93 protein-coding genes and 1 pseudogene (2 of these 94 cut by a window edge) are annotated in these 115,343 nt (G+C 43.6%); 70 read left to right on the top strand and 24 right to left on the bottom strand.

Translation table 11 applies throughout. The features are described 5' to 3' along the window. On the top strand, positions 1-1,445 hold the final stretch of the coding sequence (locus tag M3180_RS08655; RefSeq protein ID WP_251666988.1) for a GLUG motif-containing protein. Its footprint begins 6,814 nt before the window's first position; only the last 1,445 of its 8,259 coding nucleotides appear in the window; its start codon lies off the left edge, out of view; the stop codon is at positions 1,443-1,445. A gap of 132 nt (positions 1,446-1,577) precedes the next feature. On the opposite strand, the gene M3180_RS08650 is transcribed toward M3180_RS08655, so the two are convergent. The 5 genes from M3180_RS08650 to M3180_RS08630 form a co-directional block, all read right to left on the bottom strand. Continuing rightward, a complete protein-coding gene (locus M3180_RS08650) occupies positions 1,578-3,515 on the bottom strand; it encodes an ABC transporter permease (protein ID WP_251666987.1) in 1,938 nt (645 codons plus the stop codon). Continuing rightward, positions 3,505-4,266 (bottom strand): ABC transporter ATP-binding protein, encoded by a 762-nt coding sequence (locus tag M3180_RS08645; RefSeq protein ID WP_251666986.1) that lies wholly within the window; start codon positions 4,264-4,266, stop codon positions 3,505-3,507. Before M3180_RS08645 ends, M3180_RS08650 begins: the two co-directional genes overlap by 11 nt. A gap of 106 nt (positions 4,267-4,372) precedes the next feature. Further along, positions 4,373-5,377, bottom strand: a complete 1,005-nt coding sequence (locus M3180_RS08640) for a sensor histidine kinase (protein WP_251666985.1) — start codon at positions 5,375-5,377, stop codon at positions 4,373-4,375. Then, positions 5,374-6,066: a response regulator transcription factor gene (locus M3180_RS08635; protein WP_251667087.1), complete on the bottom strand. Its 693-nt coding sequence runs from the start codon at positions 6,064-6,066 to the stop codon at positions 5,374-5,376. Before M3180_RS08635 ends, M3180_RS08640 begins: the two co-directional genes overlap by 4 nt. Before the next feature lie 190 nt (positions 6,067-6,256). Further along, positions 6,257-6,718 carry a helix-turn-helix domain-containing protein gene (locus M3180_RS08630; protein WP_251666984.1) on the bottom strand — a complete coding sequence of 154 codons (462 nt, stop codon included), beginning with the start codon at positions 6,716-6,718 and terminating at the stop codon, positions 6,257-6,259. A 217-nt stretch (positions 6,719-6,935) separates the two neighbouring features. Here M3180_RS08630 and M3180_RS08625 point away from each other — a divergent pair, with 217 nt between their 5' ends. The 6 genes from M3180_RS08625 to M3180_RS08600 all read left to right on the top strand — a co-directional run bounded on the left by M3180_RS08625 (position 6,936) and on the right by M3180_RS08600 (position 13,705). After that, positions 6,936-7,811 (top strand): AraC family transcriptional regulator, encoded by an 876-nt coding sequence (locus tag M3180_RS08625; protein ID WP_432806920.1) that lies wholly within the window; start codon positions 6,936-6,938, stop codon positions 7,809-7,811. Between the two features lie 244 nt (positions 7,812-8,055). Continuing rightward, a complete protein-coding gene (locus tag M3180_RS08620) occupies positions 8,056-8,565 on the top strand; it encodes a MarR family winged helix-turn-helix transcriptional regulator (protein WP_251666982.1) in 510 nt (169 codons plus the stop codon). 25 nt (positions 8,566-8,590) lie between these two features. Beyond that, entirely contained in the window at positions 8,591-9,217 is a 627-nt protein-coding gene (locus M3180_RS08615; RefSeq protein WP_432806919.1) for a nitroreductase family protein, read from the top strand. A 292-nt stretch (positions 9,218-9,509) separates the two neighbouring features. After that, positions 9,510-10,073, top strand: a complete 564-nt coding sequence (ahpC, locus tag M3180_RS08610) for an alkyl hydroperoxide reductase subunit C (protein WP_251666980.1) — start codon at positions 9,510-9,512, stop codon at positions 10,071-10,073. Between the two features lie 199 nt (positions 10,074-10,272). Further along, a complete protein-coding gene (gene ahpF / locus M3180_RS08605) occupies positions 10,273-11,838 on the top strand; it encodes an alkyl hydroperoxide reductase subunit F (protein WP_251666979.1) in 1,566 nt (521 codons plus the stop codon). A 160-nt stretch (positions 11,839-11,998) separates the two neighbouring features. Further along, positions 11,999-13,705, top strand: a complete 1,707-nt coding sequence (locus M3180_RS08600) for a WG repeat-containing protein (protein WP_251666978.1) — start codon at positions 11,999-12,001, stop codon at positions 13,703-13,705. A 121-nt stretch (positions 13,706-13,826) separates the two neighbouring features. On the opposite strand, the gene M3180_RS08595 is transcribed toward M3180_RS08600, so the two are convergent. Next, complete coding sequence (locus tag M3180_RS08595; protein ID WP_251666977.1) at positions 13,827-16,154, bottom strand: helix-turn-helix domain-containing protein; 2,328 nt, start codon at positions 16,152-16,154, stop codon at positions 13,827-13,829. Between the two features lie 148 nt (positions 16,155-16,302). On the opposite strand from M3180_RS08595, the gene M3180_RS08590 reads away from it, so the two are divergent. The 5 genes from M3180_RS08590 (at position 16,303) to M3180_RS08570 (ending at position 23,178) form a co-directional block, all read left to right on the top strand. Continuing rightward, positions 16,303-17,808, top strand: coding sequence for an extracellular solute-binding protein (locus tag M3180_RS08590; protein ID WP_251666976.1), 1,506 nt, complete (start codon positions 16,303-16,305; stop codon positions 17,806-17,808). 299 nt (positions 17,809-18,107) lie between these two features. Further along, the gene (locus M3180_RS08585) at positions 18,108-19,658 is read left to right on the top strand and encodes an extracellular solute-binding protein (protein WP_251666975.1); all 1,551 of its coding nucleotides are present in this window, start codon (positions 18,108-18,110) and stop codon (positions 19,656-19,658) included. Between the two features lie 98 nt (positions 19,659-19,756). After that, complete coding sequence (locus M3180_RS08580) at positions 19,757-20,701, top strand: ABC transporter permease (RefSeq protein ID WP_251666974.1); 945 nt, start codon at positions 19,757-19,759, stop codon at positions 20,699-20,701. Positions 20,702-20,722: 21 nt separating this feature from the next. Continuing rightward, complete coding sequence (locus M3180_RS08575) at positions 20,723-21,598, top strand: carbohydrate ABC transporter permease (RefSeq protein WP_251666973.1); 876 nt, start codon at positions 20,723-20,725, stop codon at positions 21,596-21,598. Between the two features lie 470 nt (positions 21,599-22,068). Beyond that, positions 22,069-23,178, top strand: a complete 1,110-nt coding sequence (locus M3180_RS08570) for a glycoside hydrolase family 88/105 protein (RefSeq protein WP_251666972.1) — start codon at positions 22,069-22,071, stop codon at positions 23,176-23,178. A gap of 276 nt (positions 23,179-23,454) precedes the next feature. Here M3180_RS08570 and M3180_RS08565 read toward each other — a convergent pair whose 3' ends face one another. Continuing rightward, positions 23,455-24,309 carry an RNA polymerase sigma-70 factor gene (locus tag M3180_RS08565; RefSeq protein WP_251666971.1) on the bottom strand — a complete coding sequence of 285 codons (855 nt, stop codon included), beginning with the start codon at positions 24,307-24,309 and terminating at the stop codon, positions 23,455-23,457. A gap of 4 nt (positions 24,310-24,313) precedes the next feature. Continuing rightward, positions 24,314-25,576 carry a phytoene desaturase family protein gene (locus M3180_RS08560; RefSeq protein ID WP_251666970.1) on the bottom strand — a complete coding sequence of 421 codons (1,263 nt, stop codon included), beginning with the start codon at positions 25,574-25,576 and terminating at the stop codon, positions 24,314-24,316. A 758-nt stretch (positions 25,577-26,334) separates the two neighbouring features. Between M3180_RS08560 and M3180_RS08555 the strand changes: the two genes are divergently transcribed. From M3180_RS08555 to M3180_RS08500, 12 genes and pseudogenes are all read left to right on the top strand, one after another. After that, positions 26,335-27,837: a malate:quinone oxidoreductase gene (locus M3180_RS08555; protein WP_251666969.1), complete on the top strand. Its 1,503-nt coding sequence runs from the start codon at positions 26,335-26,337 to the stop codon at positions 27,835-27,837. 122 nt (positions 27,838-27,959) lie between these two features. After that, positions 27,960-28,409, top strand: a complete 450-nt coding sequence (locus M3180_RS08550) for a DUF1801 domain-containing protein (protein ID WP_251666968.1) — start codon at positions 27,960-27,962, stop codon at positions 28,407-28,409. Positions 28,410-28,546: 137 nt separating this feature from the next. Beyond that, positions 28,547-29,296, top strand: coding sequence for a helix-turn-helix domain-containing protein (locus tag M3180_RS08545; RefSeq protein ID WP_251666967.1), 750 nt, complete (start codon positions 28,547-28,549; stop codon positions 29,294-29,296). 49 nt (positions 29,297-29,345) lie between these two features. Further along, a pseudogene (locus M3180_RS08540) lies at positions 29,346-29,558 on the top strand (helix-turn-helix transcriptional regulator); the annotation flags it as partial. A gap of 340 nt (positions 29,559-29,898) precedes the next feature. After that, positions 29,899-31,269, top strand: a complete 1,371-nt coding sequence (locus tag M3180_RS08535) for an MFS transporter (RefSeq protein ID WP_251666966.1) — start codon at positions 29,899-29,901, stop codon at positions 31,267-31,269. Positions 31,270-31,314: 45 nt separating this feature from the next. After that, the gene (locus tag M3180_RS08530; protein ID WP_251666965.1) at positions 31,315-32,148 is read left to right on the top strand and encodes a creatininase family protein; all 834 of its coding nucleotides are present in this window, start codon (positions 31,315-31,317) and stop codon (positions 32,146-32,148) included. A gap of 216 nt (positions 32,149-32,364) precedes the next feature. Continuing rightward, positions 32,365-33,330 (top strand): M15 family metallopeptidase, encoded by a 966-nt coding sequence (locus M3180_RS08525; RefSeq protein ID WP_251666964.1) that lies wholly within the window; start codon positions 32,365-32,367, stop codon positions 33,328-33,330. Positions 33,331-33,475: 145 nt separating this feature from the next. After that, positions 33,476-34,225, top strand: coding sequence for a methionine ABC transporter ATP-binding protein (locus tag M3180_RS08520; protein WP_251666963.1), 750 nt, complete (start codon positions 33,476-33,478; stop codon positions 34,223-34,225). Further along, positions 34,218-34,880, top strand: coding sequence for a methionine ABC transporter permease (locus tag M3180_RS08515; RefSeq protein ID WP_251666962.1), 663 nt, complete (start codon positions 34,218-34,220; stop codon positions 34,878-34,880). The genes M3180_RS08520 and M3180_RS08515 overlap by 8 nt, the downstream gene beginning before the upstream one ends. Positions 34,881-34,901: 21 nt before the next feature. Further along, entirely contained in the window at positions 34,902-35,756 is an 855-nt protein-coding gene (locus M3180_RS08510) for a MetQ/NlpA family ABC transporter substrate-binding protein (protein ID WP_251666961.1), read from the top strand. Positions 35,757-35,978: 222 nt separating this feature from the next. After that, positions 35,979-36,848, top strand: a complete 870-nt coding sequence (locus M3180_RS08505) for an NAD-dependent epimerase/dehydratase family protein (RefSeq protein ID WP_251666960.1) — start codon at positions 35,979-35,981, stop codon at positions 36,846-36,848. Positions 36,849-37,593: 745 nt separating this feature from the next. Then, a complete protein-coding gene (locus M3180_RS08500; protein WP_251666959.1) occupies positions 37,594-38,475 on the top strand; it encodes a DMT family transporter in 882 nt (293 codons plus the stop codon). Positions 38,476-38,523: 48 nt separating this feature from the next. On the opposite strand, the gene M3180_RS08495 is transcribed toward M3180_RS08500, so the two are convergent. Beyond that, on the bottom strand, positions 38,524-40,095 hold the full coding sequence (locus M3180_RS08495; protein ID WP_251666958.1) for a BCCT family transporter: 1,572 nt from the start codon (positions 40,093-40,095) through the stop codon (positions 38,524-38,526). 149 nt (positions 40,096-40,244) lie between these two features. Between M3180_RS08495 and M3180_RS08490 the strand changes: the two genes are divergently transcribed. Next, on the top strand, positions 40,245-40,511 hold the full coding sequence (locus M3180_RS08490; protein WP_251666957.1) for a hypothetical protein: 267 nt from the start codon (positions 40,245-40,247) through the stop codon (positions 40,509-40,511). Between the two features lie 168 nt (positions 40,512-40,679). Further along, a complete protein-coding gene (locus M3180_RS08485; RefSeq protein WP_251666956.1) occupies positions 40,680-41,582 on the top strand; it encodes an SDR family oxidoreductase in 903 nt (300 codons plus the stop codon). A 70-nt stretch (positions 41,583-41,652) separates the two neighbouring features. Here the strand turns inward: M3180_RS08485 and M3180_RS08480 are convergent, their stop codons facing one another. The 5 genes from M3180_RS08480 to M3180_RS08460 form a co-directional block, all read right to left on the bottom strand. Continuing rightward, on the bottom strand, positions 41,653-42,501 hold the full coding sequence (locus tag M3180_RS08480) for an SDR family oxidoreductase (protein ID WP_251666955.1): 849 nt from the start codon (positions 42,499-42,501) through the stop codon (positions 41,653-41,655). A gap of 66 nt (positions 42,502-42,567) precedes the next feature. Then, complete coding sequence (locus tag M3180_RS08475) at positions 42,568-43,191, bottom strand: glycosyltransferase family 2 protein (RefSeq protein WP_251666954.1); 624 nt, start codon at positions 43,189-43,191, stop codon at positions 42,568-42,570. A gap of 46 nt (positions 43,192-43,237) precedes the next feature. Further along, the gene (locus M3180_RS08470) at positions 43,238-44,272 is read right to left on the bottom strand and encodes a polysaccharide biosynthesis protein (protein WP_251667086.1); all 1,035 of its coding nucleotides are present in this window, start codon (positions 44,270-44,272) and stop codon (positions 43,238-43,240) included. A 52-nt stretch (positions 44,273-44,324) separates the two neighbouring features. Continuing rightward, positions 44,325-44,927: a glycosyltransferase family 2 protein gene (locus M3180_RS08465; RefSeq protein WP_251666953.1), complete on the bottom strand. Its 603-nt coding sequence runs from the start codon at positions 44,925-44,927 to the stop codon at positions 44,325-44,327. Between the two features lie 230 nt (positions 44,928-45,157). Beyond that, positions 45,158-45,964, bottom strand: coding sequence for a helix-turn-helix transcriptional regulator (locus tag M3180_RS08460; RefSeq protein WP_251666952.1), 807 nt, complete (start codon positions 45,962-45,964; stop codon positions 45,158-45,160). 60 nt (positions 45,965-46,024) lie between these two features. Between M3180_RS08460 and M3180_RS08455 the strand changes: the two genes are divergently transcribed. Next, a complete protein-coding gene (locus tag M3180_RS08455; RefSeq protein WP_251666951.1) occupies positions 46,025-48,889 on the top strand; it encodes a glycosyl hydrolase 115 family protein in 2,865 nt (954 codons plus the stop codon). Between the two features lie 232 nt (positions 48,890-49,121). On the opposite strand, the gene M3180_RS08450 is transcribed toward M3180_RS08455, so the two are convergent. Then, positions 49,122-49,547 (bottom strand): Rrf2 family transcriptional regulator, encoded by a 426-nt coding sequence (locus tag M3180_RS08450; protein WP_251666950.1) that lies wholly within the window; start codon positions 49,545-49,547, stop codon positions 49,122-49,124. Positions 49,548-49,747: 200 nt separating this feature from the next. Here M3180_RS08450 and M3180_RS08445 point away from each other — a divergent pair, with 200 nt between their 5' ends. From M3180_RS08445 to M3180_RS08435, 3 genes are all read left to right on the top strand, one after another. Beyond that, entirely contained in the window at positions 49,748-50,386 is a 639-nt protein-coding gene (locus M3180_RS08445) for an NAD(P)-dependent oxidoreductase (RefSeq protein ID WP_251666949.1), read from the top strand. 231 nt (positions 50,387-50,617) lie between these two features. Further along, positions 50,618-51,142, top strand: coding sequence for a helix-turn-helix domain-containing protein (locus M3180_RS08440; protein WP_251666948.1), 525 nt, complete (start codon positions 50,618-50,620; stop codon positions 51,140-51,142). Positions 51,143-51,235: 93 nt separating this feature from the next. Then, positions 51,236-51,940 carry a YhfC family glutamic-type intramembrane protease gene (locus M3180_RS08435; protein ID WP_251666947.1) on the top strand — a complete coding sequence of 235 codons (705 nt, stop codon included), beginning with the start codon at positions 51,236-51,238 and terminating at the stop codon, positions 51,938-51,940. Positions 51,941-52,157: 217 nt separating this feature from the next. On the opposite strand, the gene M3180_RS08430 is transcribed toward M3180_RS08435, so the two are convergent. Continuing rightward, positions 52,158-53,123 (bottom strand): acetylxylan esterase, encoded by a 966-nt coding sequence (locus M3180_RS08430; RefSeq protein WP_251666946.1) that lies wholly within the window; start codon positions 53,121-53,123, stop codon positions 52,158-52,160. Between the two features lie 224 nt (positions 53,124-53,347). Between M3180_RS08430 and M3180_RS08425 the strand changes: the two genes are divergently transcribed. From M3180_RS08425 to M3180_RS08345, 17 genes are all read left to right on the top strand, one after another. After that, positions 53,348-54,040 (top strand): hypothetical protein, encoded by a 693-nt coding sequence (locus M3180_RS08425; protein ID WP_251666945.1) that lies wholly within the window; start codon positions 53,348-53,350, stop codon positions 54,038-54,040. Between the two features lie 279 nt (positions 54,041-54,319). After that, positions 54,320-56,389 carry a bifunctional aldolase/short-chain dehydrogenase gene (locus M3180_RS08420; RefSeq protein WP_251666944.1) on the top strand — a complete coding sequence of 690 codons (2,070 nt, stop codon included), beginning with the start codon at positions 54,320-54,322 and terminating at the stop codon, positions 56,387-56,389. 135 nt (positions 56,390-56,524) lie between these two features. Next, on the top strand, positions 56,525-57,283 hold the full coding sequence (locus tag M3180_RS08415; protein ID WP_251666943.1) for a DeoR/GlpR family DNA-binding transcription regulator: 759 nt from the start codon (positions 56,525-56,527) through the stop codon (positions 57,281-57,283). A gap of 215 nt (positions 57,284-57,498) precedes the next feature. Then, positions 57,499-58,251 carry a (Fe-S)-binding protein gene (locus M3180_RS08410; RefSeq protein WP_251666942.1) on the top strand — a complete coding sequence of 251 codons (753 nt, stop codon included), beginning with the start codon at positions 57,499-57,501 and terminating at the stop codon, positions 58,249-58,251. Next, a complete protein-coding gene (locus M3180_RS08405) occupies positions 58,226-59,740 on the top strand; it encodes a LutB/LldF family L-lactate oxidation iron-sulfur protein (RefSeq protein ID WP_251666941.1) in 1,515 nt (504 codons plus the stop codon). The genes M3180_RS08410 and M3180_RS08405 overlap by 26 nt, the downstream gene beginning before the upstream one ends. Further along, on the top strand, positions 59,733-60,458 hold the full coding sequence (locus M3180_RS08400; protein WP_251666940.1) for a LutC/YkgG family protein: 726 nt from the start codon (positions 59,733-59,735) through the stop codon (positions 60,456-60,458). The genes M3180_RS08405 and M3180_RS08400 overlap by 8 nt, the downstream gene beginning before the upstream one ends. A gap of 67 nt (positions 60,459-60,525) precedes the next feature. Further along, positions 60,526-61,974, top strand: a complete 1,449-nt coding sequence (gene rhaB / locus M3180_RS08395) for a rhamnulokinase (protein WP_251666939.1) — start codon at positions 60,526-60,528, stop codon at positions 61,972-61,974. Between the two features lie 383 nt (positions 61,975-62,357). Next, complete coding sequence (gene rhaA / locus M3180_RS08390; RefSeq protein ID WP_251666938.1) at positions 62,358-63,617, top strand: L-rhamnose isomerase; 1,260 nt, start codon at positions 62,358-62,360, stop codon at positions 63,615-63,617. Positions 63,618-64,020: 403 nt separating this feature from the next. Next, positions 64,021-64,575, top strand: coding sequence for a hypothetical protein (locus M3180_RS08385; RefSeq protein ID WP_251666937.1), 555 nt, complete (start codon positions 64,021-64,023; stop codon positions 64,573-64,575). 283 nt (positions 64,576-64,858) lie between these two features. After that, entirely contained in the window at positions 64,859-65,725 is an 867-nt protein-coding gene (locus tag M3180_RS08380; RefSeq protein WP_251666936.1) for a helix-turn-helix transcriptional regulator, read from the top strand. Between the two features lie 158 nt (positions 65,726-65,883). Next, on the top strand, positions 65,884-66,096 hold the full coding sequence (locus tag M3180_RS08375; protein ID WP_251666935.1) for a hypothetical protein: 213 nt from the start codon (positions 65,884-65,886) through the stop codon (positions 66,094-66,096). A 24-nt stretch (positions 66,097-66,120) separates the two neighbouring features. Continuing rightward, positions 66,121-66,321, top strand: coding sequence for a hypothetical protein (locus tag M3180_RS08370; RefSeq protein WP_251666934.1), 201 nt, complete (start codon positions 66,121-66,123; stop codon positions 66,319-66,321). Positions 66,322-66,401: 80 nt separating this feature from the next. Continuing rightward, positions 66,402-66,794 (top strand): hypothetical protein, encoded by a 393-nt coding sequence (locus tag M3180_RS08365; protein ID WP_251666933.1) that lies wholly within the window; start codon positions 66,402-66,404, stop codon positions 66,792-66,794. 17 nt (positions 66,795-66,811) lie between these two features. Continuing rightward, positions 66,812-69,034: a peptidase domain-containing ABC transporter gene (locus M3180_RS08360; protein WP_251666932.1), complete on the top strand. Its 2,223-nt coding sequence runs from the start codon at positions 66,812-66,814 to the stop codon at positions 69,032-69,034. Further along, on the top strand, positions 69,034-70,692 hold the full coding sequence (locus M3180_RS08355; RefSeq protein WP_251666931.1) for a beta-barrel domain-containing protein: 1,659 nt from the start codon (positions 69,034-69,036) through the stop codon (positions 70,690-70,692). Before M3180_RS08360 ends, M3180_RS08355 begins: the two co-directional genes overlap by 1 nt. 30 nt (positions 70,693-70,722) lie before the next feature. Beyond that, complete coding sequence (locus M3180_RS08350) at positions 70,723-71,997, top strand: HlyD family secretion protein (protein ID WP_251666930.1); 1,275 nt, start codon at positions 70,723-70,725, stop codon at positions 71,995-71,997. Between the two features lie 106 nt (positions 71,998-72,103). Then, positions 72,104-73,381 (top strand): TraB/GumN family protein, encoded by a 1,278-nt coding sequence (locus tag M3180_RS08345; RefSeq protein WP_251666928.1) that lies wholly within the window; start codon positions 72,104-72,106, stop codon positions 73,379-73,381. Between the two features lie 77 nt (positions 73,382-73,458). On the opposite strand, the gene M3180_RS08340 is transcribed toward M3180_RS08345, so the two are convergent. The 3 genes from M3180_RS08340 to M3180_RS08330 all read right to left on the bottom strand — a co-directional run bounded on the left by M3180_RS08340 (position 73,459) and on the right by M3180_RS08330 (position 77,681). Continuing rightward, positions 73,459-74,094: a CPBP family intramembrane glutamic endopeptidase gene (locus tag M3180_RS08340; RefSeq protein ID WP_251666926.1), complete on the bottom strand. Its 636-nt coding sequence runs from the start codon at positions 74,092-74,094 to the stop codon at positions 73,459-73,461. Positions 74,095-74,205: 111 nt separating this feature from the next. Beyond that, positions 74,206-75,816 (bottom strand): response regulator, encoded by a 1,611-nt coding sequence (locus M3180_RS08335; protein ID WP_251666924.1) that lies wholly within the window; start codon positions 75,814-75,816, stop codon positions 74,206-74,208. 131 nt (positions 75,817-75,947) lie between these two features. Next, entirely contained in the window at positions 75,948-77,681 is a 1,734-nt protein-coding gene (locus M3180_RS08330; RefSeq protein ID WP_251666921.1) for a sensor histidine kinase, read from the bottom strand. 246 nt (positions 77,682-77,927) lie between these two features. Here M3180_RS08330 and M3180_RS08325 point away from each other — a divergent pair, with 246 nt between their 5' ends. The 6 genes from M3180_RS08325 (at position 77,928) to M3180_RS08300 (ending at position 87,522) form a co-directional block, all read left to right on the top strand. Next, positions 77,928-78,782, top strand: a complete 855-nt coding sequence (locus M3180_RS08325; protein ID WP_251667085.1) for an ABC transporter permease — start codon at positions 77,928-77,930, stop codon at positions 78,780-78,782. 16 nt (positions 78,783-78,798) lie between these two features. Next, entirely contained in the window at positions 78,799-79,677 is an 879-nt protein-coding gene (locus M3180_RS08320; RefSeq protein ID WP_251666919.1) for a carbohydrate ABC transporter permease, read from the top strand. A 119-nt stretch (positions 79,678-79,796) separates the two neighbouring features. Continuing rightward, positions 79,797-81,542, top strand: a complete 1,746-nt coding sequence (locus M3180_RS08315; protein WP_251666917.1) for an extracellular solute-binding protein — start codon at positions 79,797-79,799, stop codon at positions 81,540-81,542. A 124-nt stretch (positions 81,543-81,666) separates the two neighbouring features. Continuing rightward, the gene (locus tag M3180_RS08310; protein ID WP_251666915.1) at positions 81,667-85,629 is read left to right on the top strand and encodes a carbohydrate binding domain-containing protein; all 3,963 of its coding nucleotides are present in this window, start codon (positions 81,667-81,669) and stop codon (positions 85,627-85,629) included. A gap of 217 nt (positions 85,630-85,846) precedes the next feature. After that, entirely contained in the window at positions 85,847-86,179 is a 333-nt protein-coding gene (locus M3180_RS08305; protein ID WP_251666913.1) for a PadR family transcriptional regulator, read from the top strand. Next, complete coding sequence (locus M3180_RS08300) at positions 86,176-87,522, top strand: FtsW/RodA/SpoVE family cell cycle protein (protein WP_251666911.1); 1,347 nt, start codon at positions 86,176-86,178, stop codon at positions 87,520-87,522. Before M3180_RS08305 ends, M3180_RS08300 begins: the two co-directional genes overlap by 4 nt. Positions 87,523-87,671: 149 nt before the next feature. On the opposite strand, the gene M3180_RS08295 is transcribed toward M3180_RS08300, so the two are convergent. Beyond that, positions 87,672-88,151: a DUF4188 domain-containing protein gene (locus tag M3180_RS08295; RefSeq protein WP_251667084.1), complete on the bottom strand. Its 480-nt coding sequence runs from the start codon at positions 88,149-88,151 to the stop codon at positions 87,672-87,674. A gap of 5 nt (positions 88,152-88,156) precedes the next feature. Next, positions 88,157-88,717, bottom strand: a complete 561-nt coding sequence (locus M3180_RS08290; RefSeq protein WP_251666909.1) for a PadR family transcriptional regulator — start codon at positions 88,715-88,717, stop codon at positions 88,157-88,159. Positions 88,718-88,906: 189 nt separating this feature from the next. Between M3180_RS08290 and M3180_RS08285 the strand changes: the two genes are divergently transcribed. The 3 genes from M3180_RS08285 to M3180_RS08275 all read left to right on the top strand — a co-directional run bounded on the left by M3180_RS08285 (position 88,907) and on the right by M3180_RS08275 (position 92,983). Further along, complete coding sequence (locus M3180_RS08285; RefSeq protein WP_251666907.1) at positions 88,907-89,191, top strand: alpha/beta-type small acid-soluble spore protein; 285 nt, start codon at positions 88,907-88,909, stop codon at positions 89,189-89,191. A gap of 196 nt (positions 89,192-89,387) precedes the next feature. Then, a complete protein-coding gene (locus M3180_RS08280; protein WP_251666905.1) occupies positions 89,388-91,682 on the top strand; it encodes a copper amine oxidase N-terminal domain-containing protein in 2,295 nt (764 codons plus the stop codon). Positions 91,683-91,867: 185 nt separating this feature from the next. Beyond that, positions 91,868-92,983 carry a two-component system sensor histidine kinase NtrB gene (locus M3180_RS08275; RefSeq protein ID WP_251666904.1) on the top strand — a complete coding sequence of 372 codons (1,116 nt, stop codon included), beginning with the start codon at positions 91,868-91,870 and terminating at the stop codon, positions 92,981-92,983. A gap of 3 nt (positions 92,984-92,986) precedes the next feature. Here M3180_RS08275 and M3180_RS08270 read toward each other — a convergent pair whose 3' ends face one another. Then, on the bottom strand, positions 92,987-93,886 hold the full coding sequence (locus M3180_RS08270) for a LysR family transcriptional regulator (protein ID WP_251666902.1): 900 nt from the start codon (positions 93,884-93,886) through the stop codon (positions 92,987-92,989). Between the two features lie 129 nt (positions 93,887-94,015). Between M3180_RS08270 and M3180_RS08265 the strand changes: the two genes are divergently transcribed. After that, positions 94,016-95,206 carry a coenzyme F420-0:L-glutamate ligase gene (locus M3180_RS08265; protein ID WP_251666900.1) on the top strand — a complete coding sequence of 397 codons (1,191 nt, stop codon included), beginning with the start codon at positions 94,016-94,018 and terminating at the stop codon, positions 95,204-95,206. 204 nt (positions 95,207-95,410) lie between these two features. Here the strand turns inward: M3180_RS08265 and M3180_RS08260 are convergent, their stop codons facing one another. Continuing rightward, on the bottom strand, positions 95,411-96,277 hold the full coding sequence (locus M3180_RS08260; protein ID WP_251666898.1) for an aldose epimerase family protein: 867 nt from the start codon (positions 96,275-96,277) through the stop codon (positions 95,411-95,413). Positions 96,278-96,445: 168 nt separating this feature from the next. Between M3180_RS08260 and M3180_RS08255 the strand changes: the two genes are divergently transcribed. From M3180_RS08255 to M3180_RS08220, 8 genes are all read left to right on the top strand, one after another. After that, positions 96,446-97,420, top strand: coding sequence for a LacI family DNA-binding transcriptional regulator (locus M3180_RS08255; RefSeq protein ID WP_251666896.1), 975 nt, complete (start codon positions 96,446-96,448; stop codon positions 97,418-97,420). Between the two features lie 130 nt (positions 97,421-97,550). After that, the gene (locus M3180_RS08250) at positions 97,551-98,876 is read left to right on the top strand and encodes an ABC transporter substrate-binding protein (protein ID WP_251666894.1); all 1,326 of its coding nucleotides are present in this window, start codon (positions 97,551-97,553) and stop codon (positions 98,874-98,876) included. Between the two features lie 86 nt (positions 98,877-98,962). Then, positions 98,963-99,847 (top strand): carbohydrate ABC transporter permease, encoded by an 885-nt coding sequence (locus M3180_RS08245; RefSeq protein ID WP_251666892.1) that lies wholly within the window; start codon positions 98,963-98,965, stop codon positions 99,845-99,847. Beyond that, positions 99,847-100,689 carry a carbohydrate ABC transporter permease gene (locus M3180_RS08240; RefSeq protein WP_251666891.1) on the top strand — a complete coding sequence of 281 codons (843 nt, stop codon included), beginning with the start codon at positions 99,847-99,849 and terminating at the stop codon, positions 100,687-100,689. The genes M3180_RS08245 and M3180_RS08240 overlap by 1 nt, the downstream gene beginning before the upstream one ends. A 27-nt stretch (positions 100,690-100,716) precedes the next feature. Continuing rightward, the gene (locus M3180_RS08235) at positions 100,717-102,195 is read left to right on the top strand and encodes a glycoside hydrolase family 32 protein (protein WP_251666889.1); all 1,479 of its coding nucleotides are present in this window, start codon (positions 100,717-100,719) and stop codon (positions 102,193-102,195) included. Positions 102,196-102,333: 138 nt separating this feature from the next. Further along, complete coding sequence (locus M3180_RS08230) at positions 102,334-103,233, top strand: TIGR01777 family oxidoreductase (RefSeq protein WP_251666887.1); 900 nt, start codon at positions 102,334-102,336, stop codon at positions 103,231-103,233. A gap of 54 nt (positions 103,234-103,287) precedes the next feature. Further along, positions 103,288-104,400 (top strand): GDSL-type esterase/lipase family protein, encoded by a 1,113-nt coding sequence (locus tag M3180_RS08225; protein WP_251666886.1) that lies wholly within the window; start codon positions 103,288-103,290, stop codon positions 104,398-104,400. Between the two features lie 160 nt (positions 104,401-104,560). Next, positions 104,561-105,061 carry a hypothetical protein gene (locus M3180_RS08220; protein WP_251666884.1) on the top strand — a complete coding sequence of 167 codons (501 nt, stop codon included), beginning with the start codon at positions 104,561-104,563 and terminating at the stop codon, positions 105,059-105,061. 227 nt (positions 105,062-105,288) lie between these two features. Here M3180_RS08220 and M3180_RS08215 read toward each other — a convergent pair whose 3' ends face one another. Beyond that, positions 105,289-106,257, bottom strand: a complete 969-nt coding sequence (locus tag M3180_RS08215; RefSeq protein ID WP_251666883.1) for a family 43 glycosylhydrolase — start codon at positions 106,255-106,257, stop codon at positions 105,289-105,291. Between the two features lie 463 nt (positions 106,258-106,720). Here M3180_RS08215 and M3180_RS08210 point away from each other — a divergent pair, with 463 nt between their 5' ends. The 5 genes from M3180_RS08210 to M3180_RS08190 all read left to right on the top strand — a co-directional run. After that, a complete protein-coding gene (locus M3180_RS08210) occupies positions 106,721-109,504 on the top strand; it encodes a glycoside hydrolase family 3 C-terminal domain-containing protein (protein WP_251666882.1) in 2,784 nt (927 codons plus the stop codon). A 176-nt stretch (positions 109,505-109,680) separates the two neighbouring features. Further along, complete coding sequence (locus tag M3180_RS08205; RefSeq protein ID WP_251666880.1) at positions 109,681-110,484, top strand: alpha/beta fold hydrolase; 804 nt, start codon at positions 109,681-109,683, stop codon at positions 110,482-110,484. Between the two features lie 289 nt (positions 110,485-110,773). After that, the gene (locus M3180_RS08200; RefSeq protein ID WP_251666879.1) at positions 110,774-113,023 is read left to right on the top strand and encodes a methyl-accepting chemotaxis protein; all 2,250 of its coding nucleotides are present in this window, start codon (positions 110,774-110,776) and stop codon (positions 113,021-113,023) included. 149 nt (positions 113,024-113,172) lie between these two features. Next, complete coding sequence (locus tag M3180_RS08195; protein WP_251666877.1) at positions 113,173-114,642, top strand: protein adenylyltransferase SelO; 1,470 nt, start codon at positions 113,173-113,175, stop codon at positions 114,640-114,642. A gap of 95 nt (positions 114,643-114,737) precedes the next feature. Beyond that, positions 114,738-115,343, top strand: the 5' portion of a protein-coding gene (locus M3180_RS08190) for a hypothetical protein (RefSeq protein WP_251666875.1). The gene runs 141 nt beyond the window's last position; only the first 606 of its 747 coding nucleotides appear in the window; it begins with the start codon at positions 114,738-114,740; its stop codon lies off the right edge, out of view.

Genomic DNA, 115,343 nt, shown 5'->3' with positions numbered 1-115,343 from the left:
AGCAATCCATCGTATCCCAGCAAACGGATATTACAACGGAAACAACGGTCCTTGAGCTATTGAGTGAGCTCAACAAGTTTGAAAAGGCACAATGGAAGGTTGTAGCTTCTAATACTACTATTATTACGACGGAGCAGTTCGACTTGGCAGCAGAAAAGCAATCTGCAGATCAGCTTGTAATCGGTGATCAGTTAGCGGTAATGGCTGAGGATGGAACGATCGTGATATATGAGATTGTCGTAAAACCGCTATATCATGTAATGTTCGAAACGAATGGAGGCACCCCAGTTAATAGTCAAATGGTTATTAGCGAGAAACTTGCGGCGGTTCCTACTGCGCCCATTCGAGAAGGATACCGTTTTGAAGGCTGGTTTACAGATAACGGAACATTCGCAGATCGATTTGATCTAGCTAGTGAGTGGATTACTGAAGATACTTTACTCTACGCAAAGTGGATAGTGGAGAACGAGCTTGTTGTATCGGTCACACCTGTAAACAGTATCGTTACTGGTGCTGAGACTAGCTATCAATACGGAGATTCCGTGCAGCTTACCGCTGTGCCATTAGAGGGGTACCAATTCGAAAGCTGGAAGGATGTCGCGACAGGCAAGGTACTTAGTACTCAGCTTGATTACAGCTTCAATATTACGAGAGATATGAGCTTGATTGCAACATCAACTAAGCTTGAAGAAGAAGTATATACGGTACGATTTGTAAGTGAAAGTGGGTATGTGCTTTCCATTCAGCAAATCCCTCGGGGAGGAGATGCTACACCACCACCGAATCCTTCAAAGCCAGATGCTGAATTTATTGGATGGTCATCAGACTACACGAATATCCAACAGCATGTAACCTTCAAGCCTGTATACTCGGAGAAGGTAAAGCAGTACACGGTGACAGTAAACGGAGGAAGCATTCCAAGTGGTGAAACAAGCTACCCATTTGATGCTAAGGTAACGGTAATCGCTGATCAACCGGCAGAGGGAACTCAGTTTTCACACTGGGAAAGCAATCTGAAGACTGTAAGCTATAATGAAGCGTATACCTTCTATATAACTGGAAACACGACGTTAACGGCGGTTTACGATTCCGCACCTATCGTAAAATCTCCAATTATTATGATATCGCCAGATGTTATCGCGAATTCATTGACGTTAAGAATGTCCTTTATCGGTCAGTATGACATGACGTCACCATTTTTATTTATTGAAACGGGTGTTGTTGTCAAGAAATCGGATACTCCGATAACTGAACTGCATTTTGGTACAGAAAACGCGATAAAAGCGAGGTCTAGTGCACAGACGGAGACCGGACAATTTATGATGAATAAGACAGGCGTTCAATCAGGAGAAACATGGTATGCGCGGACATACTTGATCTATATGGATGCTAGCGGGGAAGTGCATACGATCTACAGTGATATCGTTTCTGGAACGATGCCGTAGAGGGATGTAGAAAGTGTCATAGAATCAAGTAGAGCTACAAGTCTTAGAAGCTATAACAGCCCATTGCCCTAGTACAGGCAATGGGCTGCTTTGTATACATTGAAGGTGGCAGGAGGCTCACAAGTAGAGTAGCTATAGCGATGCCTTAATCACCTTTTTGTAGTACAGAACGGATAGGAAGGCGAATATGGAGTATAGCACCGTATACAACAACATGACGATAACCATCGGTGTCCATAGCTCCGTACCGAACATAAACCAGCCGGATTTAACTGCAAAGTAGCTATGAGCTAGGCCAATCACTAATGGAATACCGAAGTTGAACAGCTGCTTCGCCTGAATTCCCTTGAGCAAATCGCCTTGCGTGAATCCAAGCTTTCTTAAAATCGTGTAGTTAGGCTTTTCTTCTTCACTTTCATCCATTTGCTTGAAGTATAGAATACAACCGGACGTGACTAGAAAGCTCAGTCCTAGAAAGCCAACGATAAACATAATTAAGCCCATATTTCGTTTTTGGTTGCTGCTCATTTCTAGTCTTGACTCATGAGGAGTCATGAAATTCGCTTGCTTGTACGCCTCATTCGCCTTTTCTAGCTGTGATTCATCGTCTATCGTAATTCCGATATATAGCGAGGAACCCTTTTGCAGCTCAGGATCAAGGTCCTGCTTCAATTGCTCAAACACACTGTCATCTACTACTGCAAGAGGAACGCCCCCACTAGTATAGTAATAGGATACGTAGAATTCATCTCGCATGCCGAGGTACGTGAGAGGGATCGTGTTATTCATACCTAGCAATTCGATTGTGCCTGAATCTTTAAGCGGCAGCATCTTACGCAGTAGATCATTAGAACCTGTAAAGTACACTTCTCCTGGTGCTACATCTAGCTCAGTGTTGCTGTCACGGATGACTGGAGTGAGCATTATGTTAGGATCGAGCTCCAGCACCTGAGTTTTCGCCTCGGATATTTGCTCGACATTTACATTGGCTTGAATGACCTCGATCGTATGATCCGTATAAGCGATATTCCCTTCCTGCAGTGCTTGCTTGAACTGCTGGGCATCCTCTTCGGAGGCTAAAGCGAAGTCTGCAGCTACATTATCCTTAGCCATTTGCTCTGCGGAATAGAGAGAAATATAGCTCAGTGATAGCAGCCCAATGGCAAGTGCTGATACCGTCGTAATGATCGTAAGCAGTAAGGCGTTCGATTTCATCCGAAACATAATGGTCGAGAGGGATAGAACCTCCGATATGTTTAAGTAGCCATCCTTCTTTTTACGAATGATATAAAACAGGAAGCGAACCGAGCCTTTGTAGAACAGATACGTTCCTAGGATGACGGACGCTAATATGCAGAGCATCGCAATAAACAGCCCGTTAATTGACGTAAAGTCACCATTGAATAGTCTGGATGACAGATAATAGCCAAACAGAATGAGCAGAATTCCGGCTGTACCGTACAGCATCTCAAAAACGGTGACCTTTCGGTTATTTTCCTCTGTTGATGAGCGTACTCGGAATAAGGATAGAATTGACTGCTTCTTAATGAACAAGTAATTCATCAGCATAATCAGTAGATAGATACAAGCAAAGACAACGATCGTCTGCGTCAGCGCTTCCGTTGAAAAGCTTAACGTCGCGTCAGCTTCTACATCGGTAATTTTGAATAGAATTAACATAAACAATCTTGATACGGAAAAACCAACAAAAACCCCAATAGCTAATGAGCTGGAGTACAGTATTAAATTTTCTAGCGTAAGAATGCGGAAAATTTTCGATTTTCGCATGCCAATTAGCTGAAGCAGCCCAATCTCTTTACTGCGTCTTTTAATGAAGATATTGTTCGCATACAGCAAGAAAATGGTCACGATTGCGACAAGCAGCACCGATGCAGCGCGAATCGAAGCTTCGCCCTTCACCGAGCCTTTCGTTGCGTCCATAGCTGGATCATACTGTAGGGTGACAAAAGCGAAATAAAGGGCAACGGTAAAGATCAAAGCAAAAATATACAAAAAGTAATTTTTAATATTCTTTTTTAGATTCTGTACGATGAGGTGATTAATGCTCATGCTGCACACCACCTAGTACACTTTGTGTTTTTATAATGTCCTGGAAGAAATGCTGTCTTGATTCCTCGCCTTTCGTTAGCTGGGTGAAGATGCGTCCATCCTTAATAAAGATTACTCGACTGCAGTAGCTAGCTGCTACCGGATCGTGTGTAACCATAACAATCGTCGCCTTAAGCTTATCGTTGAGATCGCTTAGCTTATCTAATAGATCGGAGGCTGCCTTCGAATCCAGTGCACCAGTCGGCTCATCGGCAAATATGATGCTCGGTTCATTAATGAATGCTCGTGCGGCAGACGTTCTTTGCTTTTGTCCGCCTGAAATTTGGTTCGGGTATTTATCTTTAAGCTCATAGATGCCAAGCTCCTTAGCAAGCAGGCTGAACTTCAGATCAGCTTCCCTCTTAGAGATTTTAGTTACGGACAATGGAAGCAGTATATTTTCCTTAACGGTTAATGTGTCTAGAAGGTTGTAGTCCTGAAAGATAAAGCCCAAATGATGCTGTCTAAACTCAGCCAGCTGTCTTTCCTTCATGACTGTCATATCCTTGCCTTCAATCTGAATAGTGCCACTACTCACCTTATCAATAGAGGAGAGTACATTCAGCAGCGTTGTTTTACCGGAGCCTGATGGGCCCATAATACTAACGAACTCACCCTTCTTAACAGTAACGTCTAATCCTTTAAGAACTTCTTCTTTATTGAATTTATTGCCGTAGCTCTTATGGATTTTCGTTGCTTCTAATATATTCATATCTCCACACCTTTTCATTTAACATTTGATAGCTTCATTATAGGAGACCTCATCTTAGAATTCCTTCGATTCATCATACAAAACAGAAAAGCATGTGACAAATTCGTCACATGCCTGTTATTTGGTCAAATGGATTATGCTTAGGGAATACGAGAGAAAAGGTTGTTCCAGCTCCAGGCTCAGATTGAACCTCGATGTGAATGAGCAGCAGCTTAGCCGCCTTCTCCGCTAAATACAATCCCATGCCCGTTGCTGCATGATCCTGGTGCATAGCGGTTGACGTATAGCCCTTTTCGAAGATGCGAGGTAGATCTCGGGCATCAATGCCACGTCCTGTATCCTTAACTTCAACTACGGCTTGTTCGCCTCTCAGGTAGCTGCTAATGACAATGTCAGAGGAATGGCTGTATTTTACAGCATTAGTAAGCAGCTGCCTCATAATAAAAGCAAGCCATTTGGCATCGCTAAGCACCTCTTGCACTTCAAGATTAAGCTCAAAGCCTATCCCTTTCTGCATACACCATGATTGCAGCTCAATCATTTCCTTCGTGATGAGTGATTTAATTTGGATGAGCTCGATATAAAGATCATTTTCCATAAAAGGAATTCGCTTTTGGTGCAGCTGTTGATCGAGGAGGAGGTGAATTCTTAACCACTCATACATGATTTGTGATCGTATCGCCTCATCATCTACACGATCCACGATTAATCGCATCGCAGAGAGCGGTGTTTTAACCTCATGAATCCACGATAATAGCTCATCCTTTTCCTGCTCAACGAGCATTTGATTATACTCAGCTCGCTGCTTAAGTCTTTCCGTCTGATTGATGACACTAGCCTCAACTATTTTTTCGAACGGACTGCTAGAATGAGCTAAAGCAGCGAGATCTAGGTCGTTTTCCCATGCTTCCATGCTTTTGTAAAATTTTGTCTCTTTATTGTAGCGGATAGCTAGAAAAAGAATGAACACTAGTGCTGATAGAAAAACAATATAAAGTATCGGCATAAATGGGATCTGAGGATCGACATACGATATGAAGAGGATTAACCCATGGATAACAACAAACAGTAGAATCCAGCTGCGCCTCTCCACGATATAATGCTTAATCAACGGTAATCATCCTCTTCCTTCGCAACATAGCCTTGTCCCACCTTCGTTTCGATAAAGCGATCTAGCCCAAGCTCCTCTAGTTTTTTTCTCAATCGATTAACATTTACAGTTAATGTATTATCACTGACATAACGCTCGTCGTCCCACAGGCTTCTTATTAATTGCTCACGACTAACGATTTTGTTCTTTTGCTCGATAAGACATTTCAATATAAATATTTCATTTTTCGTAAGCTCTATCGCTCCGGCTTCATTGGAAACGGTGTTTTTCTCATAATCGACCGTTGCACCGCACCATGTTCGAATAAGTATCGGCTCATTGTTATAGTGATAGACTCTGCGAAGCACCGCTTGAATCTTCGCGATAAGCACATCGAAATGAAAGGGCTTCTGAATAAAGTCATCTGCACCAAGCTGCATCGACATTACCATATCGGTAGGGTGATCTCTAGAGGACAGGAATAGTATCGGTACATTGGAATGCGAGCGGATTAAGCGACACCAGTGGAAGCCATCGTATTTCGGTAATTGTATATCGATGATCACGATATCTGGCTTAATGCTAGTGAATTGCTGAAGGACGTCATTGAAGTCGGTAATCCCATGCACATCATACGACCAGCCCATCAGTCTATCTTTTATTTCATTAAATAACGATGTATCGTCTTCAATTAAAAGTATCTTAAACAGAATCGTCACCACGCTTATTATGTCATTTTTCTAAATTGTATAGTATCTTCCATCTCTCTGCTAGTTTGATTTCTTAAATGTCTTGTGTTGGCTGTTAGGGTGGATAAAGAAGAAAGGCTCCCAATGAAAGGAGCCTTGAATATCGTGAATAGCACGTTGTTCGTAGATGTGATTGTATACTGATATTGTTTTAATTACCTACAGCTGAGTCCACTGCCGCAAGAACTTTACCGACAAAAGCAGGCGTTCCCCATATAATATAACGCCCTTTATTCTCTTTTTCGTCGAAAAAGTATTGAAACTTCGCTTTTCCGCGATTGGGATCAGGTTGATTCATATGCCACATAATCGCTTCTGAAATTTTGAATGCTTCAGCTTGTTCTACATAACAGTCGAGTACTGAACAGACCTGAAGTTTCCCATCAACCTCACTGTCCTTACCATCCATAAATGCTTGAACGTCCTGGATCGCATTTGATTTTATGTGCTCGAGCTTACTACCAATGAACATTTCTGCATCCTCCCTTCGTATTCTCCATTCACCGCCAACCTTAGTTGCTGGAAGTTGATTGTCGCGAATGTACCTTCTAATCGTTCTGGGATGCATTTCGAGTATCTCAGCTAATATGTCTACCGTTAGTAAATCAGCCATATTATCACTCCTCGTGTCCGTTTGATTACATATTATCATCCATTGTTACATATGTAAATGATTTACATGTAATAAAGTGGGAATTATTTGTTGCGGGAAGGAACTGCAAAGTGGACATGGAAGTTAGTAGTGCCGGTTACCCTGCAATAATTGATTCTGAAATATCGGATGCTAATTGCTACATCCTGCTATTGTTTAATTGAGAGGAGGTTATATGATGAATATGCTAAATCATTTAAATAGTGCATTAGCTTACATTGAGCAAAACCTTGAGCATGATATTGACGAGCAAGAGATAGCTAGGCGTGCATGCTGCTCGATCTACCACTTTAAGCGGATGTTTTCGTTCCTAGCGGGTATTACTTTGCAGGAATATATACGCCGCAGACGACTATCGCTTGCGGCGATGAATCTTCAGGACAGCACAATTAAGGTAATAGATGTTGCGATCAAATACGGTTACAATTCCCCAGATGCATTTACACGAGCATTTCAAAGCCTACATGGAATGACGCCTACAGAAGCGAGAAGCAATACTAGTCCACTAAAAGCATATCCACCAATGACCTTCCGATTATCGATAGGAGGAAGTGATCCAATGAAGTTTAGAATCGTCAAAAAGGAATCGTTTCAGGTGGTCGGAATCAAAAACAAGGTGACAGCCATTAAGGATGGTGAGCATCCAGGTGTCGAGCAGGTGTGGCTATCTACTAGTGATGAAACGTACAATCAACTCAAGTCTCTCAGTAATCAGGATCCTTCTGGTATTCTTCATGTTGATGTAGGCGATGTGGGGAGAGGCAACCCAGAATACGACTATTACATGGGGGTAGCTACAAAGGAGCCCTGTCCGGTTGGATTTACAACATTACTTGTGCCTGAGCTAACATGGGTTGTATTCGAGGTGAAAGTACCTTGGTCACCTGATAAATGGAAGCAAATTTATGGGGAATGGTTTCCATCCTCAGGCTATGAACAAGTTGAGGGACCTAAAATACAAGTTGGACCGGAAATCCAAGTTGGTCAAAAGCAAGTATTTACTGAGGAAAAAGAAGTCGAGCTGTGGATTCCTATTGGAAAAATTCAACGTTAAGATTGTTTCTAACATAGTAAATCCCCTCTAGTTAACAACGATAAGTAGATAGTATACTCAATCGTTGTAATTATGAGGGGACAAATTCAACCAGTGGCACTATCATTGTTAGTGAAATGTGTATTCCCCCAGTATGCTTCGTCAATTGGCGAATGCCATCACTCAAGTCGGTTTGTGAAAATTTACATAATTTTGAAGGCGATGCACTTCGCTAGCTTGCAAATAATTAAATGAGGGTGTATGATTGACTAATCAATCGTTGACTAGTCAATCATTGACTAGTCAATCATTGACTGGTCATGCTTTAGATGGGAGTGATCACTGCATGGAGAAATCACATCAAGAGCTAAAAGAGTTGTTTTTGATGATAAAAACGATTGATCGAAGGATTGCACAGTGCTTCGAGCAAAGGGCAGGCATTAGCTTAACGCGTTACGAATTGCTAAACGTCATTTTAAGCAATGGGAAAACCCCACAATCTGTGCTGCAGCAGCAATTAAATATCGATCAAGCAGCAATCACAAGGCATCTAAAGCTGCTCGAAGAGCAACAGCTCGTTTATCGTCAACGTAATGAGCATAATAATCGTGAGATTATTGTCCAAATTACTGAGATTGGCAGAGAACGACTAACCTCCTGTGACGATAACAGGAAACAATTTATGAATGAGTTATATGCGGAGTTTACGAACGAGGAAATCGATCAGCTGCAATTGCTCATTAAAAAGCTGAATGACAATACAAGTCGTTGGTAAATACATCGAAGAGGAGTTGTTTATGGTGATACAAACACATACAAAGCTAGAAGAAATTATGCATGCTCGTAAATCAGTGCGCAAATATAAAGAAGGGGTAGTCATTCCTCGTGAGAAGCTGGAATATCTACTTGAGCAGGCAACGTCGGCTCCATCCTCAAGCAATTTGCAGCCTTGGCGTTTTCTTGTCATTGATAATCCCGAAGCAAAAAAGGATTTACGTGCAATTGCGAACAATCAAGAGCAAGTAGAAACCTCGTCAGCGATTATCGCTGTTCTAGGCGACATGACGATGTATAACAATGCGGAGCAAATTTATAACGCTAATTTTGAACATGGCTATATGGCACGTGAAATTGCCGACCATATGATTAAAAGCTCAGTTGCTCTATATGGAGGATTGCCAGAGGATGTTCTTAAAAACATTGTAACCTTTGATGCTGGATTAATCTCGATGCAAATCATGCTTCTAGCAAAGGACATGGGCTACGACACTGTTCCAATGGGCGGCTTTGATAAAGTGAAGTTTGCCGAAAAGTTCAACCTGCCACAGCATGAGATTCCGATTCTTCTGATTGCGATTGGTGAGGCAGCAGCACAGGCTTACGGTTCATCACGTCTTCCTCTTAAGCAAGTTGTACGCTTTGTTTAACACGAGGGTACAAGTCAGTGCGCGTATAAATTTTTCATAATTGGTCATATTTATTAAAGTAGAAGAAGCAAGGATCGACACAAAATAGACGTAAGTAAAGTAGCTAGAGTGAATTCTATTCTCTATGGTTTTTCCTGTAGAGAATAGATTGTCATAGAAAATTTTAACTTTAGTCACGCATTTAAAGTTGACTAAGCGCGAATAATGTAAGATAATTTAATTAATAATTATAATTATTTCAATGTAATTATAATTACACGAAAAACTAAAGAGAAAGTGGGAGGAAACTGTCATGGCATTAATCGGTAAAGAAATTCAACCATTTACAGCGAAAGCTTTCCAAAAAGGCGAGTTTATCGACGTATCTTCAGAAAACTTTAAAGGTCAATGGAGCGTAGTATGCTTCTATCCAGCTGACTTCACATTCGTATGTCCTACTGAGCTAGAAGACCTTCAAAACCAATATGCAACACTAAAAAGCCTTGGTGTAGAAGTTTACTCCGTGTCTACAGATACACACTTTACACACAAAGCTTGGCACGATCATTCTCCAGCGATCGGCAAAATCGAGTACATCATGATTGGTGACCCTAATCACACAATCTCTAGAGCATTCGACGTACTTAACGAAGAAGACGGCTTGGCTGAGCGTGGTACATTCATTATCGACCCAGACGGAATCGTTCAAGCTTATGAAGTAAATGCAGGCGGTATCGGCCGTGACGCTTCTACAATTGTTAGCAAGATCAAAGCTGCTCAATACGTTCGCAACAATCCAGGCGAAGTTTGCCCAGCTAAATGGGAAGAAGGCGCTGAAACTTTAACGCCAAGCTTAGACCTAGTAGGTAAAATCTAAGTATCTAACTGAACGAACATTGCACAATAGAGGCGACAGGAACAATCCTTGCGGTTGTTTTTGTCGCTCTATTTTTAATAAATTCTGTATTTATACATTTATTATAGATTCTATTATACAACTTCAGAAAAAGAGAGGTGAATAACTGCGCAAGCAGGATAGATGGTTCCCATCTATACCCGCACAGGCAGTAACGCATATGGTATTAGACAATCAAATAAAAGCGCAGTTGCAGCAATACTTGACCATGCTGGAAGGCGATTTGGTCATAAAAGTAAGCGCAGGTGATGATAAGACTTCTCAGGATATGCTAGAGTTAGTAACTGAGCTAGAGAAGATGTCTTCGCGAATTACAGTAGAACGTGTGCAGCTAGAACGCACACCAAGCTTTAGCATTAATAAAGCAGGTCAGGATTCAGGAGTTGTGTTTGCAGGACTGCCATTAGGTCATGAATTCACATCCCTAGTACTTGCTTTACTTCAGGTTAGTGGCCGTGCACCGAAGGTAGAAGAATCGGTCATTAAGCGCATCCAAGCGATTAAAGAACCAATGCATTTTGAAACGTTTGTAAGCTTAACATGCCATAACTGTCCGGATGTCGTTCAAGCTTTGAACATCATGTCTGTACTGAACCCGAATATTTCGCACGTAATGGTTGAAGGCGGAACATTCCAGGATGAAGTGAAGTCAAGAGATATTATGGCAGTACCAACGGTCTTCTTAAACGGTGAAAGCTTTGCCAACGGCCGTATGGAAATCGAGGATATTTTAGCGAAGCTAGGCAGCTCATCTGACGGCTCAGAGTTCGCGAACGTGGAGCCTTTTGATGTGCTTGTTGTAGGCGGCGGGCCTGCAGGCTCTAGCGCAGCGATATATTCCGCTCGTAAAGGTCTTCGTACAGGTATTGTAGCTGATCGCTTCGGTGGTCAAGTCAATGATACATTGTCGATCGAGAACATCATTGGTACAAAAGCTACTGAGGGTCCAAAGTTTGTTGCAAGCTTAGAAGGCCACGTATCTGACTACGATATCGATGTAATGAGATCTCAGCGTGCAGCGAAAATTGAGCGTAAAGAGATGGTAGAGGTTACTCTCGAGAATGGTGCGGTATTAAAGGGAAAAACGGTTGTCCTTGCAACAGGTACGCGTTATCGTGAGCTTGGTGTTCCTGGCGAACAAGAGTACAAAAATAAAGGTGTAGCATACTGCCCACACTGTGATGGACCGATCTTCAAAGGGCAGCGTGTCGCTGTCGTTGGTGGAGGTAACTCCGGTGTTGAGGCTGCCATCGATCTTGCGGGCATTGTAAAGCATGTTACCTTGCTGCAGCATCGTGATGAGCTAAAAGCCGATAAAGTACTACAGGAGCGTCTGCGCAGCTTACCGAACGTCACTGTACTGTTGAATGCTTCTACTCAAGAAATTACAGGTACAGATAAAGTGAACGGCTTAACGTACCTCGATAAGACGACAGGTGAAACACACCACGTCGAGCTGGAAGGTGTATTCGTACAGATCGGTCTATTGCCGAACACAGAGTTTTTACAAGGTTCTATTGACTTAACACCATATGGTGAAGTCATTGTTGATAAGAAAGGCGCAACAAGCATGCCGGGCGTATTTGCCGCAGGAGATTGCACAGATACTGTCTATAAGCAAATCGTCATCTCTATGGGATCTGGTGCAACAGCAGCGTTGGCTGCATTCGATTATATGATCCGCAATACAGCGGTAGCGCCTGAACAAGAAACGGTTACCGTCTAACATTATCGTTTTAACCATTGCGGTTAGCTCTCCCTATTCATCCTTCGTGATGTATGAGGGAGAGCTTTTTTACTTTTTATTGGATAGCTGAAAAACTACTTTAGTATTAAAATAAAGGAGTACTACATACGGACACAATTCAAAACAAGGAGAGAGCAGCATGAGAAAAGTCATTAGTTTATGGTTATGCATAACGGTTTTTCTAGGGATAGCTACTACGGGAGGTGTCAGCGCACAAGAGGCTGATCACTATGCTATAGAGCCGCAATATAGCTATATTCCTCATTACAATTATGATTTCAATGCATTTAACGAAGGCCTTGCATGGGTGAGGCTAACAAAGTCAGGTGATCTTGGCGTCATTGATCGCTCGGGTGAAGTACTATTTTCAGGCTACAGCATTAGCCCATATTCTTTCACAACCTATGTGTACAGTGAGGGCTTATCTCGAGTGAAGGACGATGCAGGGAAGTGGGTCTATGTTGATACAACAGGTAAGGTTGTACTGAAAACGACATATGACAACGTGCTTAACTTTAGAGAAGGTCTAGCAGCTGTCAGTAAAAATGGAAAATGGGGATTTATCGATCGGACAGGTAAAGAGATCATAAAACCACAATATGTTGAAGTGAGAGATGATGACGGTTACGGGATTCACTCCGGTACCGCAGGCTTTTACGAGGGACTAGCTGCTGTTAGCAAGAATGGTAAATGGGGCTATATCGATCACACAGGTAAAGAGGTGATCTCTCTAAAGTACGATTGGGCATTTAATTTCTACGAAGGCTTAGCTGTTGTAAGCAAAAACAACAAATGGGGCTATATTAATCAAGCTGGTAAGGAAGTCATTCCGATTAAATATGATGAAGCAGATAGCTTTAGCGAAGGATTAGGCAGAGTACTGGTACCTAATAAAAATTATTATCACTGGGCTTTCTTAGATAAGAGTGGAAAGATAGTGCTAGATTTCAAAAATAAATATGACTTCATAAGATCCTTTAAAGAAGGAATAGCGGTTGCTACCTATGTTGACCGTCAATATAATGATGGCACAGCACTTGTAGATAAAAGTGGAAAGGTTATTGCTGATCTTGGCAGCAAGTACTATGAAGTAAAAGATTTCAGTGAAGGCTTAGCTTATGTTTATGCTAATCATAAGGAAGGCTTTATCGATCGTACAGGTAAAGAAGTGATCAAGCCGATCTATAAGCATGTGAACGGCGCATCGAATGGTTTAATTGGATTCTCATTAGATGAGAGCAGCAATAGCTACGGCTTTATGTATAATCCTATTGATCAACCTTCAACATGGGCACAGTCTGAAGTTAAAAAGGCAAGAGCGATGAATATCATACCGTTAGCTATTGATTATGGCTACCAAAACGAAATTACACGAGCAGAATTTAGCAAGCTGGCGCTTCGTTTATTAATGGTGGCACAGGGGCAATCGATGGACGAGCTGCTCAGTAATTCTAGCAAGAACAACCAATCTAAGCTTATCCAAGATACCTATGATGCTGAAGTATTAGCGGCCTATTCACTTGGTATCATCACTGGAAAAGGGAATGACAAGCTTGATCCGCAAGGTCTAATTACGCGCCAGGAGGCAGCGATAATGATTGCTCGTGTCGCGAAGTCACTCCATATGCCTGAGCAGAGCAAAAAAGTTACATTTGCGGACGATAAAAGCATTGCAAGCTGGGCAAAGGAAGCCGTTGCGTATATTTCCTCGATCAAGGATACATCGAACAATTCAGCGGTTATGAGCAGTGTAGGCAATAGCAAGTTTGCTCCAAAGTCTACCTACACGAAGCAGCAAGCGATTATCTCGATGAAGCGATTGCTTAATAGTTATCAGCTTAAGTAATAATTGTTCAGTACCGCAAACGATAAACATGCAAATATATGAAGCAGGGACCCATCCAATCCGGAATGGGTCCTTTTTCCTGAACGGAAATTACGTAAATATCCTCCTACCACCTGCTGTGCTACACCACTCGATCCTCCTGCGATTTATACTTATCCCGATACTGACCTGGCGTCATTCCTTCTAGCTTACGGAATGAGCGAATAAAGTTTTGTGAGTTATTGTAGCGCAGCTTTGCTGCAATATCCTTAATCGGCATGTCGTTTTCGGACAACCATTTCTTAGCCATCTTGAAGCGATACATCGTTAAGTAATCGCTAAAGGATACATTTGTTTCTTTTCTGAACACACTGCTTAAATAATTCGCATTATAGTGCAGACGTGAAGCACATTCCTCTAGCGTCAGATCAGTATCGTAATAGCGCTGTACTAGATCGATGATTTTCTCAGACAGCTTATGATACTGCTCTTCCTGCCGATCACGATAGATCACAATGAGCGGATGAATAACGACCTTCCAGAACCAACGCTCAATTTCTTGCTTGTGCTGAATTTTAAGCAGCTGCTCCAGCAGCGAGCCATGATGATGCTTTAGCTGTTTAATCGTAATGCCCGATTCTTGCATCATCATTACTAGATTATTAAGCAACCTCGTTAGCGGGAACTGAAACTCCTGTGGTGATCGATCAGTCTGAAAGATAGTGGACAGTAGCTGTAGTAAATGCTCTCTAGCCCGATCTTCCTCGGCCACCTTAATCGCATCAAGCAATTCATTCTCCAGCTGCTGAGGATAATTAAGCTGAAGAACATGCCGGTTTTCACTGAGCTGATCATATTGAATAATAATGCCTTCGCCTAGTATCATACGATGCTTCAACGCATCCAGACCCTCACGATAAGCAGCACTAAAGCCGCTCAGCTCATAGAACGGCGTACTAATGCCGATGCTAATCTGCAAATTCAACAGCTGCTTAATTTGCTGCTGCAATGATTCGGTCAAACTATACTGTAACGTATGAAAGCTTTCAGCCTCTGTTGATGGAGAGCCGATTACCGTCACAACGCTTTGATCTAGAATAACGGAAGCGAGACGCTGCTCTGCTGGAATAAATTCTTCGACAACGTTATGCAGTGCAAACAATAGCAGATCGATATCTTTGATCGAATGACTGCTTGATGGGTGAAAGTCTATCTGAATCGTAATCGCCGCCATCGTATTCCAGCTTTCCAGCTGGCTCGAGTAGCCAAACTGCTTCAGCTGAGCACGAATCTCGAAAGGTTTGATCTGCCCTTGGTACGCTTTCATAAAAAATAAGGTGCGTACTTGATGGATATGCTGCTGCAGCTGATGCTCCAGCTCTGATTTGGATTGAAACAGATCATGAACACGGTCACTAATAAGCTGAAATTCATTGGAGCTTTGCTGCTGGCTGCGATAACCGAGCTCTTTAACGCCAATCTGCTGCAGCAGACGACGTATTGGGCTGTAAAACTGTTTTGTGCCTAGCCATACAAGCACGATGCATAGCACAATGAGACCCATACAAATATACAAGGTGTACATCCCGATTTTTTTCGATTCAGCGGTCAACGCCTCAATGGAGGAGATCGACATATATGTCCAGCCCGTAACCGGCGATTTATAATAGGTGACCGCGGAGTTCATATCTTGAATGAGTGCATCGTACTGCCCACTCGTCTCCGTTAGCTTGCTAGCATCAATACCTGCTGCTTCAACCGATTGTCCAATAAGCGTTTGATCATTATGAATGATCATGTTGAGTTGATCGTCAAATATGATTACACTAGAGCTAGAGTCAATATTTTGCTCCACCATTTCTTGCAGGCTGCAGGTTGGAATGGTAGCTAGAGCAAGACCATACGTATCGATGCTGTTAGCAGGCAGCTGCTTAACGAGCGTCATATTGTATGGACACACCGCCGTATTTCTCGCAAACTCCTCACTATAGAACAAATACGATGGCGTTAACACCCACGAAGAATATTCAGGCAGCTCCATTAGCTCAAGCAGCTGTTCGCTATATTCGTATTGATCGAGATCGTAAAGTCCAGAGTTTTTTACTAGCCATTGATGGCGCTGGTTTAGCAAGATCACATCTTCCAGCTTCGTATCGAATGATTGCATGTGACGAATTTCATTCCGAAGGTCATCATATAGCATAAAATCCGCTGCGGTTAACGATTGAGACATCGCCCGTTTCAGAACGGTTGAGGCGAGCACCTGATTCATCGTATGGTTGACAGTCGTTAATTTCTGCTCTACATTTGAATTAATTTGCATAATCAACTGCTTTTTACCCTCATTAACATTTTTTTGAATCTCATTCGTCGAGGTCACATAGGCAAAAATTCCGATAAATATAACCGGTATTGTGCTAAGTAAGCATCCGAAGATCGTTAGCTTAGCAAAGTAGTTTAATGATCGCATCGCATCTCAACACCTTATCAATGATAGGAAGAATGTTATTAGCATTATTTTAGTAAACGCATACATTTTATACAATAATCATATCACTCATCTATAATCATTATCTCACTTTTACAATAAATTTCCAATAAATAAAGGGGGAATGACAATGATACAGCACAATTGCTCCATCCGTACTGCCGCAAGATTAGGATTGCTGCTATTAATCGTTGCACTCTTAAGTGGTTGTGCTGCTTCTGCTGTAACTTCCAAGGTCGACGATACAAAGCCTACCGAAATATCCATTATGGCACCGTTGCATTTCCCTCACTCGCCAAGCGAGGAAAGTGTGGCATTGCTCGAGGAGCTGACAAGCACTAAGCTGGAGCTGTCATGGGTGCCTGATGGGATTTACTCCGATAAAATGAACACCGCGTTGACAACAAACTCATTAAAAAAGGTTATGTTTGTAAAATATATTGATTATCTCTCCGTAAAAAATTCGGTTCGAACAGGTGCCTTTTGGGAGATCGGCCCTTATCTTGAGCAGTTTCCTAATCTTAAACAGCTTGACCGTGATATATTGGCTCAGACTGCCGTGGATGATAAGATATACGGTCTGTATACCGAGCGACAATCGTCTCGTCAAGGCATTATTCTACGCAAGGATTGGCTTAACCAGCTCGGCTTGAAGGAGCCCTCAACCATCGATGAGCTGTATAATATCCTTTATGCCTTTACATATGAGGATCCCGATAATAATGGCAAGCATGACACGATTGGACTGACTGATCGTAATGACTTGATCTATGGTGCATTTAAAACATTAAGCTCTTACTTTGGTACACCGAATAACTGGGAGCTGACAGAAAACAGCTTTATACCGGAATTCGAAACGCAGGGCTATCTTGATACAATGAATTTTATGAAGAAGCTATATGATGAAAAGCTGATCAATGTAGACTTTCCCGTGACGAGCAAGGATGTACAGCGAGAGCTGCTTATTCGTGGTCATGCCGGCGTGTACATCGGCGCAATGACTGATGTGCAGCGACTATATGAAGAAGCGAAGCAGTTTAATGAGCAGGTGGAATTTACGATCGTCAACCGAATTGAAGGACCGTTAGGCTACCGTATATGGTCGATTCCTAACTTTAATGGGCTGTATCTATTCTCGAAAAAAGCCATCCCTACTGAGGAGGAGCTGCTTAAGGTGTTGTCCTTCTTCGACCGTACGATGGATGCTGATGTAGCCCATTTATTGCATTACGGCATACTTGATAAGCATTATTATGTAGAAAATGATAAAGTGATCTTGCCTGAGGAGCTGGCAGCGCTACGCACGAAAGAGGTTAATGCACTGTATTCCTTAATGATCGCAGATTTGGGTAACGATAATCTTATGGAGGTCGCTCAGCAGCATCATATGTGGAGCTATGCTGAGCAATTAGTGGAGGACAATAATCAGTTTATTGTGCCTGATCCGACGGTTGGTCTAGAATCGATGACCTATGATGAGCGTGGAGTTGAGCTTTATAAAATTATCTCAGACGCCACGTACAATTATATTTTAGGTTCAATTAATGAGGAGGGCTTCAAGCAGCAGGTTGAGCTATGGCGTAAAAATGGCGGAAATAAAATTATTGCAGAGTATACGGCAAACCACTTTAACTAGCGTATAACGATGAATTTATATAAACAGCTGCAGGGTGAAAGGATGATCGCCATGCTGCTGTTTTTTGTTTAAATTCAGCGTGAGAATGTAGCGTTAACGCGATAAATTGCTAGATGCTTCGACTAAGGTGTCATTATCATCTGCCATAATCATTAGCTCATATGCAGTCTTTTAAGCCGCAGTATGAACAAATGATTGTTTCCGCACTCCAACTCATGATGTTACGTTTAAGCTGTTCCAAGTAAACAAACGATGGGACAGGTTTCATCTATATCAATCTAAAATGGAGGTCATGATGTATGAAAAGAAAGCCGGCCGTTGTTCTACTAAGTACTTTGGTAGCGCTTACGATGGTGTTAAGCGCATGTGGAGGGAATAGCAATAAAGGTACGAATGCAACGTCTACACCAAATTCATCAACGAGCACAAACGGCAACAATGATAACTCATCAGAGACACCAGCAAAGCCAACTGAGATTACAATAATGCTACCGCTAAACGTTGCTGAAACACCGCCTGACACAATTAAAAATGAGGTTGAAAAGCTAACGAATACGAAGCTGACCTATCAGTTTTTTCCAGCTGATACGTATGAGGAAAAGCTGAATGCATCCTTCGCTACGGGCTCGCTGCCACAGGTTGTTTATTTGAAAAACCAGGCAACCTTTATGCAAATGAAGGAAGCGATTCGTGATGGACAGTTCTGGGAAATCGGACCTTATCTTGAGGAGTTCCCTAACTTAAACAAATTAAAGCCTGAAATTTTGAACAATACGAAGGTGGATGGCAAGCTGTATTCCTTATATATTGGCCGCCCACTGGCACGTCAAGGGATCATTTATCGTAAAGACTGGGCAGATAATCTTGGTCTAGAAGCTCCGAAAACAGTGGATGATCTGTATGAGATGATTGAGAAGTTTACGAAAGCGGATCCAGATGGCAACAACGTTGACGATACGATTGGTTTAGCAGATCGTAATGATCTAGTCTATGGTGCCTTCAAAACAGTTGCTTCTTGGTTCGGTACGCCAACGAATTGGGGCGAGAAGGATGGACAGCTGCTGCCTGAATTTATGTTCGAGGAATACGTTCAAGCTATGGATTATATTAAAAAAATCCGTGATAACGGCTTAATGAACGTAGACTTTGCTGGAACAAGTAAAACGGATCAGGTTGCTTTGTTCACTAGCGGTAAAGCAGGTGTATATATCGGTTCGATGCAGGACATTAACTCCTTAGATAAAGACCTAGTTAAGAACGTTCCGGATGCCAATGCGAGTGTGCATGCGTTAGTTGAAGGTCCAGGCGGTAATGTATCGACATGGGCGATTCCTGGCTATAACAACGTCGTGTTGTTCCCGAAAACGGCAATTAAAGACGAGGCAGAGCTAAAAAGCGTTCTAGCGTACTTCGATGCCATGATGACTCCTGAAGTGGCGAACATGATGTATTGGGGAATTGAAGGTGTTCACTATACCGTTGAAGACGGTAAAGCAAAGGCATCTGATGACAAAGAGCTAACAGAGCGCGAAGTGAAAGGCTTTAGAGATAGTGTTATCGGTGAACCAGAAACGAATGGTCAGCTGGAAGCTTATATTGATTTGGAAGCAAGAAAGCTTGCTGAACAATTCGTAGTAGACAATGAAAAAGTTGCGATCCATGATCCAACAGCTGCTCTAGACTCTGCGACATTTGCAGAGAAGGGCACACAGCTTCAGGAGCTTATTAATGATGCGACCTACAAATACATGTACGGTTCTATTGATCGCGCTGGTTTTGATGCGGCGATTGAGGATTGGAAATCTCGCGGTGGTCAGCAAATTATCGATGAATTTAATGCAGCGAAATAGTAGCCAGACATAGCAGCGCAGGCTAGGAAGGTAGAGGGGCTAGGCATAGTGAGCTTATGCCCTTCTCTTCCTCTCGAATATGGAAGGAGAGAAGTACGATGCAGGAAGCTACAGTAGAGCGCATCCCGATCGCAGCGGGCAGTGAACGAAAAAAGAGAATATGGCGCAACAAATGGTTGTACGTCATGATTGCCCCTGGAATTCTGTATTTTTTAATATTTAAATATATACCGATGTTTGGACTAGTGATAGCCTTTCAGGATTTTAAGCCGTTCTTTGGATTTACGGGAAGTGAGTGGGTAGGCTTCAAGCATTTCACCCGACTGTTTACAGAGCCTGACTTCTTAAATATATTATCGAATACGTTAATACTGTTTGGTATGAATCTATTGTTTTATTTTCCGGTGCCTATCATATTAGCGTTAATGCTCAATGAGGTACGGATTAACTTCTTTAAGCGATTATTTCAATCATTAGTTTATTTGCCGCACTTTCTATCCTGGGTCATTATCGTATCGATTAGCTTTGTTATGCTTACGATGGATGGCGGGATAATTAATGAGTTGATTGTGTTACTTGGATTCGAAAAAGTCAATTTCCTCCTTAGCAATGAATGGTTCAGACCAGTCTATATCATACAGGTGATATGGCGTGAAGCAGGGTGGGGAACGATTATATATTTGGCAGCGATTGCATCGGTTGATCCACAGCTCTATGAAGCTGCACGCATGGACGGTGCCTCTCGTATGAGACAAGTATGGCATATTACGCTGCCAGCGATACGCAGCGTTATTATCGTACTGCTCATTTTGAAAATTGGTGACGTGCTGGAGCTTGGCTTTGAGCATGTGTATCTGCTGCTTAACTCAATGAATCGCGATGTGGCTGAGATTATTGATACCTATGTCTATACAGCTGGGGTACGTCAGGGGCAATTTAGCTATAGTACAGCCATCGGCTTCTTTAAATCATTGGTTGGCCTAGTGCTCGTCATGTTCGCAAATTATTTAGCGAAGAAAATGGGCGAAGAAGGCGTTTATTAATTTGGCTGAGGAGGGGACCTCATGATTGAGGATCGTACGTTAAATGGTCGCATATTTGCCACCGTCAATTATTTGCTGCTTTCGATTATTGCATTGTTAACGGTGCTGCCTTTTATGCACGTCGTCGCAGGTTCATTCACAACAAGTGCGGAGCTCGCGGTCAAACGATTTATTCTTATACCGACGGAATGGAGCTTTGAGGCATATCGCTTTATCTTCTCGACCAATACCATATTTAAAGCGATGGGTGTTTCCGTTGGAGTTACGTTTTTCGGTACTTTATTCAGCATGCTAATTACATCATTAATGGCCTATGGTCTAGCAAGACGTGATCTTGATGGCCGTAAGTATATTATGTTTTTAGTCGTATTTACGATGCTATTCAGCGGTGGTCTAATTCCAAGCTTCCTTGTTGTCAAGGAGATGGGGCTGATCGATAGTTACTTGGCTCTAATTATTCCATCTACGATTAGTGCATTTAATCTCATTATATTGAAGAACTTCTTTCAAAATATTCCGGAAGGGCTTGAGGAGTCCGCTAAAATCGATGGCTGTAACGATTTCGGTATTCTGTTCCGCATCGTATTGCCTTTATCCATGCCGGCCATTGCCACGCTATCGCTGTTCTATGCGGTAACGTACTGGAATACTTACTTGAGTGCCATTCTGTACTTGAATGACAGTGCGAAGTGGCCAATTCAAGTACTACTGCGTCAAATTGTTGTACTTGCCAGCGGCTTAGAATACAGTCCAGATCTCGATGCCTCCGTGCCTCCACCAGAGCAAACGGTGAAGATGGCCGTTATCGTCGTAGCGACGCTACCGATACTGTGCGTTTATCCGTTCTTGCAGAAGCATTTTGCGAAGGGGGCTATGCTAGGATCCATCAAAGGCTAGGGTTCGACTTTGATGACGATGTAACGCGTTGTAGCTTAGTCGACGGCGAATCTTGAACGCTAGCGAAAACTCCGTTGCTCACGTACCAGCACCGTACGCTGCGCTACTCGTTTTCTACTAGCGTCCAAGCTTCTTGGTCCTGAAAGCCGAACTTTTTTACCCTTATTGGAAGGGAAGTTCAGTTTATACAACTTTGATGACGATGTAATGTGCTGTAGCTTAGTCGACGTCGAATATGGGGTTCAACCGAAAGGTTATGTTTTGTAGTATGTTTTCTACGAAAAACATTTCAGGTGCTCACGTACCAATACCGTACGCTGCGCTACTCGTTTTCTACTTGCACCCAAGCTTCTTGGTACACACACAACAACTACAGCGGAGCTAATCCATCTCTAAAAGCGACCTCCTGACGAAGGAAGGTCCGAGCGTTAGAGATGAATTAGCGGAGCGCTGATTATAGGAGGTAACTAATGAATAGACAAACGGATTGGTCGCCCATTCAATGGGCGGAGTTTGCTTGTGATACGTTGATGGCACAGTATGTGCCTGAGGAGCTGCCGCCAGCTTATCGCTGGCATTACCATCAAGGGGTTTTTCTTTGCGGCATGGAGGAGGTACTGGAGCATAGTGGTGATGAGCGCTATGAGCAGTACATTAAGCGCTACGTCGACAAGCTTATTGATGCAGAGGGGAACTTCTACTTTGCGCGCGATGAGCTGGATGCAATCCAGCCTGGGCTGCTGCTGTTCCGACTGGCAGAGAAGTACAAGGGAGATCAGCGCTATAGCATTGCGGCTCGCAAGCTGCGTCATTTATTCGATACGCTCAATCAGACGAGCGAGGGAGGCTACTGGCATAAGGATAAATATCCGTACAATATGTGGCTGGATGGGCTATATATGGGCGGCGTATTTGCTTTGAAGTACGCTAATCAATATAACGATCCTGAGCTTCGAGATTTTGTATTTTTGCAGGAGAGGCTAATGCGTAGACATATGCGCGATGAGCAGACTGGACTGCTTTATCACGCATGGGATGAGAGCAAAAAGATGCCTTGGGCTAACCAAGAAACGGGCTGCTCACCAGAATTTTGGGCTCGATCATTAGGCTGGTATGGTTTAGCGCTCAGTCAATTCCTTGATGAATTGCCAGAATCAGATCCTCGCAATAAGCAGTGGGAACAGGCGCTTCAACAGTTTGTGCAAGCGATTATTCCTTACCAGGATGCTAAGACCGGACTCTGGTACCAGGTTGTAGACAAAGGCGAGCGAGAAGATAATTGGCTTGAAACGTCTGGTTCCTGCTTATTTGTATATGCGATCGCTAAAGCTTATCAGCGTGGCTTAGTTGAAGACGAGGCATTAGCAGTGGCCAAGAAGGGCTATCTTGGTCTGCTTGATGCGGTCATCGATGAGCAAGATCAGTTTGTGCTGCCACATATATGCATTGGAACGTCTGCAGGAGACTATGAGAACTATGTGACGCGTCCAACAAGCGAGAATGATCTTCATGGTGTAGGTGCCTTTGTATTAGCATCTGTTGAGTTGGAGAAAATCTTAGCAAGCGTGCCTAGTAAATAGTGAAAGATAGTGTACAGAATAAGAGTGATCGTTTATAGGTAAGATGCATACCGAACTTATAAAAAGAAATAAATAAAAAGAGTACCATGAGGAGCAATTCTGGTACTCTTTTGTGAAACAATAAATGAATGAAATGCGACAAATAGAAATAGCAAGAGCAGGTCTTAGATGATAGGCTCCCATTTAAGTAGACGATAGAAGCTTTAGTCCTCTATCGGCCTAACTGGAAGGGATTCATCACATTCTAAACTTCCTCTTGCTTTTTATCTGAATTTATCATCTTAGAGTAGGCAGCTTATCTGGGTTTAGCGTAATATACACTTCTTTTATAGTTATGTTCTGAATATAGAAGCTAATGACGCTTTGAAGAACATCATCGATATAGATGAGAATGGCAGGCTGAGCGTTGACGGTATTCACCTCAACATAGAAGTTATCTGGTGCCTTACTTATAATGCCAAATAAAAACGCAATAACATTGGAGCGGGAATGTATCGGACGTACGGCTGCGTGTACCTTTCCACCGCCGTCGGAAAAGAGCGTTACATTATCTGAGATTAGCTCCAGCAAAGCATCCATATTATGCATTTGAAACGCCTCAATAAACCGTAGAATGATCGAGCGATTACTTTCATAGTCTAAGCTTTCCCCTTCAACCGCGACCATTCTTTGCTTAGCACGACTGAATATTTTTCGGCAATTGTCCTCCTTTTTATCCAGCATGCCAGCGATCTCGCTATACGTGAAATCGAAAGCCTCCCTTAAAAGCAGAACGGCTCGCTCATCAGGTGATAAATGCTCCATCATCCGCAAATAAGCTATACTAAGACCTTCTCTCTGTAGAACGTACTCGGATGGATCGCCCTCAAGCATTAATGGCTCAGGATTCCATGGCCCTGTATAAATTTCTCTTTTATGACGTGCTGATTTTAATAGATCGAGACAGCGATTCGTCATCATTTTGCAGAGATAGGCTTTCTTGTTATCGACTAGCTCTTCTTCGATTTGATACGCTTTAAGAAAGGTTTCCTGTGCCATATCTTCAGCATCATTAGCCGAGCCTAGCAGTCGATAGCCTAGTGAAAACAACAGCGGCTTAAGCTGACGATATTCCTCATTACTAATTTGCACAAGATCACCTCATCTCTCGAATAATATGCTCTGCTGCTAACCTTCCACTGCTGACTGCGCCGTCTAACAGCATCGAGTGTGGGGAAGCCCAGTCTCCAGCAACATAGATTCCTGGAACAACAGCTAATGATTGTAATAATGGTGATTCCTCATTTGCCCGTGGTAATCGATGATTGACTGTGATGCTCGGCATAAACCGACTCGTAATGACTTCATTTTTCCAGCCCGGCTGTAGCCTTTCAATAAATTGCTCTAGCTCGCTTCTGACCTGCTCATTGTTAGCCTGTTCACCGGGGCGGAGATATTTTAAACAGTGCAGAACGATACTATCCCCATGCTCAGACAGCTTGGCATAAGAGGAATGAACGGCAAAGTATAACGGATCTGTAGTACTCATCGCAAACAATCGTTTCGGCTGCGGAAGCTTCGTTAACGCGACGTCTAGAGAGGCTGCTTTTATTGCTTTCATTGACGATAAATCATCGCGATACGGGTGTTCGACATCGAGCATTTGATTCAGTGCCTGTGGCTCCCCGGTATAGATCACGTGCTTCCCATATATAATTTCACCATTAGATAGTGTTAGCTTAAACCCATTCTTTTCATCTGTGCGAATCTGTTGCACATTACTTTCCTTCTTAATCTGTACATCTAATAGTACGGCCTTGTTGTGCAGCTGATCCACAAGTGATTGCCAGCCGCCATCGAGATACAGAACCTTTCCCAATGCAGTCTTTACTTGGGCAAGCATGACCTTGGCACTTATTATATCAGGAGCATGACAGTAAGAAGCGAGCCTTCCGAGCGCATATAGCAAGCCTTTTACCCTATCGGATCTTACATTCGACTCAATCCACTGCTCATACGATTGCTGTGGTACATCATCTATCTTCATGCTGCTCAGTCGCATTATAATCATCATCCATTCTTTGCGCTCTTTCCAGCTAAGATAAGAGGATGCCAGCAACCCAGATGCAGTGAAGGGTGCGGTATATGCATCATTCTGCTCGTAGATCTCTCCGCTTAGCTTAGGAGATCGACCATGCAGCTCGATACCTAAATGTTCGAGAATGGCTGCACCTTCTCCTTTTTTGTACACGGCATGAGGCCCCATATTAAAGTACTGTCCACTGATTTTCTTCGTTTGAGCTCTCCCACCAACGGATTTACTTTTCTCCAACATGAGCACCGATAGATTGCTTTTCGCTAAATAATGAGCGGCAGTATAGCCGGCTAGGCCTGTGCCGATGATGATGACATCCTTCATACATCAACGCCTCCTTTTAGTGGAAGTTAAATATGTTCGACTTTGATGACGATGTACTGCGCTGTAGCTTAGTCGACGGCGAATATGGGGTTCAACCGAAAACTGCGGTTCTCACGTACCAACACCGTACGCTGCGCTACTCGTTTTCTATTAACGTTCAATCCCCTTTGGTACACTAACATCAACTACAGCGAAGCTTACCATCTCTAAAGCGACCTCCTGACGAAGGAAGGTTCGAGCGTAGAGAAGGTTAAGCGAAGCGCTGAAAGCCAACCATATTTAACCTTTATTTTAATGGAAGTTAAATATGTTCGACTTTGATGACGACGCACTGCGTTGTAGCATAATCGACGGCGAATATGGGGCTCAACCGAAAACTCCGTTGCTCACGTACCAATACCGTACGCTGCGCTACTCGTTTTCTAGTTTCTCCCCATCTTCTTGGTCCTGAAATCCAACCATATTTAACCTTTATTTCACTATTACTAAAGATGAGACGATGAAGCAGAACTGTTTGTGACATACATATGGCATAAATTAGTACCTAAAACGGTGCGTCTTGCTATTTGCGTCTATTAAAACTAGTGCTACTATCATATAATAGAACATATGTTAATCTGTAAATAATAGTGATAAACTATAGTTAAGTGTTATCGGTCTAGAAAAGGTGTGTGACTAGGTCGCACTCTGCCTTGTATGAGCCTACGCAGGAGCGCCTACAACCTTTCTTCAAATCTTAGAGTGTAAGGACGGTTAAAATGAGTAACAGAGAGACGAAAACAGACGTTATTTTAATTGGTGCCGGAATTATGAGTGCGACACTAGGATCACTGCTAAAAGAATTAGTACCAGAATGGAATATTAAAGTGTTTGAGAAGCTGGAAGAGGCAGGAGCGGAAAGCTCGAACGAATGGAATAATGCCGGAACTGGGCATGCTGCACTTTGTGAGCTTAACTATACTGCTGAAAAGGCTGATGGTTCAATAGATATTAGTAAAGCAGTTAAAATCAATGAACAGTTTCTAGTTTCTAAGCAATTTTGGTCTTATCTTGTAAACAACAAACGAATCAGCAACCCTCAGGACTTCATTATGCCTCTGCCGCATATGAGCATGGTGCTTGGAGAAAAAAATGTTGCGTTTTTGAAAAAAAGATTTGAAGCGCTATCAAAGAATCCTTTATTTCAAGGTATGGAATATTCTGAACGTCGAGATCAGCTGGCGGAATGGTTTCCACTTATTATGGATGGACGCACATCAAATGAGCCGATTGCTGCGACTAAAATCGATTCGGGGACAGACGTCAATTTTGGTGCCTTGACCCGCATGCTGTTCGACCATTTGAAAAGCAAAGACGTTGCTATCCACTACAAGCACAGCGTCAATGATATGAAGCGTACAAGTGATGGCTTATGGGAGCTGAAGGTCCGTAATATGGAGAGCGGCACCGTTGAGCGTCATCAAGCGAAATTCGTATTTATAGGTGCGGGCGGAGGAAGCTTGCACTTGCTGCAAAAGTCAGGCATTCCTGAAGGCAAGCATATTGGTGGATTCCCGGTAAGCGGATTGTTTATGGTGTGCAACAACCAAGAAATTGTTGAGCAGCATCACGCCAAGGTGTACGGAAAAGCTAAAGTTGGAGCACCACCAATGTCCGTGCCACATCTGGACACTAGATATATTAACAACAAGAAGTCATTGCTGTTTGGGCCTTTTGCGGGCTTCTCGCCAAAGTTTCTTAAAACTGGCTCGATGTTTGATCTTGTTACATCCATTAAGCCGCACAATGTCACAACGATGCTTGCTGCTGGCGTGAAGGAAATGGCGCTTACGAAATACTTGATCCAACAAGTGATGCTCTCTAATGAGAAGCGTTTAGAGGAGCTGCGTGAATTTATTCCTAACGCAAAGCTTGAGGATTGGGGTATTGTTGTAGCCGGTCAGCGTGTGCAGGTCATTAAGGATACAGAGGCTGGCGGTAAAGGCACCCTTCAGTTCGGGACAGAGGTAATTAGCGCTGAGGATGGCTCTATTGCTGCCTTGCTTGGAGCATCTCCAGGTGCTTCAACTGCTGTGCAAGTTATGGTTGATGTCATTCATCGTTGCTTCCCGCAGCACGTGAAAGAGTGGGAGCCGAAGCTGAAGGAAATGATTCCATCATACGGATTATCCGTGCTGGAGCATCCAGAGCTGCTGCAAAAGTTAGAAAGCTCAACGTCACGTTCTCTAGGTCTTGTAAGCAACCAACCGGCAAAGCTTTAGTAACGTAATTATTCATATGTAGTATTTTGGGATAAATAAAGGAAATAAATAGAATGATACGAAAAGAAGCATAATGGCTGACAGGCATTTTGCTTCTTTTTGTTTACTGCCGAGGAGGGCTAATGATGAAAGAAGAATTGATGGAACAGATCGATGAAAAGTGGAAAGAAAGCTTTGTACAGCTTGTAGATACGGTGGAGCGTCATATTCCAGAAGGCTTTGAGCAGGTATCCCAATATGGGGGGATCGGGTTTGTTGTTCCCTTAACTACGTATGCTCAAGGCTATCATTGTACGCCAAACACACCACTTCCGTTTATTAGTATCGTTGCACAAAAGCGACATCTCGCATTGTACCATATGGGTGTATATGCGGATCCTGAGCTCCTTACATGGTTTCAAGAGGAATATGCAAAGATTATGCCAACTAAATTAAATATGGGTAAAAGCTGTATTCGGTTTACGAATCCAAACAAAATTCCTTATTCATTAATTGGTGAGCTAGCTTCAAAAATGACTCCTGAGCAGTGGATTAACCTTTATGAAGGTGAACGGAATAAGCTGCTCTCGTAACGATTAACATATTAATTAATGTGCTACGTTACTTTCAAAAGCTGTACTTTAATTGACGCGTGCTAACGACTTCGCTAAAATAAGAAAAAATTAGGGCAACATTCTTTGTATAAGCAATGTAAGGCAGGGGACTTTTAATGACAGATGAAGCAGTGGATAAAAACCGCAAAGGGCCTACGCCTGAATATATTGAATCTGCCCATAAGCTTAGGGAGGAATACTTAGCGGCCATTCAGCGAAGTGACATCAATTGGATCAATCAGTTTAATAAGGATTTCACGAATAAGTTTAGAGATGAGTTTTTGAATATTCTTAAGCGGGTGCCGAATAATCAAACTCGCTCATATAAAAACATTCTGCTGTCACATAATACATTGTACAGCTATGTTGCTGAGAAGGGTGGCTTAAGCGCCTGGCAATGCCATTACATCTCTGAGAAATATGCGATTATGATTGAACACGCGAAAACCATTACAGAGCTTGATGAGATTCATGACAAGATGGTCAAGGAATATGTGGATCCTAACATCCGAACAAAGCATAATATGTTAACCGTTGTGCAAAAAGCAGAACAATTTATAGAAATGTACTTTACGGAAGATACATCGATGGATGAAATGGCTAAAAAGATGCATGTTCATCCGTCACATATGATGCGTGTGTTTAAGAAAGAAAAAGGGATAACGATCAGTCAATATCGCAATTTAAGAAGAATTAAAGAAGCGAAGGAGCTTATTCAATTTTCAAACCTACCGATGACTGAAATTGCTTTAATGGTTGGATTTAGCAGTCCTCAATATTTCTCTACTTTTTTCAAAGATATCGAAGAAGTGACTCCACTGGAGTATAGAAAAAGGATGAAGCAAAGGAATCAAGTTAAAGAATAAAGCAACTTAAGGACAGCATAACTGCTAAAACAGTTATACTGTTCTTTTATTTTTAGTTAAGACTCATCTAGTACAAAGAAAAGCAAAAGGATTCTCTCAAGAAGAACTTGCTAAAAGGTGCAATGTGACAAGACAAACGATTAATGCCATTGAGAACAACAAATACGATCCTAGTTTACAGTTGGCCTTTACGCTGTCACATGTTCTAGAACGTCCTCTTGAAGAGTTATTTATATTTAATTATGAAAGGAATGAAGAATAGTGATGACAATAAAAAAGGTAAGTATACTATTGTTCACTCGTACTTGTTATCGCGATAGCACGTAACAATAAATTTGTTGCGTGCTTTTTTATTTTCGCTGGGTAACGAAGGATGCAATTATAGTATAAAATCGTGCAATTACAGTGAAAACACTTTGGAGATATTCGAGTTATACTTTAACTACTTTCTAGTAAAAGCGTTTACATTCAATAGAGGATTTTAATAGTACAAGTGAATCGAAGGAAGCATTTCTGACAATAATGAAACAGTTAATGACATTTTAATTCAATTGTCTCAGCGTACTGCATGATAAACTTTTGAACACTTAAGGAGGGCACATATGAGGAAATTTGGTGTGAGAGATCAGGTTGGATATGCACTAGGGGATATAGGTGGAAGCTTTGTAAACCTATACATCGGTAGCTTTTTCTTAATATTTTGTACGTATGTGCTTGGTGTAAGCCCTTACTTCATGGGGACGATGTTTTTACTAGGCAAAGTTTTTGACGCAATCTGTAACATCATTATGGGCACGCTTCCAGACCGTTGGAAGCTCGGTAAGTCTGGTAATAAATTTCTGCCCTACATTACCATTTCTAAATGGCTGCTAGCAGCATCCTGCTTACTAGCATTTGCTGACGTATCGAGCTGGGGCTCATCGGCAATCCATGTATGGGTTGTGTTTGTTTACTTATTCTTTTGTGTCGCTTATACAGCGGATTCCATTCCGTATGGCTCGCTTGCGTCTGTTATTACAAATGATCCCGTTGAACGTACGAAGCTTTCTCGTGCGCGTGCAATTGGTGGTATGGTTGTAGGTCTCGGCTTTTTATCCTTTGTTCCTATGTTTATTTATGATCAGTCAGGCGAAGTCGTTTCCGAAGCATTTTTCCAGATCGCTATCGTATTCAGTGTGTTATCGGTGCTTGCGTATACTGGCCTAGTTAGATTAACGACAGAGCGTATTCGTGAGGACAAGCAAGCTGGCGTGCAGTCGGATTACAGCTTTAAGGATGCATTTAAGACTGCGATGAAAAATCGACCATTAATAGGTATGATGGTGGCATCCATCGGATCGCTTCTCATTATTAACGGGGTCAACCAGCTTGCTCCAATCGTATTTGCAGAGCGTTATCACATGCCAGGTGCCTTTGCAATTAACTCTTTTATCAGTATTGGCATAACCCTTGTTTTATTTGTTATCGTGCCTAAGCTTGTCGCAAAGTTTAACAAGCGAAATCTTGTCATTGCTTCAGCCATTTTTAGCCTAGCAGCATCCACATTAATGACGCTTGTAACCTTTGAGAATGTCTATGTGTTTATGGTGCTTTACAATATCGCAATGATTGGTTCTTCTGTATTCATTATGGTTGTATGGGCACTAGTAACAGATTGCATTGACTTTGCAGAGTATCAAACAGGTAAGCACTACGAAGGAACATTATTTTCATTTTACTCATTTGCACGAAAAGTTGGTATGGGCCTAGGCTCAGCAATTGGTAGCTTTGCACTCGGCTGGGTTGGTTTTGTATCCGGCGCTAAGTCCCAATCAGCTGAAGTGGCTCAAGGTGTACTAAAAATGTATACAGGCATGCCAATTGTCGCCTTCATTATTATTCTTATCGGCGTGGCATTAATCTATAATCTTAACGCGCAGAAAACAAGTGAGATGTATGCTGCACTAAAGGCAAGAAGAAACACAGTTCAATAGAGCAGCTGAATCTTTGACATCATAGTAGACAGGAGTAGGATAACGATGCGTACTAGATTTCTTTCTAAGCTAACGAATGGGGAAGTAGAGCAATATTTGGAGCGCAGTGATATTATTTTTGTACCGGTAGGCGTTACGGAAACACATGGTGCATTGCCACTAGATGCGGAAACAGTGTTAGCGGAAGCGGTGGCGCTTACGATGGCTGAAGCAGTCGATGGACTAGTGCTGCATAATTTGCCTTACTTTTTCGCAGGGGGTACAACGGTAGGTCGAGGTACTGTGCAAATGAGCATAGCGGATGGTAAAGCTTATTTGCAAAAGATTGCAAATTCATTACTGAAGCAAGGCTTTCGAAGACAAGTGTATGTAACAAGTCATGGTCCTGCTTACTTAACCGTTAGCAGCATGGTGCGCGATTTCTTTGATGAGACCAAAGTTCCGTTATTATATATGGACATGCTAAAAACCGCAGAAGCTGTAAACTTTGATCTGCTAAGCTCTTTCCACGACCTGGTTATCGGTGCTTACGATAAGCTTGGAAGATTGGAGGATGTGCCGCTTAATATACCAGAGTCTTCGTCGGTTACGTATGATGTTCAGCATATGCTTGATGGAATGGCTAAAAACCCTGCCAATAAGCTTGGCAAGTATGCCTATCAATCAGGAGCAGTAGGCTCTTACTTTGATGCACCTTCCGATCATATGACGACTCCTAAGCTGACAACTGCTGAGCAGAGAGCTGAATATGCTGCAAGAGGAGTAGTGGCTATTAATGATTTAGTGAAGGCGCTTGATATGCCAGCCATCGTTGAAAATCTGCGTGAAGCTGATCAATACACGAATCAGACGAGCGTGCAGAGATATAGTCATTGCTAGTGCTTGCTTAAGATAGAAATAGAGGATATCGCCCCCTATTGTAGAACCGCTGCATCATTACAGCAACGGCATATACAAAGGGGGTTTTTATTGAGAGTTGATTGAGTTTGGTATAATGCTAATAAGCAAGCAGTAGCCAGTTTTGTGAGCGGCTTTTTATTGATATGAAGCATGCCAATACAAAACTACTCGGTTATTAGACAGGGGGGAAGAGAGATGCGTATGAGCAGCTTCGTGTGGCGCGCACTGACAGTGATGCTGCTATGTATAGTGCTGCAAGGCTGCAGTACGGAGCATACGTCAGAGGAAAAGACAGCTGAACCATTCATGGATGGACAAGCTTCCTATGATAGTAACGAGACAGGCAATGAGACAAGTAGGGATGAGCCTTTACAAGGCGGCGCTCAGTCCGTTAATGAAGGTCAGAAAGAGGAAGAAGTCAGTGCTGTTGATATGGACGAGGAACAGGAAGACGGAGCGGAGCTTATTGATGAAGCAGGCTTGAGTGAAACTGAAGAAACAGACTTCATGCAGCACCCAGCTGAGCCAACAGCACCACCCAAAGCTTATGAGCTGCCAGAGGGCTTTGTCTATCTCGAGGATGTTCTGCTTGATGCGGAGTATGATCTAAGATATTATGGCGAAAATAATTTTGTTGGCAGACAAGTTGAGGGATATCTTGCACCCTATGCCATTGCAACAGCGGAAATGGCTGAGGCATTGATGCAGGTTAGTGACGAGATGAGAGATGCGGGTTACAGGCTGCTGATCTATGACACTTATCGACCGGCGAAGGCGGTTGAATTTTTCAAAGAGTGGTCCGAGGATGTGGATGATACGCTGATGAAGGAAGACTTTTACCCTAATGAGGACAAAAGACAGTTATTCAAACGAGGCTATTTATCGAAGAAGTCAGGACACTCGCGTGGCAGCACGGTTGATTTAACGCTTGTGCATGCTAGTAGTGGCGAGCTGGTTGATATGGGAAGTCCTTATGATTTGCTTGATGAGATCTCCACCTTTGCTACAAAGCAGATTACACCAGAGCAAGCAGCGAATCGGGAGCTGTTAAAGCAAGTCATGAACAAGCATGGCTTTAAGGAATATAGTAAGGAATGGTGGCATTACGTCTTAAGAGACGAGCCTTATCCAACAACTTATTTTGATTTTGACGTGCAATAATACAATCTGTTATTATACATATTTTTAGTCATGATTTATGATTAACAGTTGATTAGCGCTCCCAGCAATATGACACGCCGACGAGTTTAGGCTATAATTAATATCGCTGTAACATCCCTCTACACCGTAGAAAGGGGCTATTGTCGTGATTACATTAAGTCATGTGAGCAAAAGCTTTGCACAATATCGAGCTATTCGCTCGGTATCGTTAACCGTTAATAAAGGCGAAATACACGGCATCATCGGACCAAGCGGAGCGGGTAAATCAACATTACTGCGCTTAATGAATGTGCTTGAAAAACCGGATCAGGGAGAGGTTGTTGTCAATGGTCAGCAATTAACCCAATTAAGCCAAGCAGAGCTCAGGAAGGCCCGGCAATCGATAGGGATGATTTTTCAGCACTTTAATTTATTAAGTAATAAAACGGTGTATGCGAACGTCGCGATTCCATTAGAGTTGGCTGGTTACTCCAAAAGTGAGAAAGAAGCACGAGTGATGGAATGTCTTGCTTTTGTTGGGCTTGATCATGCAGCCAAACAATATCCAGCTCAGCTTAGCGGTGGACAGAAGCAGCGGGTCGCCATTGCTAGAGCACTCGCTAATCAACCGCAGGTGTTACTATGTGATGAGCCAACGTCATCACTGGATTCCAGTACAACAGCGGAAGTGCTGCACGTATTACAAAAAATAAATCAAACACTAGGTGTAACGATTGTGATCGTAAGCCACGAGCTGGATATCATTAGAAGCCTATGTCATCGCGTATCGGTTATCTCAGAGGGCGCGTTATACGAGACGGTTGTTAATGAGCCTACTGGCATACAGCAGCTTGAGAAAACCCCTCAAAGCTTCGTGCAGAAGCTGAAGGATAGGGGAGGCGATCACCTTGCCTGATATATTAGTGCAGTATCAATCTGAAATTATGGAATCGATTGGTGAAACGTTTATCATGGTAGGGATATCGGTGCTTGCTGCTATACTAATCGGTTTGCCGATAGGCACTTATCTTTATCTTTGCAGTAAAGGGAACCTGCTGCAAAACCAATTGGTTTACTCTATACTTAATGTGCTAGTTAATACGATTCGTTCATTTCCGTTTTTATTGCTCGTTGTGTTCATGATTCCTTTTACGAGAATCATTGTAGGCACAGCAATAGGCACCATTGCAGCTACGGTTCCTTTGGCTGTTATTGCAATCGCGCACTATGCCCGCTTGGTCGAGCAATCGCTGCTTGATGTGCCGAGAGGTGTATTGGAGGCAGCGGTATCGATGGGCGCATCCGTTCAGCATATTATTTTTAAGTTTTTATATGTTGAGGCTAGAAGCGGTCTATTGCTTGGTCTTACGACATCTACAGTGAGCTTTATATCTTATTCCACCATTATGGGCGTCGTTGGGGGTGGAGGGATTGGAGATTTTGCGATTCGATATGGCTATCAGCAATTCAAGACAGATTTGATGTTCTATGTTATTATCATCATGATTATTCTAGTGCAGCTTATTCAATTTGCGGGCACGACAATATCAAGAAAAATAGACAAAAGATAATTGGAAAGTGGGAGAAACAACATGAAAAAAATACTTTACTCTGTGCTGCTTTGTGCGTTGCTTTTAACTGCATGCGGCCAAAACAATGCCGGAAATGCGAACAATGCTGGAAATGTGGATAATACAAGCAGTAACCAGCCTGAACAAACAACCGAAGTAACAACATTAAAGGTTGCGTCACTAATTCCGCCAATGACAGAGATATTAGAGCTTGCGAAGCCTATGTTGGCAGAAGAAGGTATTGAGCTTGAAGTACTTGTATTAAGTGACAACGTTCAACCAAACAGCGCGCTTTGGGCGAAAGAAGTTGATGCGAACTTCTTCCAGCATGTCCCTTACATGGAGGAGTTCAATCGCAACAATGACTCAGAGCTAGTGCCGGTTACTCCTATATATTTTGCTAACTACGGAGTATATGCTAAGGATTATGCTTCAATGGAGGAGCTGCCTGAAGGTGCTGTTATCGCAATCGCGAACGATGTGTCTAATATTGACCGCTCACTTTCGCTGCTAGCTCAGCATGAGGTGATCACGCTTCAAGAAAAAACAGGTCCTTACTACACACAAAAGGATATTATCGAGAACCCGAAAAACTATAAATTTGAAGAAGTTGACCTGCTTATGCTTGCTAGAATGTATGATGATGCAGACGCGGTTGTCATGACACCAGCTTACGCTGCTCCACTTGGATTAACGCCTAAAAGCGATGCGCTGCTTACTGAAGGGGTAGAAAACGATTTTGCTATTACCCTTGTAGCACGCAGCGATAATGCTAATTCTGAGCCGATTCAGAAATTAGCAGCAGCGATGACAAGTGACGAGGTACGCGAATTTTTACAACAAAATTACGATGAAACGGCTATTCCAGCGTTTTAATACAATATTGATTGAAAAGCAAAGCCATTCACAATGATGTGAATGGCTTTTGCTATGCATACGAAAGTGTCATTTGTCAAAAGATTGTTTACTGATTAAACAAAGTATGATAATCTGTGGTTGTCCTGCAAGGCAGTCTGAACGACAGCTATTGTGAGACATCCTGCAATTAAACCATGAAATGATATAATCTGTACCCATAAAGTGAGGAGGTAACGAATAATGACAGAAAAGAAAAAGAAGGTCGTCGTAACTGGCGGCAGTGGTATGCTAGGGAAGTGGGTTGTAAAGCACTTTGTTGAGCAAGGCTATGAAGTGCTCAGCGTAGATACACGCCAACCAGAGGAGGCGGTGTGTCCCACACTGATCGCTGATCTGGATGATCTAGGACAGACGTATAGCGTGCTTGCTGGAGCAGATGCCGTCGTTCATATGGCAGCGGTTCCAAGAGTAGGTATCGTCCCTAACGATGCTACCTTCCGCAACAATGTTATGAGTACGTATAATATTTTGGAAGCGGCTTCTACGCTAGGCATCAAGAAAGTAGTTATCGCCTCAAGCGAATCCTCGTACGGTATTTGCTTTGCTGTGCATCCGTTAGCTCCAGAGTATGTACCGATGGACGAAGCACATCCACAGCTGCCTCAGGATAGCTACGGTTTGTCCAAAGTAGTTAACGAATTAACGGCAGATATGTTCCATCGCAGAACGGGAATTCAAGTGGTGTCATTCCGACTAGGTAACGTCATTCAGCCAGACTGGTACGAACGTTTCCCTTCATGGATTAATAATCCGGAGGAGCGCGAGCGTATACTATGGAGTTATATTGATACTCGTGATGTGGCAGAGGCATGCCGTCTAGCTATTGAAGCTGATGGACTTGGATCTGTTGCACTTAATCTAGCTTCCGATGAAACAAGCATGGCGGTTCCAAGTCGCGAGCTTATGGAAGCGCGCTATCCTCAGGTTCAAGACTTCCGTGCACCGCTAGAAGGGCATGAAGCATTGCTAAGCAGTGATAAAGTAATGAAGCTACTAGGCTGGAAGCCTAAATACAGATGGCGTGAAGAGCTGGATAAGCTGAATAAATAAGCGTGAAGAGATTGCCAATGGGCAATCTCTTCTACCATTAAATAGAGGGTTATTTAACATCATTTAAATAAGCGTTAAAAAAGTTCGGCTTTCAGCGCTCCGCTTAACCATCTCTACGCTCGAACCTTCCTTCGTCAGGAGGTCGCTTTAGAGATGGTAAGCTCCGCTGTAGTTGTTGTTAGTGTACCAAAGGGGATTGAACGTTAGTAGAAAACGAGTAGCGCAGCGTACGGTATTGGTACGTGAGCAACGGAGTTTTCGGTGCTCCGCTTACCATCTCTACGCTCGAACCTTCCTTCGTCAGGAGGTCGCTTTAGAGATGGTAAGCTCCGCTGTAGTTGTTGTTAGTGTACCAAAGGGGATTGAAAGTTAGTAGAAAACGAGTAGCGCAGCGTACGGTATTGGTACGTGAGAACCTAAAATTTTTTCGTAGAAAACATACTACGGAAGCATACCCTTCGGTTGAGCCCCATATTCACCGTCGAATCAACGACGAAGCCAGACATCGTCATCAAAGTTGAACATATTTAACAACAACTAAAATAAAAGTTAAAAGCGTTGGGCTTTCAGGACCAAGAAGATGGGGTAAAACTAGAAAACGAGTAGCGCAGCGTACGGTATTGGTACGTGAGCAACGGAGTTTTCGGTTGAGCCCCATATTTGCCGTCGAATTAGCCTCCATGTGAAGTTACATTCGTCATCAAAGCCAAACGCTTTTAACATCCTCTAAGAAGAAGGTGCAAGTGTGGGCTATATCATGCTACTCCTCGCAACCCTAGCGTGGAGTTTTGTCGGAGTATTAGTAAAAACAGGCGCAACGATGGTCGATAGCGCCATCATAACGTTTGCAAGATTCTTTTTCGGTGTTGTATTTTTAGGACTATATCTTTACATCCGAAACGGTAAAATTAATCTGCGTCTCGGCCTCAAGTGGATATGGATAGGGGCAATCGGAAAGGCGCTCAATTATATATTCGAGAACATTGCTATTCATATTGGCTATTCCTACGGAAATATTCTCGTTCAGCCCGTGCAGACGGTCGTATTGCTGCTAGCTGCAGCTTTGCTTTTCAAGGATAAAATTACGAAGCGCAGCTGGGTCGCAGCCGTGCTATGTATTATAGGCGTAATCATCGTAGGCTGGAATGGCGTTCCGTTGCATGAGCTGCTTAACGGTGGTGGTATAACCACGATTCTGTTTATACTTGCTGGTATCGGAGCGGCCGTACATGTATTAAGTCAACGTATGCTTATCCAGACGATGGACAATGGTAATATGAATGTTTCCATTTTTATTATAAGCACATGTCTAGTCACGCTGCCTATTCCATTTCAATCTGAAGGATTTGTTGGCCCAGTTACGGTTTGGGCTTGGGGAGCACTGCTGCTGCTAGGCTTAATTACAGGGTTTAGCTTTTTATGGTCGGCAGAAGCGATTAAACGTGTACCATTTACGATTGTAGCGCTTGCTGGTAACTGTACAGTATTATTTACGATTCTGTGGTCGTATCTTTTCTTCAACGATCCGATCACCATTTATGTTCTTGCAGGCACGTTTGTGTTTGTAGCGGGACTGTTGTTGCTTAATATTCCAATGCCACGTCTGAAGGCAAGGCTTAATTCTTAGAGTACTCCATTGTAATGAAACAAAAAACAACAAGTAGAAACAATGTTTCTACTTGTTGTTTTTTTTCTTTTTATCTAGCTCCTGTTGACTTAGCTTTTCAAGCTGACGGAATCGTTTAAGGTCAATTTTACGTATCGGCAAAGGCTCAAAGCGTACCAGCTTAATAACCGCTGCTATTAACAGAATCAGCAGAATGGTAAACGGAAGCGCTGCAATAAGCGAGGCCGTTTGCAATGCTTCGAGTCCACCTGCGTAAAGCAGCACGCCAGCAATGACAGAGATTAAAACTCCCCATACTACCTTTAGCTTTTGGGGAGGATTTAAGCTGCCTTCGGACGTCATGCTTGCCAAAATATAAGTGGCTGTATCACCAGACGTAACTAAGAAGATCAAAATAAGCACCATCGATACGATAGACGTAATGCCCGAAATCGGTAAGTATCGAAACAGCTCGAATAGCGCAGAGGTTACATCTGCATGTACCGTTTCTGCAATTCCAGTATTTTTTTTCAGGTCTAACCATAGTGCGGTTCCACCGAAGGCTGCAATCCAAAAGCAGGCGATAACGGGAGGGAAGATAATGACTCCGAGTATAAATTCTCGAATCGTTCTTCCTTTCGATACGCGTGCAATAAATGCGCCGACAAATGGTGACCAAGCAATGGCCCAAGCCCAATAAAAAATAGTCCAATCCCGAATCCATGTACCACCTCGATAAGGCTGCAGTCTGAGACTATAGGATATAAAGTTCGATAGGTAATCCCCTATAGCTAAGGTGAAGGTTTCCAATATGAAGACGGTTGGACCTGTAATAAATACGAACAGCAGTAAGCCTACGGCGAGTGCAAGATTCAAATTACTTAAATACTTCATGCCTTTATATATCCCGGATGAAGACGAGAGCATATACAATAGGAAAACAACTAAGATCAATAGGAGCTGAATCCAGTTTGAGTTATTAATGTTTAATACAGAATTGAGTCCTCCGCTTAGCTGCATAACCCCAAGTCCAATCGAGGTTGCAATACCCATAACGGTTGCAATGATCGACAAGGAATTAATCGTGTGCTTAACAAGTGGACGGCCACCAGTTACGGGCTCTAATGCGGTTGAGATCAGCGCGTCCTTCTTCTTGCGAAATTGTAGAAAAGCCATGACTAAGCCAACAATGGCATACACAGACCATTGACTAATACCCCAATGAAAAAATGCATAGCCCATAGCTACTCTTGCTGAAGTCTCTGATAATCCTTCCATATCAACGAATGGTGGAGTATAGAAATGACTCATAGGCTCTGCTACTCCCCAAAAGACTAGACCAACCCCGAGTCCAGCTCCAAATAACATTCCAATCCAAGAAAAGTAAGGGAATTCGGGTTTTTCATGCTCTTCTCCAAGCCGAAGGCTCCCATATTTCGTGAACACGAGACCGATTAGAAAAACAGCAATGATAAAGACTGCTAGCAGGAAAAACCATCCGAAATACTTTGAGATGATGGAGAAGATATTTTTCGCTACCTCACCAAACCAATTCGGTACAATTGCACCGATTAGCGCAAAAGCTAAAATTACTACAGCTGATACTGAGAATACAGGGTTTTTCCACATTTTAATCATCATGTCACCTCTAGATCATTATTTCACCGACTCGGTTAATATATGCAATGACAGCAAGGAACAAATAGAAGAAGAGCAGCGCATAATTATCGGCTTCCGTTACAACACTAACCGTGGATATTTGATCATTGTTGATTAAGGGAGGAAATAATATGGCTAAGCACTCAGAAGTCAGTTGGAAGCAGGATCACCCGAGTACATTGTTCGGCTACGCTGTTCAGAGAGCTAATCGCGCGGTAAAGCAAGCGATGTCACATCCATCGGATCAAGTCATTGATCAAGCATATCAATCCATCTCTCATGCAGAGAATGCGTTTCAAAACGCTGCTCAGTTCAACGAGCATATGGACATTGTGCAGCAAAATCAAGAACAGCTTGAGATGATGAAGCAGCAGCTGCAGGATACTGAGGGACAATAATCGATCATATCCACTCCGAGCATGGAGCAGCATTCGCTTCATGCTCGGCTAGTAACAATACATTTCTAATCAATCATCTACACGTCATGGATAGCTTAAATACTTATTGTCACCAATTATAGTTAGGCGAATAGTGTAGTACAGCAGAAACGAAAGGAGGAAGTAGTTATGATTCCAGGTTATCCTCATTATGGCTCGGAAACAGAATGCAAGGAGAGTCCGATCGCCTTTCCGCCTCAACATCAAAATATCCAACCAGGTCTCGAATATGAGATGTCTCCGTTACCGATATCTGATAACCCTGAATATAAGGGGAGTGGCAAATTAAAGGATAAGGTAGCGATCGTGACGGGAGGCGATAGTGGCATTGGTCGTGCCGTTTCCATTGGCTTCGCAAAGGAAGGCGCCAATCTCGTCATTACGTATATGCCACATGAACGCAAGGATGCTGAGCTTACGAAGCAAATGATAGAGGCATGCGGACAGCAAATCTTACTTATAGAGGGTGATTTAAGAGATGCGTCTTTCTCCAAATCGATTATTAAACAAACCATTGATCATTATGGCAAGCTTGACACGCTTGTCTTGAATCATGCGGTCCAGTACCCTCAGGAAAGTATATTGGATATATCCGATGAGCAGCTCGAGCAAACCTTTCGCACGAATGTGTATCCATTCTTCTACATGACAAAGGCTGCTTTGCCTCATCTAAAGCAAGGGAGTACGATAATATGTACAACTTCCGTTACAGCCTATGAAGGACACAAAAAGCTCCTCGACTATTCTGCAACGAAGGGAGCCATCGTCACCTTCACACGATCTTTGTCTCAGCAGCTCGTAGGTCAGGGCATTCGAGTCAATGCAGTCGCTCCTGGTCCAATCTGGACTCCGCTCATCGTATCAAGCTTTTCTGAAGAGGATGTTAAGAAATTTGGTGTGGATACTCCGATGAAGCGCGCAGGACAGCCATTCGAGCTGGCACCAACTTATATTTATCTGGCATCGGATGACTCGTCCTATGTGACAGGCCAAGTGCTGCATGTCAATGGCGGTACAATGACAGAGTCATAGTTTCAGCCCCATCATAAACAACTAAACAGCCAGCTTCCTACCGAGGAAGCTGGCTGTTTAATACCTAGCATTATTTATAATGAGGATATAGATCAGGATGCCGCTCAATCCATTCTTTCATCTCCATAATCATCTGCTCGTACGTAGGAACCTTGAAGCTAAAATCAGTACGATGGTTAATTAATGTTTTATCAACTCTAACAGAGCTGGATGGCCGAATCATAAGCTCATTATTTTTGAAATGCTTGTTAAACAGCTTGAGCAGCTCATACTTGTTAATGCTGGTTGAATGAACTAGATTATAAAGACCTGTTAGCTGTTCTTGTATAGCTGCTTCCATTGCCTTGGCTAGTGTCAGGGTTGTGACGCCGGTCCATATTGCCCGTTCATACCCGTAAATCGTCCCTTGCTGCTTCATAAACCAATTAAATAATCCGATTCCAGCTTCGTTCATATCAGGTCCGATAATCGAGTTGCGGAATGTTAAGCTATTGCGATTATGAAGCTCTCCTAATGCTTTCGTTCGATCATAAAAGGTTCTACCATCTGGAAAGCTAATCTCATCATATGGAGCAGATTGTCCTGAGAACACACAGTCTGTGCTCATATGAATAAGCAATGTTCGAGAATTCTGTAGCTTCTCATTCAGGACATGCGGCAAGTAGCTATTCACATAAACGGCCAGTGAGGGGTTAGCATCACAGGCATCGTTCAACATTCCAATACAGTTAATGACGGCGTCATATGGATAGGATAAGAGCTTATCCAGTAGATGCAGATTTGTAATATCACCGCATAGATTGTTGCCATAAGGAACTGGCTTGCGGGAGAAGGAAGTTACTTTATGACCTTGCTCTAAAAAGTATAATGCTATCGTATGACCAGCCATTCCACTCGCTCCAAGAACGAGGATATGCATGACCATTCTCCTTTCTTTCTGTAAGCATTGCATTCATGACCATTTGTCTATAGCTTTGCTTTTCAATTATTTTAATCTACGTACATGCAAATCTGATTCTGAGTTAGGACGCGGGTAATTGTACCAGTATGCAATGATATCGGTATATTTACAGCGTGGCTGCTTATCGACTAACGCTTTATTAAAATCCCAATCTCCGGCATAGGCTTTTTTTGTTGTAAACCTAGCATCACCTATAAAGCTTCTTCTAATAATTTTGAATTGGCCAGGCCAAAGATAACCATCAGTAGGCAATTTACGAATCAATCTTCCTACTCTCGTGATCATATTGTAGTAGTAAATATCGTATTCTCCGTTGACCTGTGCTAACACGTCTCGAATTTCAGGTAAATACTTGTCATCACTATCAATAATCGCAATATAGTCGCCCGTTGCTTCTTGTATGAGGCGATTATAACTTTCACTTGCGCCAATATTCGTCTCATTTCTTATTATCTTTAATTGGGGGCAATGCTTCTGATAGTCAATACATAGACTTAAAGTTTGATCCGTAGACGCGTCATCACATATTATAATTTCATAAGCATTTTCCTTTGGAATGCTGTCTAGCATCGCTATTATCCATTCCTCTTTGTTATAGGCCGGAGATAAAAAACTAATCTTCATCGTATCACCTCGTTGCCATTTCATCGGATATCGATTCACATATCTCGATATTAAAACAGTTCGCTTGTGTCTATCCGACAGAAGGTTTACCATGCCACTGTAACAGCTCCTCTTGAATATATGGAAGTTGAAGCAGCTTTTCTTTAATTTCGCTGACCGTAAGGATATTGGTGTTGTTCGAATTATATTCTTCGGTGAGTGTAATTTTCTGAGAACCAGTTTCTATATATTTTCCATAGTTAAGATCTCGGTTGTCCGCAGGGACGCGATAGAAATTCCCTGAATCAATCGCTTTAGCAGCCTCTTCCTTTGTAAGCAGCACTTCATAGATTTTCTCCCCATGTCGTGTGCCAATGATTTGAACTTCATTGTCAGCTTTGAACAGCTCCTTTAGTGCCTGCGCCAAATCACCAATGTAAGAAGCAGGAGATTTTTGTACCATAATATCTCCGTTTTCAGCATGCTGAAACGCATAGAGCACCAACTCTACCGCTTCCTCAAGACTCATAATGAACCGTGTCATATGATAGTCGGTTATCGTAAGTGGCTTACCAGCTTTAATCTGCTCTACGAATAAAGGGATAACCGATCCACGAGAAGCCATAACATTGCCATATCTCGTCCCGCATATTAATGTGGTTGACGGATCAACTAATCTTGATTTGGCGATAAAGGTTTTTTCCATCATTGCTTTTGAAATACCCATCGCATTAACAGGATAAGCGGCTTTATCGGTCGACAGGCAGATGACTTTTCTTACCCCTGCATGAATAGCTGCTGATAGTACATTGTCCGTGCCAATGACATTCGTCTTCACCGCTTCTAACGGATAAAACTCACAGGAAGGAACCTGCTTCAATGCTGCAGCGTGAAATATATAATCGACTCCATGTACCGCATAAGCAATACTCCCTGGGTCACGTACATCTCCAATATAAAATTTAAGCTTGTTATTGTTGTAAAGCTTACGCATATCATCCTGCTTCTTTTCGTCCCTAGAGAAGATACGAATTTCTTTTAGATCAGATTGCAGGAATCGCTTCAATACCGCATTGCCAAAAGAGCCTGTGCCCCCTGTAATAAGCAGTGTTTTGTCCTTAAACATCATCTCCGCACCTTTCCTGTTGTTCTATCGATTAGGCCTATTGCGATGCTACTCATCCTTTCAGACCTCTTCTGAATAAGTCATATTCTGAATTTGTACGAGGGAAGTTGTACCAATAGGCGAAAATTCCCGTATATTTGCGTCGCGGATTTTGACTAAGTAATACATTATTAAAGTCGCGATCACCCGATCTGTCTGTTCTTACCGTGAACACAGCAGGACCTACGGCAAGGCGTCTAATAATCTTGAATTGTCCGCACCATTCATAGCGACTTGCTTCTGTAATGACGAATTGCTGCCCAATTTTTGTGATCATATTGTAATAGTAAATATCGTGCTCACCATCAACCTGTGCCAGCACGTCTCGAATCGTTGGCAGATACATATCATCGCTATCGATGATGCATATATAATCACCGGTAGCCTCCGCAATGAGACGATTATAGGAGAAACTAGCCCCTTGATTTATCCCGTTTTCTAGTATTCGTAGCTGCGGACAGCGCTTCTGATATTCTTGTAAAATAGCAAGGGTTTGATCAGTAGACCCATCATCACATATTAAAATTTCATAGGCGTACTCCTTTGGAATGCTGTCTAGCATCGTTATAATCCATTCTGCGCTGTTGTAGGCAGGACTCAAAAAGCTAAATTTCAACGATATCCCTCATTTCAATCATGAGATAATTCACTCAAATACTATATGCGGACAATGGTTGAAGGGTTCATAAAGCAGTGAGAGAGCCTAGTAGAGTTATAGAAAAACTAGAAAAGGCTCTCGAGTAATCGAGAGCCGCTGGGCGCTGGAAGGTAGTTGTACGGGCAGGTTATGTTTAATAATTACAAATGATGTTGTAATCCTCTATGGTGGATAAATAGCAAGGAAAGCTATAATGCAGGTGTGCTGGGTGGAAGCGGCTTACTGACCGTTGAAGGCGGATAGCCCTTCATGGCTTTAAATAGGTTGCTAAAATATGAAACGTCATAAAAACCGCAGCGCTCAGCCGTTTCTGTAACGGTAAAGTCTCCGGAGGAGAGCATCATTTCGGCATGGTTCACCCTAACACGGTTGAGATATTCCTTGAAGGTGGTGCCCGTATGCTTCTTGAACAGCTTTCCTACATAGACCGGATGCAGCTGTAGCAGCTCGGCGACTTCCTTCACACTCAGTGGATGCGCATAATGCTCGTTGACATAACGCATCATTTTTGTAACGCGAGGGTCGATAGGATCGGCAGATATACGGTAAAAATTAGCTAGCAAACGATGAAGAATTAGCTCGAACAACGCCCGGGCATGCAGCTGATAGAGCGGCTGCTGAGTAATCCATACATGCTTGAATTCTCGAATGTAGTCAAGGATTTCCTTCGTTATAAGCTGCTTCGTTACGATATCGAACGGCAGCTTAAAATCGTTATAGGGTGCCTCCCAGTGGAAGTTAAATGGAAAAGCATGCATCGGAGAAGCTTCAAACGTATGTGCCTCTCGTATCATTCCAGCTGGAATGTATAGCAGATCACCAGCTTCTACCGTATATTTCACTCCGTTAATGTAGTAATTAGCCTTGCCATCAATGACGAAGGTAAGATCGTGAAAGTCATTTTTGCGTTTGGCTATGATCCAATCGGGAAAACATTTTCGTTCATTGAACAAAAATATGTTCGGGACAAGATTGTGGTAGGCTTCAATATTCAAGGCTTGACCACCTCAGTATTCAGGTAATAGTTAAATTCGATAATCATGGAGGTGTTTAAGATGAGTCATCATCTTACGCAACAGCAATATAACGTCACACTTGTTCACAATGGAAAAGCTGCTCCTATCTATATTGATGCATCCGGACAGGATGGATCAGGCCTTAAGCTTGTTGCTCAATCCCTAGCTTCAGACATCGAGCTCGTAACTGGTGTGCTGCCGACTGTCGTAACAGAGCAAGCAGAGACCGCTTGCGATATGGCGATCGTAGCGGGTACGATTGGCAGCAGTAAGCTGATTGATGAGCTGGTTGCCAAAGGTAAGCTGGAGCTTTCTTCTTTAAAGCATAAGCGTGAATCGTTTCAGATTCAAGTGATTGAGCAGCCGTTTGACAATGTTGCACAAGCAATCGTCATTGTCGGCAGCGAAAAGCGAGGTACGTTCTACGGACTTTATCATATTTCTAGTCTAATCGGTGTTAGTCCTTGGGTGTATTGGGGCGATGTTCAACCAGCCAAGTCAAGTGAGATAAGCATTCCAGCGAGCAAGCTGAGCTACACTTCTAAGGAGCCATCGATTAAATACCGCGGATTTTTCTTAAACGATGAATGGCCATCTCTTGGCTCTTGGGCAATGAATCAGTTCGGCGGCTTTAATGAAGAGATGTACAAGCCGATATTTGAATTGGTGCTTCGTCTAAAAGGAAATTTCATGTGGCCGGCGATGTGGAGTGCTGTATTCAGTGAGAATGGAAAAAGCTATCCGCTTGCCAATGCTGAACTTGCCGACGCTTACGGCATCGTGATGGGTACTTCACATCATGAGCCATTATTCCGTGCAGGGGAAGAGTGGCAGCACATTTATAAGCAATATTCTGAAAGTAACGATTGGGATTTTGAAGTGAATCGCGAGGCCATTACACGTTTTTGGGAGGATGGCGTCATTCGCAATAAGCACCTAGAGAGCATCATTACGCTAGGTATGCGCGGTGAGCGTGATTCCGAACTAGGCGGTACACTCGAACAGAATATTAATCGATTAAAGGATATTATTATGACGCAAAAGTCGCTGCTTAAGAAGCACGGACTGGAGCATGCTCCGCAAGCGTTGGTCGTCTATAAGGAAGTCGAGGAGTTCTGGCATGGCAGTGATACCATTCCTGGCTTGAAGCATTGGGATGTGCTCAATGATGTAACGATCATGCTATCTGATGATAACTTTGGTAATATGCGAACATTACCGGTGGATGAAGATAGAAATCGTCCGTCCGGCTGGGGGATATATTATCATTTTGATTATCATGGAGGCCCACGCTCCTACGAGTGGGTGAATACAACTCCGCTTGAAAAGGTATGGGAGCAGATGACGATGGCCTTTGAGTATGGCATTCGCGACATTTGGATCGTAAACGTTGGCGATTTGAAGCCAAATGAGCTGCCAATCTCTTACTTTATGGAATTAGCCTACAACTTTGAAGAGCTAGGCACAGGTCAATACAACAAAACACAGCCATTTATTAGACAATGGGCGAAGCAGCAGTTCGGTCATGTCGTGAGTGATGAGACGGTAGAGGACATTGCCCAGCTGTTGAACGATTATACACGTATGAACGGAAAACGTAAGCCAGAGGTCATCTATCCGGATACGTACAGCTTCACTGAATATAAGGAAGCCGAGCGGATGCTGGAGGAAGCGCTGGAGATCGAGCGTAAGGCAGATGCCGTCGCTAAGCAGATTCCAGCCTCACATCAGGATGCGTACTATCAGCTTGTCTATTATCCTGCCGTAGCGTCGGCGACTGTCAAAAAGATGAACCTGTATGCAGGCTGGAATCAGCTCTACAGCAATCAGGAGCATCCGAGCCAACTGGCTAATACGTACGCTGCTTTAACGGAGCAGGCAATTAAGCGCGATCAAGAGCTAGAGCAATATTATAATGAGACGATGTCTGGCGGCAAGTGGCGAGGGATGATGTCCTCTCCGCATGTAGGCTATGTCAATTGGAACGCGGATGGCTGGCATTATCCAGAGGTAACGAGCGTGCAGCCACAGCAGGAGCAAGCGAAGCTTATCGTTCATGCAGAGGGCCGTATCGTCATGGAGCAAGGAGCTCTTCGACCTTTCTATGACCTTATGCCTGAGAGTAAGAACTTGACGATCTCTAATGGCGGTGTGGAATCGTTCGAATATAAGGTTTCTACTAATCAAGATTGGATCGTATGTGAGCCGGCGATCGGCCATGTGACTACTGGAGAATCAATCGAAGTGTCGATCGATTGGGCGAAGCTGCGCACTAGTGGTAGTGGAAGCTTGAGCATTAGTGGAGCGGGTCAAACGGTACAAATAACGATTAGTGCACAGCTTGTTGATCGTTCAGAGCTTCCTCAGGAGACGTTTATTGAGACAGCTGGTGTTATTGCTATTGAAGCAGAGCATACGAGTGCACGTGTTGCAGCACCACATACAGAGTGGCAGGTCATCGAGCAATATGGTCGCTCCCTCTCATCGCTTAAGCTGCTTCCATCAACAGCAAGCTTTAAGCAAGTGACGGACGCACCTTATGTGGAATACAGAATCTATGCGGCAGAAGATGCACAATACGAATTAACGACAGTGCTGGCACCGAGCAATCCGCTTAGTGTTGAGAGCAGGCTCCGTTACGCTGTAGCGTTTGATGAGCAGGAGCCGGTTGTCGTTGATACGGTTAGCGAGCATTATACGCCAGGTAAAACGCGTGACTGGGAGCAAGCTGTGCTGAATAATGCGCATCTAAAAACAACAGCGCACCAGCTAACGAAGGGCGCGCATACATTGCGAATCTATCATCTGGATGCAGGTATTGTGCTGCAAAAGCTCGTGCTGTCGAGAGGATCATTACCATACTCATATTTTGGACCACAGGAGAGCTATTTCCACAAAGGATAGTCATATGATCTAACACGGCTAACCGATCTAGTGGGATAAGCTTAACCTATAAGCAATAGTAAAACTGGTTCAGTATTAAACAGATGCAGACTATCTTCATCGTATTAAATAAAACGATACAAATAGAGCTCTCTAGAAGGTTTATACCTTAAGAGAGCTCTATTTATGTTGTGCCTGTATTTGATTTTATCGGTTAGTTGATCAAGCTTTTGATCCTGAAATCCGAGATCTTTTAATTTTTATTAGAAATGTCTGTAACAATATCTTCAATCGTAATATGATTTAACACTTTTTCCATGGCAGACTGTGCCGTTATAAGCACTGGTCCGATTGCTTCTTGTATATTACGGCCGACAGGGCACTGTGGATTAGGCTGATCATGAATACTAAACAATTCATTCTCACTTACAACTTGAACAGCTTTGTACACATCGAGCAGCGTAATGTCAGATATTTTTTTTGCTAATTCAGCGCCAGCAATACCAGGCCGTACATGGACTAGCTGAGCTTGCTTAAGCATACCGATAATTTTTCTAATGACGACAGGATTCGTATTCACACTGTTTGCGATAAACTCTGACGTGCTTACCCCATCTTTATTCAACTCAATGAGGGCAAGAATATGAATGCCGACCGCGAATCGACTGCTAATTGACAACTTTAACCCCTACCTTCAACGCATGATCATAGCATCTTGTTATTATCTATCCTACACCTGTAATTCATTCAATTACAAGCATATTATTCATCGCTGAACAAATAATAACAAAATAAATTGACAATTGTCATAAATGTAACTAATATAGTTACATGTAACAACAACGATTACAATTGATCTATTTTGAGGAGGAATATAGGATGAAAATCGCAATAATTGGTGCAAGCGGTAAGGCAGGCAACCTAATTATGAAGGAAGCGCTAGAGCGTGGACATGAGGTAACAGCTATCGTTAGAGATGCTTCTAAGCTTAATGAGAAGAGCATTACGGTCATTGAAAAATCTATCTTCGACCTGACAACGGATGACGTAAAAGCGTTTGATGTTGTCGTGAATGCCTTCGGTGCCCCACTAGGTGAAGAACAAGCGCACGTTGATGCTGGACATGCTTTAATCGAGGCAATAAAAGGCACAGAGACTAGAGCGATGATCGTAGGCGGAGCTGGTAGCCTTTACGTAGATGAACAGAAAACGTTAAGAGTAATGGATACTCCTGATTTTCCAGATATGTTTAAGCCAACAGCTACAGGTCAAGGCAGAAATCTAGAAGAGCTTAAAGGTGCATCAGATGTAAAATGGACATTTATTAGTCCTTCTGCAATGTTCGATCCGGAAGGAAAGAGAACAGGGAAGTATCAATCAGGTAAGGACCAGCTTCTTGTAAATGCTAAGGGTGAAAGCTATATTAGCTATGCAGATTTTGCGATCGCGGTATTAGACGAGATTGAAAACCCTAAGCATATGAATGAGCGCTTCACCGTTGTGGGCGAAGCAGAGTAACGGACCTGAATATAAGTCGCATCGAACTAATAGCTTCTATGTAGGGACTTCTGTATTTTTATCGGAGTGACTGTAATATGGGCAATGTGTCGTTATTGTAACCATAACGATGCATGCCCTTTTTATATGTTTATGCCTTCTAATTTGACGATTCAATCAGAACTACAGTATAATGACATTAACATTATCAATGTTGATAATAATTGTGGAGGCACCAGGAGGGAATTCATCTTGAAAAAAGCAGAGATTATATTACATCCTGTCAGAATGCGTGTCATTCAGTCTCTTGTCCGAGGAGAACGCATGACCGCTCAGCAGCTTCAGGAGCGTTTAGTTGATGTGCCTCAGGCTACACTCTATCGCCATCTAAAAAAACTCGTTGAGTCAGGGGTATTGATGGTTGCGGAGGAGATTCCGAACCGCGGCACTCTTGAAAAGGTATATACGCTCCCAGAGAAGGGAGCCGAAATTTCCGTTGAGGAGCTGGAGCAAGCATCTCCGGATGATCACATGACCTTTTTTATGAACTATCTAGCAAGCCTAATTGGTGAATATGGTCGGTACATTCATCAGGATCATATTGACTTAGTGAAGGACGGCGTATCCTACCGTCAATTCTCAGCATATCTGACAGAAGAAGAAAACTTGAAGATGCTCTACGATATTCGAGATATTGTTCTAAAGGCAATGAAGAACGAGCCTAATGAATATCGCAGAAAAAGATTACTGTCGATTATCGATTTTCCAGAGATTTAGGGAAGCAATCATATTGACAGCTTCTCGTTCTATTGTTATCATTATTGATAATGATAACAATAGTTGTGTATACAAAAAGGGAGAGATTTAGTTATGAGTACGACGATACCACATGAGCAGCTTAATGATCGATTCAAAAAAGCAACACAGAAAGCATTGTTGATATTACCTGTATATATCCTTGTGCCCGTATTGTTTATGTCAGCTTTTTATGCTGCAGGCTATGCGCCAGATTGGAAGGCGTTCGGCCTAGGTGCGCTTGGCTGGTTTGTCGCTCTATTACTGCGAGGTCCGGTAAGCGCGTTAGTTGCCAAGCTTCCTGAGGAGAAGGGACGTAACATCTTAGCGTTAAGCTCAGGCCCGCTAGAAGAATCTGTAAGGCTGTTGCTTGTCGCATTCACGTCTGTTGCTGCATCCTCTGCAGGCATTGTTGCTGCTGGGCAAGGCTGGGCCGCTATAGAAGTACTGTTCACGATTGTCAACATTGTGGCGCTAACTACACTCGCCAATAAAACGGATGAGAAAGCGATGGAGGCGAAGAAATTTTTAGCGGCACAAGGTCAGCTTAATGTAAGTCCCTTATGGGGTGTAATAGAGCGCATATGGGCTTCAGCTTTTCATATCGGAGCAACAATGATCGTAGCCTTCAATCCGTGGACGGTCATTATACTTATCCCTCTGCATAGTGGCTTGAACTGGTTCGCGGTACGTTTTCTTAATCAATCCTTTTTAAAGTCTAATATGTTCGTTGCTATTGTTGGCGTGATTACGTTTATCGTTGGCCTTCTGGTGCTGTAAAGCATAATTCACAAAACGCAAAACGCAAAATGCAAAATGCGTCTTATCTCCATATTCGTTCATAACAAAGGACTTAACGGCTATCAATAAACCGTTAAGTCCTTTGTTCTTAAGGATCGTATATTTAGCTTGTGTGTCGTTAATCAGTGTCTCCAAAATAATCGTTATACCTGAAGCGACTCCTGCTAATCTTCAGGCAATGGAGAAAAAAATAAGGTTATTTACTCAACAGATGTTGATATACAAAGTCGATAGCTTTTTGCTGCTGAGCCGGCTCTACTACATGCCCTGAGAAAGGGTAAATTTCCAGCTGCTTTTGCTCAGATACAATGGAGCGATAGAATGGGAAAATCTGCTCTGGTGTACATACCGTATCCTTAAGTCCAACACTCATTAAGACAGGCGCTTGTATACGATCAGCCATATGAATTAATTCAAAATAGCTTAGTGTCTCGAGAACCGTTTGCAGCTGTTCAGGTCTTCTTCTGCAGAACTCGGCAATCTCAGTCAACGAGCCTGTGGAATGTAGAACACCATAATCGATATGACACATATTCGGAATGTCTGCAACGAGCATGCAGATCGTATCATCAAGTGCTGCAAGCAACGACGCTAGTCCACCGCCTTGGCTTGCCCCAATTGCCCCGATACGTGCAGTATCAATCTCTGGTTGATCCTTAAGCCAGCTGAGGGCACGCAATAGGTCAACCGCCACTGCTTTATAGTAGCAATGATCGGGATCAAGCAAACCTTCCGTAATCCATCCCTTTGCCATACCGTGCGTACTACCAAGCGTATTTCCTGTATCCTTCCCTTGACCACGTACATCAACGGACATAACAGCAACTCCCATAAGCAGCCATTGTGCATGCTGATAGCTATTGCTCCGCCCTCCCATATAGCCAGGCATCGTGATGAGGCACGGAACTTGCGCCTTAGAGGCTGCTCCTTCAGGGAGAGATAATGTTGCATGAATTGTCGTGCCAGCGTAGCCCTCGAATGTAACCTCATACGTATGTACACCTTGCATATAGGTTGGGTTTAGCTCCCGCTGGCCATTAACCGTCGTGGCTAAAGCTTCTTGCTTTACACGGTGCCAATATTGTTCGAAATCCTTAGGCTTAGTTAAGTGAATCTCGTAGTTGTGCAGATCATTAATCCGTTTCTCTATTGCATTCATCATAATCTTCTCCTTATATATTTAACTTTGAAAGATTGTCTACATCTGTATCACTATGAGCATTAACTTGCCCAAATAAATTGGCCTCATCATTCTCATAACTATTAATAGGTATTATATAACTAGCAAAATATCTAATATATATTTATTTCATATAAGTTGTAACTAATATCTATTATGAAACGTCACATTATATATTGGAAAGATCATTAAATGGGAGGGATTACATGATGTGGAAAATAGGATTCGCTTTAATGTTGGTTTTAATCATTTCAGGATGTGGAACTATAGAAAATGAAGAAAAACAAACACCTGCAGCTGTAAGTTTTTCAGATTCTTCTAAGTTAGAGTTAATTAATCTTGATGGAATTAGTGTGTTTGGTGATAAAGTTTCAAACGATTTATATACAGAAATTATTGTAAAAAATGATATGAACGAAAAAAAATTTTCTTGGTCTAATGTAACAAACGAAACCTATTACCCTGAATTGATGATAGATGATATAAATAATGATCACAAGGAAGAATTAATAATTATACTTACAAAGGCATATGGAACAGGATTTAATCAACAAGAAGTTCATATCCTTAACAAAGATAATTTGAGTGAATTTGCAATTGAAGATGCCGAAAAATATGTAAAGAATAATAAGAAATCAAGTATCGATCATGTAGATGGAAAAGTTAAAGTAACACTAAACATTGGTGAGGAGAGTTTCGAAAAAAGCTATGATGAATCAATTGTGGAACAATGGAATGAAGAAATTGGGTTTGGAAATATAATCAAATATGAAGTCATAGATCATAAACTTATAGCTACATTGGCAGGGAGTATATCTCCTGTTGAATATGCTTTATCAGTAAAGTTAACATACAGTGATGAATTGAAAATTCAATCAGTTATGATAGAAGGTCAATAATTCGATCAAATTAATACTAGAACTAAAAGAGCTTCTCGTCATTTGGCGGGAAGCTCTTTTAGCTGGGACTAACCCCTGCCCAGTGGACTTTTTTAATTAAGAATATTCTGCCATTGATTATCTGTTAATCAGCCCGATTGCCTTTGTTCAACATTCATGTTTTAACATAATATTAATGAAAAGGATATATACAAAAACAAACAAAGGTGATAGTATATGAAACATATAATACCAAAAGCAAACAAACACAAAACAACATAAATAAAGGGAGGCATTCAATTGGTACAAAATTTATGGAATGCAGCAGATGCTCCACAGCAGGCGAACGGACTTGAGCAGCTTGTGTATCGTTCAAATATGATTGGCTCAGATCGTCGCGTATGTAACTGGGGTGGAGGTAACACCTCTAGTAAAACGAAAATGATAGACTTCCGTGGACAAGAGATTGATGTCATGTATGTAAAGGGCAGCGGCTCGGATCTAGCCACGATGAAGGCTCAGCATTTTACAGGGCTGAACTTAAGCTATATACAGCCATTACTAGAACGTGATGAGATGAGCGACGAGGATATGGTCGCTTACTTAAGCAACTGTATGATTGACAGTAAGCATCCTAGAGCTTCGATAGAAACGCTACTGCATGCTTTTCTACCATTCCCGCATGTAGACCATACGCATCCTGATGCGATTATTAGCATCTGCTGCGCGGATAACGGTAAGGAAATTGCGAAGGAAATATTCGGTGACCGCTTTGTGTGGGTGCCTTATGTTCGTCCTGGTTTTACACTATCGAAGATGATCGCCGACGGGGTTCGCTCCAATCCACAGGCAGAGCTTGTGCTCATGGAAAAGCACGGTCTTGTCACTTGGGGTGATACGTCTGAAGCGTGCTACGCACAAACGATCAACATTATAAATGAAGCAGAGCAATATATTGAAGCGAAGGTGAATGAAGCGAAGCTGTTTGGTGGTCAGAAACACGCCCCACTTGCACCAGAAGCACGCCAAAGTGTAGCCGCGCAAATTATGCCGCTCATTCGTGGCTTAGTTAGCGATGAGAAAAAAATGATCGTTACATTCGATGATGAAGCTGATGTGCTTGCATTTGTTGGAGGCAGTGCATCTCAGCAATTATCTCAGATCGGTGCTGCTTGTCCTGACCATCTTGTTCATACGAAGGTTACCCCGCTATTTATTGATTGGGAGCCAAATGAGCAGGATATCGAGGGCTTAAAGCAGCGATTGGTTGAAGGCTTGTCAAGCTACAAGGAAGGCTATAAAGCATACTTTGAGCGCAATAGTGAAAACAACGAGGTGATGTTTGAGGCTGCACCGCGCGTTATTCTCATTCCAGGCATCGGAATGTTCAACACAGGGAAGAGCTGGGCGATGTCCAAAGTAAGCGGAGCGCTATATCACCGCGCCATTGCCGTCATGAGAGGCTCAACAGCGCTAGGCAACTTCGTTTCATTAAGTGAGAACGAGTCATTCCACGTAGAATATTGGCCGCTTGAGCTTTACAAGCTAACGCTTGCTCCAGCAGAGATGGAATTCTCTCGTCAGATCGCATTTATTACTGGTGGTGCAGGCGGCATCGGCAGTGCAACGGCGCAGCGTCTAGTAGAAGAAGGTGCACATGTTGTGCTGGCTGACCTCAATCTGGAGGGTGCTCAGAAGGTAGCAGATGAGCTGAACGCAAAGTATGGCGATGCTCGTGCATTAGCTGTGAAGATGGATGTAACGAAGGAAGAAGAAGTGCAGGCAGCCTATGCCGAGGCCGTGCTTCAATACGGCGGCGTTGATATTATCGTAAACAATGCAGGTCTGGCAACGTCTAGTCCATTCGATGAGACATCCTTAAAGGAATGGAACTTGAACATCAACGTGCTGGGCACAGGCTATTTCTTAGTTGCAAGAGAAGCGTTCAAAATTATGAAGCAGCAGTCGATTGGCGGCAGCATGGTGTTTGTTGGCTCTAAAAACTCCGTTTATGCCGGTAAAAATGCGTCTGCCTATAGTGCAGCCAAAGCATTAGAAGCACATCTTGCACGCTGCATTGCAGCAGAAGGCGGAGAATTCGGCATTCGTGTCAATACGGTGCTCCCAGATGCAATTCTGCAGGGATCAGCGATTTGGAATTCTAACTGGCGCAACGAGCGTGCAGCAGCATATGGCATTGAACCGGATCAGCTTGAGGAATATTACCGCAAGCGCACGACGCTGCTTGTTAATATTTATCCGAAGGATATTGCAGAAGGCATTGCATTTTTTGCATCCTCCAAAGCAAGCAAAACGACAGGCTGCATGCTGACGATTGATGGCGGGGTGCCTGCCGCATTTACAAGATAGCATCATTTTTCATCATGCGGCGCAAGAGCAGCAGATGTTGCATCAGTTCTTTGCCCCTTAGGCCTTATACGTTATAATTTGTTCTAGATATGAAACAGGAACGTTTCAGAAAAACGTGTTGAAAAGAGGATGCGCATGCTGGTTGTAGAGCGTTATGAAAAAATTGTTCAGCTTGTTAATGAGAGAGGAAGCATACGAGTCTCTGAGCTAAGCGAGCTATGTGAGGTTACGGAAGAAACAATTCGCAGAGATTTGGATCGGCTTGAACAGGCAGGACGATTAAAGCGTTCGCACGGTGGTGCGGTTAGCGTGAAGGATGCACAGCAAGAGGTCCCTTATAGTGAGCGAGAGGTTACACGCTCGCAGGAAAAACGGCGGATTGCGGAGCAGGCGATTAAGCTTATTGAGCCGAATGATCGAATTCTGCTCGACGCGAGCACGACAGCCTGGTATATGGCCAAAATTATGCCTGACCTGCCGATTACGGTGCTGACCAATTCGGTAAAAGTCGTTACTGAGCTGAGCATGAAGGAGAAGATTGAGGTTATTTCTTTAGGTGGACGTCTATCCCCGCGCTCTCTTTCGTTCGTCGGACCGATCGCAGAAAAAGCACTAGAGTCATTTCACGTAAATAAGCTGTTTTTCTCGAGCAAGGGCATTCATCTGGAGCGTGGCATTAGCGAATCAGGGGAGCTGCAGGCACGATTGAAGCAGCAAATGCTCGGAGCAGCGGATCAAGCGATTCTACTTGCCGATTCTAGCAAATTTGGCGTGCAGGCCTTCACGCATGTGGCGGATCTATCAGCGGTTCATACGGTCATTAGCGATAGTGATATGAGCCGTGACGTACAGGCAGCACTTGAAGCAGAAGGCATTCAAGTGACACTTGCCTAGATGAGCTTGCCGTTAGGGAGCTTGTTTTAGACTATACGAATACTTATAGAAAACCGACGATGGTTAACCAATGATCCTGCTCATGGTCGGAATCTAACGTATGAATACTTCTATTAAATGAAGACTAATTCGTCATGACAACGTAGGCTGGATAAGCATCACCGCTTGTCTAGCTTACGGTAACATTTAATTCCAGATGAAGGCTGGTGAAAAGGATGAAGGTATCATTGTTTATTACTTGTTTAAGTGATGCAATATATCCAAGAGTTGGAGAAACAATGATGCGACTTCTTGCCAGATACGGGATTGTGCTTGAGTTTCCTAATGTGCAGACCTGTTGTGGCCAGCCTGCTTACAATAGCGGGTATTGGAAGGAAGCAAGAGCCGCTGCGAAAACGATTATTAACGCATTTGAAGATAGTGATTTTGTCGTTACACCGTCGGGGTCTTGTGCTTACATGATTCATCATTACCCTGAAATGTTCAAAGAAGAGCCTGAGTGGCAGGAAAAAGCGCTCCAGCTGCAAAGAAAGGTGTTTGAATTTTCGAATTTCTTGGTTGAGGTGCTCGGCATTCAAGATCTAGGCGCACGCTTTCCGCATAAGGTGACCTATCATCCATCATGCCATGGCAGCCGCCTGCTCGGTGTGAAGCATGAGCCGATGGCGCTGCTGAATAACGTTGAGGGGCTAGAGCTTGTTCCGCTTCCATTTGCCGAGGATTGCTGCGGCTTTGGCGGAACGTTTGCGATCAAGATGTCAGATATATCGGGGGCAATGGTGGCGGAGAAGGCAGAGCATGTTATCGAGACGGAGGCCGAGGTGCTCGTTGGCCTTGATATGGGCTGCCTGATGAATATTGCTGGGCATTTGCGTTATCGCAATCAGCCGGTGCGGGTGATGCATCTGGCAGAGCTGCTGTACGAGGGGGTGAGCTACAGCGATGAGCACACAGCAAACCGAGCTTAAAGGAACGGTCAAGGAACGCGCGCAGCTGGCCTTGAACAATGATTTTTTACGACAGGCCGTTAAGTTTACGACAGAACGACTGCGCAGCGGCAAGCTGAAGGCGGCAGAGGAGCATGGAAACTGGGAAGAGTGGAGAGAGCGCGGACGGCAAATTCGGCTTCATACGATTGCTCACCTTGATTATTATTTAGGTGAATTTGCAAATAACGCGAGAGAAAACGGAGTACATGTTCATTTTGCCGATACAGCGCAGGATGCGATTAGCATCGCACTTCAGATCGCAAAAGCGAAGGAAGCAAAAAGCGCGGTAAAATCCAAGTCGATGGTAACGGAAGAAATTCACCTCAATCAAGCACTGCAATCCATCGATTGCGAGGCAATTGAAACAGATCTTGGCGAATACATTATTCAGCTAGCGAACGAGACGCCATCCCATATTATTATTCCCGCTATTCATAAAAATCGTTATCAAATTGCAGAGCTATTGTCCGAGGACGCAGGTGAGCAGCTGCCGCCTGAAACATCCGTGCTCGCAGGCTATGTACGTAAAAAGCTGCGTGAGAAGTTTTTACAAGCAGATATTGGAGTAACAGGCTGTAACTTCGCAATTGCAGAATCGGGCTCCATCGTATTGTTCGAGAATGAAGGCAATGCGCGAATGGTATCGACCGTGCCGAAAACGCAAATTACATTTATGGGCATGGAGCGTATCATTCCGTCTTGGGCAGATCTTGAGGTTATGGCAACGCTATTGCCGCGCTCCGCTACAGGACAGAAGCTGACGGTATATATGTCAGGTATTACGGGTCCAAAGCGTGAAGAGGACGGCGATGGTCCGGAAGAGATGCACATCATTATTCTTGATAATGGTCGGTCCTTGCAGCTGGGTGATCCGGAGTTCCAAGAGCTGCTGAACTGTATTCGCTGTGGTGCTTGTCTGAATGCTTGCCCTGTCTATCGTCATATCGGCGGTCATGCTTATGGCGGCACATATAGTGGACCAATTGGAGCGGTGCTAACACCTGCGCTAAAGAAGAATGTAGCAGAGTGGGATGATATTGCGAACGCCTCTAGTCTTTGCGGGGCATGCTATGAGGCTTGTCCAGTGAAAATTCCACTGCATGATATGCTCGTTTCCTTGCGCAGACGTAAGGTTGAAGCCGGGCATGACCATCCGCTAGAGCGTGTGGGCATGAAAGGCTTTGGCACAGTGATGTCCAATGTGAAGGTGTATCATCGCGCGCTGAAGCTAGGCAAGCTTGGTCAGAAGGTTGTTGTTAGAGATGGGGGCATTCGAGCGAAGATTGGTCCGCTTAAAGGCTGGAATTCGCACCGCGTAGCGCCGAGCATCTCCAAGCAGCTTTTCCGTGAACAATACGGTGAGCTTCGATCAGAGCTAGATCAACAGGCAAAGGCGGCAGATCCAGCTGTTGCCGCTCGCATGCGAGAATGGCTGACAGGACGAGATGGAGGTGCATCGCATGAGTAATGCTCGTAAGGATTGGCTGCAGCAGCTAGATGAGGCTTCCAAGCAAAAGCAGGAGCAGTTTTTGAATGGCATTGCGGCGAAGCTGCAACGTCCTCGAATGACGCAAAAGCCGCAGCGTCCGTTGCAAGGGGCACCTGAGTTTTGGGAGCAGTTTGAGCTGGGTGAAGTTGAAAAGCTTGAGATGTTCCAGCGCAACTTTGAAGCAGCGGGAGGCTATGTGCTGCGAGCTGCTACGCTTGCTGATGCAAGCAACATTATTGTAGATAAGGCAGTAGAGCTGAAAGCGATGCACGTACTGCGTCAGGATGAGCAGCTGCTGGAGCAGCTGGGCCTAGAGCAGGCTATGCCGCAGGTGAAGGTACGAAGCTGGAACGATGATGCGCTGGAGGACTGGAAGGCAAGAGCAGCTGAGGCGGATATCGGTGTGGTGCTAGCGGATTACGCCGTTGCCTATACAGGCTCGCTTGCTCTACTGTCAAGCAAGACGAAGGGTCGCTCCGTCAGCTTACTGCCAACGCTATTGTTCGCGCTTGTCCCGCGAAGCTCAGTTGTGACGAGACTCGGAGAGGTGCTAAAGCCGCTAGATGAGCTAAAGCGCTTGCCAGCTGGGATACATTTCGTATCTGGACCTAGTCGTTCTGCTGATATTGAGAACGATTTAACGATTGGAGTACACGGTCCAGGTATTGTTTATACGATTATTATTGATGAGCTTTAATGAGCACGTCGAATAGATGACGTGCATGGAGTGCTAAGTCCATTTTCTTTAATAAGGAGAGGGCGCGATGAACGATCATATTGCAGTCGATATCGGTGCATCGAGCGGTCGATTAGTACATGGCAGGCTCGAGCAAGGCAAGCTCGTTTTGCAGGAGCTACATCGTTTTGCTAACGGATTTCAACGCAAGGGCAATCATGACTATTGGGATATTGAGCAGCTGTTCCAACAGATTTTAATAGGACTGCGTAAAGCGAAGCAAGCAGGCATTGATCGCTGCACGCTCGGTATCGATACTTGGGCGGTCGATTATGTGCTGCTGGATGATCAGGGCGAACGACTTCATGATGTATACGCATATCGTGATGCACGTACGAATGGTGCTCCTGATCGGCTCCATCAGCATATTGCCCGTGATGCGGTCTATAGCAAAACAGGCATACAGGAGCTGCCGTTCAACACGCTGTATCAGCTGTATGTCCATGACGACAAGCAGCTGAAGGAAGCATCACAGATTCTGTATATTCCTGATTATTTATATTATCGTCTGACTGGAAAACGAATGAATGAAGCAACGAATGCTTCAACGAGTCAAATGATTCATTTGGCAACGGGACAGTATGATGAGGAGCTGCTGGAGCTCGTTGGCGTAAGACGTGAACAGTTTGCTCCACTAATAGAGCCAGGCGCTACGCTTGGACCGCTTCAGCCAAGCCTGCAGCAGAGCGGAGAGCTGCCCCATTGTGAGTGCATCGTAGTGCCAACGCATGATACCGCATCGGCTGTCGTTGGAGTACCGGCCGCTAAGTCTATTCCTTGGGCATTTATTAGCAGTGGGACATGGTCATTGCTTGGCATGGAGCTGCAGCAGCCGCTGCATGATGAGCGGGCGATGGCATTGAATTATACGAATGAACGGGGCGCATATAGTACCTTTCGTTTTCTGAAAAACATAATGGGGATGTGGATGATTCAAGAGGTTCGTCGTCTGCAGAACAATGAATACAGCTTTGCTGAGCTTGTGGAGCTGGCAGCTAAGGAGCAGCCATTCCAATCGCTTGTGCGCTGCAACGATACGCGCTTTCTGAATCCGGAGCATATGATCCAGGAGCTGCAGGCTTATTGCCGTGAGAGAGGGCAAGCTGTACCGCAAACCGCTGGTGCCATTGCTCGAACGATATTTGATAGTCTTGCGTTAACGTACTACGACTATATGAATGAGCTTGAGCAGCTAACAGGAAGAAAGCCAGAAGTGCTTCATATCGTTGGTGGTGGAGCGAACAACGGACTGCTCTGTCAGCTAACCGCTGATCTGATCCAGCGAGAAGTAAAGGCAGGCCCTACAGAGTCAACAGCAATAGGCAATCTCGTCGTACAGCTAATAGCTTGCGGCAAGCTGGATGGAATGACAGAAGCACGCAGCCTTATTGCTAATTCCTTTGACGTTGTAAGCTATGGACCACGGGGGCTAGACAATTTAGAACAGGTACTCCAACGTTGGCGCAACCTAAGATAGATGAAGTTAAAAAAGTCCGACTTTGATGACGATGTTACTTCAATGGAAGCTGATTCGACGGCGAATATGGGGTTCAACCGAAAACTGCGGTGCTCACGTACCAAGTACGTACGCTGCGCTCCTTATTTTCTAGTTTCACCCCATCTTCTTGGTCCTGAAAGTCGAACCTTTTTAACCTTTATTGGAAGAGGTAGTAGTTAAAAAGTTCGACTTTGATGGCGATGCTATGCGATGTAGTGAACTAACAACAACTACAGCGGAGCTTACCATCTCTAAAGCGACCTCCTGACGAAGGAAGGTTCGAGCGTAGAGAAGGTAAGCGGAGCACTGATTGTACTAACGCAGCCTGCAAAGGCACTATAAATAGAATGGAGGCGTAATCCATGGATCAAAGCGTTGTTGACAGCTATAAGCTGGCGAAGGAAATGTATGCAAGACACGGTATTGATGTAGACCGTGTGCTAGAGAAGCTAGCAAACATTAAGGTCTCGATCCATTGCTGGCAAGGCGATGATGTGCAAGGTTTTTTGTTCAAGGACGAATCATTAAGCGGTGGCATAGCCGTTACGGGTAGCTATCCCGGACGTGCATCAACACCTACAGAGCTTCGTCAGGATTTGGAGAAAGCGCTGTCACTCATTCCGGGAAAGCATAAGGTGAATCTGCATGCCATCTATGCAGATACCGATGAGAAGGTCGACCTCGATCAGCTAGAGCCAAAGCATTTTGCTAATTGGGTGGAATGGGCGAAGGAGCAAGGGCTTGGACTTGATTTTAATCCGACGTGCTTCTCGCATCCAAAGGCAGACGATGGATTCACGCTAAGCCATCCAGATGCTAGCATCCGTCAGTTCTGGATCGACCATTGCAAAGCCTCGCGCAAAATTGCTGAATATTTCGGTAAGGAGACAGGTCAAACCTGTGTCACGAACTTCTGGGTGCCTGATGGCTACAAGGATATTCCGGTTGATCGTTTAGCTCCGCGTCAGCGCTTGAAGCAATCACTAGATGAAATTTTCGCTGAACCGATTGATCCGAAGTACAATGTGGATGCAGTGGAAAGCAAGCTGTTCGGGATCGGTTCAGAAAGCTATGTGGTGGGCTCGCATGAATTTTATATGGGTTATTCCATTGCCAACAACAAAGCGTTTTGTCTAGATGCAGGACATTTCCATCCAACAGAGGTGATTTCCAACAAAATTTCTTCCATCTTGATGTACATTGATGAGCTGCTGCTGCACGTAAGCCGTCCTGTACGCTGGGATAGTGATCACGTAGTTATTATGGATGATGAGCTGCTGGATATTGCACGTGAGCTGGTGCGTGGTGAGCTGCTCGATAGAACACATATTGGACTAGACTTCTTCGATGGCAGCATTAATCACGTCGCAGCTTGGGTAATCGGTACGCGTAATACAATCAAAGCGCTGCTGCGCGCGATGCTAGAGCCAGTGGAGCAGCTGCGTGAGGCTGAGCTGAATAAAGACTACACGTCTCGCCTTGCCATTACCGAGGAGTTCAAGTCTTACCCGTTCGGCGCCGTATGGGATTATTACTGCGCAACAGCTGGTGTGCCAGTTCGTGAAGAGTGGCTGCAGCAAGTGAAGACGTATGAGCAGGAAGTATTGCTGAAGCGGGTGTAGTGATGGCATGACAGAGCTGGTCAGCGTTACCTTAGTTATATTCAATAAATAGTAGATCTGTAGTTACGACTTAGGTCAAACATTATGCAATAATCGATTATTCTTTTTCAGAAAACATAAAGCCGTTCTCTAGTTATGTACTGGTTAGGGGGTTACTCCCAACTTTCCAGCATAGAATGAGAACGGCTTTTTTAATGTCTACTAGAAAGAATGGTGTGATGAATGATGTGGTTATACCTAATAAGAAAATGAAGTAGCCTCTAAAGTTATTTCAATCAATCATATAGAAGAATATGGTAATCTTATATTAGGTGAAGATTGGGCAACGAATTAAAGTTGCCGAAAGTAAGCTTAACATCACTTTACAGCTTCACTTATAAATGTTCTAAGTTGGGAGGACACCATGAATATGACGAATACGTATCACCGTTTAAGGAGAAGTAATGTCATCATGCTGCTTGCGGCAGCACTAATGTTCCTCCTTGTATCAGGCTGCTCAAGCGACGCTGAGTCCGAGTTACAGGGCGATGAGCGCACAGCGGCTGCTGCGCTCGAAGCGAAAGGCTATAAGATCGTTACTGCATTAGACGAGTCGGATGAGTATATTTTGGATCGAGCGAAGCTTGCTGAACATCTGTATATGAATATATGGTCAGTTCAAGAGGTAGAGCCTGAGCAATATATTGGGAAATTAATTACTACCTATGGCTTTATCGTGTCAGGACACCCATTGGAGCACATGTATGCCTCTTCTGATCAAAGCTCGGCGTACGAGTATCATACTAAAGTCATGCTTTCAGAAGGGAAAGTGATTGGCGGTTATTCATATCCGGTAAGGAAAGATGGGGACTTATTAATGGGTGGCGTCTATTCTATAGACGGAAAGACTCAAGAGGAGATAACTGGACTTAGCTATAGTGAATGGCTTGCACAATGGACGAAGAAGTATGCCGAATAATGTCTAATAAAATTTGTGAAAAAGACTGCACCCGCAGTCTTTTTTTACATGAAATTAAAAACCATGAAATAAATCGACAAAAAAATAAAAAAAACATATACATAACTAGTAAAAAACTACTACCAACGATACATTTATGATAGAAAATATGCGAATTAGGATAAATTAACCAATTTATATAGATTGCCTGTTATATTAACTATAACCTGTTATATTATATATTGTTAATTTCTCACATCAATAGTTATTGAGATACAGATGAAAACATAAAGGAGCTGAGGATTTGGCTATTACGTTTGAAGTTGAAACGGAAAAGGTTAAACAGCCCTGGAGAACCATTACATCGTTAGACATTAAGCTATTGAAGGATTGTGATACATATAGGCAGTCAGAGCCACATTACTATAACCAAATAACTTTCAAAGAAAGACTAAGTGGACTACAGCTACATCATTATTACAAAAATAATGAGTTATATATGGATACGGTGAAAAAGCATTGCGAGAATGCATATGCAAGCATGATTAAATCGATCCTTTTTGTTTTTACAACGCCAGATGGGGTTGTTCTATCACTTACTGGACCGCAGGAGCTAATTCGATCACTCGATCAGCAGCACAATTTAGGTGAAGGCTCTGTCTTTACCGTTCAACATGCAGGGCTAAATGCAATCAGCTTTTCCATGCAAATGAAGGACTGGGTATATGTAAGCGGAGCCGAGCATGATTTCAACGTAGTTAAGGATTGCGATTGCTTCTGTAGTCCTGTACGTGAAAATGGCGAAGTTATCGGCTATTTGGGTATGTCGTTTTCGATGGAGGAAGATCATCTCTTAATGGCAGCACTATTTTCGATGACGCTAAAGTATATTGAGGAAGATCTGGAGAAGCAATCATCATCAAGCAGCAAGGCCGTTGTCTACGACCGTTTCCAACAGTACCGCTTATCCCCAAGAGAAAAAGAAATTGGGTATTTGTGGATGAATAATTATAGTGCGCTGAGAATTGCTAGTGAACTTGGATTGACCGAAGGCACTGTTAGGAACGTCATAAAAAATGTATATCGCAAGGCTGAAGTATCAGATAAAGGGCAATTCATTAGAAAGTTTTTAATTGGAATGATGAATTCTTATGTGCTTATGATCGTGTAAATATATAATTACTCGTTTACAATCAATTAACATCAAATGTATAATTTGGGATATATTATGAAATGAAAAGCTATGTTAACTTGTAATAGGCAAGTACATAATGCTAGGGTCACTTCAGCTTTGGCCAATATTAGTCAACGAAATGGGAGGGATTTGGAATGAGTAAATTTACTGAATTGAGCAAATCGGAAATGCAACAAACCAATGGAGGCGTGATCGCTTTAGCTTATCTAGCGGTAAAGGGCGTTGCTTATTTGGCAGCTTCTACAGCGTTTAGAGCAGCGGTAGTGGCGGGCGTGAAATATGTTGGAGCGGGAATCACAGTCGGAACGGTTGGCGGTTATGTTTACAACAAGGTAAGAGGTAAATAATCAAAGCCGAAAGGAGGTATGGAAATGGACAAGCTACAAACTAAAGGTATGGTAGAGATGAGTAAGGAAGAGCTTTCTACAGTTAACGGAGGCATTGGCGGTCTAGTCGTTCTAGCTGCTCGAGGCGTTATTGCTCTTTCAAAGGTTCCAGCTGTTCGTAAAGCAGCTGCTGCAGCCGCTGTTGGTGCTGGAGCTTGGATCGGTTGGGATCTTACTCGCAAGTAATACCTAGCTCATAAATTATAGAAGAAATCATGTCGCATATATTGTGTCATGATTTCTTCTATTCATAGGAGGAAACTCATTTGATAAAAAATAAAGGCACGGTGTTATGGGCGTTAACTGCACTTGCGATGAGTGCCATTATAACTGTTGAATATTGGTCAGAAGGCTCGGTTTCTAGCTGGCTAATCTTTGTGTGGTTATATAATATCAATTTCCTAATATACTCCATATGTAACGATGGAAAATTAATATTGTTTGAGAGTGATAGAGTACATAACAGTAAGTTTAGTGAGTTTCACTTTTCAATTAGTTTAGTTAGACTCCTCATGATTATTGGACTAGTATTGCTCGAATTAGCAGAGCTCGTAAATACATATATTTATGTTTTAGTGCTGACGGTTATCGTCGTAGATAGTGTGATGATGATATTCCGTAGAAGGATGAACAAGCTAAATAATAAATCAGTGGAGTAACGAATAAGGAGCAAACGATGCTACATTTTACTGGCAGTTATCACTGTATTAAGCAGCAGGATCTTAAGGACTGCGGGGCTGCTTGTCTAGCAACCATCTCACTTCAATATGGTTTAAAGTATCCGATCTCTAAAATTCGTGAGGTTGCAGGAACGGACAGACAGGGGACAAATGCTTATGGCTTGGTTAAGGCTGCAGAAAAACTTGGCTTTACGGCAAAAGGCGTTAAAGGTGATCAGGAGGCATTTTTCAGTGAGTTCCCACTGCCAGCTATAGCCCATGTCGTCATTGATGAAACACTGCTGCATTATGTTGTTATTCATAAAATATCGAAAACAGAAGTCCTTGTAGCTGATCCGGCTAAAGGGCTTGTTAAATATACGCCAGAGGATTTTTTTCAGATCTGGACAGGCGTGCTGATATTAATGGTTCCAACCCCTCAGTTTCGTAAAGGTAACGAGACGAAGGGGCTATTTGCACGTTTTTTTGGCTTATTGCTACCACAGAAGCGAATGATATTCGGCATATTTTTAGCATCATTGCTCTTTACGGTGCTAGGTATACTGGGCGCATTCTATTTTCAGTTTTTGCTTGATGAGATTTTACCGTACGACATGGAAAAAACACTTCATATTCTGTCGATCGGCATTATCGTTCTATACCTCTTTAAGGTGTTGTTAGACGCCTTTCGATCACATTTACTCTTATATTTAAGCCAAAAGCTGGACATATCCCTCATACTCGGCTATTACCACCATGTATTAAAGCTTCCTATGAGCTTTTTTGGTGCAAGAAAAACAGGTGAGATCATTTCACGCTTAATGGATGCATCCAAGGTCAGAGATGCCATCTCTAGTGCTACGCTCACGATTATGATTGATATATTAATGGTTATTGCCGGCGGAGCTATTCTTTACTCGCAAAGCGCATTGCTGTTTGGAATAACGCTTCTGCTCGTTCCCATCTATATTGGATTAGTGTGGGGCTTCCATAAGCCGTTTGATCGTCTTAACCGAGAACAGATGGAGAAAAATGCACAGCTAACCTCGTATATTGTTGAGTCAATTGACGGTATTGAAACGGTTAAGGCTTATCACGCGGAGGGAAAAGCTAATTTCGAGACCGAGCAAAAATTTGTAAGCTTTCTTAAATCTGTATTTAAGTTTGGTGTTTTTAATAATGTGCAAGGATCGCTAAAGGGACTCGTCCAGTACGTTGGAGGTGTCGTTATTTTATGGGTTGGTGCCGTTCAAGTGATGAAGGGCAATATGACGATGGGCCAGCTCATTACTTACAACGCGCTGCTAGCTTACTTTCTTGATCCGATTCAGAACTTGATCAATTTACAGCCTACCGTGCAAACAGCTGTCGTTGCAGCGGATAGATTGGGTGAAATTCTCGACCTAGAGACTGAAAAGGGAGAGCAGGAGGACAACAAGCTGCAGCCTGCCAGCTTGAAGGGAGACATTGAGCTGCAGAATGTTGATTTCCGCTATGGAACGAGAGAGTTAACGCTGCAAGGGATCAACTTGACGATTCGGCAAGGGGAGAAGATCGCATTTGTAGGTGAAAGTGGCTCTGGGAAAACAACGCTCATTAAGCTGCTTATGCAATTTTATCAGCATGAGAAGGGTGAGATTCTAATCAACGAACACAATATTCGTGATATTCATCTGGATTCGTTAAGGGAACGGATCGCATACATCCCCCAGGACACCTTCTTTTTTAGTGGGACGATCATGGATAATCTGCGTTTAGGAGTCGATGATTCAGTCGATCTCGAGCATATTATTGAAGCGTGCAAGCAAGCGCGGGCGCATGAGTTCATTAATAGCTTTCCACTTCGCTATCAGACGTTGCTGGAGGAGAATGCAACGAACATTTCCGGTGGACAGAAGCAAAGACTAGCCATTGCAAGGGCTATCCTTAAAAATCCAGACATTCTTATTATGGATGAGGCAACGAGCAATCTTGATTCCATCACTGAAAAAGCAGTATCCGATACGATTAACAGCTTCAGTAATTTAACGACGATTATTATTGCGCATCGCCTTAGTACCATTATGCGTTGTGATCGCATCTATGTTATGGATCAGGGACAAATTTTGGAGCAAGGCACGCATGAGGAGCTAATCACTAAACAAGGCAAATATTATGAGCTCTGGAAGGATCAGCTTCCAGGAATAGAGAACGCTTCTGCCGTTACGGAGAAAATTCCTGTAGGGGTAGGTGGAATGTAATGAGAGTCATCATGCACGACATGTCAGAGATGTCTGATAGCAGAGAAATTTTAGAGGCACGAACACATCCAGCTATAACAACATTTATCGTTTTGCTGCTGCTCATCATTGGCGCTGGCTTAACGTGGTCATTTTTCGGTGAGATTGATGAGGTCGCTAAAGCTTCAGGAATTGTGCGTCCGAATGAAAAGGTAAGCAATATTCAATCTACCGTGCTTGGCACAGTCGAGTCTTATCATGTAAAGGAAGGTCAGTGGGTCGAAGCAGGTGATCTGCTAATGAGCCTGGAGCATGAGAGCCTAAAGCTTGATTTAACATCCAATCAGAGTGAGCTAGCCAGATTGGAGCAGGATGTAGAGCTGCTTAAGCGATATCGAGACAGCGTTGAGGGTCACATTAATTTGTTCCAAGAGAAGGATGAGGCAGAGAAGGTTTATTACCATCTCGTTGAGCAATATTTATTGGAGTATGCCCAGAAGGAGCTTCAGTATCATTCCAGCATCGAGCAGCTTAAGCAAGCGACAGGCGAGTCATTGCTTGCAAAGGAAGGAATAACGTTAAATCAGCGGGCGACTAGCAAAAAGAACAATCAATCCATCGCTGATTACAACAGGCAAATCGAGGAGCTGGAAAAGGAGCTTAGCGGAGAACAGCAATTAAAGCTGTCTATGGAAGCGGAGAATAACCAGCTTCCTGCAAGCGACCTGTTAAGAGCAGAACGATACAATCAATATATGCTTACACTCCGTGAGCTGCAAGCTGCTGTTAGCGAAAGTGAAAAGAAGGTGGAGCAGTCGATCGCTCTTGGCGAACGCTTTGTGCCCGCCTCACAGCTAGAAGCTGAAAAGCTGCAGGTCGAGGCTGCTAAGCTGCAGCTTACTCAATTCCAGCAGGAAGCGTTGCTAGGTGTGCAGTCTCAGATCAATGAATACGAGAACAGGATAAAAGAAACAAGGCATCTACTAAGCCAGCTCAGTGGACAGGACTCGCTCGTATCCCTAGAGCATCAATCGTTACAGCTGGAGGAGGACAAGCTGCAGGAGCAGGTTAATAATTTGCAGAAGCAAAGAGATAGTACGCGCCAACAATCAACGATTGAGCTGGAAAAGTTTCGATTAGATCGTTTGGTTCAGATTGAAGCAACGCTGGAGGAGAAGACGGACTCTATTCAATCCTTTCGTCATCAAATCGATCAGCTGCAGCTAGCTATCGATAAGCAAAGCATTCATGCACCGATTGCAGGTATGGTTCACATGGTGAAGGAGCTGAATAGCGGCGATATCGTTCAGCCTGGTGAAGAGCTGCTCTCCATCATTCCCGTCAATGAATCGATGTACAAAATGAGCATAGCCGTTCCGAATCATGAGATCGGTCAAATTGCCGTAGGTCAAGAGGTTGATATGAACTTTCATGCCTTCCCAAAACAAAGCTTTGGTTCCTTGGTCGGTACCGTCCAGTCGATAAGTACCGATTCCATCATTCAGCAGGATGGAAGAAGCTATTACACCGTAGAGGCTTCGATCTCGAATACCCCGCTCGTAAACCGCAAGGGAGAAAACGGTGAACTACGAGTAGGGATGACTGCAGAGGCCTATGTCGTTACAGACTCGAAAAAGATTATTCATTATTTGCTAGAAAAAATAAATTTAAGAGATTAGGAGGGGATTCGCATCAGACAAGTAGTTGCAATGCTACGCAAAGCTTGTGCTGTGAGCTGTGTTGCGCTGGTTACCCTTGCCCTTCTGCTCTCTTCTGCTCAGCAGGCTGCTGCAGCAGTGAATGGAGAGACGATCTCCTTAACTAGAGAGAAGATCCTTGAGCTGGCAGCTAAAAATGATATGACAGTTAGGGAACAGAATTTGCAGGTTAAAGCCAATGAGGCGCAGCTGTTTTATGCCAATGATCAGCGGATTGAGCTAGGTGCTTATAGCAAGCCTGAACTACAATCATTACCGACTGAGCTTGACGAGCTTCGTGCGCTCGTACCCGGCTACGATGATTTATCAGAAGCGGAAAAAAGTGAAGTTGATGGTGCATTAATGATTCAATCGATGATTAATGCTTCTATGAATGAGATGGTGGAAGCACAGGCGAACTATGAATATATGGCAGGGCATCAGCAATGGCTTACGCAGGTGAGAGCGCTTGGAGAAGAGATAAATAATGGAACGCATCAGCTAAAGATCGCTAAGCTGGAGCAGAATAAGCAGGTGCTGCTGGCACAATATGCTGCGCTCAGTCATTACTATGAGCTCATAGAACTAGCCATCGATATTCGTGCTGCGCAGCTAGAGGTTCAGATAGCAGAGACAGCCTACAAGGATGCGGAGAAGCTATATCAGCTTGGAATATCTACGGCGAAGGAGGTTGAGCAGGCTAAGCACACCGCTATCCAGCATAAGAAAAGTGTAGAGCAATTGAGCAGACAGCAACATGAGCAGAAGCAGCGATTTAAGCAAAGCTTAGGGATAAAAGCGGAGGACTCTATCATTCTTCCAGCAATAGACGAGGTAAAGCTAGACGTTCAAGATGACGAAGCTGTTGTAGATATTAAGAAGCAGATCGACTATGTGAAGGCAGAAGAAAGCATTAATCAGATTAAAACTAAGCTTGAGGAAGCACAAACGAGTGGAATGAACAAATATTTGAATGCACTGTTGAAGATTGAAACAGAACGGGTGACCTTGCTTGAAGAATGGCTGCAGCAGAAGGTTGATATGCTCAGTTATGAAAAAGAGACGGTAGAACATAGAATCCAGCAATTAGAAAATGAGTATACATTGCTTTGCTCAAAGCTAAACGATGCTGACAAGCTCTTGACGCTGGGCAGCATTTCAACAAGAGAGCATGAAGCGGTTAGCCATGAACTGGCCCGATTACAGTTTAATCTAGAGAAAAGCAAGCTGGAATGGTTCAGATGGCAAGAAAAAGAGAGAATTGCTGTGCTAGGTGTTTTGCAGTAGCTAGTAAATGGTAATTTTAGGTTGAAATATTGATATATTTTTGTTAAATTTAGAAGTAACTGTATAAATCCTTGCTATCAATCTATTATCGAAAGAGGAGAATTGAATGAAGAAGCTGACCGCACTACTCGCCGCATTAATTATGGTTTTTGTATTCGCTACAGGTGTTCAGGCACAAGAACAAGCTAAAACGGCGGACAAGCCTGTTACCGTATGGATTAATGGAGAACAGGTAGAATTCAATGAGAATGAAGTGATCGTTGAGAAGGGTACTACGCTTGTTCCAGCACGTGCGATGCTAGAAACACTTGGATATTCTGTTGCTTGGGATCATCCGAATCAAGCTGTTCTAGCAGAAAAGTATGGTTTCTCCGTTGCGCTGCAGATTGGCAATGCTACGGGTTATGTGAATGGAGTCGAGACGCAGCTATCTGTTGCTCCTAAGGTTTATCGTGGTACGACCTACGTGCCGCTTAGATTTATAAGTGAAGCGATTAATTACGATGTACAATGGGATCACGAATCTCAATCGGTGTTTCTAACGAAGGAAGCTAGCAAGGGGTATTTTTGGAAGGTAGAGAAGGATGGAGTTGAGGTTCATCTACTAGGCTCTGTACATTTAGGTGATGCTGGAATGTACCCACTACGTGATGAGATTGAAGAGGCTTTCGATAACGCTGATCATCTTGTCGTTGAGGTTAATACGGCTCAGGCACCTGATGAAAAGGTAGCGAAGGAAATTGCTGCTCTGCAAACCTTTACAGACGGAACAACGTTGAAGGATCATGTATCTGCAGAAACGTATTCGCGCATTCAGCAATTCCTTACGGATCTAGGGCTGGAGACCAACGCCTACGATACGTTTAAGCCTTGGGCGGTACATCTGGACATGATTAACTATGAAGCTGTAGTGGCAGGTTATCAGGGCGGATTGGGCATTGACATGTACTACCTGAATAGAGCACTAGCAGCCAATAAACCGATTCTCGAGCTGGAATCGTATATGCTTCAGCTCAACATTTTTGATGGCTATTCGAAAGAGCTTCAAGAGCAGCAAGTGAATGAAGTGCTGGACAGCATTTATGGTGTAGAAGTAACGAGTGCTACAGAAGAGCCTGCGTTAGATGTGCTCATTGATTTATGGGTTCGTGGTGATGATGCAGGGCTCGAGGAGCTTGTAGCTGCTATGAAGAAGGAAAGTCCTGAGATGTATAAGAGTGTGCTGACTGATCGTCATCCTGGTATGATTGAAAAAATCGAAGGCTACTTGAATAACGAGAAGAATGAATCGTACTTTATTATTACAGGATATCTTCATATGCTAGGTGAAGAAGGTCTGGTTAACTTGCTGAAAGAAAAGGGCTATACGGTAACTAGAATCTAATTTCAATAGAAGAGGGCATAACCAGCAAGCGTCGAACGCTTATGGTTATGCCCTCTTTATTCTATACAAAGCCGATTCTACTGTGAGTGCTCAATAGACTGCTTTGAAGCAGGCAATACTGCCTTTACTTTAATAATATTCCGTTTAATTAAGATCGACGTTGCGAAGTTACTTACAGCATGTATCATTAATGCGCTCCACAGTGTCTGCTGCTCCACAGTTATAAACCCAGTAATCAAGCTCATTATACATAAGTAGCCTAGCAAATAAGGCTGTCCCTCATATTGATTCTTATAATGCATGGCTGTAAATACAATCGTAATCAGTAGCACCGACAGCCAGCCTGGTAGGAAGGCTGCAAGCATCAAGAGCAGAACACCGCGGAAGAGCAGCTCTTCTCCAGCAACCGTTAGTATACTGATCGTATATATGCTTGATTTTGAGGTATGAAGAATATTTACAAGGTCATTGACACCATTAGTATTCGGCAGATGCGCCTTCTTCGTGACAATTAGCGCGCCTAATAAGAGCAGCAGCACCAGCGATCCTATTAGTCCGAGCATGAGATCAGTTCCAATATGCTCCACCGTAAATAGCTGCTGTAAAAAGTGAAGGGTGTCAGCTTTTTTCCATATAAAAAGAATGATTCCGCTTATAAATATCGTGACTAGACCAGTTAATGACAATATTTTGTTAGAGATAGATTGTTCCATCGAGACTAGCTGTTCCTCCTTCACAAATTTTAGAGTACTAAGCTAAAGTATAACGTAAATTTCTGTATATTAAAACCATATGACGTGAATCCAAATGTGCCGAGCTCCTTACTACTGATCGCGGAATTCCTGCGGGGTAACACCGTAGCGATCCTTGAACACCTTAATAAAATAGCTCGTTTTATTGTAGCCAACCTTGACGGAGATCTCATAAATTTTCTCCGACGTCGTACGCAGAAGATGAGCGGCTGTTTCTAAGCGCAGCCGTGTAACATATTCACTAATCCCCTCACCGGTTTCAAGCTTATACACCTTGGATAGGTATGACGCATTTAGGAACACATGATCAGCGATCGTTTGCAGTGATGCATCAGCAAGATGCTGGGCTGCGTAGTCTTGAACCTTTTGGATAATTCCGGTTCTAGAATGCTGCGTTCGAGCAGTAATCGATTGCTTATAGGCATGAATGACTCCATCGAGCCAGCTTCTCAGTTGCATGATCGTATGGAAGTTTGGTCCCGTCAGCAGCTGGTTGAATTCTGCGCCTAGGCTGTCGGTCATGCGCAGCTTGTTTTTATGTACCGCATAGCTCAGTGCACTAGCTATAGCATAATATGCCTCAACAATATGCTCGTGAGAATCTCCTCGTTTTTGCTCCAGCTCTAAAAATATAGCTTCAAGCTTATCGTCTACAGCTTCCCATTGTCCTATTTCAAGCAGATGATTCAGCAGTGGCGGCGTATATAATTGGGTCAAGCAATCTGCGTCATCCGCCTCTACTGCAGGCTCGGCCTGCATCGTCAGTAAAAAATCGCGCTCACTACCGATTCGTTGTCTGAAGCTGTGCAGCAGTCGCTCATATTCCGAGGTTAGCTGCTGCGGAAACGTGAGCTCCTGACTTAGCACAAGTGAGATGGTGCCCTTTAAGTAGAGCTTTACATAATGCTGCAAATGTGCCGCCTTTTGCTCAATCGCCTCGGCTTGAAGGCGATAGTCACCGTCGCTTGTAGCAAAGATTAAAAATGCATAATAGCCATAGCTATCCTTAACATGCCATAGCTGATAGTTTTCGGAGAAAATCTCCTCGGCGATATTACAGATCGCATATTCCAGTAATGAGCTGTCCTCTTCGCTTTGCTTATAGAAATAATCCTCCATGCGCAGCAGCATCATATAGCATGGGCTATCCCACTCCAGTGGCAGCTCTACCATATGAAGCCACTTTTGCAGCTGCTCCTGTGGAAGCTGCTTATGCAATAGCGTTGTTAGCAGATGAGAGCGCAGAATTGGCAAATTCGCTTTTACGGAGCTAATCGCATTCTGCAAAGAGCTAACCTCGAGCCAATGCTGCTCTAAGTCCTCAATCGCTTTTTTGACTGCCTGCATTAGCTCCTCATCCTCTACAGGCTTGAGCAGAAAGGCACTTGCTTGCTGCCGCAATGCACGCTGCGCATATTCAAAATCATTATATCCGGATAGCAGTATACATTTGACATGATTCCATGACGTTTTAATCGCATCAATGAGATCAAGTCCTGATATGCCAGGCATGCGAATGTCGGTAATGACAATATCGATCTGCGTTGCTTTCATCGTATCAAGCGCCTCATTAGCGGAATGTGCTTGGTATACTGAGCTGATGCCAATGCTCTCCCAGTCCATATTGGTCGCCAGGTCCTCTACTAGATCAGGCTGGTCATCTACGATAAGTAATTGATACATGCATGCTCCCCCTCTGTCATGTAACGATGTAATAAGCAGCTATGAACGTTAAAAGCAGTGAATAATTTGTAGCTCTATACATTTGGTTGAAAGATGTGAATCTAATCTTCAATGTTAATACAGCAGCACCGTTAGCTTACATTCCGCTCCTGCCAAGTTAGTTTAACGGTTAAGCCGCCTGCTTCCCGGCGTACGAAGCTAAGTGATGAGCTTGGTCCGAACTGCAGCAGCATGCGCTGCTTAATGTTCCATAGTGCACAGCCAGTATGATCGTCAGGTACATTCATCAACTCTCGTTCAAGCTCCTGAAGTGCCTCCTCACTCATGCCAACTCCGTTATCTTGGACGATGAGACTATGCCAGCCGTTTGAGCTTTCTCCGGTAATCGTTATCAGTCCGTCACCATCAAACTGCTCAATCCCGTGCAGGACAGCATTTTCAACAATGGGCTGCAGCAGCAGCCTTGGCAGCTCTAGCTTCATCATTGACTCGGGTACATCGATCGAGTAATTCATATGCTGAATATGAAAGCGTTGAATCTCAAGATAGCTTTCGAGCAGCTGCAGCTCCTCCTTCAGTGTAGAGGTCAGCTTCTCCACCCTTGTCGTATAACGATAGTACTTGGCTAGGTGCATCGACATCATCATAACGGATTCCTTTTTATCCAGCCTTGCCAAGCTGCGAATTAAAGCAAAGCAATTGTATAGAAAATGAGGATTGATCTGCGATTGCAGCTGCTTCACATTCGCTTCGCGGCGACGCAGCTCCTCGACATACACCTTCTCGATAAGCTTCTCAGTTTCTGCAGCCATATCGTTGAATCTAGCAAACAAGTAAGAAAATTCATTTTTCGGATTAACCGTAATTCGAGTAGAATAATTCCCCTCCTGCAGCCGCTTCACATTGCGTATAAGCAAACTAATCGGACGTTGAACATTTCGATAGAGCAGGTATGCCGCTAACAATCCTAATATAAGCAGTAGCACGACAGATACATAAAACAGTACCTGAGTTTTTATAATCGGTTTTAGCATCGCTTCAATCGGTACGTAATCAACCAGGTACCAGTCAAGCGTATGAATGGGGGCAAAGGTAACTAAGTACTTCGTACCTCCAAGGCTTACCGTATCGTTGCTGCCGTTCGCATCAAGCTTACCATCCAGGACAAGCTGATGAATGCTTTCAATCATCTCGGCATTGGCACTTTTGTTGCGGATCGTCTCTCCATCTACATGATATAGGAAAGGGTCGCCCTTGCCTGTTGCCTTGAACGTATCAAGGTCTTTAATAATATGCTCCTCAGGAAAGGAGATTTCGACTATAATACCTGCTCGATCAAGATCCAATAGCTTGCTTTTTGGTTTAACAATATGTCTTACAAAACGCTGCTGTAGGATGTTTTGCGTCACCATCTCCTGATAGGTCCAATTCGGAGCAAGCAGCTTTTTAACCGAATCTAGATCATACGAAAGATAGGTGTTTGTCGATACAAACTCCTTATTGGCTGGAGCAAGAATGCTGTACTGCGTATCCCAGCGCTGCGAAACGTTGAGCAAGCGTAGACGCTCCATAATGCGTAGTCGCTCATCGTTGCGCTCGTAAGCGCTTTCTATTAAGTGCAGCGTTTGCAGCTTCTGAATATGTATATCCTCGCTTAGTAGAAAGCCTAGCGAAGTGAGTGTTGTCACGCTTTTATTGATTTCATCGGCGAGAAACACAATATCCTTCTTCTGCAGCGAGTATACCTCTTCTTCGATGACCTGCATGCTCGTTCGCATCGATAGCGTGTAAAGTAAAATAATGGGAATTAGTAGCAACACAATTAAAGTGATAATTTTGGCAAACGTATTTTCACGTAAACGCATCAATCGTTCCCCACTCTCCATATGTGATGTGAAATAGGAGACAAAAAAATTGGCATCGTTCCAAAAAACGTGGTCTGTAGCAAAAAAAATGTTGCTGATAGAATGATAGTACGGGAGAGACAAATTATATCGCAAATATTGGAAGGGGGCAATACAGTGGACAATGTAATTAGCGAGACAGCAACAGCTAAACGTACTCGCACTAGGGAAAAAGAAAAGCTAAGTCGTACATGGCCGCTGCATATTATGCTGCTGCCCGCAGCAATTGTGACGTTTATTTTTGCTTATATGCCTATGGGCGGATTAGTAATGGCATTTCAGGATTTTAAGCCGTATGATGGCCTGATTGGCTCGAAGTTCGTAGGCTGGAAGCATTTTGAGTTTATGTTTCAGTACCCAGACAGTAAGGAAGTCATATGGAATACGCTCGTTATTTCCAGCTTCAAAATAGTATTTGGCTTAATCGTACCTTTCGTTTTTGCGATTCTGCTCAATGAGGTTCGTAAAACAGCATTCAAGCGTACGGTCCAGACGCTTGTATACTTGCCACACTTCATATCATGGGTCATACTCGGTGCGATTTTAACCGATATGCTGAGCAGCAAAGGGATTATTAATAGCACGTTAATCTCGCTTGGCTTTGAAGCAGTTCCTTGGCTAGCTAATGGCAATTGGTTCCGTTTTACGGTCATCGTTAGTGATATATGGCAAAACTTTGGATTTAATACGATTGTTTTCCTAGCTTCACTCGCTGGTGTCAATCCGTCCCTGTACGAAGCAGCAGAGGTGGATGGTGCTAATCGCTGGAAGCAAACCGTGCATATTACCGTGCCAGCTATGATTCCAATTGCTGTCGTTGTCGGCACATTGTCGCTAGGCAACATCTTGAATGGCGGCTTCGACCAGATCTTTAACCTGTATAATACGCTTGTTTATGATAAAGGCGATATTATTGATACATTCGTTTACCGTACAGCTATTCTGAATGGGCAATACAGCTTCGGTACTGCAGTAGGGCTATTTAAGTCGGTCATTGGCTTGATCTTAATTGTTATCTCCTATCGCATGGCTTACAAGTATGCCGGTTACCGAATCTTCTAGTAAAGGATGAGAGTGTATGTATTATAAAACATCAAGCTATCGAGCGTTTACGGCATTCAATTATGTATTATTAACGATCATTTGCTTGTCCTGCGTGCTGCCGCTTATTCATATTTTAGCGGTTAGCTTTAGCGCAAGCGCGCCAGCCAATTCCAATCTAGTAGGACTATGGCCGATTGGCTTTAACTTTGAAGCGTACGAAAAAACACTGAATAACCCCAACTTTCACAATGCACTGCTTGTAGGCTTACAGCGTACCGTGCTCGGTACGGTGATCGGGATGAGCGTAATGACGCTGGCCGGCTATGCGTTATCGAAGGATACCGGTTATTTTAAGAGCCGCTCGATTTATATGTGGTATTTCCTGTTTACGATGCTGTTTAGCGGAGGGATTGTCCCAAGCTACATGCTCATTCGTGAGTTGAACCTGATGAACACGATGTGGGCGCTCGTTCTACCGCTAGCGATTAATGTTTTTAACATGGTACTGCTTATGAACTTCTTTCGTGCGGTTCCAAGAGAGCTTGAGGAAGCTTCACTTATTGATGGAGCAGGCCATTTCCGAACGCTCATTAGTGTATACTTACCCGTTTCTATGCCGGCTATCGCTACGATCTCACTATTTACGATGGTTATGCATTGGAACTCTTGGTTTGATGGGTTACTGTATATTTCTGATTATCGAAAATATCCGCTGTCTACCTTTTTACAAACCGTCATTGTACAGCAGGACTTCAACAAGATTAGTCCCGATGTCAATGAACTGAAAAACATATCTCAGCGTACGGTCAAGTCTGCACAGATCTTCATTGGTACATTGCCAATTCTGCTAGTTTATCCATTTTTACAGCGCTATTTCGTAAAAGGAATTATACTAGGTGCAGTGAAGGAGTAACAAAGAAATTGGCATCAATCTAAAAAATATGGTCTTTCACTTCAACACGGAAAAAGTAAGATAAAATTATAGCAATTATCGCTATATAAACCAAAATATAACTTATAGGGGGAATGGTTATGAAAAAATGGTTATCATTATTGCTTATTATGTCCTTAACAGCCGTACTTGCTGCTTGTGCAGGCAATAATAATGGCGGCAGCACGAACACAAGCAACACGGGTAATACAACAACGAACAACAATAGCAATTCGAGCAATCAAGGCAACGAGCAACCAAGCAATAACTTTGTTGATGGTAAATATCAAGAGCCGATTACGCTAACGACGGTATGGGGAATTAACGAGAACGGTGCCGTATTTAAGGAAGGGGAAAGCATTGAAGACAACGTGCATACCCGCTTAATTAAAGAGCGTCTAGGCATTGATATTAAATACAATTGGGTGGTAACGAATACGAATGATGCGTATAAAACAAAGCTGCGCCTAATGCTTTCATCAGGTGAAAAAATGCCAGATGTCGTTGCATACCGCGGTGATCTAGAAACGGTAAATATGCTGATTGACTCCGGTCAATTTATGCCGGTGGGTGATCTTGTCGAGCAATATGCCAATGACACGTACAAGGAAGGCCTAGCACTAGATCCAGCGATCTGGCTGCCAATTACACGTGATGGCGAGAAAATGGCGCTGCCAATTCTCGATTATGCATACAATGACGATCATGTGATGTGGATTCGCCAAGACTGGCTTGATAAGCTGAACTTGAAAGCGCCAACAACGATTGAAGAGCTTGAAGCAGTTATGGATGCATTTGTGAATCAGGATCCAGACGGCAATAACAAAAAAGATACGCTTGGTCTAGCAACTGGCTTTAAGAACGGATTTAATACGTGGATGACAGACATTGGCTTCGTATTCGGAGCTTACGGCACGATGCCTGGTCAGTGGAATTTGAACGCTGAAGGTGAACTGGAGAACGGCTCAATTAATCCAAACGCTAAAACAGCACTTGCTAAGCTGAAGGAATGGATGGAGAAGGGTTATATTTCTCAGGATTCAGCGCTTTATGATGAGACAGCAGGCTCTGAGCTGTTTACGAAAGGCGAAGCAGGTATTATGTTTGGACGCAACTGGCTGCCAGCATGGCCGTTCCCAGATCTGCTTGCTAACGTTCCAGGCGCATCCTATAAAGCTTATCCAGTTCCAGCTGGTCCAGATGGCAAGATTGGTTCTGCAGGTGGAAACCCACCGGTGAATGGCTATCTATTCGTTAACAAAGACAGTGCTAACCCAGAAGCGATTCTTCATTACTATAATTGGTTCTTTGATAACCTAGCGAATCCGCAGCCAGGCAGCGAATTTGAAAATGGCTTTGCGGAGGGCTATGACTATGCAATCCTGCCAGATGGAACAGTAACGGCTGATGCAGCGAATCATCCAGAGCTATTCCCTGGTCTTAACGGTCAAACTGCACCTGTACTTTACTACACACTAACGTATGAGGGTGCTCGTATACCAAGTCTGTATGGAGACACTCATCTAAAACTGGCAAGCGGTGCAGCACCAGAAACACCATATGAGAAAACAGAATTCAATTCACGTCCGAAGGAAAATATCGATGCGATGAAGGTAGTTGTCGAGCAAAGAGATATTCGTATGAAAAACTACTATATGGGTCCATTAACGGAAACGATGCAGGACAAAAATGAGCTGCTTAACAAGCTAGTTAATGAAACCTACAGTAAAATCGTTTACGGACAACAGCCGCTGGACAGCTTTGATACGATGGTAGACAACTGGCTGAAATCAGGCGGAGAGCAGATTACTAAAGAAGTTAATGAATGGTATGACAACGCGCAATAATGCATAACTTCTAAACAACTAGCGACTTGCTTCTAGAGACGAATATCTTCTAGCAGCAAGTCGTTTTTTATGCAGTTCATTATTCTAAAGGTCGTTATAACAGAACGAGAGGAGCAAGCAATCAATGAAACGAAGAAGCTTTTGGGTATGGCTGCTTATTCTCACCATGCTGGTGCCTGCAACAGCTTACGGCTCCGGCTATTCCGAGGAACAGCACTGGGGATTTGAACGAATGACGGCTTGGAAGGAGAAGGGTCTGCTGGGAGGCTACCCTGACGGCAGCTTGCGACCAGATGAACCGGTCACACGAGCACAGCTTGCGCGATTGCTGCGTGCAGTACTTCAGTATCCAACAGCAAGTGAAGCTGAAGCCTTTACAGATGTAGAGCCCGGAGCATGGTACCGCGTTGATGTTGAAGCAGCCGCAGCTGCTGGAATCGTTAGCGGTTATCCGGATGGCAGCTTTAAGCCGAATGAGCAAGTGAAGCGTCAGGATGCTGCCGTCATGCTAGCAAAGGCGTTCAAGCTTGCAGGAACAAGCGGAGCTCAGACACTGGAGAGCTTTCCGGATGGGCAGACGGTGAGCAGCTACGCGAAGCATGCGATGCAGCGTCTGCTAGCAGCGGGTATGATGAATGGCTATAGTGATGGTACGTTAAAACCTATGAAAGCGCTATCTAGAGCGGAGGCGGTTACGTTGCTTGATAAATTGACAGGCGAGCTCATTCAAGAGTCTGGCGTGTATTCAGACCAAACCGTTGATGGCAATCTCGTTATTCAAGCAGCTGGTGTTACGCTTGAGCATATGACGATTAAGGGCAATGTCTATGTGACGGCAACTGTAGGCGATGGAGATGTGCATCTGAACGATGTTCGCATGGATGGAACGCTACATATTAATGGTGGCGGTACGGACAGTATCTACATTGAGAATTCAACAATTAATAGGATTGTTGTGAATCGCTTAGAAGGAAAGGTTCGCGTCGTTATACGAGATGGCTCGAGCATTGATGAGCTGTACGTTGAGCATGACGCGATCATTGAGCTTGATAAGGAATCCTTCATTAAATTGCTTTCCTTTATGAAGGGAGCAGAGGGCAGTAAGCTTGCATCGACAGGGACGATTGAGCAGCTGTTGAATGAAGCGGGTATTTCATATACGAAGCCAGATCAGAACGAGGGATCATCGAATGGAGGAACTATACCTGTGCCTGTACCAACCACTCCACCTAAGGATGAATGGACACTTGTATGGAGTGATGAATTTGATAGATCAGGAACGAATCTTGATGACAACGGAGTCGATCTTGATAAATGGGCTTACCAGCTTGGTACTGGCTCACAATATGGTCTCGATGGCTGGGGCAACAATGAAGAGCAGTATTATCGTGCGGAAAACATCGCCGTTGAAGATGGCGTACTAAAAATTACTGCTAAGCACGAGCAGCATGAAGGTAAGTCATACACGTCAGGGCGCTTGTTTACGGAGCCTAACTTCTCACAGACGTATGGCAAATTCGAGGCAAGAATGAAGCTTCCAGCTGGTGATGGACTATGGCCGGCATTCTGGATGATGCCGCAGCATAGCGTGTATGGTACATGGGCCGCTTCTGGAGAAATCGATATTATGGAAGCGAGAGGCAGATTGCTAGATGAGATCGGCGGAGCGATTCATTATGGTCGCAACTGGCCGAACAATAAGTTCTCAGCAGGAACGTATCATTTCCCAGAAGGGCAAGATATTACGGATTATCATGTATACGGCCTAGAGTGGGAGCCAGGCGAGCTGCGCTGGTATGTCGATGGCGTGCTGTTCCAAACGCTTAACAATTGGGATAGCTGGGGAGAGAATGAGCCTGCCAAATATGCATTCCCAGCACCATTTGACCAGCCGTTCCATATGATTCTGAACCTTGCGGTTGGTGGTAACTACGACGGTGGCAGAGTGCCTGGTGAGTCTGATCTACCTGCAGAAATGCTTGTCGACTATGTACGAGTTTATGAGCTAACCGGAAGACCGTATAAGGAGCCGATGGAGCCTGCTATTGAAGCAGAGCCGATCGATGCACCATACAAGGAAGCGGTTGATGGCAGCTACGTATACGACGCTGCATATGAGCAGCCGATTACAAAGGTAACGAATGACGGTGAGCAGCTCAATGAGCAGTATTGGAATTTCGTTGCGCTACAGCAATTCGGTGGAGCGGGTGAATTGACTGTAGAAGCGCTGGAGGAGGAACGCTTTGCTAAAGCATCGATAAGCAATGCGGGGAATGAGACGCATTCTATTCAGCTTATTCAGCATATAACGGTCGGCAAAGGCCGCTGGTATAAGCTTAGCTTTGACGCCAAGTCTGATGCGAGCCGTAATATGGCGGTGAAGATTGGTGGCGGTGAACAGAGAGGCTGGTCTGTCTACTCTGACAACTACGATATCGCCCTAACGAGTGAGCTGCAGCATTATGAGAAGGTGTTCCAGATGACGGCCGATACCGACAAGCAAGCTCGATTAGAGTTTAATATGGGGCTGAGCACAAGCCCGATTTGGATCGGTAACGTGAAGCTGGAGGAGATTAATGCTCCAGATCCATATCAAGAGCACGGATTGAAAGAGCCGCTTGCTAATGGCAACCATATTTATAATGGTAGCTTCGATCTTGGTTATATTCACCGGCTAACGTATTGGATGACCTCCGTTGCTAATGATGCGAAAGCTGCATTTAATGTAGATTCGTCGCTGCGCGAGCTCCATGTTTCGATTGAAGAGGGTGGTCAGCAGGCAGATGCTGTCACAATTGCTCAGCATGGTATCAGCTTAATTCAGGACAACGCATACGAGCTGACATTTACTGCGCGCGCTGATGCGCCTCGCAGCATTGACGTGATCTTCATGAATGAGGATGGCGAGCTACACGGTCAGCCCGTCACGTTTAATCTAGCACAGGAAGCTGCAAGCTACACGGCAAGCTTTAATATTGAGCAATCCGTAAGCGAGTCGGGGACGCTAGTCTTTTGGCTAGGTGGAGTTGAAGGCTCCGTGTATATGGATAATATTAAGCTGGTGCGTACAACGGATAACCATGTAGGCGAGCTGCCATTAGAGCTGCAATTTCCACTGAAAAACGGTGACTACACGAACGGCTTGAGTAGTTGGAGTGAGCATGTGCAGGGACGTTATGACGGCTGGGATCAGTATACGAAGATGGATGTTGCAGGTGAAGTGCTGGAATATACGGTGTGGAGCACAGGTAACAATCCATGGGACGTCATGCTTGCGCAATCTGGCCTCCAATTGAAAAAGAATCAGACCTATGTTATATCACTGGATGCGAAAGCCTCGTTAGGAAGAGAGGCTGAGCTCGTTCTCGAGAATGACAGCTATCACCGCTATATGTCAGAACGTCTTGCTCTAACGGAAGACTGGCAAAGCTATAGCTTTGAGCTATCGATGGAGCATGATGCACTGCTATCCTTCAAGCTGCTGCTAGGTAAGCTGGAGGGCGCAGAGGCAATTGGTGAGCATACGGTATGGGTTGATCATGTGCGCGTGGAAGTAAAGGATGCAAGAAGCAAGGCCTTTCTAGCGGTGAATGGTGATTTTGCTGCTGGCATGGATGGTTGGCATACGCATGTACAGGGGATATATGATGGTCCATCGAAGGCGAGCTTTAATGTAGATGGAGGTGCGCTGCATGCTACGATTGAGCATTCCGGAGTAAATCCGTGGGACGTTTTGCTATTCCAGGAAGCCGTACCGGTCAGCAAGGGAAAAACATACGTTGTTTCCTTCGATGCTCATGCAAGCATAGCACGCGATATTGAAGTGATTGCAGAAAACAGCGCATATGCACGTTCGCTTAATCAACCGGTTACGTTAACGGGAGAGTCGCAAAGGTTTAGCTATGAATTTACGATGGAGCGTGACGAGAACGTACAGCTGAAGTTTCTGCTTGGTAAGCTTAATGGTACGGAGGAGGCCGATGTTCACCATATAACGATTGATAACGTACAATTTGAGCTTAAAGGAGCGCGAGCTGCGTTAAGCAGTGCGGTGGAAAGCGTTGAGCAGGAATTGGTGAATGAGTAAAATAGTTTAGCATAATAGCATATCGAATCAAGCTGCATCTCGAACGTTAGCATTAGGCTAACGATGAGATGCAGTATTTGATTTGTGGAAAGGATGTGGCCATTAAATTCCAAAAAGGTAATTGACAAATATTGAATAATAAACAGATTTTGTATATACTAATACATAGATTACCGATGTATCGTAATTATAGGTATAGAAGGGAAATGAACGAGCGATGAAAATTAATAAGGAGCTTATGAAGGGCAGCACAGTCATACTCATCCTCTCTATGCTAGATCGAGCGGATATGTATGGCTATGAAATGACGAAAGAAATTGAAAGAAGCTCGGCTAATGTGTTCACTTTAAAGGAAGGCACATTGTACCCCATCCTTCATACGCTTGAGCTAGAAGCGATGGTGGAGGCATATTGGAGAGAAGAAGGCGGGCGCAAGCGAAAGTATTATCGGATAACGGAAAGCGGCAGACAGCAGCTGCAGGAGAAGCGTGAGGAATGGACGCTCTTTCGCAACACGGTCGATCGATTGATTGGGGAGGGCTCAGTATGAATGAGAAAAAGTTAGCCACCCATCCATTGGTCGCTGCATACTTAGAGGAAGTTTGTAGCCATGTAAAGGCTAAAGACGTACATAATGACATTGCAAGTGAGCTGCTAGGGCATCTGCTAGAGCGTGTCGAAGATCTGATGGAGCTGGAGCAGCTGGGTGAAGAAGAAGCGATCGCTTCAGCCGTTAGAGGTATGGGAGATGCACGTGAAGTAGGGATTGGGCTCAATGCTGCGCACAAGCCGAAGACGGAGTGGAGTGTAGTCGTGATCTTTGCCGTCATGTTCTTGTTAGCTGTCGTTGCACTTTTTGCCTTGCCTGCAGGATTCATAGATATGACGACTAAGCTTATTATTGTCTTGGCAGGCTTGCTGTTCATGGTTGCCGCCTATTTTGGTAATTATCAAAAGCTTGCGAGATGGTCATGGTGGCTATACGCAATAACGATCGGAGTTATGTACTATACTCTGTTATTCGGCACACAAATCAATGGTGCGAAGGAATGGCTTTCAATAGGGAAGTTAACCTTTAATCTTGGTGAAGTGTCTCCTTATCTGCTCATTGTTGCTATTGCTGGAATTCTCTATATCGAACGCAGCAAGCCTCGATCAACTCAACTTATGTCATCCGTCAAAATATTCGCACAGCTGGTCGCTTTTATACTGTTGCCGATGCTCGTATATATGTTGACGCCTACGATGATTAATTTGGCTGTTTACATGTTCGGACTTTTTGTACTGTTCATTGTATACGGCAAATGGCGCTTTATGCTAGCTGCAGCAGGCACTTTAATTACAGGTATAGTGCTGCTGCTATCGTTTAATGGCGGCCAATTACATTATATTATTTTCCGCTTAACCACTATGTTCAGTAATGATCCTCATGCTAATTATCAAGCGTTACGATCAGTTGAGGCTATTCAAGCGGGAGGACTATGGGGACAAGGCATCGGTGTGCCTAACCCTAAACTACCGTTTATCTATAGTGAGATGATGTATGCTTATCTTGTTTACAGCTTAGGCTGGATATTTGGAACAATAGTTGTGTTAGCCGTTATTGCTTTTGTTTGGCGCACGATTCGTATGGGGCTACGAACGAAGGATATGTATGGAAGATCATTAATTGTAGGTGTCTGCAGCATATTCGGCATACGATTGCTATGGAATTTACTGATGTGTCTTGGTATTGTACCTATTTTTGGCATTGGTCTTCCGATTCTGCAATTAAGCTCAGTCACCATTTTGGAATTTGGCTTAATTGGCTTTATGCTTGGCGTCTACCGAAGAAAGGATATGATTAGTCAGCAGCAAGACCAAGGCTTCCAATCTTCGTTGACTAAGTCATGATCGACCAAAAGAAACTCCTCTCTTTGGGTGATTGCACGAATCTTCCCGCAGAGAGGAGTTTTTTTGTTGAGGTTTGGATGTGTTCAGCGCAGTCCATGAATAACAATGCAAAGCAATGCTAATTGGAATGATGTTTAATCTGCTATTGATTATCCCTTGTTCAAGCGTTTGCTTGCTGTCTGGCTTTCCTTCGTAACAGGGACTGCGGAAAGTGCCTTTCCAAGGCCGTAGGGTGGCATGTTGACGTAGATCGATTCATAGCTGCCAGCCTTTAACTGATAGGTTTCATGGTAGACAGCAACCGCCTGGCTGCTGCTTCCTACCCTCTGATTAAACTTTTTCCATGCTTCCATATGCTTATTCGCTTTGGAATAAGCAAGCAGCTCCTCTGTCGAATTCCAGTATTGCACCATTATCGTCGTTCGAAGACCAAAATAGCTTTCCATGGACATAAAGCCAAGCTTTGCTTTGTGCGTGTACAGCTCCTGAACCATCCCTGGCATCGCCAGAAATACAGGCAGCCACTTGTGCAGCGCCCACCACTTGTTAATGCGCATACCGATTAAAAACACGACAATATCCTGGTCATTGTTAACCGTGTAACGCCCCTTTAATATTGAAGCCGACATCATGATTAGCCCCCTTCCATTTGATTGAATTGAAGCAAGGCATGCTCACACCATTCAATCGCAGCAATGGTGGTCCGCTTGCCATAATCCAGCGTAAGCAGCCAGTACTGTACATCCTGTTCCTCATCTGTTGCATGAGCTGTAATCGATTGCTCAATGCCTACATACGTGGCATAACGATCCTCAAGCTTATTCTTATAATCCTGCAGCGTGCGTATCGTATGCTGCTTGGATTGATGACTGCCGAAAAAAAGCTTAAGCAGCACCTCATTGCGTTCAACAGAGATTTGCTTAATTGGCTGCTCTAACCATTCTCGTAATACCTCTTTGCCTTTGTCCGTAAGCTCATATTCATTCCGGTCAGGCTTGCCTGGCTGCGAGGAGCTTTGTATCGTTGCTAATCCTTCCTCTGTTATGAGCTTAAGAGTAGGGTAGATCTGACCGTAGCTAATTTTCCAGAAATGAGTCAAGCTCTGGTCAATCAGCTGCTTAATGGCATAGCCAGATCGACAGGATGTCGTTAATATTCCAAGGATCGCGTAAGTCGTATCATTATAGTTTTTCATAGTATCACCTATCTGTTTGATATATATCATTTAGATACATAATAGCACGAGATAGAAAATAATGGAATAGTGATTTTATTGAATTTACTCATTTTTTTCTCATTGTATTCTCGTTGTATCCTCGTTGTATGAATAGCGATGGCGGAGGGTATGTTAGGGACAATCATAGCGTGAAGGAGGTGTAATCACATGGGAAGAAGACGCAGATCCTATGCTGTGCCTAATGTTCAACAAGCAATGCAGCAATTTAAAGCTGATGTGATGCGTAATGAAGGCTATACGGTTGATCCTGCTCGTCCAGATGATGTGAAGTTTGAAGTAGCTAAAGAGCTAGGTGTTCCTCTGCAGCCGTACGACAACGGACATCTTACGACGGAGGATGTCGGTCATATCGGTGGAAAAATTGGCGGGTCGATGGTCAAGGAGATGATTCGACTAGCCCAGGAAAGACTGGCAGATGAACAGCAGAAGTGATGCTATGTCAACTAATGCGCATTAATACGAGGCATGCTAAGAGCACCTATACGTGCACTTAGCATGCCTTTTATTACCATCCAATATATGGAAATTACTGAGCAACTTTTTCCCCACTTTTCCTGTAGTTGATCTATAATAAGTCTGTTATAGCTACATAACTTCAAAGTGTAAACAACAGGAGGAATGGTTAAACATGGCTTGGAAGAAAATTGTTTCATTGGTCATAGGCTGTACATTACTTATGACTATACTGTCTCCGGTTACGGCTGCATCGGAGTACGAAAGCATTGATAGCATCACGTTAAAGCAATCTCCTTATTCGATTGGAGATGGGTGGAGTGTAGATGGTTCCTTTAGCTCGAACGCACCTTATTCCATGGCTATTGGTAAGTCTCAGTATGTAGCGGTTGGTCCTTACGGATCGATTATGACATCGAAGAATGGACGTAACTGGAAGGCTACAAGTAAATTTAATAACTATCAGTTAACGACGATTGCCTATGATGGCAGCAACTATTATATGTTTGGTTCGAATACTGAATATGAGAAAAACGCTGCCTGGTCTTCATCGGAATTGTTTGTTTCAAAGGATGCACTAACCTGGGAAAAGGCTGATTTTAATCCTGGTGAGTCCATTCACTATTTACTGTGGACTGGCAAGCAGTTCATTGCTGTAGGTCAGAAGCATGTCTATACGTCAAGTGATGGACAGAAATGGACAGAGCGCTTGACGCTTACAGACAACTACGGTAATCATTATCTTCATTACGAGAATTCAACCTACTTTATTTATGGCTTTGAACACAATAAAGTATACACATCTAAGGATGGCGTAAAGTGGACAACAAAATCGTTGGATACGAAGGCGAGTATTCAAGATTTTGTCTGGGCAAAGGATCGCTATATTGGAGTAGGGAACGGCTTGTTTACATCTAAGGACGGCATCTCTTGGACGAAGCAAAGTCAATCGCCTAGCGAGGCTAATCTTAATTACCTTTATTATGATGGCAAGCAATTTATAGCGTTTGGACTAATTTACAACAATGGAGGAGTAGGAAAGCAAGTATCTTATACCTCTAAAGACGGTGTTAACTGGAAGAAGCATGACTTGTCTAATTTGCAGACGCAAGTCTATCTCATCTATCCAGTTGATGGCGGATACGCAGGTTTAGCTTCTAATAAAACCATTGATCGTCCAGATGGTACCTATTCTTTATTCTCTAAGGATGGCATAAGCTGGACGTATGGCCTTGTCGGAACGTCGATTTTTGGCGACTTTAGCGGTATTGCAACAAACGGTAAGCGCACGGTTGCTGTAGGGGCACATGGCAGCATCATTTATACAGATGATGGATCTAACTGGAAAAGTGCTACGCCGCTTCCTTACGGTAAGATCGGCAGAACGCTATTGTTTGACGTTGCCTGGGGTGCGAACAAATTTGTTGCGACTGGGAATGGTGGCATCTATACCTCCACCAACGGTGTAAATTGGAAAAGGGAAAATGTGCTGGATGAGTACGGACAGCTGCGCGACATTCTATGGACAGGGAAGTTTTTCATTGCCGCAAGTCAAGTGGATGGGGTGTACTATTCGAAGGATGGCGTGAAGTGGTCTAAGGTTAAAAGTGTAAGCACCTACGATCATTGGCTAAATTCAATGGTTTGGGATGGCAAGCGTATTGTCGCAACGTTCTCTATGTACAATAACGGTGATCAATATACGCGTGTTATGCAGACAACCAATGGTACGACTTGGACAACCCTTGCAACCATTGATGTTATGAATATGCATATCGCATGGAATGGTGAGAAGTATGTTGCGGTAGATTGGTATAATGCTGCTAGGCTGTACACTTCAACTGATGCGAAAAAATGGACACGCGCAAAGGTTAATTTGGACGATGAGAATGATCGATTTGAATTTATAACATCATTCGATGGTTATTTCTTCGCCTTTAATGATTCATTAAAGATTATTGATGGCGATTATACCGATTATAACGCCTATTACACATCTAAGGACGGTGTGAAGTGGAGAGAGGTAGCGGTCAATGATCCGTACAGTGCGAATACCTACGGCAATATGATGATGATGGACGGCATTAAAGCTTACAGCAAATATATATTCGTTGGTGCAACTGGTAAGATCATGTATGCAAAAGAGCTGCAGTTTGAGGATCCGATAGCTATTACTATACTTGGCTCAACCCTTAATATGACAGCAGATGATGGCAAGCCATATATCGAAAAAGGAACGACCTATGTACCGCTTAAAGTGATCGGAAAAGCACTAGGCTACAGTATCGCATGGGATCAAAAAACGAAAAGTGTCACCTTCGCCAAGGACGGCAAGAAGACGATTTTCAAAAATGCGATAACTAAAAATGGAAGATCGTATGTGCCATTGCGTGAAATATCGGAAAGCTTAGGCTATAAGGTCAATTATGAGCGAAAAAATCAAGAAACAAATATTCATATAAATAAATAATATGCTTTATAAAAATACACATATAATTTTATATGTGTATTTTTATTTATTTTGTTTATTTATGGTAGACAATTATATTATTATATGTGAAAATTTCTGAGAGCTAATTAATAAATGAATTTTATTGGAGTAAGTGAAAGGATAGATAAATTTTAAAGTCAAAGATTTATAGGAGAGATTTACACATGAACGATGTCTTGTTAACACCAGATATGTTACCGTTCCCATACTTTATGGTTGATCGAGAGCTTAACATTTTGTTACAAACCGATTGTGTAAAGCATAAATTCCCGATAGCACATAACTTCTTAGAGCTTGTTGATGCTAGTAGCAGGGAGAAGATCATTGATGATTTTACAAAGCTTGATTCCATACACAAGCTAGAGCTCCATCTTCATACGAGAAAGAAGAAAGCAGCGTTATTCGAAATTTATATTCATTGTCAATCATCCAATCAAATTCATCTATTCTGTATTGATAAAGAGAGTCAAATGGAAAGCTTTCAAACACAAGTATCAGGCTTAGAATGCAATTTTATTAATGTAACGCATTCCTTATTGGAAGAAAAAATTATGCTGGAGCAATCCATTGAGCAGCTACAGCAATCCGTTATTGAGCATGAAAATTTAGCGACGGTAGGTAAGCTAGCTGCAAGCATTGCTCATGAAATTCGTAACCCTCTGACCAGTGTGCGAGGATTTGTTCAGCTGCTGCGTCCACATTTGCTCGAGATAGGCAAAGAGCATTATGCAGATGTTGCAATATCAGAGCTGGATCGAGCGAATGATATTATCTATGAGTTTCTTAATACGTCCAAGCCTTCTGCGCCAACATTAGAGCAGGTTAGCATTGTGTCTGTCGTTGAGGAGGTTATGCTGCTTTGCCAAAGTGAATCACTGCTTAATAATTGTTATTTTGAGTATAGGCGTCCAGACAACGATATATGGTTATGCATAGATCCAAAGCAAATTAAACAAGTGCTGCTTAACTTGATCCATAATGCTATGGATGCTGTGAAAGAGAGTGTAAACCGTAATCATGGAGTCATCATGATTGATATTCGTCATCTGCATTCTAGAGTCGAGATTGTAATAGCCGATAATGGCAGCGGAATTAATCAGGAGAATATGCAAAAAATATTCGCTCCCTTCTATACGACGAAGAAAAAGGGAACTGGGGTTGGACTCGCTGTATGCCAGCGTATTATCGAGGATCATAACGGAAAAATTGATGTACATAGTCAATTAGGCAGAGGAACATCCTTTACAATCACTCTGCCTTGTTTAACTAGCATAAATTGAAGATTACAACGCTTCATATAATGTAGGATCAACGATTTGAATAAATTGCTTTGCAGCATGTGATAGCGGAACTTGGCTCGAGTAGCAGATCCCGATGCTACGCTCTGGAATAGGCTCCTCAAGCTTCAGCTCATGCAGCAGTCCGCTATCGATATAATGCTGTGAAAACTGCTTCGTTACACATGCGACGCCAAGATTAATCTTAGCAAAATCAAGCAGTAAATCATGTGATCCAAGCTCGAAAACCGGCGAGAGTGTAATGTCCTTCTCTTTAAAATAACGGTCAATATAAACGCGAGAGTTCGCTCTTTTTTCTAGACAGATCAGAGGCAGCTCCACGAGCTGCTCCAATGTAATAGGTGAGGAAGAGAGCTCACGATACTTCTCACCACCGACGAAAATATCATGCACGTCCTTACACGGAAAGGCTTGAATACTATGGTCAACGATGGGCAGATTGCATACACCAAGATCTGCCTTGCCTTCCTTAATAAATTCACAAATCTCTGTCGTTGTGCCGTTTAAGATTTTAAGCTTAATACCGGGAAATTGGTTGTAGAATTGTTCGAGAAACGGCAGTAAGTAATACCGTGAGATCGTATCTCCAACACCGATATGAAGCTCACCGATCATCATGTTCTTAAATTCCAACATTTTTTCTTCACCGATGTTAAGAATATTTAGAGCAGATCGGACATGCTCATAGAGCAGCTTGCCTTCCGTCGTTAGTGTCACACCTTTTGATGTACGATTAAACAGTACAAGGTCTAATTCCTTCTCCAGCTTTTGAATGGATTGACTAACGGCGGACTGTGTCATAAATAATTCCTGTGCAGCCTTTGATATGCTAGATTGCTTGCTTACCTCGTCAAAGACGCGATAAAGATCCAAGCTCTTTCTCATATTAATCACCCTAATACTATATATTATAGATATTAATTTTACTTATGTTTTACTTAATTGTATAGTTATTTAGTAGTTATCATACATTCGATCATCATTCGTTTATGTTCGATTAAAGGAGAGTTTATATTGCAAAGAGTAGTTGGTACAGTAGTAAGAGGACTTCGAGGTCCAATTATTAATCAAGGAGACGATATTGAACAAATCGTGGTTGATACTGTATTAAACGCAGCTAGTGCAGAAGGCTTCTCGATCGAAGACCGTGATATCGTTACCATTACCGAATCAATTGTTGCACGTGCACAAGGAAACTATGCGTCCATCGACCATATTGCAGAAGATGTACGCGCGAAATTCGGCAGCGATACCGTGGGTGTCATTTTCCCGATCTTAAGTCGTAATCGTTTTGCAAATTGCTTAAGAGGCATAGCAAAAGGGGCGCAAAAAGTTGTATTGATGTTAAGCTTCCCTGCTGATGAAGTAGGTAATCATCTTGTTAGCTTAGATGAGCTAGACGAGAAAGGCATCAACCCATGGACAGATGTGTTAACAGAAGCTGAATTTAGAGCGAATTTTGGAAATAAAAAGCATACATTTACAGGTGTAGATTACATCGACTATTATAAATCGATTATTGAAGGAGAAGGAGCTGCGTGCGAGGTTATCTTCTCGAATCAGCCTAAGACGATCCTCGACTATACGAAGAGCGTGTTAACCTGTGATATTCACTCGCGACATCGTACGAAACGTATCTTACTTGCTGGTGGAGCAGAAACGGTTTATGGCTTGGATGATATATTAGCTCAGTCCATTAACGGCAGCGGCTATAACGAGGCATATGGCTTGCTTGGCTCTAACAAAGCAACCGAGGATACGGTTAAGCTATTCCCTAACAACTGTCAGCCACTTGTTGACGGCATTCAGGCGAAGCTGAAAGAGCAAACAGGCAAAACGGTAGAAGTGATGGTTTACGGCGACGGTGCGTTCAAGGACCCTGTAGGACAAATCTGGGAGCTTGCTGATCCAGTCGTGTCGCCAGCCTATACAGCAGGCTTAGCAGGCACGCCGAACGAGATTAAGCTGAAGTATTTGGCCGACAACAACTTCTCTCACCTGCGTGGTGAAGAATTGAAGCAGGCGATTGCCAGCTATATCGAAAATAAAAACGAGAACCTCGTTGGTGCAATGGAAGCACAAGGCACAACGCCTCGCCGCTTAACAGACCTGATCGGTTCACTATCTGACTTAACATCAGGCAGCGGTGACAAAGGCACGCCAATGGTTTACATCCAAGGCTACTTCGACAACTATACAAAATAATTAATGAATCAAAAAAAAACGAGCCCACAGGCTCGTTTTTTTGTCAGTAGCGGACTTCTTGATGTAATTTGTGACCTTGTTATTGAAAGCTCCATATTGAGACGTCCAGACGATAATCAATCTATTGTTATCCATGTTACTTCTTAAGCCCCAGCGGAAAATATAGTGTTGTCAGAACGCCATAATGGGTATTAAATTTACGTTTTACAAGAGCTGAGGGCGAATAAGTACTGCAGAGTGGTCAGACTCGCCAGGAGCAAGCTGCTGAATGCCTTTACCTACATTCATTCCGTTAACAGGCGCCATCCAAGGCTCTATGCATATGAAGGGCTTGTCCTGTAGCGCCCATAGCACGATATATTGATATACTTCATCATATTCAATCGTAACTTGCAATGATCTTGCTCGGTCGATCATCGTGCAGCTGTTTGCTTGCAGCTGATCATAGATGACATTAGATTCCTGCTGCTGCATATTAAACTGACTTTGTGCCATGCTGTTAGGCAGCATCTCATTATAGCTTGACGATGGAATCGTTAGCTCAAGCGTTGCCTTATCCTCTACATAAAAGTAAGGATGATAGCCGAGGTAATATGGCATTGTTTTATGATCATTATTCGTAATGCCAGCTTCAATCGTAAGTCCATCCGCTCTAAGCGTATAGGTCATCATAAGACGGAAGCTGAATGGATAGCGCTCGCGTGTTGCTTCATCATCAACGAGCTCCAATGAAATAGACGCTTCCTGCTCATTGGCGTGCACACTAGTCACCCGACCGGCTAACTGTCGTGCAAAGCCATGCTGCTTTAGCTGATACGCTTTACCTTCATAGGTATACGTTTCATTCTCTAAATAGCTGCTAATAGGAAACAGAATCGGATTTCCTCCACGAATGTTTTTGCTTGGATCATCTAGTGTCGCTTGATCTAAGTACAGCACATCCTGACCACGATATACATATCTGCTAACAATACATCCTCTTTCTGGCACAACCTCAATATAGCTGCCACTTTCCTTGTGCTCCAGCACATAGGTTTCAAAACGTTCCTGCTTCATCGAATAGGAATACATAGGACACAATCTCCTTTATCATTAGCTGCGGTATCACTTATTAAGATGTCAGCTCTAGCTTCTATATCATTATAGTAACGAAATGAATCTAAGTAGGCAATTGATCTGTTTTAGTTCCTTCGTTGTTATGCTATAATCTTAAATTAAAACGGGAAAGGAGGAAAAGTGGTGACAACGATAAAGGATGTTGCTGAAAAAGCTGGTGTAACCGTAACGACCGTGTCCAGAGTGCTAAACAATCGAGGATATATTAGCGAACGTACACGTGAAAAGGTGCGCCTTGTTATGGAGGAGCTTCAGTACCAGCCGAATGAAATTGCCCGTTCACTTACACGTAAGCGCTCTATGGTGCTTGGAATGATCATACCTACAATTGCGCATCCCTTCTTTAGTGAGATGGCCAATGCTATTGAAAACTATGCTTCCGGTTTTGGCTATAAGCTGCTTATTTGCAATTCAAGAATGGAGCAATCGAAGGAAAAGGAATATATTGATATGCTTAAAAGCAATCGAGTGGATGGCGTGATTATGGGGAGCCATACACTGGATGTTCAAGAATATATTAATCTTCAGCGTCCGATCGTGACCTTTGACAGAAGAATCGCAGATATTCCTTACATCTCCTCAGACAATTATCAGGGCGGTCAGCTGGCGGCTCAGCTGTTTATTTCCAAGGGCTGTAAAAAAGTCGCAATTATTAGCGGTGATCTTAGTCTCGACTTGCTTAGTAATTTAAGAACGCAGGGATTTATTGAAACCTTGAAGCAGCATCAGATTGAGCCTATTGTTTTTCAGTTAGGATCAGATAGCTTTGATCGCTCTACTTATGATGTACTCATAACCGAGCTAATCGAACAGCACCAAGGTCTTGATGGCATATTCGCATCTAGTGATATTGTCGCAATGACGGTTATTAAAGCCGCAGCGGCTAGAGGAATCAGTATCCCACAGCAGCTGAAGCTAATTGGTTATGATGACATCTCGTTCGCTGAATTGGCCAACCCTGCCATTACTACGATAAGGCAGCCCATTGAGGCGATGAGCAAGCTAGCAGTTGACCTACTGGATAAATTAGCTCAAGGTGAGCAGGTAGAGCTTGAGAACACGCTGCCCGTTACGCTAGTTGAACGAGATACAACATAGTAAAAAGCCGTGAATATTTATATCGGCTTTTTTTAAGAAAATATATGTCAACCGATTGACATGTCAAGCGGTTGACATATATAATAACGCTAAGAAAGTAATCTATGTAATAACAGGGGGTTATTAAAAGATGAAAAAACTGTCTTCATTGATGTTGGTACTAATTTTAGCTCTTGTTGTAAGCGCATGCGGGGGAAACAATGCCAATAACGCTAGCAACGCGAACGAAGGAACGAATGCTTCAACTAATACTGGCTCAGATTCTGATGCTAAGGAAGTTAAAATCACGATATTGAATTCCAAGTCAGAAATCCACACACAAATGACAAATGCAGCTGAGACCTTTTCGAAAGCGCATCCAAACATAAAGGTAGAAGTAATCTCCACAAATCAGGATCAATCACCTGTAGAGAAGGCTTCCGCGTTATATGCTTCAGGCACGCCTGCAACGCTAGCGATGCTTGATGCGGGTGATATCGAGAAGTTTGCAGATAAGGCGTTAGACTTATCTGGTGAGAAATGGGTAGCTGAGCTTGCGCAGCCGAATGAAATTAACGGTAAGACGTTAGCATTCCCATTTGCAGTTGAAGGCTACGGCTTAATTTACAACAAAGAAGTGCTTGATGAAGTGGCAGGCGGAGCTTTTGATCCAGCTACGATCAATACAACGTCGGCGTTAGAAGAGCTTTTGCAGAAGATCGAAGCAGCTGGCAAGACTCCACTTTATATTGGCAGCATGGACTGGTCGCTAGGTAATCACTTCCTTGCGATTGCGTATGCGGCACAGCCAGATACTGATGTGAAGGGCTTCCTAGAGCAACTAAAAGGCGGCTCAGCTGATCTTGTAAACAATGCAACATACCAAGGCTTGCTTGATACATTTGATGTTCTGAAGAAGTACAATGGGGGCAAAAATGACCCTATGGCTGTCAACTATGAGCAAAGTACTGCAGCTGTTGCAACAGGCTCAGCAGCAATTACGTTCAATGGAAACTGGTTAATCACTGAGTTGCTGAAGTCTAATCCAGAAGGAGAGTATGGCTTTATTCCAGTACCGGTTAGCAATGATCCTACGACGAAAGCTAACTCTGCTGTAGCGATTGGTGCAACGAAGCAAATGTTTATCGATAATGAAAAAAGCACAGAAGAGCAACAAGCTGCTGCTAAGCAATTCTTGAACTGGCTTGTTTACGAGGATGCAGGTCAACAATTCCTTGTTAATGAAGCAAACGTAATTCCTGCATTCAAAAACATTACATTGGAGCTTAACGGCTCTCTTGCTGTAGCAATTAATGAGTATAACCTAGCTGGTAACTCGATTGAGTTTGCAGGTAACTTTGTACCAGGTGATCACTGGAAGGTGCTTGGTGCATCCATGCAAAAATACTTGGCTGATGTGACGGATCGCAATGGTCTTGCTGCTGAGATCGAGGATTACTGGAAGAGCGTACAGTAAGTAACCAACATGAAGAGGGAAAGTCGATGGACGGTCTTCGTTCCTCGACTTTCTTCTTTTAATCCACGGAATCGGAGGAAACTGGCATGATCTCTGAAAAAAACACAGTAAAGAGAATAGGCAACCAACTACTTTTTACTGGTCCAACACTACTTGCTTTTATAGCGGTCATCATTGTTCCGTTTATATACGGAATTTACATGACATTTTTTAAATGGGATGGCATCTCATCGAGCATGCCTTACGTTGGGTTCAATAACTATGAAGCAGTTTTCAACGATACAAAGTTTTGGACTTCTGTATGGTTAACGATTAAGTATGTTGCAGCAAGCGTCTTCTTAATTAATACGGTTGCCTTTTTGTTAGCCTATCTCGTTACAATGGGCATTCGCGGACAAAACTTTTTTCGAACTGCTTTTTTCTCGCCGAACCTTATTGGCGGACTCGTACTCGGATTCATCTGGCAGTTTATGTTTAACAACTTTTTCACTTCGATTGGTGAGAAGTTTGGCTGGGAGCTATTTAGCAAAACATGGCTTGGTAATGAAACGATGGCTTTCTGGGCGCTCGTACTCGTTACCGTTTGGCAGTACGCAGGTTATATGATGGTTATCTTTATCGCAGGTCTAATGAGCGTACCTAAGGATATATTGGAGGCAGCGACGATAGACGGAACAAGTGGCTGGAAGCAGTTAATACACATGGTATTGCCGCTTATGGTTCCTTCCTTTATCGTAACGATCTTCCTATCGTTGCAGCGTGGATTTATGGTCTACGATGTAAACTACGCGTTAACAGGCGGGGGACCATTCGGGAGCACAGTAATGGCTTCCATGCATGTATATGACAAGGCCTTTCAGCGATTTGACTACGGGGTAGGTCAAGCAGAGGCGTTTGTATTGTTCTTTATTGTCGCGACAGTGACCATTGTTCAGGTATATCTAACGAAGAGAATGGAGGTAGAGGCGTAATGCAGATGGTAAATGCTTTGAAAAAGGGCTCCATATATATCGTTTTATTGCTAGCACTGCTGTTCTTTTTAGTTCCTTTTCTTATTCTTTTATTCAATGCATTTAAGACCAATGCAGAAATAATCGCATCTCCATTTTCATTGCCTGTATCTATTTCCTTCAAAAACTTCGGACTCGCAATGGATCAGATGAAATATTGGTCTGCATTTAGCAATTCAGCAATGATTACATTCATCAGCTTGACGGTCATATTAATTTGCTCAGCAATGACCGCGCATTATTTTGTGAGAAATAAAACGAGAATGAATACGATGTGGTTTTTGATGATGGTTGCTTCCATGATCATACCCTTCCAATCGATTATGATTCCGCTCGTTTCCATATATGGTGCGGAGCTAGGCTGGATTCAGTCTCAGCCAAAGCTAACGCTAATGTTTATGTATGTCGGCTTTGGAAGCTCGCTTGCAGTGTTTGTCTATCATGGATTTATTAAAAGCATTCCGCTTGAGCTAGAAGAAGCGGCGCAGATTGATGGCTGTAATTCAATACAGACCTTCTTTAAAATTGTTTTACCTATTCTTATGCCGACTGCAGTAACGATTGGTATTCTGCATGTACTGTGGATTTGGAATGACTACCTGCTGCCGGTATTGATTTTACAAAATGCAGGATCTGACAATTATACACTGCCGCTAGCGATTCAAGTGTTTAGAGGATCGTATTCCTCAGACTATGAACGCTACTTACCAGCTGTTGTGATGGTTGTACTTCCTATTATGGTAGTTTACTTGTTTGCGCAGCGATTTATTATTCAAGGTGTTACACAAGGCTCAGTGAAATAGAAAATATTAATTAAGCAGGTGGATTGGATGAATCAGGTGAGGAAGCATATAGAAGCTATACAGCAGGCAGAGCAATTTGTAAATGAATCGTTACAGCATGCAGTGCCTGACGTTCATAAACCGAGCTATCACGCATCACCACGCATTCACTGGATGAATGATCCGAATGGATTAATTCAGTATCGCGGTGAGTATCATTTATACTATCAGCATAATCCATACTCTGAGGAATGGGGAAACATCCATTGGGCGCATAAAAAAAGCAAGGATCTCATCCACTGGGAGGAGCTTCCTATTGCGCTTGCACCTAGTGAATGGTACGACAAGGACGGATGCTTTTCTGGGAGCTCGATTGAGCATGAAGGAAAGCTGTACGTGTATTACACCTCCAATGTATTTACGTCTCCGCAGGGCTTGCCGGATGATCTTCTTCAGCAGCAATGCCTAGCAATATCTGAAGATGGTGGTATTAGCTTTACTAAATACGAGAATAATCCGATTATCGAAGCTCCTCCAGCAGGTATCGGTCAGAATAATCATTTTAGAGATCCCAAGGTGTGGAAGCACGGTGATCACTGGTATATGGTGCTAGGCACCAAAAAGGATGATAAAGGTAAGGTGCTGCTTTACCGTTCACATAACTTGCTGGAATGGGAATATGTTAGCGTCATTGCACAAAGCGACGGCTCGATGGGCTATATGTATGAATGTCCAGACCTGTTCCGAATTGGTGAGTATGATATTTTACTCATATCTCCAGAGGGCGTTCGTGACTATCCGCTATCTGGCTATTATGTTGGCAAGCTAGACTATGAGACAGGTACGTATACACACGGGGCATTTCATGTGCTGGATGATGGCTTTCACTTTTATGCACCGCAGACGATGGAGGACCACCTAGGCAGAAGGGTGTTAATTGGCTGGATGCCGATGAATGGAAGGAAGCTGGGGAAAAGCTGGTCGGGTGCAATGACAATACCGAGAGTGTTGACGCTGGATGAGCATAACGAGCGGCTAATCATACAACCCGTCGAAGAGCTAATAAAGCTTAGAACGCAGCATATTCAGCATAAGCAGCTGATCGTGGATAGTAGCTTGGAGCAAGCATTGCCTAAGCTGCAGGGCAGAAGGGCCGAGCTGAAGGTGGCGTATAACCTGACAGAAAGCGATGCACAGGAATTTGGTATATCAATTCTTGCTTCAGATCAGCGTGAGGAAGAAACGGTTATCCGATACTCAGTATCATCGAACGAGCTTACACTGGATTGCTCGAAATCATATAATGGCTCTGACAGAGTGAAAAGTATTATGCTCGGGCAAGCATCAGATCAACTCATTCTCCATCTATTGATCGACCATTCTGTCGTCGAGATCTATGTAAATGGGGGAGAGCGAGTGCTCAGCTGCTTCGTTTTCCCGAAGGAAAGCAGCAATCATATTCATTTATTCACAAGCAGTGGAAAGGCGGTCATTGACAGCCTTGATTTCTGGGAGTTAGATGTATAGAGTTTATAGGCTAAGAATGGATAAAGCGCGCATAGCGAGCTTTATCCATTCTTTTTTATGTATGAAAGGGATAAGTGGTCATGGGGGCATGCGGGCAGGTATAATATGGTTAGAATGGAGAGAAAGGTGGTGGGTTCTATGAAAATAGCGATTGCCGGCGGTCAAGGATTTATTGGCAGCTCCATGTGCAAAGGCTTTCTAGAGCAACAGCACGAGGTATATATTCTATCACGTCAGCCTGAGAGAATTACGCCAATGCCTGGAGTTACATATATAAGGTGGATGCATGAGGGCGATCGACCAGAGGAGCAGCTTGAAGGTATCGACACGATTGTTAACCTGGCCGGTCAGTCTCTAAGCAGTGGTCGCTGGACAGCCAAGCGAAAGAAGACGTTATTAGAGAGCAGACTTTCTACGACGAAAGAAATCGTTAGAATCATTGGAGCGTTGAAGCGGAAGCCTTCAGTGCTCATTAATGCTAGCGCCATCGGCTATTACGGAATTTCCCGTGATCGGCAGTTTACGGAGCAGGATATTATCGAACCGACCGACTTCCTATCACATATCGTAAATGAGTGGGAGCAAGAAGCGATGAAAAGCGGCATCCGTACCGTACTTATGCGATTAGGTGTAGTGCTCGGTGCAGGTGAAGGGGCGTTCCCTAAAATGCTGCTGCCCTATAGGCTATTCGTTGGAGGGCGACTTGGCAGTGGACAACAGCCACTGTCCTGGATTCACATTGATGATGTCGTTGGAGCCGCGCTTCACTGTATAAACCATTCTACTATGCAAGGCGCTGTAAATTTCACTGCGCCGCAGCCGGTAACAATGGAGCAGTTTGGACGTACGCTGGCTGAGCAATTACATAGACCTCACTACTTCCCTGTCCCAGGAGGGTTAATGAAGCTGATGCTAGGCGAAATGAGCATGCTGCTCTTGGAGGGTCAACACGTCATTCCTGAGAAGCTACTTGGCGAGCATTACTCGTTTCAGTATGCAGATCTTTCCCGAGCTATTCAGTCACTTGTCAGCAAATAGTCACAGCCAATGATACCAATCACTTATATATGAGGATGAGAGGAGTCAGTGAATATGGTGAATAGCTATGCTATAGAGCATGAACATATTAAAATTCACGGACGAACAAGCAGCGAACGAAATCCGCTTACGTTGTTTTGGACTGGCAGCGGGATAGAGCTGAATGCAACAGGAAGCGAGCTGCTGCTAGAGGTTGAATCAGACTATGAGCAATACGAGCAATGGATCAGCATATGGATCAATGGTGCTGAGGTGAGTCGCTTGATGCTGGAGAAAGGCCGACGCTGGATTACACTGTTTCGTGGAATGAATGCTGGAAAAGTAAAACATGTACGTGTCATGAAGGAAGTCCAAGCGATGAGCGGCGATGAGCGAAGTCTGCTGCAGCTTCATGCTTTGCGAGGGGACGGCAAGCTGCTGCCTGTTCCATCTAAGCGATACCGTCTTGAGTTTATTGGTGATAGCATTACTTCTGGTGAAGGCGCGATTGGTGCACGTGAGGAGGAAGATTGGCTTCCAATGTTCTTTAGTGCGAGTCACAATTATACCAAGCTGACGGCAGATCTAGTAGATGCGGACTATCGTGTCCTCTCACAAAGCGGCTGGGGTGTTCTAACAAGCTGGGACAACAACCCAAACCATGCGCTTCCGCTTTACTATGAGCAGGTGTGCGGACTGCTTTCTGGAGCAAGAAATGAAGCTTTAGGTGCGAATCAGCCCAATGATTTTGCAAGCTGGCAGCCGGATGCTGTTATTATCAATCTCGGTACGAATGACAATAGCGCGTTTTATCAGCCGCCATGGAGGGATGAGCATACAGGAGTGCAATATAAGCAGCGACTGCTAGATAATTCAAGCTATCATTCTGAGGATATTGCAGCTTTTGAGGCAGCTGCAGTAGCTTTTTTACACAAGCTTCGTTCGTGCAATAAGCATGCACAGCTGCTATGGGCATATGGCATGTTAGGTATACCGATGCTGCCCGCCATTCATCGAGCCGTAGAAGTCTATAAAGCAGAAAGTGGAGACGAGAAGGTCAGCATATTTCAGCTGCCGATCATGACCGAGGCAACGGTAGGAGCAAGAAGCCATCCCGGTCAGCTTGCGCATGTAAAAGCAGCAGAAGAGCTAGCAGGTTACCTCGCTACCTTGCTGTTAGATAGATAACTATTTGTCCATTCTCTTGCATATAAACTGCAGGAGCACCACGACCAGTGCTTGCATCGGTAACGGAAGGTGCAAATTCTAAAGACTTCTTCAATACCCAGCTCGTAGTATGTGTGTTGTGCGGGCTACTGCCAGTGGCCTTTTTCGATATTTTGGAGGTGTGGATATCAGAAAGTTACTATATTACATTGTGATTTTCACGATACTTTTTGCTGCTTTAACTGGTTGTCAAAATAAAGAATCTACTCAAGATTCTAATATTGAACAGCTAAAGTATAACGGTATTGCGCTTTATCAAAACAATGAAGATCATATTAAAACTCAATTTCTAAGAAGCATCAATGATGTTAATAGTTTTATTGCTGCTTTTAATGAAATCAAAAAACAACCCGTAACTACCAAAAAGGTTGAGCTAAAAGATTGGGAATATGTAATTGAATTGGGGGAAAAAGTTACCCCAGTAAATAATGATACTGAACCCTACTTTGAAAAGAATACTTCTAAACTACTTATCTTTATACAGGAAAACTACATCCTAATTGGTACTGATTTATACTCTACACAGGATAATATTGTTACAAAGATGGATGATTTATTTCAAGAATATATTGAAATTAATAAGCTTTATGGTTTTGATCTTATTGAATGGAAGAAATATTAGAGCAACCACTTTAGTAAAAGATATTCGCCATAGTGCTAAATATATTTTTAGCATGGTGACGTTTTCAATGTTTATCGTCGATTTAAGCAACAGCTTAAGGAAGTGTTAGTTAAAGGTGCTGATCGTTATTACTGATCGATCAGCACCTTCATGTCCCATCATTGCTTTATCTTAGGTTACTTAATTCTGATCAGCCTAGTTGAGCCATTCATCGAGCTCGCATGTCGCTAATTAAAGTAAGGCCAACCGCTCGAATCCCAATACAGATCGCTAATGAGCAGCTTAGGTGCGCCGTTTTCGGCAACGCTATAGGCATGGCGCGCGATGACATTGGTGCCATACACATCCTGCCCGCCAGGGCCTACCCACGCACTGTTTCCGCTATCGATGACGGTTCCTCCGCCATTCTTCATATCAACGCCATTTTTATCAACAAACGGACCAAATGGGCTCGTTGAACGCCCGACCGCAATTTTATACGTACTGTTCAAGCCTGCACAGCACGTACCGATTGAGACGAATAAATAGTAATAGCCAGTATTGCTGTTGTAGACGAGGCTCGGTCCTTCGATGCCACCTGACTTGGTTGCGACGCGATAGGAATTGCCGGTAGGCTTCATCGTTGAGGTGCTAATTTCTGTGACATAAATACCATTACTCCAGGAGCCAAAAGCCATGTAGAGCTTGCCGTTATGTCCCTGCACGATGTTAGCATCGATCGCATTGTAGTTTGTAGAGTTGTTAGAGGAGATGACCATGCCGCGATCCGTCCATACACCGCCAGAGATTGAATTCGTTGTCACAAGGCCGATGGCGGATACTCTTGAGCCGAAGGTAGAAATTGAATAATACAGGTAGTAGGTACCGTTATAGTAGAAAATATCAGGGGCCCATACATCCAAGCCAGTATGGTTCGGCACATATTGGCTCCACCAGGAAGGTCTTGATGTGAAGATTGGGAGGGAGCGGTTGTAATGCTTTCCATCGGATGACCACAGCACTTGAAGACCTTCTCCTGTACTGAACACCCAATGTGTTCCCGTTCCGTTCTCGACAATATAAGAAGGGTCGTGAACATTTGTATCGCCAGTCAAATTCCATGTTGCGGCGCTAGCAGGAAGCATTAAGCTAACAAAAAGCATGATGGCAAGCAGCGCAGATGTAAGCATTGTTTTGTGTGATCGTACGTGTTGCATGGATATCATTCTCCTTTACTTATGAATTTCCATACCTTCATTACGAGTCTAACGAGCTCATCACCCCCACAAATTTATTGATAACGCTTTCAAACCGTTGCACTAAGGAAATGGAATTGTCCGATTATAGCTCCTTCCATTCCTTAATAAGTATATTAATACTTAACTTAAATAGAAACAACATAAAAATAATAATTTTTAACAAAAATATTAACGATGGGTAGCGGTTCGGTATGCTCGATCGAGTAATTTGAGTTTCAATATCTAGTATTTAGCTGATTATTGCTTAAAATGTGATAGTAGAACGTGAGGAGTGCGCCCATTTATAATAATGTCTATAAGATATAACGAACTTACTCTATAATAATGATGAATAACTGGAAAACTTTATAGCATTTTTATGAAGTGATTTACAATTTCTATTCAATGGCAGCACTAAATTTGAAATTGGGAGTGGTAGATTTTGAATACAGAGACATTAGGCATTCCATTGCCAGGATTTGCGGAGTTTAGTAGAGAGGTGGCAGCACAAGGGGCGGTACTCATAAAAAATGAAGACCAAGCGTTGCCTCTTAAGCAAGGTGAGCAAGTAGCGATTTTTGGGAGAATTCAAGTCAACTACTATCGCAGTGGTACAGGCTCAGGCGGCAGTGTGCATGTGACGCACACGACGAATTTGCTGGACGGCTTACGCTCTAAGAAGCAGATTCAAGTTAATGAGAAGCTTGCTGGCATCTATGAGCAATGGATCGAGCAAAATCCTTTCGATAACGGCGGCGGCGGCTGGGCTGCAGAGCCATGGCATCAGAAGGAGATGCCACTTACAGATGAGATCGTTGCCGAAGCTAGAGCGGCTTCCTCTAAAGCGATCGTTGTTATTGGACGTACGGCAGGCGAGGATCAGGATAATGCAGACAAGCCTGGCAGCTATCGTCTAACCGAAGAAGAGAGCGAAATGCTAAAGGCTGTAACGAATCATTTTGAACAAACGATCGTAGTACTCAACGTTTCCAATATTATAGATATGAGCTGGATGAATGACGATTATGTTCATCCAATCGCAGCTGTCATGTATGCATGGCATGGCGGTATGGAGGGTGGCAATGCCATTGCTGATGTGCTTGTCGGCGAGGTTACAGCAAGTGGTAAGCTGACTGATACGATTGCTTACTCCATCGAGGACTATCCATCGACTAAAAACTACGGTAGTGAGATCGAAAGTGTCTACGAAGAGGATATTTATGTAGGCTATCGCTATTTTGAGACGTTCTGCCCAGATAAGGTTCAGTATGAATTTGGTTACGGCTTGTCCTACACGACGTTCAGCATCGCACCTGAGGATGCAGTGTTAACGTTGAACGATGGCAAGGAATTTATCGAGATCGCGGTGAATGTAACGAATACCGGTAGTACGTATAGCGGCAAGGAAGTCGTTCAGATGTATGCAGGAGCACCACAAGGCAAGCTAGGTCAGCCCGTAAAAGCGCTCGTTGGCTTCGCCAAAACGAAGGAGCTGCAGCCTGGTGAAAGCGACAAGCTAGTCATTCGCTTCCCAGTCAATGCAATGGCTTCCTACGATGATGGGGGCTTTACAGGACACCGTTCAGCGTATGTGCTGGAAGCGGGGGAGTATGTTTTCTATATAGGAAACAGTGTGAAGCGCGCCCAGAAGGTACAATTTGAAGGGAAATCAGCGTTTGTTATTAACGAGCTTCGTGTCGTAGAGCAGCTAAGTGAAGCGCTAGCACCAACGGCAGACTTTAAGCGTATGAAGCCAGGTGCATTGCAAGCAGATGGCACCTACGAGCTGACGTATGTGGATGTGCCGAAGCAGCGAATTTCGCTTAAGGAGCGCATTGAGAGCAATTTGCCGAAGGAGATTACGCCTACAGGAGATCAAGGCTACAAGCTGAAGGATGTTAAAGAAGGCCGTGTGACGATGGAGCAATTTATTGCCCAGCTAAGTGACGATGATCTAGCGACGATCGTGCGCGGAGAAGGAATGAGCAGCCCGCTTGTTACACCTGGTACTGCATCGGCGTTCGGTGGTGTAAGTGATGCGCTGTATAACTTTGGTATTCCAGTTGCATGTACTGCTGATGGACCATCTGGTATTCGAATGGACAGCGGTCATAAGGCAACTCAGGTTTCCATTGGTACGCTGCTTGCAGCAACGTGGGATGTGGAGCTAATTGAGAAGCTTTACATCATGGAAGGACAGGAGCTCGTTAGAAACGGCATCGATACGCTGCTTGGGCCGGGCATGAACATTCGTCGCAGTCCATTGAATGGCCGTAATTTTGAGTATTTCTCAGAGGATCCATATGTTACTGGTATCTTTGCAGCAGCATGCACGAGAGGAATTATCGAAGGCGGATCAACGGCTACCTTGAAGCATTTTGCCTGCAACAATCAGGAGCAATATCGTACGAAGGTCAATGCGGTAGTATCCGAGCGTGCTGTTCGTGAGATTTACTTGAAGGGCTTTGAGATTGCGGTCAAGGAGGCAGGTGCGAATTCCATTATGACGTCCTACAACCCGATCAATGGTCATTGGTCTGCTTCGAACTATGATTTGAATACGACGATTCTACGAGGCGAATGGGGCTTTGATGGCATCGTTATGACGGATTGGTGGGCGCTTATGAATGATGTCATTAATGGCGGCCCGGCAGATGCTCGCAATACGAACTTTATGATTCGTGCACAGAACGATCTTTATATGGTTGTTAACAACTACGGTGCAGAGATTAACTCGCATGATGATAATACGATGGCATCGCTTGCTAATGGCACATTAACGCGTGCTGAGCTGCAGCGCAGTGCGATCAATATTTGTAAATTCATTATGAACGCGCTTGTCTTTACGAGAGAACAGCAGTTTAACGAAGCGGTTGATTCACTAAAAGCGAATGCTGCGCTTTCTCCAGCAGAGGCACACGATCTCGCTGTTGATGCTCAGATTAAGCCAAGTATTGATTCATCGGTCTATATGAAGGTACCGGAAAGTGGTCAGTATCGAATTATCGTTCATATTATGTCACCGCATGTGAATACTGCACAAAGCGCATGTAATATATGGCTTAATGAGCAGCTGGCAACGACGATTCAGACGAATGGTACAGACGGCAAATGGATTAAGCAAAAGCTCGTAAAGGTTGAGCTTGAAGCGGGCAACTACGAGCTGAAGCTAGAATTCACGAAGCCGGGTATGGTCATCGATTGGATTCAATTTAACAAAGTTTAATAGACTAATTTGCAATCATACAATACTCAATAGATCTTTCAGGAAGGATGAGTCATGCAGAGGGGTGCGCCCTAATGCATACTCATCCTTCTTTGTTTTGCGCTCCTTATGACATTAGCCCAGCCTATATTGAATATATTTAGCACATATCGTATATAGAAGGGCGGAAGGAATGAATGGGTTATTATGTAGAGGTGGAGCAAGGCATAAGGCTGTTTGTACAGGATTTGAATCCTGAAGGAAAGACGACGATCCTATTTATTCACGGCTGGCCGCTCAGCCATAAGCAATTTGAATATCAATTCGACGTGCTTCCTCAGTATGGCGTTCGCTGTATCGGCTTAGATTGGAGAGGCTTTGGTCAATCCGACAAGCCTTACTTTGGCTATAACTTTGATCGATTGGCGGATGATTTGCGCGCGGTTATCGACACGATGGGCATTACCAATGTCATATTGCTTGGACACTCAACAGGTGGTGCCATTGCTACCCGTTATATGTCTCGTCATAAAGGCTATGGTGTGTCTGGTTTAGTGCTTGTGGATGCAGCTGTACCGACTGGGCTTCCTCCCGAGGTTGCCAACCCAATTATTGAGCAGACGCTGAATGATCGCCCGAATATGCTGAATGACCTGACCAATATGTTCTTCTTTCAATATGCGACGAGATCGTTTCAGCAATGGTTTTTTGATCTAGGTCTAGAGGCTTCTGGCTGGTCAACCGCAGCGATTATGAAGCTGCTAAGTGAGGCGGATCTTCACGCAGACCTGCCCGCTATTCAAGTGCCGACGCTAATTATACATGGCATCCACGATCAGGTTGTTCCTTTCTCGCAGGCAGAAGCATTGCATAAGCAGCTGCCAACCTCTCAGCTTGTACCGCTGCTTTATAGCGGACATGGCGGCTTCTGGGAGGAAAGGGATAGATTCAACCGGATACTGCTAGAATGGCTCGGTCTATCAACTGGCAGCTCATCCTAACAAGCGTTCCTATCGTCTCTATTAAACTTCATGTATAATAGCAGCTCATTATTAGCTCATAAGTGCAGGAGGAGCCTAATGTTAGTAAGTACAGAGGCTCCTTTTTCATTTTAAATGAGTTAGCATGTGATAAAACTTTGGAACGATTACGAATAGACTGCTCAATGCTGCTGTAATAACATTAATATAAATATTATTTGTTAACATTTATATTGTAAGTTCAACACTCCTGTAGTAACATGTATGTTAATAAATAACTAATTTATTAACCGTAACAGGAGGCTTTCACATGAGCAAAAGAAAGCAAGTGCACAATAATGTAGGCGCTTACAAGCCGGAGCGAAAAACAGCGATTCGTCCAAATCGATTGAAAACGATTGGAACTAAGCTATTTTTGTTTTTTGTTTTGAGCATGGTTGTTGCTGTTATAACAGTAGGTCTTGTTTCTTATTTTGTATCGAGTAAAGCTATGGAAGAAAAGGTATCCGAGGTTGCTGCACAAAGCTTGCAGCAAACATCTGAAAAGCTAGATTATTTGCTAAACTTTTATGAAAATATATCGCTCCAGCTTACGCTTGATCAGGATTTTATAGGTGATCTGACCTATCGACTAAATCTCATAAAGGCTGGGACAACAGAGAATCGCATGAATGTCGAAGCTAAAATAATGGACAAGCTGAAGCAAACAGCGACGACGAATAAAGTATTTATACAGCTGTTTGATGAGCATCTATACACGCAGGTAGATACAGGGAGAGACTATGTGTCTGCTATCTTCTCATCGGGCAATGGAACATCCGCGATTAGCTTTTACGAGCCGTACTTTGAATCTGTCATCGCTGGCAATGGTAAGGCTGTCTGGCTCGGGGCGATCCCGAAGGGTGAGATAGGCTCAGAAACGGTTTACATATCGATGGGGAAGATGATGAAGACGAACAGCGGGAACTACTTGCTGTTTATTGAATTTAAGGAAGAGATTATCGCTGAAGCTTTGGCTAATCTTGAGCTTAGTAGTGGTCAGCTGCCAGAGCTTATTAACGCATCAGGAGAGCTTGTCTATTCAGATTCTCCATATGTCGAATCGGGGCAAGCCTCTGACATAGCAACCGAAGCTCAAGGTGATGGCCAGCAGCATTCCGGTGAGGTAGAGAACGTAGTGCTTCCGGAGGAAGAGCTTGCGGATGCACAACAGGGAGAGGCAGTAGTCCCCGTTCAGCTAGAACGTAGAACTCACGGGCGCTACCAGCTTCCAGAAGCTGCCGACACGAGCGGCTCTTACATTGAAGATGGTCAGCTTATTGTATACAGCACATCGGATCGTACTGGCTGGAGTTTAATTCAAGGAATGCCTCTGGCAGAGCTAACCCAAGGTATTGATCGTATATTAACGATAACCGTGATACTTATAGCTGGAGCGATAGCTGTTTCGTTCGTGCTAGGTGGGATGATTGCACGAATGATAAGCAAGCCGATTCGTGAGGTTTCACAGCTTATGAGAGAGGTCGAGCGTGGCAATCTGACGGTTAGAATGCAGAGCAATCGAAGTGATGAAATCGGTATGCTCGGGCAAAGCTTTAACCAAATGGCGGATAATGTAGGCAGCTTAATTGCTAGAACAAGCGGTGCGCTCGACTATGTGCTTTCATCTGCCAAAACGCTGCAGCAGGTATCACAGCAGATGGATACTTCTGCTAAGGAAATCGCTGTCGCTACAGATGAGATAGCACGTGGTGCCGATCTGCTCTCAACGCAATCAGAAGAGGGAAGTGTTCATGCCGCTTCAATCGAGGAAGAGATGAGTGTTCTCTTGGATAACAATCATATTATGCAAAGTCATGTAATCGATGTGAAGCATGAAAGTAATCGAGGGATCAAGCAAATGCAAACCTTGCTGGAGAAAACAACGAGGGGAGAAGCTCTTACGCGACAAACGCTGGAGCGTGCAGAGCAGCTGACGGCACGTGCGTTAGAGATTGGGAAAATTCTAGAGCTGCTCGATAATATTGCCAAGCATACGAATTTGCTGTCGCTTAATGCAGCGATTGAGGCATCACGTGCAGGAGAGCATGGTCGCGGTTTTATGGTCGTAGCGAAAGAAATTCGTCAATTGGCTGATCAATCGAGAGATTCCATTATTGTAGTTAATCAGATCATTGCTTCCATCGTGGAAGACATCGAAGGTACAGTACAAGCGATGAATGACAGCTACCCGATCTATAAAGAACAGATAGCGGTCGCGAGACAGGTGGATACGGTGTTCCGCGATGTAGATGTAAGGATGAACACCTTTGTAGAGAAGATCAATGATACGACTGATTCTGTTAATAAGCTGCATGTTGCGCAATCTACGTTGTCTGAGATGATGATGCACGTCAGTGCTACGGCAGAGCAATCCACCGCCATATCTGAGGAGGTTGCGTCAACCTCTAACAATCAGTTAGCCATTAGTTCAGAACTCGTTCAAGTATCGCAGCAGCTTCATGAGCTGTCCCAAGAGCTCCAAAGCATCGTTTCTCAATTTCAAGTGAAATCCAGCTAATAGGTAATGTTCTCATGAAGTGAAGTTTATAAGCTGCGCATTACGTTCATCAGTATTGGGAATCATTCCAGTATGCTATAGTAAAATTAATCAATACGAAGTACGGATGCGTAACGATAATGCTTCAAGTGGAAAGGAAAGTTAACGACATGGGAACTATACGTACAGCGATTGGCTGGAAATGGGATAACAGCTATACGCGATTACCTGAAACTTTATATCGCATGCAGCTTCCTACGCCTGTTTCTCACCCTCAGCTCGCCCTTGTGAACAATGCACTAGCTGAACAGCTGGGGCTCAGCATTGAGGAGTTAGAGGTGGATGGTGCTGATATATTAAGTGGAAATAAAATTGCTGAAGGCTCTGAGCCGCTAGCTCAGGCTTATGCTGGTCATCAGTTTGGTCATTTTGCGATGCTAGGTGACGGTCGAGCGATATTGCTTGGCGAACATATTGACCCAAGCGGACGAAGAGTGGATATTCAGTTAAAAGGCTCAGGGCGCACACCTTATTCGCGTGGCGGTGATGGACGAGCAGCGTTAGGCCCGATGCTAAGAGAGTATATCATTAGTGAAGCATTGCATGGGCTAGGTATACCGACGACTCGCAGTTTAGCAGTCGTCGAGACAGGCGAAGAGGTTTTACGTGAGACAAGGCTTCCGGGCGCGATATTAACTCGAGTTGCATCCAGTCACCTGCGTGTTGGTACGTTCCAATATGCGGCAAATTGGGGTGGTGCTGACGTCTTACAGCAGCTCGTAGATTATGCTGTACAGCGGCATTATCCAGACATAAAGACGGATGTTGGAAAAGCAATAGCCTTATTGCAGGCAGTTATCGAGCAGCAGGCGAAGCTTATCGCTAAATGGCAGCTTGTTGGCTTTATTCACGGTGTTATGAATACCGACAATATGACCATTAGCGGAGAATCGATTGACTTTGGTCCGTGCGCATTTATGAATAGCTATGATCCAGAGACGGTGTTCAGCTCCATTGATACAGGAGGACGGTATGCGTATGGCAATCAGCCGCAGATTGCTGGTTGGAACTTGGCTCGCTTAGCAGAGGCGCTATTGCCGGTTATTCATTCGGATTCCACGACAGCACTTGAGCAGGCTCAGGAAGCTGTGATGGAGTTTGGCAAGCTGTATGAGCGATATTGGCTTGAGGGAATGAGAGCTAAATTAGGCCTGCAGCACGAAGAGCAAGGTGATGAGCAGCTTGTTATTGATTTGCTCGTAATGATGCAGGAAACGAAGGCTGATTATACGAACACGTTCCGTGATCTGACGCTAGGACATATCGAGGAAATGAGTGTCGCGAAGCATAAGGATTGGGAAGCTTGGCATAGTCGCTGGGAGGAAAGATTGCACGCTCAGGATGCGGATACTAAGCGAGCATATGAACTTATGCGAAGCAGTAACCCAGCTATTATTCCACGGAATCATATCGTGGAAGAGGTGCTGGAAGCAGCCGTTAAGCAAGCCAATTATGAGCAGCTAGAGCAATTTGTCGAAGCTCTGCAGTCTCCATATGCTTACACAAGTGAACAGCAAGCGTATAGTGAGCCGCCGTCAGAGCAGGTGGAATGTGGATACCAGACCTACTGCGGGACGTAGCTAACGATGGTTCAAGAACATAAGAGCAACAACGAGGATGAATTCTGCCTTCGTTGTTGCTCTTTGTATAATCATTACGATTGCAAGGAGTAGCTATGATCATTAGTCATACCTTTTCGACCTATCGTCACACCATTGCGAGCCTGCCACCCATTCTATCGTTAACTAGGGAAGAGCTGCTTGTAGAGGACTTGATGTTGACACGCATTGCACCGTTAGATCTCTATTATGCTCCGCACAACGATGTCATTTTTGAGCATGCCAGGCTAATGATTGTAGGGCTAACACCTGGCTTTCATCAGATGCAGATAGCGCTATCCGAGGCACAAGCAGCCATTCAGGCGGGGCTCAGTGACGAGGAAGCCTGCATCAGGGCGAAGCGAAGCGCACGATTTGCAGGAGCGATGCGCCAACATTTAATTGATATGCTGGATCAGCTTTATTTACATGATAAGCTAGGGATTGATAGCTGCTTTACGTTGTTTGATCAACATATAGTTTGGTTGAATTCAACCTCTGTACTGCCGTACCCAGCATTTTTACAGCATAAAAATTATACGGGCTCACAGCCTAATCTGCTGAAGCATGAGCAGTTAAGTCGTTATGCGCTAAGTCATATGGCCAAGCAGCTTGAGCTGCTGCCGGGCATCCCGGTTATACCGCTAGGAAAAAGTGTAGAAGGCATTCTGCGTATGCTCGTT

Origin of the sequence: Paenibacillus camelliae, from assembly GCF_023715345.1 — a bacterium.
Classification (GTDB): domain Bacteria; phylum Bacillota; class Bacilli; order Paenibacillales; family Paenibacillaceae; genus Pristimantibacillus; species Pristimantibacillus camelliae.
This window is presented reverse-complemented; position numbering and strand designations above follow the sequence as displayed.

Coding starts and splice junctions, on each gene's coding strand:
- M3180_RS08650 (WP_251666987.1), bottom strand. CDS start 3,515: ATGAGCATTAATCACCTCATCGTACAGAATCTAAAAAAGAATATTAAA.
- M3180_RS08645 (WP_251666986.1), bottom strand. CDS start 4,266: ATGAATATATTAGAAGCAACGAAAATCCATAAGAGCTACGGCAATAAA.
- M3180_RS08630 (WP_251666984.1), bottom strand. CDS start 6,718: ATGGCTGATTTACTAACGGTAGACATATTAGCTGAGATACTCGAAATG.
- M3180_RS08625 (WP_432806920.1), top strand. CDS start 6,936: ATGAATATGCTAAATCATTTAAATAGTGCATTAGCTTACATTGAGCAA.
- ahpC (WP_251666980.1), top strand. CDS start 9,510: ATGGCATTAATCGGTAAAGAAATTCAACCATTTACAGCGAAAGCTTTC.
- ahpF (WP_251666979.1), top strand. CDS start 10,273: ATGGTATTAGACAATCAAATAAAAGCGCAGTTGCAGCAATACTTGACC.
- M3180_RS08600 (WP_251666978.1), top strand. CDS start 11,999: ATGAGAAAAGTCATTAGTTTATGGTTATGCATAACGGTTTTTCTAGGG.
- M3180_RS08595 (WP_251666977.1), bottom strand. CDS start 16,154: ATGCGATCATTAAACTACTTTGCTAAGCTAACGATCTTCGGATGCTTA.
- M3180_RS08590 (WP_251666976.1), top strand. CDS start 16,303: ATGATACAGCACAATTGCTCCATCCGTACTGCCGCAAGATTAGGATTG.
- M3180_RS08585 (WP_251666975.1), top strand. CDS start 18,108: ATGAAAAGAAAGCCGGCCGTTGTTCTACTAAGTACTTTGGTAGCGCTT.
- M3180_RS08580 (WP_251666974.1), top strand. CDS start 19,757: ATGCAGGAAGCTACAGTAGAGCGCATCCCGATCGCAGCGGGCAGTGAA.
- M3180_RS08575 (WP_251666973.1), top strand. CDS start 20,723: ATGATTGAGGATCGTACGTTAAATGGTCGCATATTTGCCACCGTCAAT.
- M3180_RS08570 (WP_251666972.1), top strand. CDS start 22,069: ATGAATAGACAAACGGATTGGTCGCCCATTCAATGGGCGGAGTTTGCT.
- M3180_RS08560 (WP_251666970.1), bottom strand. CDS start 25,576: ATGAAGGATGTCATCATCATCGGCACAGGCCTAGCCGGCTATACTGCC.
- M3180_RS08555 (WP_251666969.1), top strand. CDS start 26,335: ATGAGTAACAGAGAGACGAAAACAGACGTTATTTTAATTGGTGCCGGA.
- M3180_RS08550 (WP_251666968.1), top strand. CDS start 27,960: ATGATGAAAGAAGAATTGATGGAACAGATCGATGAAAAGTGGAAAGAA.
- M3180_RS08545 (WP_251666967.1), top strand. CDS start 28,547: ATGACAGATGAAGCAGTGGATAAAAACCGCAAAGGGCCTACGCCTGAA.
- M3180_RS08535 (WP_251666966.1), top strand. CDS start 29,899: ATGAGGAAATTTGGTGTGAGAGATCAGGTTGGATATGCACTAGGGGAT.
- M3180_RS08530 (WP_251666965.1), top strand. CDS start 31,315: ATGCGTACTAGATTTCTTTCTAAGCTAACGAATGGGGAAGTAGAGCAA.
- M3180_RS08525 (WP_251666964.1), top strand. CDS start 32,365: ATGCGTATGAGCAGCTTCGTGTGGCGCGCACTGACAGTGATGCTGCTA.
- M3180_RS08510 (WP_251666961.1), top strand. CDS start 34,902: ATGAAAAAAATACTTTACTCTGTGCTGCTTTGTGCGTTGCTTTTAACT.
- M3180_RS08505 (WP_251666960.1), top strand. CDS start 35,979: ATGACAGAAAAGAAAAAGAAGGTCGTCGTAACTGGCGGCAGTGGTATG.
- M3180_RS08495 (WP_251666958.1), bottom strand. CDS start 40,095: ATGATGATTAAAATGTGGAAAAACCCTGTATTCTCAGTATCAGCTGTA.
- M3180_RS08490 (WP_251666957.1), top strand. CDS start 40,245: ATGGCTAAGCACTCAGAAGTCAGTTGGAAGCAGGATCACCCGAGTACA.
- M3180_RS08485 (WP_251666956.1), top strand. CDS start 40,680: ATGATTCCAGGTTATCCTCATTATGGCTCGGAAACAGAATGCAAGGAG.
- M3180_RS08480 (WP_251666955.1), bottom strand. CDS start 42,501: ATGCATATCCTCGTTCTTGGAGCGAGTGGAATGGCTGGTCATACGATA.
- M3180_RS08475 (WP_251666954.1), bottom strand. CDS start 43,191: ATGAAATGGCAACGAGGTGATACGATGAAGATTAGTTTTTTATCTCCG.
- M3180_RS08470 (WP_251667086.1), bottom strand. CDS start 44,272: ATGTTTAAGGACAAAACACTGCTTATTACAGGGGGCACAGGCTCTTTT.
- M3180_RS08455 (WP_251666951.1), top strand. CDS start 46,025: ATGAGTCATCATCTTACGCAACAGCAATATAACGTCACACTTGTTCAC.
- M3180_RS08445 (WP_251666949.1), top strand. CDS start 49,748: ATGAAAATCGCAATAATTGGTGCAAGCGGTAAGGCAGGCAACCTAATT.
- M3180_RS08435 (WP_251666947.1), top strand. CDS start 51,236: ATGAGTACGACGATACCACATGAGCAGCTTAATGATCGATTCAAAAAA.
- M3180_RS08430 (WP_251666946.1), bottom strand. CDS start 53,123: ATGATGAATGCAATAGAGAAACGGATTAATGATCTGCACAACTACGAG.
- M3180_RS08425 (WP_251666945.1), top strand. CDS start 53,348: ATGATGTGGAAAATAGGATTCGCTTTAATGTTGGTTTTAATCATTTCA.
- M3180_RS08415 (WP_251666943.1), top strand. CDS start 56,525: ATGCTGGTTGTAGAGCGTTATGAAAAAATTGTTCAGCTTGTTAATGAG.
- M3180_RS08410 (WP_251666942.1), top strand. CDS start 57,499: ATGAAGGTATCATTGTTTATTACTTGTTTAAGTGATGCAATATATCCA.
- M3180_RS08405 (WP_251666941.1), top strand. CDS start 58,226: ATGAGCACACAGCAAACCGAGCTTAAAGGAACGGTCAAGGAACGCGCG.
- M3180_RS08400 (WP_251666940.1), top strand. CDS start 59,733: ATGAGTAATGCTCGTAAGGATTGGCTGCAGCAGCTAGATGAGGCTTCC.
- rhaB (WP_251666939.1), top strand. CDS start 60,526: ATGAACGATCATATTGCAGTCGATATCGGTGCATCGAGCGGTCGATTA.
- rhaA (WP_251666938.1), top strand. CDS start 62,358: ATGGATCAAAGCGTTGTTGACAGCTATAAGCTGGCGAAGGAAATGTAT.
- M3180_RS08385 (WP_251666937.1), top strand. CDS start 64,021: ATGAATATGACGAATACGTATCACCGTTTAAGGAGAAGTAATGTCATC.
- M3180_RS08375 (WP_251666935.1), top strand. CDS start 65,884: ATGAGTAAATTTACTGAATTGAGCAAATCGGAAATGCAACAAACCAAT.
- M3180_RS08370 (WP_251666934.1), top strand. CDS start 66,121: ATGGACAAGCTACAAACTAAAGGTATGGTAGAGATGAGTAAGGAAGAG.
- M3180_RS08360 (WP_251666932.1), top strand. CDS start 66,812: ATGCTACATTTTACTGGCAGTTATCACTGTATTAAGCAGCAGGATCTT.
- M3180_RS08355 (WP_251666931.1), top strand. CDS start 69,034: ATGAGAGTCATCATGCACGACATGTCAGAGATGTCTGATAGCAGAGAA.
- M3180_RS08350 (WP_251666930.1), top strand. CDS start 70,723: ATGCTACGCAAAGCTTGTGCTGTGAGCTGTGTTGCGCTGGTTACCCTT.
- M3180_RS08345 (WP_251666928.1), top strand. CDS start 72,104: ATGAAGAAGCTGACCGCACTACTCGCCGCATTAATTATGGTTTTTGTA.
- M3180_RS08340 (WP_251666926.1), bottom strand. CDS start 74,094: ATGGAACAATCTATCTCTAACAAAATATTGTCATTAACTGGTCTAGTC.
- M3180_RS08335 (WP_251666924.1), bottom strand. CDS start 75,816: ATGTATCAATTACTTATCGTAGATGACCAGCCTGATCTAGTAGAGGAC.
- M3180_RS08330 (WP_251666921.1), bottom strand. CDS start 77,681: ATGCGTTTACGTGAAAATACGTTTGCCAAAATTATCACTTTAATTGTG.
- M3180_RS08325 (WP_251667085.1), top strand. CDS start 77,928: ATGCTGCTGCCCGCAGCAATTGTGACGTTTATTTTTGCTTATATGCCT.
- M3180_RS08320 (WP_251666919.1), top strand. CDS start 78,799: ATGTATTATAAAACATCAAGCTATCGAGCGTTTACGGCATTCAATTAT.
- M3180_RS08315 (WP_251666917.1), top strand. CDS start 79,797: ATGAAAAAATGGTTATCATTATTGCTTATTATGTCCTTAACAGCCGTA.
- M3180_RS08310 (WP_251666915.1), top strand. CDS start 81,667: ATGAAACGAAGAAGCTTTTGGGTATGGCTGCTTATTCTCACCATGCTG.
- M3180_RS08305 (WP_251666913.1), top strand. CDS start 85,847: ATGAAAATTAATAAGGAGCTTATGAAGGGCAGCACAGTCATACTCATC.
- M3180_RS08300 (WP_251666911.1), top strand. CDS start 86,176: ATGAATGAGAAAAAGTTAGCCACCCATCCATTGGTCGCTGCATACTTA.
- M3180_RS08295 (WP_251667084.1), bottom strand. CDS start 88,151: ATGTCGGCTTCAATATTAAAGGGGCGTTACACGGTTAACAATGACCAG.
- M3180_RS08290 (WP_251666909.1), bottom strand. CDS start 88,717: ATGAAAAACTATAATGATACGACTTACGCGATCCTTGGAATATTAACG.
- M3180_RS08285 (WP_251666907.1), top strand. CDS start 88,907: ATGGGAAGAAGACGCAGATCCTATGCTGTGCCTAATGTTCAACAAGCA.
- M3180_RS08280 (WP_251666905.1), top strand. CDS start 89,388: ATGGCTTGGAAGAAAATTGTTTCATTGGTCATAGGCTGTACATTACTT.
- M3180_RS08275 (WP_251666904.1), top strand. CDS start 91,868: ATGAACGATGTCTTGTTAACACCAGATATGTTACCGTTCCCATACTTT.
- M3180_RS08270 (WP_251666902.1), bottom strand. CDS start 93,886: ATGAGAAAGAGCTTGGATCTTTATCGCGTCTTTGACGAGGTAAGCAAG.
- M3180_RS08260 (WP_251666898.1), bottom strand. CDS start 96,277: ATGTATTCCTATTCGATGAAGCAGGAACGTTTTGAAACCTATGTGCTG.
- M3180_RS08250 (WP_251666894.1), top strand. CDS start 97,551: ATGAAAAAACTGTCTTCATTGATGTTGGTACTAATTTTAGCTCTTGTT.
- M3180_RS08245 (WP_251666892.1), top strand. CDS start 98,963: ATGATCTCTGAAAAAAACACAGTAAAGAGAATAGGCAACCAACTACTT.
- M3180_RS08240 (WP_251666891.1), top strand. CDS start 99,847: ATGCAGATGGTAAATGCTTTGAAAAAGGGCTCCATATATATCGTTTTA.
- M3180_RS08235 (WP_251666889.1), top strand. CDS start 100,717: ATGAATCAGGTGAGGAAGCATATAGAAGCTATACAGCAGGCAGAGCAA.
- M3180_RS08230 (WP_251666887.1), top strand. CDS start 102,334: ATGAAAATAGCGATTGCCGGCGGTCAAGGATTTATTGGCAGCTCCATG.
- M3180_RS08225 (WP_251666886.1), top strand. CDS start 103,288: ATGGTGAATAGCTATGCTATAGAGCATGAACATATTAAAATTCACGGA.
- M3180_RS08215 (WP_251666883.1), bottom strand. CDS start 106,257: ATGCAACACGTACGATCACACAAAACAATGCTTACATCTGCGCTGCTT.
- M3180_RS08205 (WP_251666880.1), top strand. CDS start 109,681: ATGGGTTATTATGTAGAGGTGGAGCAAGGCATAAGGCTGTTTGTACAG.
- M3180_RS08200 (WP_251666879.1), top strand. CDS start 110,774: ATGAGCAAAAGAAAGCAAGTGCACAATAATGTAGGCGCTTACAAGCCG.
- M3180_RS08195 (WP_251666877.1), top strand. CDS start 113,173: ATGGGAACTATACGTACAGCGATTGGCTGGAAATGGGATAACAGCTAT.